This is a genomic window from Rhodanobacter sp. DHG33 (assembly GCF_014843005.1).
Lineage (GTDB): Bacteria > Pseudomonadota > Gammaproteobacteria > Xanthomonadales > Rhodanobacteraceae > Rhodanobacter_A.
Genome location: NZ_JACYXM010000003.1, coordinates 1 through 115,343, shown reverse-complemented (window position 1 = coordinate 115,343; position 115,343 = coordinate 1). Strand labels below are relative to the sequence as shown.

Annotated in this window: 93 protein-coding genes, 1 tRNA gene, 1 pseudogene and 1 riboswitch (1 of these 96 running past the window's edge); of the genes and pseudogenes, 55 read left to right on the top strand and 40 right to left on the bottom strand. The window is 65.0% G+C overall.

All coding sequences use genetic code 11. The features are described from left to right. Positions 1 to 612 carry the 5' portion of an alpha/beta hydrolase fold domain-containing protein gene (locus tag IHE46_RS06760; protein WP_192163875.1) on the bottom strand. 60 nt of this gene lie to the left of the window's left edge, so only the first 612 of its 672 coding nucleotides appear in the window; it begins with the start codon at positions 610 to 612; its stop codon lies off the left edge, out of view. A 78-nt stretch (positions 613 to 690) separates the two neighbouring features. Continuing rightward, entirely contained in the window at positions 691 to 1,335 is a 645-nt protein-coding gene (locus tag IHE46_RS06755) for a cysteine hydrolase family protein (protein WP_192163874.1), read from the bottom strand. A 131-nt stretch (positions 1,336 to 1,466) separates the two neighbouring features. Between IHE46_RS06755 and IHE46_RS06750 the strand changes: the two genes are divergently transcribed. After that, positions 1,467 to 2,420: a helix-turn-helix domain-containing protein gene (locus tag IHE46_RS06750; protein ID WP_192163873.1), complete on the top strand. Its 954-nt coding sequence runs from the start codon at positions 1,467 to 1,469 to the stop codon at positions 2,418 to 2,420. 4 nt (positions 2,421 to 2,424) lie between these two features. On the opposite strand, the gene IHE46_RS06745 is transcribed toward IHE46_RS06750, so the two are convergent. Further along, on the bottom strand, positions 2,425 to 4,578 hold the full coding sequence (locus IHE46_RS06745; RefSeq protein WP_192163872.1) for a prolyl oligopeptidase family serine peptidase: 2,154 nt from the start codon (positions 4,576 to 4,578) through the stop codon (positions 2,425 to 2,427). Between the two features lie 137 nt (positions 4,579 to 4,715). On the opposite strand from IHE46_RS06745, the gene IHE46_RS06740 reads away from it, so the two are divergent. Next, positions 4,716 to 7,148 carry a prolyl oligopeptidase family serine peptidase gene (locus IHE46_RS06740; protein WP_192163871.1) on the top strand — a complete coding sequence of 811 codons (2,433 nt, stop codon included), beginning with the start codon at positions 4,716 to 4,718 and terminating at the stop codon, positions 7,146 to 7,148. 51 nt (positions 7,149 to 7,199) lie between these two features. On the opposite strand, the gene IHE46_RS06735 is transcribed toward IHE46_RS06740, so the two are convergent. From IHE46_RS06735 to IHE46_RS06695, 9 genes are all read right to left on the bottom strand, one after another. Continuing rightward, positions 7,200 to 8,012 carry a MerR family transcriptional regulator gene (locus IHE46_RS06735; protein WP_192163870.1) on the bottom strand — a complete coding sequence of 271 codons (813 nt, stop codon included), beginning with the start codon at positions 8,010 to 8,012 and terminating at the stop codon, positions 7,200 to 7,202. A 49-nt stretch (positions 8,013 to 8,061) separates the two neighbouring features. Then, the gene (locus IHE46_RS06730; protein WP_192163869.1) at positions 8,062 to 8,829 is read right to left on the bottom strand and encodes a sulfite exporter TauE/SafE family protein; all 768 of its coding nucleotides are present in this window, start codon (positions 8,827 to 8,829) and stop codon (positions 8,062 to 8,064) included. Beyond that, positions 8,829 to 9,257: a TIGR01244 family sulfur transferase gene (locus IHE46_RS06725; RefSeq protein WP_192163868.1), complete on the bottom strand. Its 429-nt coding sequence runs from the start codon at positions 9,255 to 9,257 to the stop codon at positions 8,829 to 8,831. Before IHE46_RS06725 ends, IHE46_RS06730 begins: the two co-directional genes overlap by 1 nt. After that, positions 9,254 to 10,192, bottom strand: coding sequence for a c-type cytochrome (locus IHE46_RS06720; protein ID WP_192163867.1), 939 nt, complete (start codon positions 10,190 to 10,192; stop codon positions 9,254 to 9,256). The genes IHE46_RS06725 and IHE46_RS06720 overlap by 4 nt, the downstream gene beginning before the upstream one ends. An 11-nt stretch (positions 10,193 to 10,203) precedes the next feature. Beyond that, entirely contained in the window at positions 10,204 to 10,845 is a 642-nt protein-coding gene (locus tag IHE46_RS06715) for a c-type cytochrome (RefSeq protein ID WP_192163866.1), read from the bottom strand. A gap of 10 nt (positions 10,846 to 10,855) precedes the next feature. Next, entirely contained in the window at positions 10,856 to 11,797 is a 942-nt protein-coding gene (locus tag IHE46_RS06710) for a substrate-binding domain-containing protein (protein WP_192163865.1), read from the bottom strand. A gap of 172 nt (positions 11,798 to 11,969) precedes the next feature. Further along, the gene (locus IHE46_RS06705) at positions 11,970 to 12,518 is read right to left on the bottom strand and encodes a DsrE family protein (RefSeq protein ID WP_192163864.1); all 549 of its coding nucleotides are present in this window, start codon (positions 12,516 to 12,518) and stop codon (positions 11,970 to 11,972) included. 137 nt (positions 12,519 to 12,655) lie between these two features. After that, on the bottom strand, positions 12,656 to 13,972 hold the full coding sequence (locus tag IHE46_RS06700; RefSeq protein WP_225562863.1) for an MFS transporter: 1,317 nt from the start codon (positions 13,970 to 13,972) through the stop codon (positions 12,656 to 12,658). Between the two features lie 42 nt (positions 13,973 to 14,014). After that, on the bottom strand, positions 14,015 to 15,028 hold the full coding sequence (locus tag IHE46_RS06695) for a LacI family DNA-binding transcriptional regulator (protein WP_192163863.1): 1,014 nt from the start codon (positions 15,026 to 15,028) through the stop codon (positions 14,015 to 14,017). A gap of 413 nt (positions 15,029 to 15,441) precedes the next feature. Here IHE46_RS06695 and IHE46_RS06690 point away from each other — a divergent pair, with 413 nt between their 5' ends. Both IHE46_RS06690 and IHE46_RS06685 read left to right on the top strand, forming a co-directional pair. Next, complete coding sequence (locus IHE46_RS06690; protein WP_192163862.1) at positions 15,442 to 18,666, top strand: TonB-dependent receptor; 3,225 nt, start codon at positions 15,442 to 15,444, stop codon at positions 18,664 to 18,666. A gap of 290 nt (positions 18,667 to 18,956) precedes the next feature. Then, positions 18,957 to 20,093 carry a hypothetical protein gene (locus IHE46_RS06685; RefSeq protein ID WP_192163861.1) on the top strand — a complete coding sequence of 379 codons (1,137 nt, stop codon included), beginning with the start codon at positions 18,957 to 18,959 and terminating at the stop codon, positions 20,091 to 20,093. Positions 20,094 to 20,132: 39 nt separating this feature from the next. Here the strand turns inward: IHE46_RS06685 and IHE46_RS06680 are convergent, their stop codons facing one another. Beyond that, on the bottom strand, positions 20,133 to 20,951 hold the full coding sequence (locus IHE46_RS06680) for a helix-turn-helix transcriptional regulator (RefSeq protein ID WP_192163860.1): 819 nt from the start codon (positions 20,949 to 20,951) through the stop codon (positions 20,133 to 20,135). Positions 20,952 to 21,117: 166 nt separating this feature from the next. Here IHE46_RS06680 and IHE46_RS06675 point away from each other — a divergent pair, with 166 nt between their 5' ends. The 6 genes from IHE46_RS06675 to IHE46_RS06650 all read left to right on the top strand — a co-directional run bounded on the left by IHE46_RS06675 (position 21,118) and on the right by IHE46_RS06650 (position 26,870). Beyond that, complete coding sequence (locus IHE46_RS06675; protein WP_192163859.1) at positions 21,118 to 21,366, top strand: hypothetical protein; 249 nt, start codon at positions 21,118 to 21,120, stop codon at positions 21,364 to 21,366. 74 nt (positions 21,367 to 21,440) lie between these two features. Continuing rightward, positions 21,441 to 21,902 (top strand): MarR family transcriptional regulator, encoded by a 462-nt coding sequence (locus IHE46_RS06670; RefSeq protein ID WP_343229996.1) that lies wholly within the window; start codon positions 21,441 to 21,443, stop codon positions 21,900 to 21,902. Between the two features lie 23 nt (positions 21,903 to 21,925). Next, the gene (locus tag IHE46_RS06665) at positions 21,926 to 23,398 is read left to right on the top strand and encodes an efflux transporter outer membrane subunit (protein WP_192163857.1); all 1,473 of its coding nucleotides are present in this window, start codon (positions 21,926 to 21,928) and stop codon (positions 23,396 to 23,398) included. A gap of 10 nt (positions 23,399 to 23,408) precedes the next feature. Then, positions 23,409 to 24,587: an HlyD family efflux transporter periplasmic adaptor subunit gene (locus IHE46_RS06660; RefSeq protein WP_192163856.1), complete on the top strand. Its 1,179-nt coding sequence runs from the start codon at positions 23,409 to 23,411 to the stop codon at positions 24,585 to 24,587. 147 nt (positions 24,588 to 24,734) lie between these two features. Beyond that, on the top strand, positions 24,735 to 26,264 hold the full coding sequence (locus IHE46_RS06655; RefSeq protein ID WP_192163855.1) for a DHA2 family efflux MFS transporter permease subunit: 1,530 nt from the start codon (positions 24,735 to 24,737) through the stop codon (positions 26,262 to 26,264). Positions 26,265 to 26,339: 75 nt separating this feature from the next. Then, on the top strand, positions 26,340 to 26,870 hold the full coding sequence (locus IHE46_RS06650; protein ID WP_225562862.1) for an acyloxyacyl hydrolase: 531 nt from the start codon (positions 26,340 to 26,342) through the stop codon (positions 26,868 to 26,870). Between the two features lie 63 nt (positions 26,871 to 26,933). Here the strand turns inward: IHE46_RS06650 and IHE46_RS06645 are convergent, their stop codons facing one another. The 3 genes from IHE46_RS06645 to galA all read right to left on the bottom strand — a co-directional run bounded on the left by IHE46_RS06645 (position 26,934) and on the right by galA (position 32,204). After that, positions 26,934 to 28,154 carry an FtsX-like permease family protein gene (locus IHE46_RS06645; RefSeq protein ID WP_192163853.1) on the bottom strand — a complete coding sequence of 407 codons (1,221 nt, stop codon included), beginning with the start codon at positions 28,152 to 28,154 and terminating at the stop codon, positions 26,934 to 26,936. Positions 28,155 to 28,169: 15 nt separating this feature from the next. Next, positions 28,170 to 29,495: an ABC transporter permease gene (locus tag IHE46_RS06640; protein ID WP_192163852.1), complete on the bottom strand. Its 1,326-nt coding sequence runs from the start codon at positions 29,493 to 29,495 to the stop codon at positions 28,170 to 28,172. 168 nt (positions 29,496 to 29,663) lie between these two features. Then, positions 29,664 to 32,204 carry a beta-galactosidase GalA gene (gene galA / locus IHE46_RS06635; protein WP_192163851.1) on the bottom strand — a complete coding sequence of 847 codons (2,541 nt, stop codon included), beginning with the start codon at positions 32,202 to 32,204 and terminating at the stop codon, positions 29,664 to 29,666. A 192-nt stretch (positions 32,205 to 32,396) separates the two neighbouring features. Here galA and IHE46_RS06630 point away from each other — a divergent pair, with 192 nt between their 5' ends. Further along, a complete protein-coding gene (locus IHE46_RS06630; RefSeq protein WP_192163850.1) occupies positions 32,397 to 33,809 on the top strand; it encodes a serine hydrolase domain-containing protein in 1,413 nt (470 codons plus the stop codon). 49 nt (positions 33,810 to 33,858) lie between these two features. Here IHE46_RS06630 and IHE46_RS06625 read toward each other — a convergent pair whose 3' ends face one another. The 5 genes from IHE46_RS06625 to IHE46_RS06605 all read right to left on the bottom strand — a co-directional run bounded on the left by IHE46_RS06625 (position 33,859) and on the right by IHE46_RS06605 (position 41,406). After that, a complete protein-coding gene (locus tag IHE46_RS06625; protein ID WP_192163849.1) occupies positions 33,859 to 34,722 on the bottom strand; it encodes a DUF817 domain-containing protein in 864 nt (287 codons plus the stop codon). Between the two features lie 179 nt (positions 34,723 to 34,901). Continuing rightward, complete coding sequence (locus IHE46_RS06620) at positions 34,902 to 38,075, bottom strand: efflux RND transporter permease subunit (protein ID WP_192163848.1); 3,174 nt, start codon at positions 38,073 to 38,075, stop codon at positions 34,902 to 34,904. A gap of 367 nt (positions 38,076 to 38,442) precedes the next feature. Then, complete coding sequence (locus IHE46_RS06615) at positions 38,443 to 38,814, bottom strand: nuclear transport factor 2 family protein (protein WP_192163847.1); 372 nt, start codon at positions 38,812 to 38,814, stop codon at positions 38,443 to 38,445. A gap of 58 nt (positions 38,815 to 38,872) precedes the next feature. Further along, on the bottom strand, positions 38,873 to 40,477 hold the full coding sequence (locus IHE46_RS06610) for a peptidase S10 (RefSeq protein WP_192163846.1): 1,605 nt from the start codon (positions 40,475 to 40,477) through the stop codon (positions 38,873 to 38,875). A 68-nt stretch (positions 40,478 to 40,545) separates the two neighbouring features. Beyond that, positions 40,546 to 41,406 carry an EamA family transporter gene (locus tag IHE46_RS06605; RefSeq protein WP_192163845.1) on the bottom strand — a complete coding sequence of 287 codons (861 nt, stop codon included), beginning with the start codon at positions 41,404 to 41,406 and terminating at the stop codon, positions 40,546 to 40,548. Positions 41,407 to 41,515: 109 nt separating this feature from the next. Between IHE46_RS06605 and IHE46_RS06600 the strand changes: the two genes are divergently transcribed. The 3 genes from IHE46_RS06600 to IHE46_RS06590 all read left to right on the top strand — a co-directional run bounded on the left by IHE46_RS06600 (position 41,516) and on the right by IHE46_RS06590 (position 44,051). After that, positions 41,516 to 42,034, top strand: coding sequence for a GNAT family N-acetyltransferase (locus IHE46_RS06600; protein ID WP_192163844.1), 519 nt, complete (start codon positions 41,516 to 41,518; stop codon positions 42,032 to 42,034). A gap of 92 nt (positions 42,035 to 42,126) precedes the next feature. Further along, a complete protein-coding gene (locus tag IHE46_RS06595) occupies positions 42,127 to 42,717 on the top strand; it encodes a DUF2239 family protein (protein WP_192163843.1) in 591 nt (196 codons plus the stop codon). Positions 42,718 to 42,755: 38 nt separating this feature from the next. After that, positions 42,756 to 44,051 (top strand): MFS transporter, encoded by a 1,296-nt coding sequence (locus IHE46_RS06590; protein ID WP_192163842.1) that lies wholly within the window; start codon positions 42,756 to 42,758, stop codon positions 44,049 to 44,051. Here the strand turns inward: IHE46_RS06590 and eda are convergent, their stop codons facing one another. The 4 genes from eda to zwf form a co-directional block, all read right to left on the bottom strand. Continuing rightward, on the bottom strand, positions 44,052 to 44,702 hold the full coding sequence (gene eda / locus IHE46_RS06585; RefSeq protein ID WP_192163841.1) for a bifunctional 4-hydroxy-2-oxoglutarate aldolase/2-dehydro-3-deoxy-phosphogluconate aldolase: 651 nt from the start codon (positions 44,700 to 44,702) through the stop codon (positions 44,052 to 44,054). 24 nt (positions 44,703 to 44,726) lie between these two features. Then, positions 44,727 to 46,565 (bottom strand): phosphogluconate dehydratase, encoded by a 1,839-nt coding sequence (edd, locus tag IHE46_RS06580; RefSeq protein WP_304626096.1) that lies wholly within the window; start codon positions 46,563 to 46,565, stop codon positions 44,727 to 44,729. A gap of 210 nt (positions 46,566 to 46,775) precedes the next feature. Next, positions 46,776 to 47,480 carry a 6-phosphogluconolactonase gene (pgl, locus tag IHE46_RS06575; RefSeq protein WP_192163839.1) on the bottom strand — a complete coding sequence of 235 codons (705 nt, stop codon included), beginning with the start codon at positions 47,478 to 47,480 and terminating at the stop codon, positions 46,776 to 46,778. A gap of 4 nt (positions 47,481 to 47,484) precedes the next feature. Beyond that, complete coding sequence (gene zwf, locus IHE46_RS06570; RefSeq protein ID WP_192163838.1) at positions 47,485 to 48,951, bottom strand: glucose-6-phosphate dehydrogenase; 1,467 nt, start codon at positions 48,949 to 48,951, stop codon at positions 47,485 to 47,487. Between the two features lie 218 nt (positions 48,952 to 49,169). Between zwf and IHE46_RS06565 the strand changes: the two genes are divergently transcribed. From IHE46_RS06565 to btuB, 4 genes are all read left to right on the top strand, one after another. Then, positions 49,170 to 49,922 carry a GntR family transcriptional regulator gene (locus IHE46_RS06565; RefSeq protein WP_192164084.1) on the top strand — a complete coding sequence of 251 codons (753 nt, stop codon included), beginning with the start codon at positions 49,170 to 49,172 and terminating at the stop codon, positions 49,920 to 49,922. Between the two features lie 42 nt (positions 49,923 to 49,964). After that, positions 49,965 to 50,996 (top strand): SIS domain-containing protein, encoded by a 1,032-nt coding sequence (locus IHE46_RS06560; protein WP_192163837.1) that lies wholly within the window; start codon positions 49,965 to 49,967, stop codon positions 50,994 to 50,996. 5 nt (positions 50,997 to 51,001) lie between these two features. Then, positions 51,002 to 52,141 (top strand): N-acetylglucosamine-6-phosphate deacetylase, encoded by a 1,140-nt coding sequence (nagA, locus tag IHE46_RS06555; RefSeq protein WP_192163836.1) that lies wholly within the window; start codon positions 51,002 to 51,004, stop codon positions 52,139 to 52,141. 54 nt (positions 52,142 to 52,195) lie between these two features. Further along, positions 52,196 to 52,419, top strand: a riboswitch (cobalamin riboswitch). 124 nt (positions 52,420 to 52,543) lie between these two features. Continuing rightward, positions 52,544 to 54,454 carry a TonB-dependent vitamin B12 receptor gene (gene btuB, locus IHE46_RS06550; RefSeq protein WP_192163835.1) on the top strand — a complete coding sequence of 637 codons (1,911 nt, stop codon included), beginning with the start codon at positions 52,544 to 52,546 and terminating at the stop codon, positions 54,452 to 54,454. A 55-nt stretch (positions 54,455 to 54,509) separates the two neighbouring features. Here the strand turns inward: btuB and IHE46_RS06545 are convergent, their stop codons facing one another. Together IHE46_RS06545 and IHE46_RS06540 are read right to left on the bottom strand one after the other, a co-directional pair. Next, positions 54,510 to 54,731: a hypothetical protein gene (locus IHE46_RS06545; protein WP_192163834.1), complete on the bottom strand. Its 222-nt coding sequence runs from the start codon at positions 54,729 to 54,731 to the stop codon at positions 54,510 to 54,512. 153 nt (positions 54,732 to 54,884) lie between these two features. Next, complete coding sequence (locus IHE46_RS06540) at positions 54,885 to 55,547, bottom strand: hypothetical protein (protein WP_192163833.1); 663 nt, start codon at positions 55,545 to 55,547, stop codon at positions 54,885 to 54,887. 116 nt (positions 55,548 to 55,663) lie between these two features. Here IHE46_RS06540 and gpmA point away from each other — a divergent pair, with 116 nt between their 5' ends. The 4 genes from gpmA to IHE46_RS06520 all read left to right on the top strand — a co-directional run bounded on the left by gpmA (position 55,664) and on the right by IHE46_RS06520 (position 60,333). Further along, the gene (gene gpmA, locus IHE46_RS06535; RefSeq protein WP_192163832.1) at positions 55,664 to 56,407 is read left to right on the top strand and encodes a 2,3-diphosphoglycerate-dependent phosphoglycerate mutase; all 744 of its coding nucleotides are present in this window, start codon (positions 55,664 to 55,666) and stop codon (positions 56,405 to 56,407) included. Positions 56,408 to 56,829: 422 nt separating this feature from the next. Further along, complete coding sequence (locus IHE46_RS06530) at positions 56,830 to 58,218, top strand: glycosyltransferase (protein ID WP_225562861.1); 1,389 nt, start codon at positions 56,830 to 56,832, stop codon at positions 58,216 to 58,218. After that, on the top strand, positions 58,215 to 59,624 hold the full coding sequence (locus IHE46_RS06525) for a hypothetical protein (protein WP_192163831.1): 1,410 nt from the start codon (positions 58,215 to 58,217) through the stop codon (positions 59,622 to 59,624). The genes IHE46_RS06530 and IHE46_RS06525 overlap by 4 nt, the downstream gene beginning before the upstream one ends. 154 nt (positions 59,625 to 59,778) lie before the next feature. Next, a complete protein-coding gene (locus tag IHE46_RS06520; RefSeq protein ID WP_192163830.1) occupies positions 59,779 to 60,333 on the top strand; it encodes a DUF1453 domain-containing protein in 555 nt (184 codons plus the stop codon). Positions 60,334 to 60,336: 3 nt separating this feature from the next. On the opposite strand, the gene IHE46_RS06515 is transcribed toward IHE46_RS06520, so the two are convergent. From IHE46_RS06515 to IHE46_RS06500, 4 genes are read right to left on the bottom strand one after another with little or no spacing between them, the layout of a single operon-like run. Next, entirely contained in the window at positions 60,337 to 60,723 is a 387-nt protein-coding gene (locus IHE46_RS06515; protein WP_192163829.1) for a peptidase C13, read from the bottom strand. Between the two features lie 37 nt (positions 60,724 to 60,760). Then, positions 60,761 to 61,879 (bottom strand): cell division protein ZapE, encoded by a 1,119-nt coding sequence (gene zapE, locus IHE46_RS06510; protein ID WP_192163828.1) that lies wholly within the window; start codon positions 61,877 to 61,879, stop codon positions 60,761 to 60,763. A gap of 43 nt (positions 61,880 to 61,922) precedes the next feature. Then, on the bottom strand, positions 61,923 to 62,195 hold the full coding sequence (locus IHE46_RS06505; RefSeq protein ID WP_192163827.1) for a DUF2845 domain-containing protein: 273 nt from the start codon (positions 62,193 to 62,195) through the stop codon (positions 61,923 to 61,925). Between the two features lie 55 nt (positions 62,196 to 62,250). Next, positions 62,251 to 62,934: a CocE/NonD family hydrolase gene (locus IHE46_RS06500; protein ID WP_192163826.1), complete on the bottom strand. Its 684-nt coding sequence runs from the start codon at positions 62,932 to 62,934 to the stop codon at positions 62,251 to 62,253. 60 nt (positions 62,935 to 62,994) lie between these two features. Here IHE46_RS06500 and IHE46_RS06495 point away from each other — a divergent pair, with 60 nt between their 5' ends. Continuing rightward, complete coding sequence (locus IHE46_RS06495; protein WP_192163825.1) at positions 62,995 to 63,588, top strand: ACP phosphodiesterase; 594 nt, start codon at positions 62,995 to 62,997, stop codon at positions 63,586 to 63,588. A 108-nt stretch (positions 63,589 to 63,696) separates the two neighbouring features. Here the strand turns inward: IHE46_RS06495 and IHE46_RS06490 are convergent, their stop codons facing one another. Next, on the bottom strand, positions 63,697 to 64,218 hold the full coding sequence (locus IHE46_RS06490; protein ID WP_192163824.1) for a c-type cytochrome: 522 nt from the start codon (positions 64,216 to 64,218) through the stop codon (positions 63,697 to 63,699). A 342-nt stretch (positions 64,219 to 64,560) separates the two neighbouring features. On the opposite strand from IHE46_RS06490, the gene IHE46_RS06485 reads away from it, so the two are divergent. The 7 genes from IHE46_RS06485 to IHE46_RS06455 all read left to right on the top strand — a co-directional run bounded on the left by IHE46_RS06485 (position 64,561) and on the right by IHE46_RS06455 (position 78,225). Further along, a complete protein-coding gene (locus tag IHE46_RS06485) occupies positions 64,561 to 65,769 on the top strand; it encodes an efflux RND transporter periplasmic adaptor subunit (protein WP_192163823.1) in 1,209 nt (402 codons plus the stop codon). A gap of 104 nt (positions 65,770 to 65,873) precedes the next feature. Then, on the top strand, positions 65,874 to 69,116 hold the full coding sequence (locus IHE46_RS06480) for an efflux RND transporter permease subunit (protein WP_192163822.1): 3,243 nt from the start codon (positions 65,874 to 65,876) through the stop codon (positions 69,114 to 69,116). A 117-nt stretch (positions 69,117 to 69,233) separates the two neighbouring features. Continuing rightward, on the top strand, positions 69,234 to 72,365 hold the full coding sequence (locus tag IHE46_RS06475) for an efflux RND transporter permease subunit (RefSeq protein ID WP_192163821.1): 3,132 nt from the start codon (positions 69,234 to 69,236) through the stop codon (positions 72,363 to 72,365). Between the two features lie 317 nt (positions 72,366 to 72,682). Further along, the gene (locus tag IHE46_RS06470) at positions 72,683 to 74,401 is read left to right on the top strand and encodes a sulfatase-like hydrolase/transferase (RefSeq protein ID WP_192163820.1); all 1,719 of its coding nucleotides are present in this window, start codon (positions 72,683 to 72,685) and stop codon (positions 74,399 to 74,401) included. 16 nt (positions 74,402 to 74,417) lie between these two features. Further along, positions 74,418 to 75,674 (top strand): sterol desaturase family protein, encoded by a 1,257-nt coding sequence (locus IHE46_RS06465; RefSeq protein ID WP_192163819.1) that lies wholly within the window; start codon positions 74,418 to 74,420, stop codon positions 75,672 to 75,674. 28 nt (positions 75,675 to 75,702) lie between these two features. Further along, positions 75,703 to 77,139, top strand: coding sequence for an amino acid permease (locus IHE46_RS06460; protein ID WP_192163818.1), 1,437 nt, complete (start codon positions 75,703 to 75,705; stop codon positions 77,137 to 77,139). A gap of 72 nt (positions 77,140 to 77,211) precedes the next feature. Continuing rightward, positions 77,212 to 78,225 (top strand): DUF3667 domain-containing protein, encoded by a 1,014-nt coding sequence (locus IHE46_RS06455; RefSeq protein ID WP_192163817.1) that lies wholly within the window; start codon positions 77,212 to 77,214, stop codon positions 78,223 to 78,225. 78 nt (positions 78,226 to 78,303) lie between these two features. Here IHE46_RS06455 and IHE46_RS06450 read toward each other — a convergent pair whose 3' ends face one another. Further along, positions 78,304 to 78,765, bottom strand: coding sequence for a GNAT family N-acetyltransferase (locus IHE46_RS06450; RefSeq protein WP_192163816.1), 462 nt, complete (start codon positions 78,763 to 78,765; stop codon positions 78,304 to 78,306). A gap of 186 nt (positions 78,766 to 78,951) precedes the next feature. On the opposite strand from IHE46_RS06450, the gene IHE46_RS06445 reads away from it, so the two are divergent. Beyond that, positions 78,952 to 80,874: a M61 family peptidase gene (locus tag IHE46_RS06445; protein WP_343229995.1), complete on the top strand. Its 1,923-nt coding sequence runs from the start codon at positions 78,952 to 78,954 to the stop codon at positions 80,872 to 80,874. A 74-nt stretch (positions 80,875 to 80,948) separates the two neighbouring features. Here IHE46_RS06445 and IHE46_RS06440 read toward each other — a convergent pair whose 3' ends face one another. Next, entirely contained in the window at positions 80,949 to 81,554 is a 606-nt protein-coding gene (locus IHE46_RS06440) for an outer membrane beta-barrel protein (RefSeq protein ID WP_192163815.1), read from the bottom strand. A 283-nt stretch (positions 81,555 to 81,837) separates the two neighbouring features. Here IHE46_RS06440 and IHE46_RS06435 point away from each other — a divergent pair, with 283 nt between their 5' ends. The 5 genes from IHE46_RS06435 to IHE46_RS06415 all read left to right on the top strand — a co-directional run bounded on the left by IHE46_RS06435 (position 81,838) and on the right by IHE46_RS06415 (position 87,041). Then, complete coding sequence (locus IHE46_RS06435) at positions 81,838 to 83,712, top strand: M61 family peptidase (protein ID WP_343230000.1); 1,875 nt, start codon at positions 81,838 to 81,840, stop codon at positions 83,710 to 83,712. 192 nt (positions 83,713 to 83,904) lie between these two features. Next, positions 83,905 to 83,981: transfer RNA gene (locus IHE46_RS06430), tRNA-Arg, on the top strand. Between the two features lie 160 nt (positions 83,982 to 84,141). Then, positions 84,142 to 85,356 (top strand): integrase arm-type DNA-binding domain-containing protein, encoded by a 1,215-nt coding sequence (locus tag IHE46_RS06425; protein ID WP_192163813.1) that lies wholly within the window; start codon positions 84,142 to 84,144, stop codon positions 85,354 to 85,356. Between the two features lie 254 nt (positions 85,357 to 85,610). Further along, on the top strand, positions 85,611 to 85,976 hold the full coding sequence (locus tag IHE46_RS06420; protein ID WP_192163812.1) for a hypothetical protein: 366 nt from the start codon (positions 85,611 to 85,613) through the stop codon (positions 85,974 to 85,976). Between the two features lie 108 nt (positions 85,977 to 86,084). Beyond that, positions 86,085 to 87,041, top strand: coding sequence for a DUF932 domain-containing protein (locus tag IHE46_RS06415; protein ID WP_192163811.1), 957 nt, complete (start codon positions 86,085 to 86,087; stop codon positions 87,039 to 87,041). A gap of 57 nt (positions 87,042 to 87,098) precedes the next feature. On the opposite strand, the gene IHE46_RS06410 is transcribed toward IHE46_RS06415, so the two are convergent. Beyond that, positions 87,099 to 87,431: a helix-turn-helix transcriptional regulator gene (locus IHE46_RS06410; RefSeq protein ID WP_192163810.1), complete on the bottom strand. Its 333-nt coding sequence runs from the start codon at positions 87,429 to 87,431 to the stop codon at positions 87,099 to 87,101. Between the two features lie 518 nt (positions 87,432 to 87,949). Between IHE46_RS06410 and IHE46_RS06405 the strand changes: the two genes are divergently transcribed. The 7 genes from IHE46_RS06405 to IHE46_RS06375 all read left to right on the top strand — a co-directional run bounded on the left by IHE46_RS06405 (position 87,950) and on the right by IHE46_RS06375 (position 96,205). Next, entirely contained in the window at positions 87,950 to 88,576 is a 627-nt protein-coding gene (locus tag IHE46_RS06405; RefSeq protein WP_192163809.1) for a hypothetical protein, read from the top strand. Between the two features lie 44 nt (positions 88,577 to 88,620). Further along, positions 88,621 to 90,309 carry a hypothetical protein gene (locus tag IHE46_RS06400; RefSeq protein ID WP_192163808.1) on the top strand — a complete coding sequence of 563 codons (1,689 nt, stop codon included), beginning with the start codon at positions 88,621 to 88,623 and terminating at the stop codon, positions 90,307 to 90,309. 226 nt (positions 90,310 to 90,535) lie between these two features. Beyond that, the gene (locus tag IHE46_RS06395) at positions 90,536 to 91,177 is read left to right on the top strand and encodes a hypothetical protein (RefSeq protein WP_225562860.1); all 642 of its coding nucleotides are present in this window, start codon (positions 90,536 to 90,538) and stop codon (positions 91,175 to 91,177) included. Between the two features lie 75 nt (positions 91,178 to 91,252). Beyond that, positions 91,253 to 92,200, top strand: coding sequence for a patatin-like phospholipase family protein (locus IHE46_RS06390; protein ID WP_192163806.1), 948 nt, complete (start codon positions 91,253 to 91,255; stop codon positions 92,198 to 92,200). 14 nt (positions 92,201 to 92,214) lie between these two features. Beyond that, positions 92,215 to 93,108 (top strand): nucleotidyltransferase, encoded by an 894-nt coding sequence (locus tag IHE46_RS06385; RefSeq protein ID WP_192163805.1) that lies wholly within the window; start codon positions 92,215 to 92,217, stop codon positions 93,106 to 93,108. A 197-nt stretch (positions 93,109 to 93,305) separates the two neighbouring features. Continuing rightward, on the top strand, positions 93,306 to 94,865 hold the full coding sequence (locus IHE46_RS06380; RefSeq protein ID WP_192163804.1) for a hypothetical protein: 1,560 nt from the start codon (positions 93,306 to 93,308) through the stop codon (positions 94,863 to 94,865). Positions 94,866 to 95,455: 590 nt separating this feature from the next. Then, positions 95,456 to 96,205, top strand: a complete 750-nt coding sequence (locus tag IHE46_RS06375) for a MobA/MobL family protein (protein WP_192163803.1) — start codon at positions 95,456 to 95,458, stop codon at positions 96,203 to 96,205. A gap of 601 nt (positions 96,206 to 96,806) precedes the next feature. On the opposite strand, the gene IHE46_RS06370 is transcribed toward IHE46_RS06375, so the two are convergent. The 4 genes from IHE46_RS06370 to IHE46_RS06355 all read right to left on the bottom strand — a co-directional run bounded on the left by IHE46_RS06370 (position 96,807) and on the right by IHE46_RS06355 (position 100,312). Next, positions 96,807 to 98,360, bottom strand: a complete 1,554-nt coding sequence (locus IHE46_RS06370) for a DUF3987 domain-containing protein (RefSeq protein ID WP_192163802.1) — start codon at positions 98,358 to 98,360, stop codon at positions 96,807 to 96,809. Continuing rightward, the gene (locus tag IHE46_RS06365) at positions 98,357 to 98,731 is read right to left on the bottom strand and encodes a hypothetical protein (protein WP_192163801.1); all 375 of its coding nucleotides are present in this window, start codon (positions 98,729 to 98,731) and stop codon (positions 98,357 to 98,359) included. Before IHE46_RS06365 ends, IHE46_RS06370 begins: the two co-directional genes overlap by 4 nt. Further along, positions 98,724 to 99,107: an AlpA family phage regulatory protein gene (locus tag IHE46_RS06360; protein ID WP_192163800.1), complete on the bottom strand. Its 384-nt coding sequence runs from the start codon at positions 99,105 to 99,107 to the stop codon at positions 98,724 to 98,726. Before IHE46_RS06360 ends, IHE46_RS06365 begins: the two co-directional genes overlap by 8 nt. Positions 99,108 to 99,304: 197 nt before the next feature. Continuing rightward, on the bottom strand, positions 99,305 to 100,312 hold the full coding sequence (locus IHE46_RS06355; RefSeq protein WP_192163799.1) for a hypothetical protein: 1,008 nt from the start codon (positions 100,310 to 100,312) through the stop codon (positions 99,305 to 99,307). Between the two features lie 646 nt (positions 100,313 to 100,958). On the opposite strand from IHE46_RS06355, the gene IHE46_RS06350 reads away from it, so the two are divergent. The 12 genes and pseudogenes from IHE46_RS06350 to IHE46_RS06290 all read left to right on the top strand — a co-directional run bounded on the left by IHE46_RS06350 (position 100,959) and on the right by IHE46_RS06290 (position 114,970). Beyond that, positions 100,959 to 101,411, top strand: coding sequence for a universal stress protein (locus IHE46_RS06350; protein WP_192163798.1), 453 nt, complete (start codon positions 100,959 to 100,961; stop codon positions 101,409 to 101,411). Between the two features lie 45 nt (positions 101,412 to 101,456). Continuing rightward, the gene (locus IHE46_RS06345) at positions 101,457 to 101,606 is read left to right on the top strand and encodes a hypothetical protein (RefSeq protein WP_192163797.1); all 150 of its coding nucleotides are present in this window, start codon (positions 101,457 to 101,459) and stop codon (positions 101,604 to 101,606) included. Between the two features lie 15 nt (positions 101,607 to 101,621). Further along, positions 101,622 to 103,043: pseudogene (locus IHE46_RS06340) on the top strand (cytochrome ubiquinol oxidase subunit I); the annotation flags it as partial. Positions 103,044 to 103,493: 450 nt separating this feature from the next. Next, positions 103,494 to 103,586: a K(+)-transporting ATPase subunit F gene (gene kdpF / locus IHE46_RS06330; RefSeq protein WP_192163795.1), complete on the top strand. Its 93-nt coding sequence runs from the start codon at positions 103,494 to 103,496 to the stop codon at positions 103,584 to 103,586. Next, entirely contained in the window at positions 103,583 to 105,385 is a 1,803-nt protein-coding gene (gene kdpA / locus IHE46_RS06325; protein ID WP_192163794.1) for a potassium-transporting ATPase subunit KdpA, read from the top strand. The genes kdpF and kdpA overlap by 4 nt, the downstream gene beginning before the upstream one ends. A gap of 13 nt (positions 105,386 to 105,398) precedes the next feature. Further along, positions 105,399 to 107,480: a potassium-transporting ATPase subunit KdpB gene (gene kdpB / locus IHE46_RS06320; protein WP_192163793.1), complete on the top strand. Its 2,082-nt coding sequence runs from the start codon at positions 105,399 to 105,401 to the stop codon at positions 107,478 to 107,480. 42 nt (positions 107,481 to 107,522) lie between these two features. Continuing rightward, positions 107,523 to 107,723, top strand: a complete 201-nt coding sequence (locus tag IHE46_RS06315; RefSeq protein ID WP_192163792.1) for a hypothetical protein — start codon at positions 107,523 to 107,525, stop codon at positions 107,721 to 107,723. Between the two features lie 87 nt (positions 107,724 to 107,810). Further along, positions 107,811 to 109,343 (top strand): outer membrane beta-barrel protein, encoded by a 1,533-nt coding sequence (locus IHE46_RS06310; protein WP_192163791.1) that lies wholly within the window; start codon positions 107,811 to 107,813, stop codon positions 109,341 to 109,343. Between the two features lie 10 nt (positions 109,344 to 109,353). Next, positions 109,354 to 109,923 carry a potassium-transporting ATPase subunit KdpC gene (gene kdpC / locus IHE46_RS06305; RefSeq protein ID WP_192163790.1) on the top strand — a complete coding sequence of 190 codons (570 nt, stop codon included), beginning with the start codon at positions 109,354 to 109,356 and terminating at the stop codon, positions 109,921 to 109,923. A gap of 179 nt (positions 109,924 to 110,102) precedes the next feature. Further along, positions 110,103 to 112,769, top strand: coding sequence for a sensor histidine kinase KdpD (locus IHE46_RS06300; protein WP_192163789.1), 2,667 nt, complete (start codon positions 110,103 to 110,105; stop codon positions 112,767 to 112,769). Continuing rightward, positions 112,766 to 113,455 (top strand): response regulator transcription factor, encoded by a 690-nt coding sequence (locus tag IHE46_RS06295; protein WP_192163788.1) that lies wholly within the window; start codon positions 112,766 to 112,768, stop codon positions 113,453 to 113,455. The genes IHE46_RS06300 and IHE46_RS06295 overlap by 4 nt, the downstream gene beginning before the upstream one ends. A gap of 189 nt (positions 113,456 to 113,644) precedes the next feature. Continuing rightward, the gene (locus IHE46_RS06290; protein WP_225562858.1) at positions 113,645 to 114,970 is read left to right on the top strand and encodes a chloride channel protein; all 1,326 of its coding nucleotides are present in this window, start codon (positions 113,645 to 113,647) and stop codon (positions 114,968 to 114,970) included. A 175-nt stretch (positions 114,971 to 115,145) separates the two neighbouring features. Here the strand turns inward: IHE46_RS06290 and IHE46_RS06285 are convergent. Further along, the coding region (locus tag IHE46_RS06285) for a cation:proton antiporter (protein ID WP_192163786.1) at positions 115,146 to 115,343 on the bottom strand (198 nt) is incomplete at its 5' end.

The following is a 115,343-nucleotide window of genomic DNA, read 5'->3' as shown; positions in this document are numbered from 1 at the left end:
CGCGTGCGCCATCGGGTAGGCATGCCACTCCACGTGATAGCCGAGGCGTTGCAGCAGGTCGCGGCTGTCGCTGCCGCGCGGCGGGATCACCACCGGATCGAACGTGCCGTGCGCCTGGAAGATCGGCACGTCGGCATTCGCCGTGCTGCGCTCGGCGGCCAGCGTGTCGGCGATGGGCAGGTAGGTGGATAGCGCCACGATGCCGGCCAGCCGCTTCGCATGGCGCAGCCCCGCGGAAAGCGCGATCGCGCCGCCCTGCGAGAAGCCGGCCAGCACGATGCGCTCGTCCGGCACGCCGCGCTCGTTCTCGCGCGCGATCAGCGCCTCGACCGCGGCGATGGAGGCGCGGACGCCCGCCTCGTCCTGCCGCGCCAGCAAGTCGAAGCCGACGATGTCGTACCACGCGCGCATCGGCATGCCGCCGTTCACCGTCACCGGCTGCACCGGCGCATGCGGGAACACGAAGCGCAGCGCCGGCCAGTCGGCCGCCACCAGCTCCGGCACGATGGGTGCGAAATCGTGCCCGTCCGCGCCCAGGCCGTGCAGCCAGATCACGCTGTAGCGCGGGCTGGCGGCGGTTTCGTGTTCGACGGCGGGGAGCAGGGCGGACATGGCAGGAACCGTGACGGAAAGAAGCACAGCTTAACGTCTGCGACGGTTCCTGCCGCCCATGGCAAGGTGGCGAATGCCTCAGGCCGCCTCGCCCAGCCGCACCAGCGCCCGCTGGTGCGAAGCGTGGATGTTGTCGCGCTCCGGCATGGTGCCTTGGGCGAGATGGGCCAGCCATTCGTCGGTGGTCATCACCGCGGCGAAGCGCGACTGCTCCACCACCGCGAACACGCGATGGATCTCCTCGGCCGTCGCGGTGCCGGCGCGGTTGGCGTAGGGCACGCTGCCGGAGGCGTCCATCAGGAATTCCACCGCCAGGCCCGCGTCGAACGCATGCTTGATCGTGGTGTCGTTGCAGTTGTGGGTCATGTAGCCCACCACCGCCAGGGTGTCGATGGCGTGCGCTCCGAGCCAGTCGCCGAGGTCGGTGCCGGCGAAAGCGCTGGGCAGCACTTTGCGCAAGTAATGTTCGTGCGGACGGCTGGCGACGACCGCATGCAATTCCCAGCCGCGCGAGCCGGTGGCGAACAGCGGCGCATCGGCCGGCGACGACTGCTGCACCACGATCACCGGGATGCCCGCGGCGCGCGCCGCATCCATCGCACGACCGATGTTGCGCAGCGAATCGGCTACGGGCGGGTACTGGATGCGCAGTCCGCCGCTCTCGTATTCGTTCTGCACGTCGACCACGATCAGTGCGCGGCGCGGCTTGCTGACTTCGTTCATGGCGGTTTTCCTCGGATGGAAGGGACAGGTTCGTCCCGGTGGCGCCATGATCCGCGCACGAAGGTTCGACCAGCAGTGGCCTGATTGCCAATCTTGGTTAGAATCGGGCCAATCGATGCGGAGGTTGCGAAATGGCCAGGACACGCGTGGCGGTAGTGGCGTTCGACGGAATACGGCCTTTCCATCTGTCGGTGCCGTGTGCGGTATTCGGCGAGACGGCCGGCGACGAGGCATCGCCCTTCGATCTGCGTGTGTGCGCCGCCGAGCCCGGCGAGCTGCGCAGCCAGGCGGGTTTCGGCATCGTGGCGCAGCATGGGCTGCGCACCCTGGCCTGGGCCGACATCGTCGTGGTGCCGTCGTGGCGCGATCTGGGCGAGGCGCCGCCAGCGCCTCTGCTGGCCGCGCTCAGGCGGGCGCACGCGCGCGGCGCGCTGGTGGTGGGCCTGTGCTTGGGCGCCTTCGTGCTGGCCGAGGCCGGCCTGCTCGACGGCCGGCGCGCCACCACACATTGGCGCTGGGCCGCGCGCTTCGCGGAACGCTATCCGCAGGTGCAGGTCGAGCCCGGGGTCCTCTATGTGGACGAGGGCGACGTGCTCACCTCGGCCGGCACCGCCGCCGGCATCGATTGCTGCCTGCACGTGCTGCGCCGCCGCCTCGGCGCAGAGGCGGCCAACCGCATGGCGCGCACCCTGGTGGTACCGCCGCACCGGCAGGGCAGCCAGGCGCAATACATCGAGCAGCCGGTGCTGGCGACCGCACGCGACACGCCGCTCACGAAGGCGCTGGACTGGGCCACGCGCCATCTCGGCGAGGCGCACAGCCTCGATTCGCTGGCCCTGCGCGCCGCCATGAGCCGGCGCAGCTTCACCCGCCATTTCCGCCAGCACACCGGCACCACCGTGGGCCAGTGGCTGCTGGCGCAGCGACTGGCACTCGCCCAGCGCCTGCTGGAAACCACCGCCCAGCCCATCGAACGCATCGCCGAACGCACCGGCTTCGGCACCGCGCTGTCCATGCGCCAGCATTTCGGCGCCATGCTGCACACCACGCCTTCGCTGTACCGCCGCGAGTTCCGCGGCGGTTGACGGATCACTTCGCCGGCAAACCCAGCTCCTGTGCGAAGAACGTCAGCATCAACGCCGTGTTGCCCACGCGCTGGCTGAAGGGCGCGCCGATGCCGTGGCCGGCGTCCATGCGGGTGAGCAGCAGCACCGGCAGGCCCGAGCTGGTGGCGTTCTGCAGCGCCGCGGCGAACTTGCGCGACTGCCACGGCGATACGCGCGGATCGTTTGCACCGGTGGTCATCAGCACGGCGGGATAGGCGGTGTGCGCCTGCACGTTCTGCAGCGGCGAGTAGGCCAGCGTGGCCTTGAACTGAGCGGGGTCGGCCACGGTGCCGTACTCGGGCACGTTGTAGGCGCCGTTGGCGGATTCGGTCTCGTGGCGGATCACGTCGTAGATGCCCACCATGCTCACCACGGCGCGGTAATCCTGCGGATGCTGCACCAGCGAGGCGCCCATCAGCAGGCCGCCGTTGCTGCCGCCGAGGATGCCGAGGTGCTGGCGGTCGGTCCAATGCGAAGCGGTCAACGCCAGCGCGGCGGCGTGGAAGTCGTCGAACACGTTCTGCTTGTGCAGCTTCTGGCCCTGTTCGTGCCACAGCTCGCCGTTCTCGTTGCCGCCGCGGATGGTGGCGAACGCCAGCACGCCGCCGCGCTCCAGCCACGCCAACTCGGGGCCGACGAAGCCCGGCGCCACGGGAATGTCGAAGCCGCCGTAGCCGTAGAGGATGGTGGGCCGCGTACCGTCCGGCGTCACGCCTTTCATCGCCAGTACGGTGACCGGGATCTTCGTGCCGTCCTTCGAGGCGCCCTCGATGCGGTAGGTCTGGATCTGCGAGTAATCGGCTGCGGCCTTCACCTCGAACACGGTCTTGAGCGTACCGTCCTTGGCGTCGTATTCGGCCCAGCGCGAGGGCAGCGTCCAGCCGCCGTAATCGACGAGCGCCTGCGGCTGGCCCCGCTCGGCCGCGATGCCGCCGATGCCGATGCCGTGGGCGGGCAGCGGCAGGCGGCGCACGAATTTCGCGGACTCGTCGTACTGCTCCACCCACCAGTCCGGCCCCCAGCTGCGCACCACCAGGAAGCCGTCGGCGACGGGCGCCACGTTCTGCAGTGCGCCTTCGCGCTGGTTCAGCACCTGGTGCGCGCCGCCGTTCGTATCCACCGCGAGCAGCTTGCCGCGTGGCGCGCCGGCGAAGCTGGCGACGTACAGCTGCTGGCCGACCCAGTTGGCGAAACGCACGTCGGCTTCGTTGCCCAGCACCTTCCTCCATTCCACGCCTTCGCGCAGCCACACTTCGGCGGGGCCGCCATCGCCCGCGTTCGCCAGTACGGCGAGCTGCCTGGCGCCGGGCGAAGCCAGCAGGCGGTATTCGGCCACCTTGGAGAAATCCTTGCCGAATACCGTCGCGTCCTTCGCGGCCGCTTCGCCCAGCGCGTGGTGCGCCAGCGCGGCGTTGAACTGCACCACGTCCTTGCCTGCGGGCGGCGGCGGAAAGCGCACATAGGTGAAGCCCTTCTCGTTGGCATCCCAGGCCACGTCCTGCGGCGTGGTGCCGCCCCCGGCCCAGGGCAGCGCATCGCGCAGCGTCTTGCCGCTGGCGACGTCGAGCACATGGAGGGTGGTGAGTTCGCTGCCGCCCTCGGCGGTGCCGTAGGCGAGGTAGCGCCCGCTGGGTGAAGGCCAGTAGCCGGTGATCGCGGTGTTGCCGCCCTTGGCATTGAGGTCCACCAGCACGTGCGGCGTGCCGTCCGGCCACCGCTGCGCCATCAGCTGCGGTTGCGGCTGCGGCGGCGTCTCCTGCAGGTAGAACAGCGTGCCGCCGGCCAGCAGCGGCGCGGAGCGCGTGACCGAGGTGATCGCCAGCTGCTGCACGCGCGCGCTCATCGCCTTGCCGTCGCGCATCGTGCCCAGCGTGTAGTCGGTGTAGCGGTTCTGTCCGGCGATCCACTGCCGCACCGCGGGCGCGTTGCCGTCTTCCAGCCAGCGGTAGGGATCGGGCACGCGCACGCCGTGCAGCACGCTGGCGTCGTCGCGCTGCGGCGACGCAGGCGGCTGCGAGACGTGCTCGCCGATCAGCGGTACGTCGTTGCGCGGCACGTCGGGAATCTGCTGGGCGGTGACGGCGTCTGCCGCCATGACGACGGCCAGCGCGAGGGAAAGAACGAGTACGGGACGCATGCGGGTTCTCCGGGAGCTCGGTCAGCCTGCGAGCCTACTCCCGCACCCCGAGGCCGCGCACCTGACTTCCGGCACTGGGAGGGCCGCGCATGCCACGGGCTCGTTTATGCTGGCTCTTTACGTTGCAAGGACTACCCATGCGCCGCCTGCTGCTTGCCAGCCTGATCGCCCTCGCCGTGCTGCCCGCCGCTACCCTGGCGGCCGCGCCGGCATCCGCTCCGCTGGACCTGGAAACCATCATGGCCAGCCCCGACTGGCTGGGCCATGCCGTGGAAAGTCCCTACTGGAGCGTGGATGGCCGCAGCCTCTACTACAGGCTGCAGCGCGACGGCGACAGCGTGAGCGACCTCTACCGCGTCGGCGCGGAAGGCGGCGCCAGCAGCAAGCTCGATGCCGCGGCGATGGCGCAGGCCGAGGGCGCGCCGGTGTACGACCGCAGCCACACGCATGCGGCCTTCATCCTGCATGGCGACGTGTTCCTGGTCGACCTCGCCAGCGGCCGTCGCGTGCAGGTCACGCGCTCGCTGCAACCCGAAGCCGCGCCGCAGTTCAGCGCCGATGGGCGCGCGCTGCAATTCCGCGACGGCAACGACTGGTACAGCTACGACCTGGCCAGCGGCGTCACCGCACCCGCCGCCATCCTGAAGTTCGCCGACGACCCGCAGGCGGCCGAGCCCGATGCGCTGGCCCGCCAGCAACTCGCGCTGTTCAGCACGCTGCGCGAGATCAAGGCCGACCGCGACGCGCATCGCGCGCAGCAGCAGGCGCTGGCCGCCGCCGACGCCGGTCGCGCGCCGCAGCCGTTCTGGCTGGGCAACGGCATCAAGGCGGCGGACACCGAACTCTCGCCCGATGGCCGCTGGATGCTGGTGGTCACCGAACCCGCGCATCACGACGACGGCAAGGCGCCCGACGTGATCCATTACGTCACCGACTCGGGTTACACCGAAGCGGAGGCGGCACGCACCTACGTGGGTCGCGACGATCCCGCGCCGCAGTCGCTGCTGCTGCTCGACCTCGGCGCGCACAAGGTGTGGCCGCTCAAGACCGATGCGTTGCCCGGCATCAAGGACGACCCGCTCAAGGTCATCCGCGACCAGACCATCGCTGCGCTGCAGAAGGCCGGCCACGACGACGAAGCCAAGGCATTGCAGGCGCCCGCGCTGCGCCCGGTCACCATCGCCAGTGACGGCAGCGGCGGCGGCATCGCGTGGAGCGACGACGGCAACCAGGCCGCCGTGCAGTTGCGCTCCATCGACAACAAGGATCGCTGGATCGCCAGCGTCGACTTCGCCAATCACTCATTGGTATCGCAGGATCGCCTGCGCGACAACGCGTGGATCAACTGGAGCTTCAACGACTTCGGCTGGCTCAAGGACGGCCGGACGCTCTGGTACCTCAGTGAAGCCAGCGGCTGGTCGCGCCTCTACGTCAAACCGTTGGGCGGCGCCGCCAAGGCACTCACCGACAACACCAAATTTGAGGTCAGCCAGCCGCAGCTCAGTCCGGACGGCAAGTGGTTCTACGTGCTGACGAACAAGGTGGCGCCATACAGCTACGACGTGTATCGCGTGCCGGCCAGCGGCGGCGAACTCGCCCGCGTGACGCAGTACGAAGGCGCGGACGGCTTCGCGCTCTCGCCCGACGGCAGCCGGCTCGCCGTGCTGCATTCCGCGCCCTACCTGCTCGACCAGCTCGCCGTGCAGCCGGCCGGCGGCGGCACGCCGCGCGAACTCACCGACACCATGAAGAGCGGCTTCACTGCGCGCCCATGGGTCCAGCCGCAGTTCGTCGAAGTGCCCTCCTCGCACGGCGCCGGTGTGGTCTACGCAAAGTACTACGGCCCCGCCAACGAAACTGACGCGCACGCCTCGCGCCCCGCCGTGATCTTCGTGCACGGGGCGGGCTACCTGCAGGATGTGTCGAAGCAGGAGACCTATTACGTCCGCGAGCAGATGTTCCAGAACCTGCTGGTGCAGCAGGGCTACGTGGTGCTGGACATGGACTACCGCGGCTCCGCCGGCTACGGCCGCGACTGGCGCGACGCGATCTACCGCAACATGGGCCACCCGGAACTCGAAGACCTGCTCGACGGCAAGGCGTGGCTGGTCAAGCAGCACGGCGTCGATCCCAAGCGCGTGGGCATCTACGGCGGCAGCTACGGCGGCTTCATGACGGAGATGGCGCTGCTGCGCGCACCCGGCGAATTCGCGGCGGGCGCCGCGCTGCGCCCGCCGGCGGACTGGGCCACCTACAACCACGAATACACCTCGAACATCCTCAACGATCCGCAACTCGATCCCGAGGCGTACAAGACCAGTTCGCCGATCGAGTACGCGCAGAACCTGCAGGACCCGCTGCTGATCGAGCATGGCCTGATCGACAACAACGTGATGGCCAGCGATTCGATCCGCCTGTACCAGCGCTTCGTGGAGCTGCACAAGAAGAACTTCTGGATCTCGCTGTATCCGCTGGAGCGCCACGAGTTCGAGCATGCGGACGACTGGTACGACGAATACCGGCGTATCGACGAGTTGTTCAATACCTACGTGAAGCAGCGCGCGGACTGAAACATCTGGCACGCCCGGCAGTTCGCAACGACGAACCGCCGGGCGTGTGATTCACGCTTGCAACGTCAGCCCAGCTGCCCGCATCGCTTCACCGACGTAGACGAACATCGCCGGGTCCATACCCTGCGCCGCCATCGCCTGCGGTTTCTTGTGGTAGGTATCCTTCATCTTGCGCACGAGGCTGGCGTCACCGCCGCTGAATGCGTTGACCAGCGCGTGCCAGCGGCGGCCCAGTTCGATAACGGCAGGGTCGTCCGCCGGCGTGCCGGCATCCATCGCCGCACGCACCTGCGCGATCAGCGGCGGCCACTGCTGCTGATACTTCTGCATGTTTTCGGCGCCGTGCCGTTCGGCGCGCAGACGCAGCTGCTCGCGCTCTTCCGCGGTGAAGTGCTGGCCCAGCAGCTCTCCGCTGCGCCGGAACTCCGCCAATTGTGCCTCGGTGAAACACACATCAAGTTCTTCGCTCATCCGGATGCCCTCCAAAAGTTGTTCGATATCGGTGGACGATGCCGGGTCCAGCCGCCGCCACGCCTGCTCGAGCGTGGCCAGCGCCGCTGACTTGCTGCGTACCTCGCGCCGCAAGGCCACGATGCGCGCCTCGATCAGCGCCGTCGCCGCTGCTTCGCGCAGCAACAGGGCGCCGATCTCGGCCAGCGTGAAGCCGGCGCGGCGCAGCACCGCGATCTCGGCCAGACGCGCCAATGCCCGGGTGCCGTACAGGCGATAGCCGCTGGCCGAACGTGCATCGGGTGCCAGCAGGCCACGGGCTTCGTACAGACGCAGTGCCTTGGCGGACATGCCGGTGCGTTCGGCGATCTGGCCGATGCGCAAGTACTCGGTAGTGGCGGCGGATTTCGACATCGGATGAGGACACTACGGCTTGCCCTTGGGGCAAGGTCAAGCGGCATGTTCAAGCGTGCAGATTGCGCGCCAGCATGTAAACCGCCACCGCAATGACGGCGAACGCGAACACCAGGTTGAGCGCGCCGCGAGTGCGCGCCAACCGCTGCGCCAGATGCGCGCCCAGCCAGCCGCCGACGATGCCGCCGGCCACGAACAGCGCGGCGATGCGCCAGTCGACCAGGCCGGAGGCGGCGTAGTTGATCGCGGTAGTCGAGGCGAACGCGCCCACCGCGACCAGCGAGCTGCCGATGGCGGCGATGATTTCCATGCCGCTGGCGAAGATCAGCCCCGGCACGATGAGGAAACCGCCGCCGATGCCGAAGAAGCCGGACAGCGCGCCCGCGCCGAACCCGGTAGCGGCGAGACGGGGAAACAGTCGCGGCTTCGGATAGCTGCCGTCCGCCGTATTGCGCCGTCCACGCAGCATCAGCGCCGCCACCACCAGCATCAGCACGGCGAACAGCGCGAGCAGGTGGTGGCCGTCCACGCGCTTGCCCAGCGTGGAACCGGCGAACGCACCCACCACGCCGGCGGCGGCGAACGTGAGTGCGGCCGGCCAGCGCACGTGGCCGGCGCGCGCATGCGGCAGCAGGTTGACGAAGGCATTGGCCGCGACGGCTACTGCGCCGGTGCCGATCGCAAGGTGCGGGTTGTCGTGTAGACCGACCACGTAAAGCAGCATCGGCAAGGCGAGGATGGAGCCGCCGCCGCCGATCAGCGCCAGCGAAAAGCCCACCAGCGAGCCGCAGGCCAGCGCCAGCAGGTCGGCCAACATCAGGACGATGCGTCCGCGCGATGCAGCACTGCGGGGTTCAACACGTAGCCGGCATCGGCGGCGATGCCTTGGATGCTGTCGTCGTCCAGCGTGCCCGCCATCGCCAGCGCCCACAGGTGGATGGAGCGCGTTCCGCTGCGGCAGAACGCCAGTACCGGCGCGGGCAGTGTGCGCAGAGCCTCGGCAAACGCAGTGATATCGGCGTCATGCCATTGCCCGGAGACGACGGGCAAGTAGTGCCATGCGAGGCCATGCGCAGCCGCGGCTTGCGCGAGTTCGGCACTGGCCGGCTGGTCCGCGGCTTCGCCATCGGGGCGATTGCAGACCAGGCTGCGCCAGCCCTGCGCGGCCAGCGTGGCGATGTCGCCCGCATCGAGTTGCGGAGCCACGCCGAACGTGGGGGTGAGGCGATGGATTTGCGCGGTCATTTCGACGCCTCGCTGCCGAGCAGGTGCCCGTTCACCGTGGTGCCGTACAGCGACATCGGCGTGTCGTGGTACTTCGCGCGGGTGGCGGCGACGTCGCCGGCGTAGCGCGGGTCCTGCGGGCGTTCGTGCGCATCCATGTACATCGCCACGTCCCACGCGTCCTGGTCGCTGAGCGTGCCGCCGCGGCTGAGCGGCATGTTGGCCTTGATGAAGGCGGCTGCATTGTCGAGCTCGTGCATGCCCGCGCCCCAGTTGAAGGATTGCGGGCCCCACAACGGCGGGAACACGTTGCGGTCGTTCACCTGCTGGCCCTGGCCATCGGCGCCGTGGCATAGCGCGCAGTCCTTCGCGTACACGACGGCGCCGCGCGCGTAGTCGGGCGGTTGCGGCGGTTTGAAATCCTGCTTGGGATAGCCGGCGCCGGCCAGCTTCACGCCGTTCGGCGCGCCCTTGCTCATCCACCACGCGTAACTTTCCAGCGCCACGATGATATCGCTGTCCAGCGGCGGCGCCTTGCCGTTCATGCTGTAGCGGAAGCAGCCCTGCAGGCGTTCGCCGAAGCTGTTGACGTGGCCGTTCTTCTTGCGGTATTGCGGATACATGCCCCACGCGCCCCACAGCGGCGCAGAGTTGGCCAGGCGGCCTGCATCGAGATGGCAGTTGCTGCAGCTGAGGCCGTTGCCGACGTAGTCGTGGGCTTGTGCGGGCGTATCGGTGAAGATCGCGCGGCCCAGGCGGATCTCGTCGCCCAGCGGGCCGGCAGGGATGTCGGAGTCGGCAGGTGGCGCGAAGGCGGGTGCGGCCGGGTGCTTCACGGGAGCGCTCGCGACGCTGGCGGCAGGCGCGGGCTTGGTGGCGCCTGGCGTTTCCGCAGCCGGATGCGAGCACGCGGCGAGCGTCAGGGTCGCGAGCAGGGCGACGGGCAGCCGTTTCATGGCGTACTCCTTCACGGCCCGTTTCCCCGGGCCGGCAGCGGTTGCGCGGCAAACCAGCCGGCCACGGCGTCGATCTCCTGCGGCGTGAGCTGTTTGGCGACGTGCTGCATCAGTTGCAGCGGATCGTTGTGGCGCGTGCCCTGTTGCCACGCCCGCAACTGCGATGCGATGTACGCGGCAGGCTGGCCGGCCAGCGGCGGAAAGTTCGCGCCCACGCCCACGCCGCCCGGTGCGTGGCATTGCACGCAGGCGGGCAGGTCGCGGCTCCAGTCGCCGCGCGCGGCGAGCCGTTCGCCGTCGGCATCGGGCTTGGCTGCCGGCGGTGTGGCGAGGCGTGCGGGCAACGGCAGTGCGCTGTAGTACTTCGCCAGCGCGGCGCGTTCGTCCTCGCTGAGTGCGCTGGCGTTCGGCTGCATCACCGGATTGGCGCGCGCGCCGCTGGCGAAGTCGTCGAGCTGCTGCTTCAGGTAGGCGGCATCGAGGCCGGCCAATCGCGGAAAGCCCGTGGCGCTGTTGCCGCCACCGTCGGGTCCGTGACAGGCCATGCAGGGTGCGGCGCCCTTGCCGTTGCCTTGTTGGGCAATCGATGCGGCATCGGTGGCGCCGGCCCCCAGCGGAATCAGCAGGGCGAGAAGCCCGAGAGTACGCAGCATGGGCATCACCTTACTTCGGCGGCTGGAAGCCGTATTTGCGGTAGATCGCCTGCGCCGCCGGGCTCTGCATGAAGTCGAAGAAGTCCTTCGCCGCCTGCGGATGCGGCGCGGCCTTCAGACGCGCCACGGTGTAGATGCCGACGGCGTTCTGCGCCGCGGGTATCGCCACGGTGTCCACCGGATGGTGCAGGATCTGCTGCTGGAAGTACGCCTCGGTGGACCACACCGGCGCCGCATCGGATTCGCCCTGCAGCACGCGCAGCGGCGACTGGCGATGGTGGATGGTGGTGAGGAAGGTGCTGCCGTCCTGCACCTTGGTGACCATGATGGCGTGATCGAGCGCGTCGCCGCCGGCCTTGCGGTAGCCATCCTCGATCTGCTTCGCGATGCCTTCCCACGCCGGGTTCGGCATGCTCACGCGCACGTCGGGGCGGCCGAGGTCCTTCAGCCCTTCGATGTGCTTGGGGTTGCCCTTCGCCACCAGGATCGCCAGCGGGTTGCGCGCGTAGTCGGCGCTGTCGGCGAACCAGCCGTGCTGCATCTGCAGCCGGTCGACGGCGCCCTTGCCCGCCGTGTAGACGTCCGGCTTCAGCGCGAGGCGCAGGTTGCCCATCACCAGCACGCCGCTGCCGATCTGCTTGGCGAGGATGCCGGGCGGCAGGGTTTCCACGAACACGCGCTGGTATTCGGGGTGCGCCTGCTTGAACGCGGCGACCAGGTCGTGCACCACCATGAACTGGTTGCCGGCGAAGAACACGGTGAGCTGCGGATCGACCACGTCGCCGTGCAGGTCGGCGATGGCGTCGAACGGCGGCACGCTGAACTGCATGCCTTCCGGCGGCGGGTTCCACGGCGGCAGGTAATCGGTCTTGGCCTGGCCGGCGGCCTGGGCGCTGCAGGCGAAAGCGAGCAGGGTCGCCAGGCATAGGGATCGTGAGCGTGCTCGTTTCATCGGGTTCTCTTCGAGAGCGACAACGTTGGCCTGCTGTTCGAAAGCATGGCCTGTGCTTTTCCGGTTCGCCGAATCCAGCGTGGCTGCCTCGGTTCCGTTCGGTCAGACGCACAGCGCGTCCAGTCGTCGCCGAGCCTCCCTGGCTCGGCAGGCGATTGTCTGCGGCGACCGTTTACAGCGGCATCAGCGTGTAGCCCTGGTGCTCCAGCGTCGTGACCGTGGTGAGCAGGGACAGCGCGAGCGTGACGCGGCTGTCTTTCCAGGCGTAGTCGAACTTGTGTTCGGCCCAGGCTTGGCCGCACACGGCGATGTCGATGCCGTTCTTGCGCAGCTGCTCGATCACCGGCAGGTTGGGATTGGCCACGCCGAACTTCTGCTTGTAGGCGTCGTCGTTGAGCGCGATCGCCGTCGCCGGGCCGGCGGCGACGGCCACGAACTTCAGGTGGTTCACCGGCACGCCGGACTGCGCGTACAGGTTCACCGTGCGCGCCACGCGCTCCAGGGCGGGGTTGACCTCGTCCGGCTTGGCGGAGGGCATGGTCATCGTGAACACCACCTTGTAGGTGGCATTGCGATCTGGCTGGTAGGCGGCCTGCGGCAGCGGATGGATCTTGCCGGCGGCCGTGATGACGGGGGTTTGCCAGAAGCCGGCATCGTCCGCCATTGCGGCGGCGGGCAGCAGGCTGAGCGCGAGCAGGCTGGCAAGCAACGGACGGAACATGGCGATCTCCCCATTCGATGGTGGCGTGGATACGTGTCGTCGCATGCTATGCCCGCCCGTGCCGATAAGCCAAGACGGTTTTCGTGATTCCGGCGATAAGTGCATCTGATGCGGCACCGGTGGCGCCCGGCCATGCTTCAGCGCACTCCGCGCACCGGCAGGATGGCCCAGGCGCCCAACGAGACGAGGATCGCCGCCGCCACGAACAGCGCGGCATAACTCCCGTGGCTGACCGACAGGATGGCCGGCGCGACTGCCGGCATCAGCGATTGCGGCAGGACGTTGGCGATGTTGAAGATGCCGAGATTTCGGGCGGCATGGGTTTCGCGTTCCGGCAACACGTCGGTCACCAGGGCGAGGTCGGCGGCGAGATAGACGCCTTGTGCCATGCCGGTGATCGCCATGCCGGCGAGGAACCAGGCATACGAAGCGGCGAAGGCGATCATCAACAAAGCCAGCGCATAGACCAACGCCGCACCGGACACGAAAGCCCTGCGCCGCCCGCTGGCATCGGACAGGCCGCCGCCCACGGCGCTGGAGATCGCTACCGCGCAGGACTGCACCAGGGTGGACAGGAAAATCAGCCGCGGCGCATCGGCCGGGGCGCGGCCCAGCTGATGGATCAGGTAGAACTCCTGGTAGGTCATCAGCAGCGCGACCCCTGCGTAGAGCAGGAAGCGGCTGCTCCAGGCCCAGGCGAAATCGGGGAAGCGCAAGGGGTTGATCCAGAAGCTGCCCAGGAATCCGCGCCATCCGTAATGCGGCCGCTGCGCCGCCGCCAGTCGCAGATCGGGCAGCGCCCAGGCCAGGGCGAGCGCGCTGGCCGTTGCGATCGCGGCTGGCACCAGGAAGATGGCCAGCGTGGAAGACGCGAGGGCCTCCACCAGGAAGGTGCCGGCCACCATGCCCAGCGGCAGGCTGATGCCCACCACGCCGGACACCGTGCCGCGCTGCTCCGCCGGTACCTGGTCGGCAAGGATCGCGGCCAGCGCGGCCAACTGTGCGTTGTAGGCGAGCTGCGCGATGCACCAGCCCAGCAGGAGCTGCGGCACCGAGGCGGCCTGCGCGACGATCGCCAGCCCCGCCGCGCCACCCAGGGCGCCGGCGATCAGCCAGGGCCGGCGCATGCCGAAGCGCGAAGTCGTGCGGTCCGACAGGCGCCCGAAGAACGGGTTGCCGAACAATGCCAACAGCGCGCCCACGCCCACGACCAGCGACAGGCTGCCGGTCGCGTGCGCCGGGTCGATCTCGCGCACGCGCATCGCCAGGCCCACCAGGATGGGCGGCAGCAGCGCCATCCACAGGCCGGTATAGGCCGCGCCGTAGACCGCGATGAAGGGCCAGCCGATGCGGCGTGCGCGCAGCGTTCCGCCGGAGGTCGTCCCGGCATGCGGGAGCCTGCGCGTCGCAGCTTCGGCCTTGTCGTCGGTCACCGTCATTCGCATCCCGCTCATCCGTCGGAGCCGGATGAGCGCGGCGACGGTATGGGATGAATCCTAAGGCTTCCTGGGCGCCGCCGTGGATGCGCGCAGCTGCACTTCGTAGGGCACGCGCGCCTGCTGGCGCAGGGCCGGGTCGCGGATCGACTGCAGGACGCTTTCGACGGCCTGGCAACCGATCTCCCGGCACGGCTGGCGCACCGTGGTCAGGCCGGGCGAGATCAGCTGCGATACCGGCGTGCCGTCGAAGCCGCAGACCGACAGGTCGCCGGGAATGGCGAGCCCGCGCTCGTAGGCTTCGCGCATCACGCCGCAGGCCATGTCGTCGTTCGCCGTGAAGATCGCCGTGGGCGCACGCCGCCGGTCGAGCAGCGCCTTGGCGCCGGCCATGCCCGATGCGAAGGTGAAATCGCCCTCCACCACCAGTGACTCGTCATACGCGATGCCCGCCTTGCGCAACGCATCGCGATAGCCGCTGAGGCGCCAGGTGCGCGCGCCGTGCCCGTGCAGTCCGGTGATGTGGGCGATCCGGCGGTGCCCCAGCGAAATCAGGTGCTCGACGATGTCCGCCGCCGCCCGGCGCTCGTCGAAGCCGATGTCGATGCGCGACTGGCGCAACTTCGAGGAGACCGTGGAATAGCGTATGTCCAGTTCGTCGAGGCGCTGCAGCAGCTTGGCGTTGTTCGCATGGGGCGGCACCAGCACCAGCGCGTCCGGGCGGTGCGTCGCCACGAAGCCGTCGATCTGCGCAGCCAGATCGTCCGCCGTGTCGAAGGGGTGCAGCACGGCGTTGTAGGGCGTCCCTTTGCACGCCTGCAGCACGCCCACGATCAATTCCATCGTGTAGCTGGAGCCTGCCATCGGGTTGTCGTACAGCAGCGCGACCAGGTACGAGCGGTTGCCCGCCAGGCCGCGCGCCGACGGATTGGGCACGTAATTGAGAGCGCGGATCGAGGCTTCGATGCGCGTGCGCAGCGTGGCGCGCACGCTCGGATGGCCGTTGAGGACACGTGACACCGTCTTGGTGGACACGCCGGCATGCGCGGCGACGTCCTCGATTCTCGCAGGCATCTAAAGCCCACCCCTGTATGGCTTGCAACGACCCATGCTAACCCATGCGCAAGGCGCGCATCCACGTGAATTTCCTCCGTTCCGGTCAAAAATACCAGCGCTGGTATTTTCTGTTGACAGCGCTGGTACATTTGACTAGCTTGCCACGGGCGAGGAAGCCCTCGGGGCGAGGGGAGTGGCCTGTCCGGCGAGCGCGCCATGCGGTGGCGTCGCCGGATCCGACCCGGCAGTCGGAGCGATGCTTCTCTTGATCGATGGCGGCGTGGCATGCGTGCTCGATGTCCTGCCGTGGGGCCAGCGGGGGCTGGCGGAAGGGTTTGAAGTAAGAGGCGGGCGGATGGGCCGGGGCAAAGGGGCCGCATCCGCCGTGCGTTCACTGGTAACTGGGGAGATACGAAGTGAAGAAGCCATCCATGGATCCGCAAACGCGCGGCGCCGGCCAATTGCGCCTGCTGCCCTTCGCGATTGCGATGACGTTGCTCGCAGTCGGGCAACTGCATGCACAAACCGCGCAGCCCACGCAGCAGGCGACCGACCAGGCCGCGCCCGCGGCGAAGAAGGACGTCAAGGACAAGAAGAAGGACGCCACCACGACGGCCGACGAGAAGGAGGCGAAGCAACTCACCGGCATGACCGTCAACGGCTTCTCGGGCAGCTTGAACCGCGCGCAGGAAATCAAGCGTTATGCCGACACGGTGGTCGACGCGATTTCGGCGCAGGACGCCGGCTCGCTGCCCGACACATCGGTCACGGAAGCGCTGCAGCGCGTGCCCGGCGTGGCCGTCAGCGCCTTCGGCATCGCGGCCGATCCCGACCACTTCTCTATCCAGGGTTCGGACATCAGCCTGCAGGGCCTGCCCTATACCAGCACGCTGTTCAACGGCCGCGAGGTGTTTTCCGCCGGCGGCGGCCAGGGGCTGAATTTCGCCACGGTGTCGCCGGAGCTGATCGGCTCGGTCGTGGTGAGCAAGAACCAGACGGCGGACATGATCGAAGGCGGCATCGCCGGTTCGATCGACCTGAATACGCGCAAGCCTTTCGACAGCAGCAAGGACACGCAGGCGTCCTTCACCGTCGGTAACTACTGGGGCAGCCTGGACAAGAAGGGCACGCCGCAGATCTCCGGCTTGCTCAGCCACAATTGGGATACCGACATCGGCCGCTTCGGCGTGCTGGGCAACATCGCCTACGACCGCATCGACCAGGCCGACAACGCGATCTCGCTGGTCGATTTCCAGCGGCGCTGCAACGGTTGCACGCTGCCGGGTTCGCGCAACGACGACTTCCCCGGCCTGGCGCCCGGCCAATATGCGTACGTGCCGATCGGCGGCGACCTGCGCACCCAGGACGAGACCAGCACGCGCTTCGGCAGCGTGTTCGCGGCGCAATGGGAAAGCCCGGACAAGGCCTGGCAGGCCACGCTGGAATGGGATCGGGTTTCGGACACGGAGACCACCTACGAGCACACCCTGCAGGCGTCGACGGACGGTTGCGCCTGGTCGGATCCCAATCAGTGCGACATTCCGCTGGCGGGCACCTACCCCACGTTCAATTCCCAGGGCGTGTTCCAGTCGGGCATCGTCACGGCGCTGCCCAGCCAATACAACTATCCGTCCGCTTACGGCGGCCTGCCCACGCAGCTCGACAGCACGGCTTTCAGGAACCGCTACGTCACCAACGACTACAGCTTCAACCTGAAGTGGAACGTCAACGACAGGCTGCATCTGAGCGCCGACGTGCAGGACACGAACTCCACCTACGACAACTTCTATTACTACATCCGCCAGTTGACCATGGCGAACTGGGACATCGCCCTGCACGGCAACAACGTGCCCAGCGTCAGCTTGCTGTCGCCGGACCCCAACGAAACGACGGCGCAGTATTTCGCCAACCCCAACAACACCTACTGGGCGGCGGCGCAGGATCACCAGGAGCACTCCTGGGGCAACCAGCGCGCCTTCCGTCTGGACGGCACCTTCGACGTGGACAAGGGTTTCCTGGACAACCTGCAGTTCGGCGTGCGGCATACCGACCAGAGCGAAGTGGTGCAGAACTCGGCCTACAACTACGAGGCCGTCAGCTCGCCCAGCCCGGGGATCAGCGTGGTGACCGCCGCCAACACGCCTGGCGACACCTCCCCGTACCACATCAACCTGCCGGCCTTCAGCGGCGGCGACTTCGGCGTCGTCGCGCCCTACTTCAACCTCAATCCGCTCACGCAGTTCCAGCAGGCCGCCAACGTCATCCAGCAGATCAACCAGCAGTGGTTCGCGATGAACCCCGGCATGGCGGGCGGCCCGTACTACACCAACTTCCAGCGCGAGCAGTACGTGGCGGGCGACGTCTTCGTGCCGGGCACGTATTACCTGCCGCAGGAAATCGCCTCGAACGAGGAGAAGACCAACGCCGCCTATGTGCGCCTGAATTTCGGCAACGACAACACCGATTTCCTCAGCGGCCTGCAGATCAGCGGCAACATCGGCCTGCGCTACGTGCATACCCAGGACGACGCCTCGGGCTTCCTGCTGCTGCCGAACATGAACCAGACGCTCAACGGCAAGACCATCGCGGAGTATTGCCAGCAGAGCGTGAGCGGCCCGGCGCCGCAGCCGGGCACGTTCTGCGCGCTGACGCCGGCGCAGCAACAGCAGTACGTGAACTTCGCCAATGGCGCGTACACGCCGATCAACGCCAGCAACTCGTACGGCAACTGGCTGCCCAGCTTCAACCTGGCCATCGGCTGGACCAGCGACCTGATCACCCGCTTCGCGTTCTCCGAGTCGGTCTACCGGCCGACGCTCAACCAGCTGCAGGCGGGGCAGACGGTCAGCGGCCTGCTTCCATACGGCACCAACGGCAGCACCGCGCCGACCCTGTCGAACGGCTACACCGGCGCGAACCCGTACCTCAAGCCGATCACCGCGCACAACTTCGACCTTACCCAGGAGTGGTACTTCGGCAATGTCGGTTCCTTGTCCGGCACGCTGTTCTGGAAGCAGCTGGACAACACCATCCAGTACATCACCCATGTCGTCGACACGACGGTGACGAACAACGGCGTGAGCTATCCGGAGCAGTACACGGCGGGCCTAGCCAACCTGAGGCAGAAGGGCAGCGTGGGCGGCGTGGAGCTGGCCTATCAGCAGAAATACGATTTCCTGCCAGGCTGGCTGTCCGGCTTCGGCACGCAGATGAATTACACCTACATCAAGCCGCACGGGCTGGGCTTCGGTTCGGTGGACTACTGCCCCTCCGGCTACGTGGCGCCCACGCAGTGCATCAACCAGCTCAAGCTGCCGCCGTCCGAACTGTCGCGCGATACGTACAACTTCACCGTGTATTACGAGAAGGGTCCGCTGTCCGCGCGCCTCGCCTACAACTGGCGCTCGGCCTTCCTGATCACGGGACAGGAGGCGGACTATCCGTTCCTGCCGGTGATGGCCGACTCCCAGGGCCAGCTGGACGCTTCGTTGATCTACGCGCTCAACGACCACGTCAAGATTTCGCTGCAAGCGGCCAACATCCTGAACTCCACGTTCAAGACGCGGGAGATCGTCAACACCGACGGGCTGGAAGTGCCCAAGGGCTTTTTCCGCGACGACACCCGCTACAACCTCAGCCTGCGCGCGAGTTTCTGACGGAGCGCGCCCGGTATGTCGTGCGGGCACGTGCCCGCACGGGATGGACCCTCTCCCCTTGCCGTCATTCCCGCAAAGCCGGGGATGGCGGCTTTCTTTGTCTGAGCCTCGGACCGGCACGAGCGATGGCTGAATTCGGCACGACCAGACCAGGCAAGGCACGAAGCCGTTGGTTGGCTGGCATGACGGCATGCTTGCTGGTGGGTGCGTGCGCGTCGCCTGTGGTCTTCGCGGGAGCATGGCCGTGGCCGGATGCCGACACGGTTTCTTCCGAGACGACACTCCGGACGATGGCGAACGCCGGCTGCAACGCCATCGCATCCCGCGTCGATGCAGTGCCGGGAGGCACGCCGCTCCTGTTGCGCAGTTACGACAGCCTGCGCGGACAGGGTGCGCCCGACCTGGCGCCCCTGCATTCGGCAGCCTTCACCTACGACAACGCACTGGCCGTCATCGCCCTGCTCGCCTGTCAAAGGAAATCGCAGGCCGAGCGCATCGGCGAGGCTTTGCGCCTCGCGGCGATCAACGACACCCGCCTGCGCGATGCCTACCGCGCCGGTGTCGTCGAAGGTCGCAAGCCGTTGCCGAACGGCTGGTGGGACGCGCAGCGGAAACGCTGGATCGAAGCCGCGCACGAGTATTCCGGCGCCTACCAGGACGGCACTTCATGCGGCAACGTCGCGTGGACGGCGCTGGCATTGCTGGCGTTGCACGACGCCACCGGCGAGGCGCGCTGGCGCGACGCGGCGGTGCGTCTCGCCGACTGGGTGGCGGCGCACGCATCGGATGCGCGCGGCGCGGGCGGCTTCGATGGCGGCATCGAATCCTGGCTGCTGGTGCCGCGCACGGCGTCGTGGAAATCGACCGAGCACAACATCGACCTCGCCGCACTGTTCGGCTGGCTCGCCCGTATCGCCGCGCCCGGCGGCGACTGGCCTGTACAGTCGAAGCGCGCACTCGTCTTCGTCGCCGCGCAATGGGATGCGCCGAGCGGGCACTTCTGGATGGGCACCATGCCGGATGGCGCGACGCCGCTGCGCTCGCCATCCGCCCTCGACGTGCAGCTCTGGGCACAGCTCCTGCCGGATGCGCCGAAGGCATGGCAGCGCGCGCTGGGCTGGGTAGAGCGCATGCATGCCGTCAACGGCGGCTTCGATTTCACCGACGTGCGCGACGGCTTGTGGACGGAGGGCACCGCACAGGCCGCGCTGGTCTATCGCCGGCTCGGCCACGAAGCCGAGGCGGACACGCTGTTCGCGGCTATCGCGCAACAGGCTTCGCCGGGCGGGTTCCTCTACGCCACGCGCGAACCGCGCATCACGGCGGCCTACTCCTTCTACTACCGCCGGCCGCATCTCGCCGCGACGGCATGGGCGATACTCGCCGCGTCGAACCGCAATCCTTACGTGCCCGCTGAAAGGCATTGAAGCCTTTCGATTCGCCGCTTCGCGAAGAACGTACGCAGCTCAAGCGGCCACGGCCGCAGCCCGCTCGAAGTAGCGGGCTGGCGACTGCCCATAGGCACGCCGGAACATCGCGATGAAGGCGCTGGTGCTGCCGTAGCCGGCGGCTTCGGCCACCTGCGCCACCGGCATGCCTTCGGCCAGCCGCTCCAGCGCGCGGCCCAGCCGCGCCTGCTGGCGCCATTGCGCGAAACTGAGCGCGGTCTCGTGGCGGAACAGCCGGCTGAGGCTGCGCACCGACAGGCCGGCGCGTTCGGCCCACGATTCCAGGCTGCGGTTGTCCTGCGGCGCCTGCAACACCGCGTGCGCGATGCGCAGCAGGCGGCGGTCGATCGGCATCGGCAGGTGCAGAGGCTCCTGCGGTGCACGGCGCAGCTCGTCCAGCAGCACGCCGCACACCCGTTCCTGCTCGGGCTCCAGCCGTTCGGCGAACGCCCAGCTGCTGGCGCGGCGGACCAGCGCGCGCAGCAGCTCGCTGCTGCCGATCACGCAAGGGCGGTCGGGCAGGCCGGCGCAGGCCTCGGGTGTGAGGAACACGCCCCAGCCGCTCATCGGCCCGCTCACGCTCACCGTGTGCAGTTCGCCCGGCGGCATCCAGCCCGCGCGATGCGGCGGCAGCAGCCACGAGCCATAGCGGGTGCGTGCGTGCACCAGGCCGCTTTCGATGCAGTAGATCTGCCCGCGCAGGTGGCGGTGCCAGTCGTGGGTGCGGGTTTCGCCGCGCTGTTCGCTGGCGGCCTCGCCCTGGTCCCAGTAGGCGATCACGGCGGGACCGTCCGCGCGTTCGATGCGGTCGTGCAACTGCTCGTGCCAGGAACCCATGTCCGATTCTCGCTATTTGTTGACCAAATAACGTTATCAGTTTGCAGGCGTGCGTGCGTAAGCTGGCCGGCAGCCGATGTCCCCGCCGGCCCGTGTCACCGCTGCCATCGCTCGCGGTTCCTGTCTCCCGTTTCCAGCCCGCCCGGCGCCCCTCCGGAGAACCCGCATGTCCACGTCCACGCTGTCCGTCGCCACTCCGTTCCGTTCCCCGCTGGAGACCTTCGTGGCCTGCGCCCACGAAATGCTCGATCCGGCCACGCCCGAGGCCGTGCGCCGCCGCGCCGAACCCCGCCTGGTAGCCGTGCTGCCCACGCTGCAGGCGCTGGGGGTGTTCGAGCTGTTCACCATTCGCGACACCGCCTTGCGCCGGCTGGTGCAGGACGAGCTAGAAGCGCGCCAGCCATGCCAGGGCTGAATTTTGCCGAGACAAAATTGGCCGGACATATATTTGCCTTGACAAATATTCTTTCGGCAATAGAATGCGCGGCTGTGAACACTGTATCGACCCCTGCTTCCTCCAGTCCCCGCGAAAGCCTGGGCGTGCTCCTGGGCCTCGTGCGTACCGAACTGGTGCGCGCCATGGAGGCGGAAATCGCCGCCAAGGGGCTGGATCTGAAATTCACCCAGTTCCTGATACTGAAGCGGCTGGCCCTGCTGGGGCCGATGAGTGCCACCGAACTGGCCCGCGCAGTGGAACTGGATGGCGGCGCGATGACCCGCCAGCTCGACCAGCTCGAGCGCAAGGGCTACCTGCGCCGTTGCCCGCACGAACAGGACCGGCGCGCGCTGCGCATCGAGCTGACCGCCGAAGGCAACGCGCTGTGGCAGCACCTCACCAGCTGCAACGATCGCGTGCTCGCCGCGGCGCAGGCTTCGCTGAGCGCGGACGAGCGCGCGCACCTGCACGATTACCTGGAGCGCGTGCTTAGCGCGCTCCGCACCAAGAACTGACTTTCCAACGAGACCGAAAGCTCATGCGCCTGCACCTCCTTGCGGCAGCGGTCGGATTGACCTTCGCACTGGCCGGCTGCGCCAGCAGCGGCGGCCTGCATCCCGACGGCACGCCGATCGCCCCGTCCTCGCTGAAGGCCACGCAAAGCCTGGCGAACGTGCCGGCCAATGCGGCCTGGCCGTCCGCCGACTGGTGGACGGGCCTCGGCGATCCGCAGCTCGACGCGCTGATCACCGAAGCGCTGGCCGACAACCCCTCGCTGGCCGTGGCCGATGCCCGCGCGCATCAGGCGCAGGCCGTGGCGGGCGCCAGCGACGCCGCGCGCGAGCCCACCTTCAACGTGGGCGGCAGCGTGGCCTACGCACGCATCCCCACCACTCTGCCGGGACTGGGCAACGGCCACCTGACGCCGGCCCGCTACGTGTACGGCAGCTTCAACTGGGACATCGACCTGTGGGGTGGCAAACGCGCCGCCTGGGAAGCGGCGGTGGGTCAGGCCCGCGCCGCCGAGGTCGAAGCCCGCGCCGCGCGCGTGGAACTCTCCGCCAACGTGGCCCGTGCCTATGTGCAGCTGGGCTACGCGTATACGCAGCAGGATCTGGCCAAGGCCGAACTGGATCGCGCCGATGCGTCGCGCAAGCTCACCGCGCAGCGCGTGGCCGCCGGCATCGACAACCAGATGCAGCTGAAGCAGGGCGACGCCGAAGTGGCGAGCGCGCAGGAACAGCTGGCGGTGGCCGCCCGCGCGATCGATTCCGCACAGTCGGCGCTGTCGGTGCTGCTGGGCAAGGGCCCGGACCGCGGCCGCGAGATCGGCCGTCCGCAGCTGCTGTCGCCCGCGGAACTTGCCGTGCCGACCAATCTTCCGGTGGACCTGGTGGGCCATCGCGCCGACCTGGTCGCCGCGCGCTGGCATGTTGAAGCCGCGGGCAAGGACATCAAGGCCGCCAAGACCGAGTTCCTGCCCAACCTCAACCTGGGCGCGATGGTCGGCCTGATTTCGATGGGCGAGGCCAGCCTGTTCCAGCTGCCGGCGCGCTTCTACGACGTGGCGCCGGCGGTGAGCATGCCGATCTTCGACGGCGGCCGCCTGCGCGCGAACCTCTCCGGCAAGGACGCGCAGTACGAACTCGCGGTGGCGCAGTACAACCAGACCCTGGTGCGCGCCATCAACGACGTGGCCGACGACGTCGATGCGCTGCAATCGCTGCAGCAGCAGGCCGAAGCGCAAGGGCGCGCACTGACGGCCGCCCGCGACGCCGAACAGCTGGCCGAGCAGCGCTACAAGGCCGGCGTGGGCAGCTACCTGGAAACGCTCAGCGTGCGCCAGCAACTGCTCGAGGCCGAGCAGCGCATGGCTGCGCTGAAGGCGCAGCAGAGCGACCAGTCCGTGCAGCTGATCCTCGCGCTGGGCGGCGGCTACCGCCCCGAGGCCGACCAGCCGCCGCCCGCGTCGAACACTTCCGATTCCCCCGCATCCGAACAGCATCACTGAGGCAGACCCCATGTCCAGCCAGAACCCTACCGCGGCCGCTGCGCCGCAGAACAACAAGCGCGGCTTCCTGCTGCGCGCGCTCGCCGCGGTCGTGGTGCTTGCCGCGATCGCGTGGGCCGTGTGGTATTTCGTCGAAGGCCGCTGGTACGAGGGCACCGATGACGCCTATGTGAGCGGCAACGTGGTGCAGATCACGCCGCAGATTCCCGGCACCGTGGTCACCATCGGCGCCGACGACGGCGACCTGGTGAAGCAGGGCGACGTGCTGGTGAAGCTCGACAAGTCCAACGCCGACGTGGCGCTGGCCAGCGCCAAGGCCAACCTCGCCGCCACCGTGCGCAAGGTACGCGGCCTGTACAGTGCGGTCAGCGGCGCCGAGGCCAGCGTGGCGGTGCAGAAGGTGGCGGTGCAGAAGGCGCAGGCCGACTACGACCGCCGCGTGGCACTGGCGAAGACCGGCGCGATCTCCGCCGAGGAGCTGTCGCACGTGCGCGACGCGCTGACCGCCGCGCAGAGCGCGCTGATCACCTCCGAGCAGCAGCTCCAGACCAACAAGGTGCTGGTGGACGACACCGTGGTCGCCTCGCACCCCGACGTGCAGGCCGCCGCCGCGCAGCTGCGCTCTGCGTACCTCGACGACCTGCGTACCACCATCGTCGCGCCGGTGACCGGCTACGTGGCGATGCGTTCGGTGCAGTTGGGCCAGCGCATCGCGCCGGGCACGCCGCTGATGGCGGTGGTGCCGCTGCACCAGGTGTGGATCGACGCGAACTTCAAGGAGACCCAGCTCACCCACATGCGCATTGGCCAGGCGGTGGAGATCCGCTCCGACGTGTACGGCAGTGCGGTGAAGTACGACGGCAAGGTGGAAAGCCTGGGCATCGGCACCGGCAGCGCGTTCTCGCTGCTGCCCGCGCAGAACGCCACCGGCAACTGGATCAAGATCGTGCAGCGCATCCCGGCGCGCGTGGTGTTCACCGATCCGACCCAGCTGGACAAGCACCCGCTGCGCATCGGCATGTCGCTGGACGTGGAGGTGAATCTGCACGACCAGAACGGCCCGATGCTGGCGCAGGAGCCGCCGACGCAGCCGGCCTTCAGCACCGACGTGTACGAGCAGCAGGCGGCCAAGGCCGACGCGCTGATCGCGGAGATCATCCACGCCAACATGGCGGGCAATTCGAAGTAATGAAAGGACCCCTCTCCCGCTTGCGCGGGTGGGGTTGGGGGAGAGGGTTGGCAGCATCACGCCTGGCACGCGCCCTCTCCCGCCCTTCGGGCACCCACTTCCGCAAGCGGGAATGGGACATGCCTAAACCATGACCGACACGGTTCCATGAGCACCCATTTCCGTCCGCCGAATCTCGCCGTCACCACGATCGGGTTGTCGCTGGCCACCTTCATGCAGGTGCTGGACACGACCATTGCGAACGTGTCGCTGCCGACCATCGCCGGCAACCTCGGCGTGAGCAACGACCAGAGCACCTGGGTCATCACCTCGTTCGCGGTGAGCATGGCGATCTCGCTGCCGCTCACCGGCTTCCTCACGCGCCGTTTCGGCGAGGTGAAGCTGTTCGTGTGGTGCACGCTGCTGTTCTCGCTCACCTCGTTCCTGTGCGGCGTGTCGCAGAGCATGGGCATGTTGCTGCTGTTCCGCGCGCTGCAGGGTGCGGTGGCCGGGCCGATGTATCCGATCACGCAGAGCCTGCTGATCAGTACCTATCCCACCGAGAAGCGCGGCATGGCGCTGGCGCTGCTGTCGATGGTGACGGTGGTGGCGCCGATCGCCGGCCCGATCCTGGGCGGCTGGATCACCGACAACTATTCGTGGCCGTGGATCTTCTTCATCAACGTGCCGATCGGCATCTTCGCCAGCGTGGTGGTGGCGAACCAGCTGCGCGGCAAGGCGGAGAAGCTGGAGCGGCCGCGCGTGGACTACGTAGGCCTGGTCACGCTGATCATCGGCGTGGGCGCGCTGCAGATCGTGCTGGACAAGGGCAACGACGAGGACTGGTTCAATTCGGGCTTCATCATCGTGACCAGCATCGTGGCGGCGATCTCGCTGGCGGTGTTCCTGATCTGGGAACTCACCGACAAGGACCCCATCGTCGACCTCAAGCTGTTCCGCCACCGCAACTTCAGCGCCGGCACGCTGGCGCTGGTGCTGTCCTACTCGGCGTTCTTCTCGATCTCCCTGCTGGTGCCGCTGTGGCTGCAGCAGAACCTGGGCTACACCTCCACGTGGGCCGGCTTCGCCACCGCGCCGCTGGGCATCATTCCAGTGCTGCTCACGTTCTTCGTGGGTAAGTACGCCACGCGCATGGACCTGCGCCTGCTCGCCGCGGCGTCCTTCGTGGTGATGGCCGGCACCTGCTTCATGCGCTCGGACTTCTACCTGCAGGTCGACTTCTATCACGTGGCGATGGTGCAGCTGTGGCAGGGTCTGGGCGTGGCGCTGTTCTTCATGCCGGTGCTGACCATCCTGCTGTCCGACCTGCAGCAGAACGAGATCGCCGCGGGCTCGGGCCTGGCGACCTTCCTGCGCACGCTGGGGGGCAGCTTCGCGGCCTCGATCACTACGCTGATGTGGACGCGCCGCGCGGTGACCCACCACGAGCAGCTCGCCGAACACATCAACCCGTTCAACCCGGCCGCGCAGAACGCGCTGGAGCAGTACGGGCACGGCAATCTGCAGCGCGGCGCCACCGCCTTGAACGGCATCATCACGCAGCAGGGTTTTCAAATAGCGTTCAACGAGATCCTGCACGCGTTGGGTTGGATCTTCCTGAGCCTGATCGTGGTGATCTGGCTGGCCAGGCCGCCCTTCACTCCGAAGAGTGGAGCATCGAGCAGCGGCGGACATTGAGGAATGCGACACGGCGTCGATCGACTCATGGGTTGAGTCCGATCGCCGCCGGCTTTGCGGATAGTGATGGGTACCATGCAGCGTTACATGCGTTTCTTCGTCGCCGCGGTTCTGGCTGTTGCCGCCATGCCCGCCTGCGCCGCCCGCTTCGAGCTCCAGCTGGGCCGCAGCTACATGGACAACCACGGCGCCAACACGGTCTTCCTCGAAGGCGTCTTCGCCGAGCACATGCTCGGCAACACGGGGCTGACCTGGTCGCCGGATGTATCGCTGGGCTGGATCGACGGACGCGACCTGGCGCGCCACCGGCATTACCACTACGCCCACTACAGCTACTCCGCGCACCCCGAAGCCTGGATCGGCGCGGCGGGAGCGAGGCTGCGCTTTGCCGACGAGAACGCCTGGTATCGGCCGCTGTTTTTCTCCTTCCAGCCTGCCGTGCATGGCGGGCGCACCCTGGCGCTGAGTTCTTCCTACGAATTCGTGAGCACGCTGGGCTGGCAGGCGAAGTATTGGAGCGTGCAGATCCGGCACATCTCCAACGGCGACCTGCACGTGCCGAACCGCGGCGAAACCATGCTGTTGCTGGGCATCACCTTGCCCTGAGACGGCAAGGGGACCAGAGCGCGGTTTTGGAATCGGGGACCCGGTGAGCTGCCGGATCCCCGGTCAGGCCCGTGTCGCCACCACCGGCGGCACGTTCGAGGCACGCAAGGCGGGACCGAACACGGCGAGCTGGCCGATGATCCACAGAATCACGGCGCCCACCGGGAAATACCAGCCTGGCAGGCGCCCCAGCTCGTAGTGCAGCATCAGCAGCAGGTTGAGGCCGTAGGCCAGCATCATGCCCAGCACGATGCCGAAGGTGGCGATCAGGAAATTCTCGGTCTGGAAGTAGCGCAGGATGTCGCCGCGGGTGGCGCCGATCGCCCGACGGATGCCGATCTGCCGACGCCGCTGCGCCACCCAGAAACTGGTGAGACCCACGATGCCCACGGCCGTGACCACCAGCAGCAACAGGCACACGCCCACCAGCAGCCAGGCCATAGCGCGGTCGTTGCGGTAGTACTTCTCGCGCGCCGCTTCCAGCGTGGTGGCGTCCTTCGGCGACAGCAGCCGCAGCGGGCCGTCGGTTTTCAGCGCGTGGATGGCGTCGCGGATCACCGCATCGCGCTGCGACGCGTCCCGCACGCGCAGCAGGTAGGTGCCCTCTGCGTACGACAGGTTCACCGGGAACAGCATGGCGTATTCGTAGAACTCCGCCGCGCCGTAGTCCCGTGGCTGCACCAGCGTGTCCACCACGCCCACGACGCGGTTGGTGCCGAAGGCATAGATCACCTTGCCTACCGCCGATTGCCCCGGGAAGAAGTGCTGGGCCAGCGCGCGGCTGATGATGACCGGCACGGTGGCGCCTTCGCCTTCCAGCTGCTCGTCGCTGACGAACTCGTCCGGGTTGAACCAGCGCCCCTCCGCCAGCTTGAGGCCCATCGTGTCGGCCAGCTGCTGGTTGCCGAAGTATTGCGTCACCGTGACGCTGGGTGCCTTGGGCGCGTCGCTGAGGCTGACGCCGCTGCCGTTGAACGAACCGCCGAACAGGGTCTGGTTGACGACCGACACGTTGGCCACGTCGGGAATGGCGCGCAGGGCGGCGAGGTCGGTGCGCGTCTGCGCCATGGTCGCTTCGGGCGAGGTAGCCGCGACGCTGCGTACGTGCACCTGCACGATGTGCGATTCGTCGGCGCCGGAGGGGCGGTGCATGCGCTCCAGGCGTGCGCCGATCAGGAACAATGCGTTGCAGACCACCGCGCAGGAGAAGGCGATTTCCAGGACCAGCAGGCACACTGCGATGCGGTGGCGGGCCAGCGCGCTGAGTATGTGGCGAAAATGCATCGTCGGCTCTCCTGCTCAGTTCGACTTGATGGCGACGGCGGGCGCCACGTTCATGGCGCGCCACGCCGGCAGCAGGCCGGCCAGCAGGCTGCTCGCCAGGGCCAGGGCGAAAGTCGCCAGCAGCATGCGTAGATCCATGTGGATGTACGCGGAGTAATTGGTGGGCTGGTGGCGCACCAGCACGATGCCGATGCCGGCCAACGCCAGCCCGAACACGCCGCCGGCCAGCCCCACCACCCCGGCTTCCACCAGGCATTGCATAAAGATCGCGCGGCGCGATGCGCCAAGCGCGCGGCGCACGCCCAGTTCGCTGCTGCGGCGCAGAAACTTCGCCAGCAGCAGGCCCACCGTGTTGAGCAGGCAGATGCCGAGGAAACCTAGCGCCAGCCACATCTGCAGGCGCACGTCGGAGGGCACCACGCCCTTGAAGTCCAGCCACTGCATCACGTCCTGCAGCTCGATCTCGCCCGGATGGCTGAAGCGCCCGGCGTGCTGCTGCAGCGCGATGTAGTTGCCCAGGTACTGGCGATAGGCCGACACCTTGGCGGCCGAATCCAGTTCCACCCAGTACTGCAGCCACAGGCAGGGCGCGTCCGCGGCCTGCATGTTGCTCGTGTTGTCCCAGCAGTTCGTGTTGCCGCTGGTGGAGAGTTTCATGTCCATTTCCGTGGACAGCGGCATGAACACCTGCTCGCTGTCGCCGAACTGGTTGTTGCTCAGGTCGTAGAAGCGCGGGTTCATGTCCCAGTCGCCCAGCACGCCGACGACGCGCAGCGACTGGTTGCCCACCTGCAGGGTCTGGCCGACGCTGTCCTTGCCGCCGAAGAGCTGCTCGTTCAGTTCGCTGGAAATCACCGCGACGCGCGCACGGCTGGCGTCGTCGTCGCGGCTCCATGCGTGGCCGTAGCGCATCGGCACATCGAACATGGGGAAGAAGTCCGCGCCGGTATAGCGCGCTTCCAGATTCAGCGGATCGCCCTGCGCCGATATCACCACGAGCGAGCCCGCCGACATCGCCGCCTGCCGATCGGCGCGCGCATCGTGCAGCAGTGTCTCGACGTCGCGCCGGGTGAAGTTGTCGGGCGTATCGTCGCTCGCGTGGAAGTGGTGGTCGGGAAACACGTTCATGCGCACGCGGAACAGTTGCGCGCTTTTCTGCGGAATCGGATTGCCCGACAGCACGTGCATCACGGTCAGCGTGGTCATGCTGGTGCCGATGCCCAGCGCGATGGTCAGCACCATCAGGGCGGTGAGCATCCGGTTGCGCCTGAAGCTGCGCAGGGCGAGCAGAACGTAGTAGGCGAGCTGGTTGCCGCCTCGTGCAGGAGTGTCGCGAACCATCGTGCGTTCCCCGGTCGCGGACAGTGCGGCCTCCGGGCTGATGCAGCAATCCGCGTGCCACGCCTCGGCACCGAGGAAATACCCCGTTGGTCAGATGGTTAGAGATCCCGGGCGCGCAGGGACGACTGTCCGCGGACACTTCGCGGACAGCGGACAATCCCCCCGGTTTCAGACCACCTGACGCGCCGCCGCTTTCCTCGTCGTGAGGGTCAGCGATGCGGAGGCCAGCGCCGGGCCGTTCGGGCCGTCTTCGCTCGCCTCGATGCGTATCGAGCCGACGTCGGCCGTCGCCTGGACGATGGCCTGCGCCAGTCCGTTGAACAGCGAGCGCTTCGGCTCCTTGTCGCTCTCGTGGCAGTTGGGGTCGCCGTTGCCCACGCCGATCAGCTTGCCCGCGCCGGAAATGCGGAAGGCGACCTTGTTGTTCGCGATGGGCACCGGGCGGCCATGCTCGTCGAGCACGTCGACCGTGATCATGGCCACGTCCTGTCCATCGGCGTCGATCTGCGTGCGATCGGCGCGCAGGCGCAGCTTGCGCGCCGGGCCGGTGGTTTCGCGGCGGTCGACCAGCACGGTCTGCCCGTTCCTGCGGCCGCGCGCCTCGATCTTGCCGGGAGCGTAGGCGACCTGCCACTGCACGTGGCCGAGCCGCGGCACCGGCTTGATGCCCAGGCTCTTGCCGTTGAGCAGCAGCTCGACTTCGTCCAGGTTGGTGTAGACCCACACCGCGATCTCCTGGCCCTCCTTGCCCTGCCAGTTCCAGTGCGGGAACACGTGCAGGCTGGGCGTGTCCGTCCACCACGCCTTGTAGTAGTGGTAGTAGTCCTTGGGGAAACCGCATAGGTCGACGATGCCGAACTGCGAACTCACCGAAGGCCAGCCGTACGGCGTGGGTTCGCCGCGGTAATCGAAACCTGTCCAGGCGAACCCGCCGGCCAGCCAGTCGCGCGTGCCGTAGAAGCTCCACCATTGCTCCGGCGTCTCGCCCCATTCCACCACGCCGTCATAGCTGCTGACCGTGTTCTTTTTCGGATCGGTTGCGTATTCGCCGCGCGTGGCGATGGCGCTGGAGGTTTCCGAGCCGTACAACGCGCGTTTCGGGTGTTCCTTGTGGAACGCATCCGGGTACTTCAGGTTGTAGTTGAAACCGATGACGTCGAGCGCATCCGACACGCCCTGTTCGTTGTCACCATTGACCGCAGCCGACACGACTCGCGTGGGATCGAGTTCGTGGCAGCGCTCGACCATCGCCGCGCCGATGCGCTCGCCCTGCTGTTCCAGCGCACCTTTCTGCAGCCGCCACTCCTCGTTGCCGATCGACCAGATGATGATCGAGGGCGAGTTGCGGTAGCGCTTCACCATGGTTTCGAGCTGCTGCAGGCCGCTGGGGCTGGAGCTCATGTGCCGCGTCTCGCACATCATCATCATGCCCATGCGGTCGCAGGCCGCCACCCATTCGGGCGTCGGCATGTTGTGCGAGGTGCGCACGGCATTGCAGCCCATGCCCTGCAGCACGCCCACGCGGAACGACTGCAGTCGGTCCGGCAGGGCCGCACCCACGCCCGCATGATCCTGGTGGTTGCAGGTGCCCTGGATCTTCAGCGACTTGCCGTTGAGGAAGAAACCGCGGTCGGGATCGAAGCTCGCCGTGCGTACGCCGAACGGGAACTGCTCGGCATCGCGCGTCGTGCCGTCGACCACCAGCTTGACCAGGGCCGTATAGAGCTGCGGCTCGTCGGGCGACCAGAGCTGCGGTGCATCGATGTGCGTTGTCGTCTTGCAGCCTACGGATGCGCCGGGCGCGACCGCCTGCGCAGGTGTGGTCGCCTGCGCGATCACGCGGCCGGAGGCGTCGGTGATGCTCCATTCCAGCGAGGCCTGCACCGCCTGCTCGCCTTCGTTCTCGACGATGCCGGCCAGTTCGAGGCTGGCCGCATTGCCTTCGACGGCCGAACGCACCACGCTTTCCCAGCGGCCGAGATGCACGGGGTCCACCTTGGTCAGCCAGACGTGGCGGTAGATGCCGGCGCCCTCGTAGAACCAGCCGTCGCCGAAGCTGGCATCGACGCGCAGGGCGATGACGTTCTTGCCGCCGTAGTTGAGGAAGTCGGTGAGGTCGAAACGGAACGGCGTGTAGCCATCGTCGTGCTGGCCGATGAAGCAGCCGTTGACGAACAGCACGATGTCGCGCATCGCGCCGTCGAATTCGATCCAGATGCGGCGGCCGCGGTCGCTGGCGGGGAGCTCGAACGTGCGCCGGTACCAGCCCACGCTGGTCGCCGGGAAGCGGCGCCCGAGCGGCTTGTAGCCGTGCGAGGTCAGCCGCGTGTCGTCGTCGCCGCTGTCGTCGTGGACGGGTGGCAGTTCCACCGCCCAGTCGTGCGGGAGATCCAGCGCGCGCCAGTCCTTGTCGTCGAAATCGGCGGTGGCGATCTTGAAGTCGCCGGTCTTGGAGAAGTCGCCCTGGCCGAACCCGTAGCCGAAATCCTTGGTGGGATCCTCGCCGTTGCCGAACGCGAAGCGCCAGTCGAAATCGAGCAGCCACTGCTCGCGCGGCGCCACGGGCGACTCGCCGCCCGGCGCGGGGAGCGACGGCTTTGCTCCGGGTCCGCTGCCGATGCCGGCGGCCCACAAGGCGCGTGGCAACAGGCACGAGCCTGCCAGTCCGATACCCGAGAGGATGAAGGTGCGGCGCGTGGTATCGACCATGGGCATCGGATCCTGGCAGCGTGCGATTCCACAAAAACTACTCGTAGCGGCGGCAATTTCCAAGGTCGTTTTGCAAATTTGTAGTATTTCCGGAATGAGCCTGGATGCGGATGGCAGGGCGACGATCGGCACACGGGTCGACGGCGGCTGCAGTGCTATGGTGTGCGCCTCCTTACCGTGTCGAGGCCACCTATGCGAACGATTCCGGGTTTTGTCCGCCTGCTCTGCCTGAGCGCGTTGCTGGCATCCGCCAGCGCATCGGTACTCGCGCAGGATGCCTTGCCTGCCGACCTGTCTGCGAAGATCGACAAGGTCGCCAACGACGCACTGGCGAAGTCGGGCGTGCCCAGCGCGTCGGTCGCGGTGGTGCGCGACGGCAAGATCGTCTACGCCAAGGCCTACGGCGACGCGCGCCTCGACCCGAAGACGCCGGCCACCTCCGCGATGCGTTACAGCGTCGGTTCGATCAGCAAGGAGTTCACCGCCGGCGCGATCCTGCTGCTGCAGCAAGAAGGCAAGCTCAGCCTGGACGACAAGGTCGCGAAGTTCTTCCCCGATCTCACCGACGCGGACCACATCACGATACGGCAGATTCTTTCGCACACGGCGGGTTACCAGGACTACTGGCCGCAGGACTACCTGATGCCGATGATGCGCCAACCCACCACGACGGCGCAGATCATGGACGGCTGGGCGAAGAAGCCGCTGGACTTCGCACCCGGCGCGCAGTGGCAGTACAGCAACACCGGCTACGTGGTGGCCGGCGCCATCGTGCAGAAGGTCAGCGGGCAGACTCCGTTCGAGTTCCTGCAGCAGCACGTGTTCCCGGCGCTGGGCGTCACCGATGCCTACGACACCGACCAGCATGCGCTGCCCGCGGGCGATGCGCGCGGCTACTCGCGCAACGCGCTGGGTCCGCTGCGTCCCTCGATGAAGGAAGGCGTGAACTGGATGTTCGCCGCGGGCGAACTCGCGATGACCGCGAGCGACCTCGCCAAGTGGGACGTCGCGATGATCGACCAGAAGGTGCTGTCGCCGGCGTCGTGGCAGGCGATGCAGACCGAGGTCGTGCTGAACAACGGGCTGGGTTCGGGTTACGGTCTCGGCGTGTTCGTCGGCCGCATGGACAACCGCCGCATGATTTTCCACGACGGCGAGGTGATGGGCTTCACTGCCGGCAACTACATCTTCCCCGACGACCGCACCGCGGTCGTGGTGCTGACCAACCAGGACGCGGTGGGCGCCTTCGGCGTGATCGGCAACGGCATCGCCAAGGCCGTGTTCGAAGTGCACGATGCTGCCTCGACGAAGGCGCTGGCGCAGGCCGAGACGATCTTCGCCGGGCTGCAGCACGGCAAGATCGACCGCGGCCTGTTCAGCCCCAACGGCAACAGCTACTTCGACGCGACCGCGCTGAAGGACTACCAGTCCAGCCTGGCGCCGCTCGGCAAGCCCACCGCCTTCACGCTGCGCGCCACGCGCATGCGCGGCGGCATGCAGATGCGCGCCTATACGGTGGAGTTCTCCAAGACGAAGCTTTCCGTCTCCACCTACATGCTGCCGGACGGCAAGCTGGAGCAGTACATCGTGGCGTCGACGGACTGACAACGACGCGGGAACCAGGGCCGGGGCGCGTCATGCGTCCCGGCCCTTTTCATTGCTGTCGCGCTGACCGACGCATCGCTACCGTGCTCACCATCACGTAGCTGATGATCATCAGCAGGAACCACGCACCTAGCTTCGAGAGCGGCACCATGACCCACTCTTCGCGCTGCGCGGGGTAGCGCCAGACGGCGGTGAACGTGCCGATGTTCTCCGCAATCCAGATGAACACGGCCACCAGCCCGAATCCCAGTAGCAGGGGCATGCGACGGTGCGCGTGGCGTATGCGGAAATGGACCCACGTCCTGCCGAACAGCACCGCCACGGCGGCGAACAGCGGCACGCGCAGATCCGGCATGAAATGGTGCGTGAAGAAATTCGCGTAGATCGCCGCCGCCAGCCACATCGTCCAGGCCAGGGGCGGATGCCGGGTGAAGCGGAAATCGAACAGGCGCCACGCGCGGGCGATGTAGCTGCCGATCGAGCCGTACATGAAGCCCGTGAACAGCGGCACGCCGCCGATGCGCAGGAACGCGTACCCGGGATAGACCCATGATCCCACCGCCGTCTTGAACACCTCCATCGCGGTGCCGACCAGATGGAACAGCAGGATCACTTTCGCCTCCTCCACGGTTTCCAGCCGCGTCATCAGCAGCAGGCACTGGATGGCGAGTGCCGCCAGCGTGAGGAAGTCGTAGCGCGCAAGCACGAAGTCGTGCGGGTAAAAGGCCCAGGTGAGCCCGAGCAGCAGCACCATGCAGCCGCCGAACAGACAGGCGGAGGCCTGCTTGGCGCCGAAGCAGACGAATTCGTGCAGCGCATGCGCCCAGCGCCCCTGCGATGCCGCCCAGGCGCCGACGCGGCCATCCATCTGCAGGGCGGCCGCGCTCAGGTTGGAAGAGAAACTGTTTGCCATCGGCGGCTCCCATGCGCGGTGCAGTGGGGAGCCTGGCGGATGCAGATAGCCATCCCGGTGCAGGGCATGGCGGATGCATGGCGAAGCGGCATCATTCTTCGGCCTGCGGCGGCACCGTGCCGGGCAGGCCGCTTTCGGACGCCCGTTGAAAGAGCGGGTCGTCCGATGCGGTGTGCGGCCTACTTCGGCAGTGCGGGCATCTGCTTGGCCACCAGCTTCTGCCGGCGGATTTCCTCGCGCAGCGCCTTGCGCTTGGCCTTGCGCTCGCGGCGGTCGTGCTGCCAGAGGTAGATCGCGGGCGTGCTGAGCAGGGTCAGCAGCTGCGACACGAACAGGCCGCCGAGAATGGCGATGCCCAGCGGCTGGCGCATTTCCGAGCCCACGCCGAAGCCGATGGCCAGCGGCAGCGCCGCGCCCATCGCCACCAGGGTGGTCATGGTGATCGGGCGGAAGCGTACCAGCGCCGCTTCACGTATCGCCTCGGGCGGCGTCTTGCCGTGCTCGCGTTCGGCGACGAGGGCGAAGTCCACCATCAGGATCGCGTTCTTCTTCACGATGCCGATCAGCATCAGCACCGCGATCACCGACATCACGGTGAGCTGGGTATGTGTCAGCAGCATGGCGAGGAAGGCGCCCATGCCCGCGGCGGGCAGCGTGGAGAGGATGGTGAGCGGGTGGATCAGGCTTTCGTAAAGGATGCCCAGCACCACGTACATCGCGGCGATCACCGCGACCAGCAGGAACAATACGTTGGTGAGCGCATCGAGCAGGTCCTGGTTGTCGCCGGTGTACTTCTTCTGCACGCCGTCCGGCAGGTTGGCGGCATAGATCGCCTGGTCCACCAGCTTCATGCCCTCGATCTGGGTGGTGCCTTTGGCGAGGTTGTAGCTGATCGCGGACGATTCGATCTGGTTGAAATGGCTGATGCTGAGCGGCGCGGTTATCGGCTTGATATGCGCGATGGCGGACAGCGGGATCATCTTGTTCTGCGCGTTGCGCACATAGGTGTTGAGCAGCGCATCGGGACTCAGCGTATCGGCCTTGTCCGAGGTGAGCACGACGGAGTATTGGCTGATGTCGGAATAGATCGTCGATACCGGCGTCTGCCCGAAGGATTTGTTCAGCGCGTCGTCCACCTCGCCCATGCTGACTTGCAGGCGCGATGCCGCGTTGCGGTCCACTTCCAGCATCTGCTGCTTGCCAATGGTGTCGTAGTTGGTGGTGACGTCGCGGAACTGCTTCATGCCACGCATCACCCGTGCCACGGCCTGCGTGGGCTGCTGCAACGGCAGGCCGTTGTTGCTGCTGAGCTGGAACGTGTACTGCGGGCCGCTGTTGTTCCCGCCGCCGCCACCGCCCATGAACTGCACCGGCGTCACCGACACGTCCATGTCGGTCAGGCCCTTGAACTTCGCGACCAGCTTGTCCGCTATCTGCTGTGCGGTTTCATGGCGGTCGTTCTTGCCGTCGCCATGCGGTTTCAGGTCGATGAACAGGGTGGAGCGGTTGCCGACGGAGCCGCTGTTGTTGTTGCCGCCGAGGATGGTGGTGGCATCGAGCACGGCAGGCTCGGCAAGCACGGTATCGATGATGTCCTGCGTGCGCTTTGCCAGCTGCGTGGGCGAAACGTTGGCGTCGGCGGAGACCTGGGCCTGCAGCAGGCCGATGTCCTCTTTGGGCATGAAGCCGCCGCCGGCAGTCATACCCACCAGCACGGCCAGTGCAATGGTGAGCACCAGCAGGATGGGCGGCTGCCAGCGCATCAGCCGGCGGTGTTTCATCGCCCAATCAAGCCAACGCTCGTAGAGGCGCAGGAACGACTGGTCGAAGCGTTCGGCCCATTGCTCCATCCTGCCGGGTTTGCGTGCCGGCGCGTTGTGCTCGTGCGCCAGCCAGCGCCCGCACAGCGCGGGAGTGAGCGTGAGCGACACCAGTGCGGAGATCACGATGGTGGCGATCAGCGTCACCGAGAATTCGCGCATCAGCATGGTGAACATGTTGTTGCCGAACACCATCGGCCCGAACACCGCGATCAGCGACAGCGTGATCGAAATCACCGTGAAGCCGATCTCGCGCACGCCGGTGTACGCGGCCTCCAGTGCCGGCATGCCCTGTTCCATGTGGCGCACGATGTTTTCGATCACCACGATGGCGTCGTCCACCACGAAGCCCACGCACAGCACCAGCGCCACCAGCGACAGCGTGTTGAGCGTGAAACCCATGGTCCACATCAGCACGAACGCGCCGGCCAGCGACAGCGGTACGCTGAACATGGCGATCACCGTGGGCCGCAGGCGGCGCAGGAACACCAGCATCACCAGCGCCACCATCACCACGCTCAGCACCAGCGCCACTTCCACTTCGTGCAATGCGGTCTTGGTGGTGTTGGTGAGGTCGAAGATCGGGCGTATCTGCACGTCAGCCGGCATCAGCGCGTGCAGTTCGGGCAAGCGGGCGAGGATGGCCTCCACCGTGGCCACCGAGTTCGCCTCGGGCCGCTTGCTGATTTGCAGCAGCACGGCGGGCTGCTTGTTGAACCAGTTCGCGGCGTACTCATCCTGCTGGCCGCCGGTGATGGTGGCCACGTCGGCCAGCCGCACCGGTACGCCGTTATGGCTGGCGATGATCAATTTGGCGAAGTCGTCCACGGTGTGCAGCGAGTCGTTCGCGCTCACCGTGAACTGCGTGGTGCCGTTGCTGAGCGCGCCCTGCGGCGCAGTGACGTTGGCCGCCATCAAGGCGTTGGATATGTCGTTCGCGGTGATGCCGACGTGCGCCATCGCATTGGAATGCAGCGCCACCCGCACCGCATGCGCCGAGCCGCCCACTTGCACCTGCGCCACGCCGGGCACCTGCGCCACCGCCGGTTGCAGCAGCGTGTCGGTGAGGTCGTAGAGCTTGTCCGGGGACAGGCTGGCGGAAGTCACCGCAATCAGCAGGATGGGAATCTGCGACGTATCGGCCTTGAAGTACTGCGGCGGCGAAATGCCGGTGGGCAGATCGGGCATGGCGGCATTGATCGCCTGCTGCACATCGCGCGCGGCCTCGTCCGAGTTGCGGCTCATGTCGAACATGATCTGGATCTGCGAACCGCCTTCGCTGGAGTCGGACGACATCTGCTTGATGCCGGGGATGCGGCCCAGGTGCCGTTCCAGCGGTGCCGTCACCGTGTTCGCCATGGTCTGCGCGCTGGCGCCGGTATCCGACGCCACCACCGCGACGAAGGGGAACTCGATTGACGGCAACGCCGCCACGCCCAGCAGCAGGTAGGCCCAGAAGCCGGCGATGGCCAGGCCGATCGCCAGCAGCGAGGTGCCGACGGGTCGGCGGATCATGGGGGCGAAAATATTCACGTGTCCTCCGTGGCGCGCAGCATAACGGGTGACCCTGCGCGACATGCAGTGACAAGAGTCAGTTCCCGGTCATAGGCCCTTTATGACGCGGCTCGTGCGGCGATGTATGTGCCTGAAGACGGGCCCCTGCCGAAAGGCAGGGGGATCCGTTCATGGTGGCGCCGTCAAGAAGATTGCCGATTACGGGAGGGATTTTGTAAGACGATTTCGCCTATCTGCAGGCAACCGAAACCGCTTTGTCCTCCTGCCATCGCCTCAGGAGCCACTGGCGCAAGAAAACCCGCCGTGAGCACGCCAAGGCGGAAGATTTCCGCGATGTCCGCCGGCAGCGCATGCCGAAGAGTGGCGACAAACCGGAACGAACGCCTCAACCGCTGTGGTCGGCGATATAGATCAGCCGCCCGTCGTGCTGCCGGAATTCGCTGCGCCCTTCCATCGCGATGGATTGCCCTGCGCGCACGCCGTTGGGCAGGTCGATGGCGAAGGTCCCTTCGAAGTGGATGCCGGCGTAGGCGCAGCCATCCGCCTCGCGCCATGCGGTGACGGTCTGCCGGCGCATCGAGAACAGGTGGCGCGAGCTTTCGGCCAGGTGCCGCAGTTCCGCGATGCCGATGGTGCGCAGGGCGAGCACGCCGGCGCTGTAGTTCTCGAACACCACCTCGTCCTGCATCGTCGCCAGCATGGCGTCGACGTCCATGCGGTTGTAGGCGTCGATGTAGCGGTCGACCAGGGCGCGCATGCGGTGGTTCCAGGTGGGCGGGGCGTGCATTTCAGCACGCGCCCACCCCGCCTGCCAGTCAGTGCTTCACGTTGTCCGTGTTCTCGATGAAGCCCGCCACGTTGTCATGCAATTGCTTCAGCGACGGCACATGCGCGTACACCATGTGGCCGGAGGGGTACCAATGGTAGGAGATGTTCCGCTGCAGGGAGTCGGGAATCGGCAGATGGCGCATCTCGTACTGGGCCGCGAAGAACGGCGTGGCGAGGTCGTAGTAGCCGCCGTTGAGCATCACCTTGAGGTTCGGGTCGGTCTTCATCGCCGTCGCCAGGTCCGGCATCACGTTGGTGGACTGCTGTAAGGCCTCGTGGCTGCCCGGCGCGCGATGCGACATGTCCCAGCGCGGGATGTCGGCGTATTCGCGGTAGGTCTGGCCGTCGCCGTACTTCAGGTCCTTGCGCACGTAGTCGTTGAAGGCGGCAATGTAGGCGGAGCTGATCGCCGAGGACTGCGGGTCGTAGTCGGACTCCTTGCCCAGCGGATCCAGCGCGGGACCGGAGAAGCGGGTGTCGAGGCGGCCGGTAGTGGTGTCGTCGTCGGCCTGCAGCTCGTGCTCGAACATGCCGCCGGTGACGCGCAGGTTGGCCTTGACCCAGTACGCCGCAGGCAGGCCGGTGTACTGGTACAGCTTCTCGGCGATGGCCTGCTTGCGCGCGGCGTCGAGCTGCGAGCCGGCGATCAGCGCCTGCGCGTAGTCGCCGGTGGCGAACTGCTCGACTTCGCCGATCAGGGTTTCCACGTCGGCCGGCGGCGAAGGCAGCTTGTGGTGGTACCAGGCGGTGGCGGCATAGGTGGGCAGCGCCAGCCAGTAGGGCTGATCCACGCCGGGGTTGGTGTCCGGGCCGTCGACGCTGTTGTCGAAGCTGAGGATCTGCGACAGCAGGATCACGCCGTTGAGGTCCACGCTGTTGTCGTTGGTGAGGATGTTGGCCACCATCGCCGAGCGCGTGGTGCCGTAGCTCTCGCCGAACAGGTACTTCGGCGAATTCCAGCGGCCGTACCTGGACAGGAACTGCGTGATGAACTGCGCGAACGCATGGCCGTCGCCGTCCACGCCGTAGATCGCCTTCTGGCGATCCTTCATCTGCTCGGCGCGCTTGCCCGGATCCTTGTCGTCGGCGATCAGCCGGCTGAAGCCCGCGCCCGGCGCGTCGATGAACACCAGGTCGGAGGCGTCGAGCAGGCTGTAGTCGTTGTTCACCAGCTGGTACGGCGCGGCGGGGGTGTGGGAATCGTCGGCAGTCACCACGCGCCTGGGGCCGAACGCGCCCATATGCAGCCACACCGTGGCCGAACCGGGGCCGCCGTTGTAGATGAAGGTGACGGGACGCTCGCCCGCCTTCGCGCCCTTCTTGAAATAGGCGGTGTAGAACATGCTCACCGTGGGCTCGTGTTCCTTGTCGCCCGTGCCGTGCAGCACCAGGGTGCCGGCCACGGCCTGGTAGCGGATGCTCTTGCCTTCCACGCTCACCGAGCCTTCGCTGGTCGAGGATTGCGGCGTGGTCAGGGCCGCCTCGGGCGTATCGGCCTGGGCATCCTTGTCGGATTTCTTGCCGCTGTCGGCGGCGGCGGCGGTGCTGAGCAGCAGGGCGGACAGGGCCGCGGCGAGGGCGAGCTTGCGCATGGAGGGGAACTCCTCGGAGGATCACCGCAGCATAGGAAGCGCTTTCGCGCAGCCGCATGCCCCGGAAGTCACGTTCCGTGCGTCAGCAGCACGATGGCCAGCAGCGCGAGCAGCAGCGCGGCGAGGTTGAGGCGGCTCAGGCGCTCGCGGAACAGCAGCACGCCGGCCAGCGCGCCCAGCACCACCACGCCGAGGTTCATGCTGGCGAACACCAGCGCCGGATGCTGCGGCAAGGCACGGTGCGCGCGCAGGTAGAACAGGATGTTGCCGAAGTTGAGCAGCCCCAGCAGCAGGCCGCCCAGCACGCCGCGCAGCGTGAAACGCACGCCGTTGCGCGCGCGTTGCCACACGGCCAGCACCAGCGCCACCGGCAACGACAGCGCGAACATCGCCAGCAGCGAAGTACCCAGCGGCACGCCCGCCGCCGCCACGCGCTTGAACAGCACGTCGATCGCGCCGAAGCCGACGAACACCAGCAGCGGCCAGTACCAGCCGGCCGCGCCTTTCGCGTCCTGGCCGTGCTGCGAGCGCCATACCATGCCGAGCAGGGCGAGCAGGCCCAGCGCGCAGCCCAGCGCCTTCGTCGCGTCCAGCCGCTCGCCGAACAGCACGAACGCCGCCAGCAGCGACAACAGCAGCGACAGGCGCTGCGCCACGTCCGAGCGCACGATGCCCGCATGCCGCACCGACGCGCCCAGGGCGACGAAGATCGTGGGCAGCAGCACGCCCAGGCCCGCCAGCGCGAACCACGGCGCGCCCGGCGCGCGCAGCGGCGCCAGCGCGGGCTGGAACAGCAACGCAGCCAGCATCACCGCCGCCACATAGTTCCATGCCACCAGCTGGGCCACGTCCAGGCCGAAGCGCCGCGCCAGCTTCAGCAGCACCGACACCAGCACGCTGCAGATGGCGCTCGCCAGCACGTAGATCATCGAACGGTTCCTGAGGCGTGAGGACGGCGAGCTTAACGCCTGGATCGTCGATTGCCGCAGGCGTCGCCGCATGGAAGCATGGCCGCACCACGCAGACCACGGGACTTCCATGGAAATCCGCTTGCTCGACCCGCGCGATGCCGCTGCCTATCAGGCGTTGCGATTGCAGGCGCTGCGCGGCAGTCCGCATGCCTTCAGCGCCAGTCACGACGACGAGGCGGCCCGCAGTCTCGATGAAGTGGCAGCGCGCATCGTGCCGGCTGCGGACGGCTCCGTGTGCATGTTCGGCGCCTTCGAGCACGGCGAGCTGGCCGGCTTCGTGGCGCTGATCCACCCGCAGCGGGCGAAGCTTCGCCACGGCGTCGAGCTGGCCGGCATGTACGTGGCGCCGGCATGGCGCCGCCACGGCCTGGGTCGGGCGCTGCTGCAGGCGGTGATCGCCCATGCGCGCGCCATCGACGGGGTGCGCCAGATCGGGCTTGGCGTCAACGCGACGAATGCCGCGGCCAAGGCCTTGTACGCATCCGCGGGTTTCGCGAGCTGGGGCGTGCAGCCGCAGGCGCTGCGGGTCGGCGATGCGTTTTACGACGAGGAGCATCAGCTGCTGCGCTTCGACGCCGGGAACTGACGCGGCGCGCCGGCCATATTTAACCCGGGTATTATTGACAACGCTTTTGACCCGGGTAAATATAGGCGCCCGTTCGCATCACGGACCGCGCCATGTCTACGCCCGAGCATCCCAGCTGCACCGCCTTCGACGGCCACACGCTCATCGCCTCCGGCGCGCTCGCCGAGGTGGCGCGGGCGGTGAAGCGCGTGCTCGACAAGGATCCGAAGCGGATGCCGGTGATACTCGACGACGCCACCGGCCAGCCGGTGGAGATCGACTTCCGCGGCAGCGCGGACGAAGTGCTGGCGCGCCTGCAGCCTGCGGCCGAGGGCGATGCTCCGCGTGGCGCGGGACGTCCGCGGCTCGGCGTGGTGGCGCGCGAGGTGACCCTGCTGCCGCGCCACTGGTATTGGCTGAACAGCCAGCCCGGCGGCGCTTCCGTCACGCTGCGCAAGCTGGTGGAAGAGGCGCGGCGCAACGTCAGTGCCAAGGATCGCGCGCGCCTTGCGGGGGAGGCCGCGGACCGCTTCATGCGTGTCGTCGGGGGCGACCTCGCCGGTTACGAGGAAGCCTCGCGCGCGCTGTGGCGCGGCGACCGCGAGGCCTTCAACCGCCATACCCGCGGCTGGCCGAAGGACGTGCGCGAACACGCCCGCCGGCTCGCCGCGATTGCCCGCGATGCTCAGGCCGACATGGGCTGAAGCAGCCGCGCGACAAAACCTTCCTGCTGGAATTTCCGATGTCCTCCGCAACTCCCAAAATCTCGCCGCTCGCCCATCGCGATTTCCGCCTGCTGTTCGGCGGCAGCTCGATCTCAGCGCTCGGCGACCAGTTCACCCTCGTGGCGCTGCCGTGGCTGGTGCTCAAGCTCACCGGCAGCCCCGCCGCGCTGGGCCTGGTGCTGGCGACGATGGCGTTGCCGCGCGCGGCCTTCATGCTGATCGGCGGCGCGGTGGTGGACCGCCTTTCGCCGCGTCGCGTGCTGCTGTGGGCGCGGGCGATCAACGCCTTGCTGATTGGCACGTTGACCCTGCTGGTGTTCAGCGGCGCGATCCGGATGCCGATCGTCTACGCGCTGGCGCTGGGCATCGGCCTGTCCACGGCCTTTGCCTATCCGGCAGCTTCCGCGCTGCTGCCGCGCCTGCTGGCGCCGCAGGAGCTGCAGCCGGCGAATGCGCTGATGATGGGCGCGCGCCAGTTGAGCGTGTTCGTGGGACCCGCGCTGGCGGGCCTGGTGATCGGCACCGGCGCGGCACCGAGCGCGGCGACGCATGGCGTGGTCGATGCCGGCGGTCTCGGCATGGCGTTCGCCATCGACAGCGCGAGCTTCATCTGTTCGTTGGTGGCGCTGATCCTGATCCGCACGCACGATGAAGCGCATGCCCGCGCGCACGAAGGCCACGTGCTGGCGAATGTGCTGGGCGGCCTGCGCGCGATCTGGGCCGACTTGCCGCTGCGCGCCTTCATGCTCTACGTGGCGGTGGTGTCGGTGTTCGTGGGCGGCCCGCTGCAGGTGGGTCTGCCGGTGCTGGCCGATACGCAGCTGGATCACGGCGCCGCTTCGCTGGGCATCCTGATGACGGCGAACGGCGGCGGCATGCTGGTCGGCGGATTCCTGTCGGGCTGGGCCGGCCGGCTGGCGCGAGGGCAGCTGGGCCTGATGATCCTGTGCATCGACAGTCTTGCGGGACTGGCCTTGGCCGCGTTGGCCTTCGATCATTCCACCGTGGTGGGCGCCACGCTGCTGGCCTGTACCGGCGTGTTCGCCGGCATCGCGCAGATCGCCGTGGTGAGCTGGATCCAGCGCCGCGTGCCGCCGGCGATGATGGGTCGCACGATGAGCGTGCTGATGTTCGCCTTCATGGGCCTGGGGCCGCTGTCGGCGGCCATCGCCGGCAGCCTGCTGAAGGTGATTTCGCTGCCGGCGTTGTTCGCGGCGGCGGGGCTGATGCTGACCGCCATCGCGTTGACGTGCATGGGCAGTCCCGCCCTGCGCAGCATCGGCACGCCGCTGCGCGTGCCGGATGCGGCCTGATCAGCGGGCGCGTACTGCCGCGGCTTCGCGCGCCAGCTGCTCGATGCCGGCCCAGTCGGCGGCCGCGAGCTTGTCCTTGGGCGTGAGCCACGAACCGCCCACGCAAGCGACGTTGGGCAGGGCGAGGAAGTCCGGTGCGGTGGCGAGGCTGATGCCACCGGTGGGGCAGAAGCGGATCTGCGGCAGCGGGCTGGCCCAGGCGCCGAGCAATTTCACGCCGCCCACGGGCACGGCCGGGAACAGCTTGAGGTGCTTGTAGCCGCGTTCGAGCAGGCTCATCGCCTCGCCTGCGGTGGCCACACCGGGCAGCAGCGGCAAGGCGCTGGCATCGGCGGCATCGAGCAGTTTCGGCGAGACGCCGGGCGACACCGCGAAGCGCGCACCGGCCGCGCGGGCGGCCTCAAGCTGCTGGCCGTCGAGCACGGTGCCTACACCGACCACCGCGTCTTCCACTTCGCTGGCGATGGCGCGGATCGCATCCAGCGCCACCGGCGTGCGCAGCGTCACCTCGATGCTGCGGATGCCGCCGGCGACCAGCGCGCGCGCCATCGGTACGGCATGGGCCAGTTCGTCGATGATCACCACCGGCACCACGGGCGCCAGTGCGAGGATCTCGGCGAGTTGCTGCTGTTTGGTTTCCTGCAAGGTCATGGCGTGGCTCGTGTCATTGAAGAATCAGGCATCGGCCGCGTGGTGGCGGTCGTGCTTGGCGAAGATGGTGGCGCCGGCGTCCGCCGAGCCCACCGTGTTGCGCAGGGTGGCGAACAGTTCGCGGCCCATGCCGACGTGATGCGTGGAGAGATCCGCATGCGCCTGTTCGCGCGCAGCCCATTCGGCGGCGTCGACCTTGGCCTCCAGCGTGCCGGCGATGACGTCGAGGCGGATGACGTCGCCGTCGCGCAGCTTGCCCAGCGGGCCGGCATCGATGGCTTCGGGCGTGACGTGGATGGCCGCGGGCACCTTGCCGGAAGCGCCGGACATGCGTCCGTCGGTGACCAGGGCCACGCGGTGACCGCGTGCCTGCAGCAGGCCCAGGGTGGGCGTGAGCTTGTGCAGTTCGGGCATGCCGATGGCCTTGGGGCCCTGGAAGCGCACCACGGCCACGAAGTCGCGATCGAGCTCGCCGCGGTCGAAGGCCTTCTTCACGTCGTCCTGGTCGTGGAACACCACCGCGGGCGCCTCGATCACCAGGCGGTCGCCCGGCACCGAGGACACCTTGATGACGGCGCGGCCGAGGTTGCCTTGCAGCACGCGCAGGCCGCCGTCGGCGCGGAACGGTTCGGTGGCCGGGCGCAACACGTCGAGGTTGCCGCTCTCGCGCACTTCGTTCCACGCCAGCTTTCCGGCGGCGTCCAGCGCGGGCATCTTGCGGTAGGCATCGAGGCCGCGGCCCCACACCGTGTGCGCGTCGCCGTGCAGCAGGCCGGCATCGATCAGCGAGCCGATCAGGAACGGCATGCCGCCGGCCTGGTGGAAGTGGTTCACGTCGGCGGAACCGTTGGGATACACGCGCGCCATCAGCGGCACCACGCCGGACAGCGCGTCGAAGTCCTCCAGCGTCAGCGCGATGCCGGCCGCGTGCGCCATCGCCACCAGATGCAGCAGGTGGTTGGTGGAGCCGCCGGTGGCGTGCAGGCCGATCACGCCGTTGACGATGGTGCGCTCGTCGATCATGTGGCCGAGCGGGGTGTGGTGCTCGCCCGGCTCGCTCATCGCCGCGAGCCGATGCACGGCGGCTTCGGTGAGCGCTTCGCGCAGCGGCGTGTTCGGGTTGACGAAGCTGGAGCCCGGCAGGTGCAGGCCCATGATCTCCATCAGCATCTGGTTGGAGTTGGCGGTGCCGTAGAACGTGCAGGTGCCCGGCGCATGGTAGGACGCGGCCTCGGCTTCCAGCAGTTCGTCGCGCGAAGCTTTGCCCTCGGCGTAGCGCTGGCGTACCGCGCTCTTGGCGTCGTTGGAGATGCCGCTGGGCATCGGGCCGGCCGGCACGAAGACCGTGGGCAGGTGGCCGAAGCTCAGCGCGCCGATCAGCAGGCCCGGCACGATCTTGTCGCAGATGCCCAGCATCAGCGCGCCGTCGAACATGTCGTGCGACAACGCGATCGCGGTGGCCATGGCGATCACTTCGCGCGAGAACAGGCTCAGCTCCATGCCGGCCTGGCCCTGCGTGACGCCGTCGCACATCGCAGGGACGCCGCCGGCCACCTGCGCGGTGACGCCGGCCTCGCGCGCCACGCGGCGGATCAGCTCGGGATAGCGCTCGTACGGCTGGTGTGCCGACAGCATGTCGTTGTACGCGGTGACGATGCCGATGTTGGACGCATGGCCGCTGCGCAGCGCTGCCTTGTCGTGTTCGCCGCAGGCGGCGAAACCGTGCGCGAGGTTGCCGCAGGACAGTCGCGCGCGATGCGGTCCGTCGCGACGTGCGGCATCGATGCGGGCGAGGTAGTCGGCGCGGCTCTTGCGGCTGCGTGCGGCGATGCGTGCGGTGACTTCGGCGACGATGGGGTGCAGGGACATGACACTTTTCCGGAAATCAGGGGACGGAGCGAATAGCGGGCCATGGTTGGCTCGCCCGCGAAGCAGGCGCCGTGGCGCCTGCTTCGGCGGAGCCTCCCCCGGACGGCGTCCGGGGGAGGCGAGTCCCAAAAGTGCAGGAAGCACTTTTGGGACAATCAGACACGGCGCTTTTGATCTTCCACCGTGCCCGCCAAGCAGTTTTGATCAAGGACTCCAATAAACCGCCAACGGCACGCTGTCCTGCATCACGACAGAGCGCACCGGATAATTCTTCGCGGCATCCGTCCCCTGCTGCACGGCCGCCAGCAGATCGCGCTTGCCGGTGCCGCACACCAGCAGATACAGCGCACGGGTATCGAGCAGCGCGGGCAGGCTGAGCGTGATGCGCGGCTCGCCGGCGCCCGCTGCGTGCATGGTCCACACCTTCGCCGTGCCGTGGGGATCGGTGGCCTCGGCGAGGTGGTCGCCGCCGGGGAAGAACGAGGCGGTGTGGCCGTCGTCGCCCATGCCCAGCACCACCGCGTCGAACGGCGAAGGCAGCGCGACGATGCGCGCCTCGGCCTCGGCCAGTCCTGTTTCCGGCGTGGCGGCACCGGTGTAGAGCGGCACGAAGTCCGCGGCGCCAGCGGCGTTCTGCAGCAGGGTGGACTTCACCAGCCTTGCGTTGGAGCGGTCGTCCGTATCCGGCACCCAGCGCTCGTCCACCAGCGTGACGGTGACGGCGGCCCAGTCCAGCGCCTGCTTCGACAGCTGCGCGAAGAACGCCTTGGGCGTGGTGCCGCCGGAAACTGCGATCACGGCGCGGCCGCGCGCCGCGATGGCTTCGCGAAGCTGCGCGGCGATGTTCTGGGCCAGCGCCTCGGCCTGTGCGCCGGCATCGGGAAAGTTGTGCGTGGTGACGTTGGCCATGTGCTTACTCGCTGTCTTCCAGCCAGGTGCGGCCATCGCGCTCGATCAGCGCCACCGCGGCGCTCGGACCCCAGGTGCCGGCGGCGTACGGGCGCGGCGCCTCGCCGCTTTCGGCCCAGGCGGCGAGGATGGGGTCGGCCCAGCGCCAGGCGGCCTCCACTTCGTCGCGGCGCATGAACAGGGTGGGGTTGCCGCGCACCACGTCGAGCAGCAGGCGCTCGTAGGCGTCCGGCTGCGCCACGCCGAAGGCTTCGGCAAAGCTCATGTCCAGCGGCATGTGGCGCAGGCGCAGGCCGCCGGGGCCCGGGTCCTTGATGGTGAGCCACAGCTTCACGCCCTCGTCCGGCTGCAGGCGCAGCACCAGGCGGTTCTGCGCCAGCGGGCCGGCGCTGGTGCCGAAGATGGAATGCGGCACCGGCTTGAACGCCACCACGATCTCCGACACGCGCTCGGGCAGCCGCTTGCCGGTGCGCAGGTAGAACGGCACGCCGGCCCAGCGCCAGTTGGCGATCTCGGCCTTCAGCGCCACGAAGGTTTCGGTGTCCGACTTCGCGCCTTCCAGTTCGTCCTGGTAGCCCGGCACGGACTGGCCCTCGGCCACGCCGGCGCGGTACTGGCCGCGCACGGTGAGCTGGGCGGCGTTGCTGCCGTCGATGTGCTTGAGCGAGCGCAGCACCTTGAGCTTCTCGTCGCGCACCGCGTCGGGCGACAGCGAAGCCGGCGGCTCCATCGCCACCATGCACAGCAGCTGCAGCAGATGGTTCTGCACCATGTCGCGCAGCGCGCCGGCGCGGTCGTAGTAGCCGGCGCGGCGGCCCAGGCCCAGCGTCTCGGCCACGGTGATCTGCACGTGGTCGATGTGGCTGGCGTTCCACAGCGGCTCGAACAGCGCGTTGCCGAAGCGCAGCGCCAGCAGGTTCTGCACCGTTTCCTTGCCGAGGTAATGGTCGATGCGATAGGTCTGCGACTCGGCGAATACCTTGCCCACCGCGTCGTTGATGCGGTTGGCGCTGGCGAGGTCGCGACCGATGGGTTTTTCCAGCACCACGCGCGAATGCTCGCCGTTCAAGCCGCACTGGCCGAGCCGGCGGCAGATGTCCTCGAACAGTTCGGGCGAGGTGGAGAGGTAGAACACGCGGATGTGCTTCGACTGCTCGCCGATCAGCGCGGCGAACGCGTCCCAGCCTTCGTCCTTGCGTGCATCCAGCGGACGGTAGAAGACCTGTTGCAGGAAGGTGTCGAGCTTCGTTTCGTCCCTGCTGCCGCCGGCCATCGAGGCGCGCAGCTGGGCGCGGTAGCCGGCGTCGTCCAGCGGCTCGCGGGCTACGCCGACGATGCGGCTGCCGGCCGGGATCTGGCCGTCGATGAAACGATGGAACAGCGCGGGCAGCAGTTTGCGCAGGGCGAGGTCGCCGGTGCCGCCGAAGATCACCAGGTCGAACGGGTCGACCGTCTGGAAAGTTGCCGTCACGCGATCACCTCAATGCGGGGGGAAGACGGGCAGGCCGGAGGGGGATTCGGCCTGTCTTGGGACGATAGTACCAGTGGGATACCAGGGCAAGCACTGCCTTGCATACGAATTCATAAGCGCCCTGAAAACCGCTGCGTAACGCCGTTTTCATCGAATCGTACGAAATGGACGTCCAGACCGCTTGCAGCCAATGGTTTGCTATTGGTATCTTCATGGATATGGAAACCTCCCTGGCCCGCGAATACCGCCGCATCTGCCGCGACCCGTCCAGCCACCAGCCGCTGGCCTACCTGCGCCTGCGCAGCGCGATCCGCAACGTGGTGGAGCAGCGCGCCATCGAACCGGGCCAGGCGCTGCCCAGCGAACGCGACCTGTCGCAGGCGCTCAAGCTGTCGCGCGTCACCGTGCGCAAGGCCATCGCCGGCCTGGTCGAGGAAGGCCTGCTCACCCAGCGCCACGGCGCCGGCACCTTCATCGCCGAGCGCATCGTCAAGCCGATGTCGCGGCTGTCCAGCTTCACCGAGGATCTGCGCGACCGCGGCCTGCACCCGCGCTCGGAATTCTTCGAGCGCAGCGTGGGCGAGGTGACGCCGGAAGAGGCGATGGCGATGAACCTCTCGCCCGGCACGCTGGTGGCGCGCCTGCACCGCGTGCGCTACGGCCAGGACGAGCCGCTGGCGATCGAGCGCAGCGTGGTCCCGGCCAGCGTGCTGCCCGACCCGACCGTGGTGCGCGATTCGCTCTACGAAGTGCTGGAGTCGCTGGGCTGCCGTCCCAAGCGCGCGCTGCAGCGCCTGCGCGCGGTGTCGCTGGGCGTGCAGCACGCGCGCCAGCTGCACGTGGCCACGGGCAGCGCGGGGCTCAACATCGAACGGCGCAGCTTCCTCGACGACGGTCGCGTGGTCGAGTTCACCTGCTCCTGGTACCGCGGCGACATCTACGACTTCGTCGCCGAACTGCACGCGGACTGATCCGCCTCGCCGCGCCGCGGCCTCCCCCAACGCGAGAAAACCATGCAAGCCAGCGACACCCTGATGTTCCGCGAAGCGCACGAATCCGCCGACGTGGTGGCGCGCCAGTTCGCCGCCAACGAGCGCGTGGTGGGCGAGCTTGCCGATGCGCTGCGCGCACAGCCGCCGCGTTTCATCGTCACCTGCGCGCGCGGCAGTTCCGACCATGCCGCGGCCTACGCCAAGTACGTGTTCGAGACGCAGCTCGGCATCGTCACCGCTTCGGCGTCGCCCTCGGTGACCTCGGTGTACGCGGCGCCGCAGCAGTGGGAAGGTGCGCTGTTCATCGGCATCTCGCAGTCGGGCAAGAGCCCCGACCTGGTGCGCAATGCGCAGGCCGCCAAGGCCGCCGGCGCGCGCGTGGTGGCGATGGTCAACGTGGAGGATTCGCCGCTGGCGCAGGTGGCCGACACGGTGATCCCGCTGCACGCCGGCCCAGAGCGCAGCGTGGCGGCCACCAAGAGCTACGTGGCCGCGCTGGCCGCGATCCTGCACCTGTGCGCGCGCTGGCATGGCGACGCCAAGCTGATCGCCGCACTTGAAGCGTTGCCCGGTGCCTTGCGCAAGGGCTGGGACGCGGACTGGTCGGCGATGACCGACGGCCTCGTCGATGCGCACAACCTGTTCGTGGTCGGCCGCGGCTTCGGCTTCGCCGCCGCGCTGGAAGCGGCACTGAAGTTCAAGGAGACCTGCGGCCTGCACGCGGAGGCGTTCAGCGCCGCCGAGGTGAAGCACGGCCCGATGGCGCTGGTCGGCCCGCACTTCCCGGTACTGTGCTTCGCGCAGGACGACGGCACGCTGGAGAGCACGCTGGCGGTGGCGAACGAGTTCCGCAGCCGTGGCGCGCAGGTACTGGTGGCCGCGCCGGGCCTCACCGGCGAGGGCTTCCTGCCGCTGGCCTCGGGGCTGCCTGCGCTGTGCACGCCGCTGCTGACCATCCAGAGCTTCTATCGCGCCGCCAGTGCGCTGGCGCTGCGCCGCGGCTTCAACCCGGACGTGCCGCCGCATCTCAACAAGGTTACGGAAACGGTGTGACGACCATGACCCTCGCCCTCACGAATGCCCGTGTCCTCACCGTCCACGGCTGGCGCGACGATCTCGCCGTGCTGGTCGACGGCGAGCGCATCGCCGCGCTGCTGCCGCGCGACCATGCCGCCGTGCGCGCCGCGCAGGCGCAGGATCTCGGCGGCGCGTTGCTGGTGCCGGGCTTCATCGATACGCAGGTGAACGGCGGCGGCGGCGCGCTGTTCAACGCCGAGCCCACGGCAGACACCATCCGCACCATCGGCGCTGCGCACCGCAAGTTCGGCACCACCGGCTTCCTGCCCACGCTCATCAGCGACAGCGTAGACACCATGCGTGCCGCGCTGGCCGCGGTGGACAAGGCTTTTGACGAAGGCGTGCCGGGCCTGCTCGGCGTGCATCTGGAAGGCCCCTACCTCGCGCCCGAGCGCAAGGGCGTGCACGATCCCAAGTGGTTCCACGTGCCGGGCGAGGAAGAGCTCGCCATGCTCTGCGCGCCGCACCGCGGCGTGCGGCTGGTGACGCTGGCGCCCGAGCGCGTGCCGCACGACGTGATCGCACGGCTGGCCGCCGCCGGCGTGATCGTCAACGCCGGCCACACCGCCGCCGACCACGCCACCGTCCGCGCCGCGCTGGACGCCGGCGTGCGCGGCTTCACCCATCTGTTCAACGCGATGACGCCGTTCGGCAGCCGCGAGCCCGGCGTGGTGGGCGCGGCGCTGGACGACCCCGACAACTGGTGCGGCCTGATCGTCGACGGCCACCACGTGCATCCGACCAGCCTGCGCGCGGCCATCGCGGCGCGGCCGCGCGGCAAGATGCTGCTGGTCACCGATGCGATGCCGCCGGTGGGCGCGGACGATCCCAGCTATGTGCTCAACGGCGAAACCATCGTCATGAAGGACGGCATCTGCCAGACCGCGAATGGCGTGCTGGCCGGCTCCGCCCTGGACATGGCCGGCGCCGTGCGCAACAGCGTGGAGATGCTCGGCCTGCCGCTGGACGAGGCGGTGCGCATGGCCAGCACCTATCCCGCCGATTTCCTCGGCCTGGGCGCCAGCCACGGCCGCATCGCGGTGGGCTATCGCGCCGACCTCGTCGCGATGGACGACAGCTGCAACGTCCGCCGCAGCTGGATCGCCGGCCAATCCTCCTAAGCCCGTCGGCACAGGGTACGGCCGGCGTCCGGCCGTCCAAAGCCCGCGACCTGCTAGACTGCGCGCCGTTCAGGTGTCCCGACGGCATGCGCCGGAGGGATGAAACGGGAAGCCGGTGCGCGGTATCAACCGCAAGGCCGGCGCTGCCCCCGCAACGGTAAGCGAGCAAACGCGCGGCCAACGCCACTGTGTCCGAGGACATGGGAAGGCGCCGCGCAAGACGACGACAGGCGCGTCGCTCGCAAGCCCGGAGACCGGCCCGGACATGACTGCTGGCTCGCGGTGGGCGAGGCCGAACAGACGCGTCCGGCCTTTGCCGCACCTGCCTGCTTTCGTCCCGACTTCCGCGCCCGGCCCATTGAACGCAACGCCGTGCGCGGGCGCGCGGCCGAGGACCGAGACGTGAAAAAGACCCTGCTGGCCGCAGCGCTGCTGTGCTGCTTCACCACTGCCTACGCTGCCGACCAGGACGACGCCAGCGCGTTGAACCCGGTGGTCGTCACCGCCACGCGCACCGCTGTCACCGCCGACGACACGCTGTCGTCGGTCACCGTGATCACCCGCGACGACATCCAGCGCTTGCAGCCGGCCTCGCTCATCGACCTGCTCACCGGCCTGCCGGGCATCAACTTCACGCAGAGCGGCGGCCTCGGCCAGACCAGCTCGCTGTTCGTGCGCGGCACCAATTCCGACCACACGCTGGTGCTGATCGACGGCGTGCGCATCGGCTCGATCACCGCCGGCTTCGCCTCGCTGGAACAGATTCCGGTGGAGCAGATCGAGCGCATCGAGATCGTGCGCGGCCCGCGCTCCAGCCTGTACGGCGCTGACGCGATCGGCGGCGTGATCCAGATCTTCACGCGCCACGGCCAGGCCAACGGCGGCATCGCGCCGTCGCTGAGCGTGACGACGGGCAGCCACGGCCTGCTCGGCAGCGAGGTGGGGCTGTCCGGCGGCGACGCGCACGCCTGGTACAACCTCAGCCTCGGCGGCGAATACACCAGCGGTTTCCCCGGCTGCAAGATGGGCGCGGCCGAAGCGATGGCCGGCTGCTACGTGGACGATCCGCGCGACGACGCCTACCGCAACTGGAACGGCGCGGCCAACGCCGGCTACCGCTGGGACAACGGTACCGAGCTGGCCTTCACCTGGCTGCGCAGCAAGAACGACGTCGAGTACGCCGGCAGCCCGTACGGCGGCAACGACGCCGTCAACGAGCAGCGCGTGGCCGGTGCGCGCCTGAGCTTCTCGCCGCTGGAGGCGTGGAAGGTCACCCTGAACGCGGGTCAGAGCAAGGACCTCGCCACCACCTACTACCAGGGCACGTACTACGGCGCGTACTACCCGCTGGCGCAGACGGGCTACTTCAACTCGCAGCGCAACCAGTTCTCGTGGCAGAACGACATCGCGCTCACCTCGAACCAACTGCTGACGGCGGGCGTGGACTACGAACAGGATCGCCTGGACAGCAGCACCGGCTACCTCGCCGACAGCCGCGACGACACCGGCGCCTACCTGCAGTACCTGGGCACGTTCGGCCAGAACGAGGTGCAGCTGTCCGTGCGCCATGACCACAACGAGCAGTACGGCAACCACAACACCGGCGCGGCGTCCTGGGGCTACCACTTCGACCACGGTCTGCGCGTGTACGCCAGCTACGGCACGGCCTTCCACGCACCGACCTTCAACGACCTGTACTACCCGCCGTACTACGGCGTGCCGTCGGCCAATCCGGACCTGAAGCCGGAGAAGTCGCGCAGCGCCGAAGTGGGCGTGGCTCAGCAGGTGGGTGTGTGGAACTGGGGCGTGAGCGCCTACCAGACCCACATCGACGACCTGATCCTGCTCGACCCCAGCCAGAACTACGTGCCGTTCAACGTGAGCAAGGCGCGCATCCGCGGCCTGGAAGGCCACGCCGGTGCGAACCTCGACGGCTGGCAGGTGCAGGGTTACCTCACCCTGCAGCAGCCGAAGGATGTCGGCAACGTCGCCGCGGACGCCAACAGCGGCAACCTGCTGCCGCGCCGCCCTGAGCGCATGGCGCGCGTCGACATCGACCGTCGTTTCGGCGCGTTCGGCGTCGGCACCACCTGGTACGCCGCAGGCTACAGCTACGACGATGCCGCCAACACGCATCGCCTCGGCGGCTACAGCACGCTGGCGCTGCGCGCGAGCTGGCATTTCACGCAGGACTGGCAGGTCGAAGCCAAGCTGGCCAACGCCTTCGACCGCGACTACGAGACCGTGTACTACTACAACCAGCCCGGTCGCACCTGGTACCTGACCTTGCGGTACAGCCCGTCGGCGCAGTGATCACGCCCGATACCTCCCCATGGTCGGCCATGGGGAGGTATCGATGCGCCGGGGTTCAGGCCCGCAACTCCGCCGAGCGCAGGCAGACGGCATAGGCGACGTTGCGCGTGCCGATGCCGGTGCCGGTGCTGTCGATGGCATAGGCCGGCGATACGGTGGCCTGGACGCCGCAATTGCGCTGGATGTGCTGGCGCAATGCAGAGCGATCCATGGGAGTGCTGGCGCAGCCGGCCAGCGCCGCGGCAACGATGGCCGCGACGGGGATTCGGGTCTTCATGGCAGTCTCCTGGCGGCCTGTCCGGATGGCGGCCGCGGCGATCAGGTCACGTGCATCGCCATGATGGCGATGCCATCGGCCAGGGCGGTTTGCAGCGGGTCGCGCTGCAAACCGCTTCGTTCATGGCGCAGGAAAACTGCGCCCGTCGGCGCCTTACGGCGCGTCGCCGTGGAAGCGTTCCGCAGTGGCGCCCTGCACGGTGCCGATCTGCGCGCTGTCGCTGACCTTGAGCACCACATCGCGGCGGAAGTCGAGCGTGCCCGTCACCACGGCGTGCGGGCCGATCACGATCACCGGCTTGCGATCGTTGCCCCAGTGGAACCAGCCGTTGTTCGACTTGTCGACCAGGATGCCGCCCTCGACGTGCGAGTTGGCGCCCACGGTGATGTCGCCCGATACGGTCTCGAGGCCGCCGGCCACGTGTGCGGCGTGGAGGGTGATGCCGCCGTTGACGTTGGAGAGATGGCCGCCCACCTGGGCGTCTTGCGCCAGGCTGATGTCGCCGTTGACCGCCTGGACCCGGCCGTCGACCTTGCCGCCGGTGGCGACCTCGATCGAGCCGTTCACGGTGTGCAGCTCGCCGGCCTCGGCCTGGGTGCCCAGCGACACCGAGCCGTTCACGGTGCTGGCCAGCTGGACCATGGCGTGGTCGCCCACGTCCACGTCCCCGTTGACGCTCTTGGCGGTGCCGGCGTGCTGGCCGGCTTCGACGCGGACGTCGCCGTTGACCTTGCTGATGTCGTTGTCCGAGGCGGTGGCCGCCAGCGGTGCGAGCAGTACCGAGAACAGGATGAGGGGAGGCAGGACGCGGCGCATGGCGGGACTCCGTTCGTGGGAATGACAGCCATAGGATGCAGCTGGCCGGCAAATGGTTGGCGTGACCTTCGGCATGGTGGCACCATGCCGACCTTTCCCGCCGAGAATCCGATGCCATGCACAAGCTCGTCCTGATCCGCCACGGCCAGTCGCAGTGGAACCTCGACAACCGTTTCAGCGGCTGGGCCGACGTGGATCTCACCGAGCAGGGCGAGCAGGAGGCCCGCGAGGCGGGCGAACTGCTCAAGCGCGAGGGCTACGCGTTCGACGTGGCGCACACCTCGGTACTGAAGCGCGCGGTGCGCACCCTGTGGGGCGTGCTCGATGCGATGGAGCAGATGTGGCTGCCGGTGTACACCGACTGGCGCCTCAACGAACGCCACTACGGCGCGCTCACCGGCCTCAACAAGGCCGAGACCGCGGCGAAATACGGCGACGACCAGGTGAAGATCTGGCGGCGCAGCTACGACATTCCGCCGCCGCCGCTGGAGCGCGGCGCCAACGAGGCGGTGCACGACCCGCGCTATGCCGCGCTGACGCCTGCAGAAATCCCCGACACCGAATGCCTGAAGGACACCGTGGCCCGCGTGCTGCCGTACTGGCACGGGGTGCTGGCGCCGTCGATCAAGGCCGGCCAGCGCGTGGTGGTGGCCGCGCACGGCAATTCGCTGCGCGCGCTGGTGAAGTACCTGGACGGCATTTCCGACGCCGACATCGTGGAGATGAACATCCCCAACGGCGTGCCGCTGGTCTACGAATTCGACGAACACATGAAGCCGCTGCGTCGCTACTACCTGGGCGATGCCGAGGCGATCGCGGCCAAGATGGCCGCGGTGGCGAACCAGGGCAAGGCGAAGTAGCCGTTCTGCCGCCGGAAGCGCCGCTGCGCTTCTGGCGAAGATGCCGCTGCCGGATCGCCGATCGGGGCAGAACCTGTCCCATGCGGTCCTGGGGCGAGGTTGGCCGCCATAACGCATCGCCGTGACGACTTTCGGATTTTTCTTATGGGCTGGGTCCGTCGCCAACCCGATAATCCGCCTCGGATGCCGCGCCGCTTGCCGGTGGACGCCGTCAGCTGAGCAGGGGCTGCTGGTGGAACGACAGCCGATTCACGGATGGCACGCCATGTGCTTGATTGGTCACGGATATACCGGGTTTTGTACCTTAAGGTATGGACGTGGCCAGGCGATCCTGACCCCCTTTGCAGCCAATGCCCGCATATCGCGGAGCAGTGCACGCTGCGGAGAGGGGCGGGCTGTCCGCAGCATCGAAATACGAACCTATGAACCTGCATCTACGCAAACCGACGTCAATCGGCATGGACCATGCCGGACCGACGAACGCAATCGACGGCGAGAGCCGCCAGGAGCGTCGTCGCTATCTGTCGGTGCGCGCGAAATTCACCATCACACTCGTCGTTGCGCTGGCCTGGATGCTGTTCTCGCTGCTGATGGCGCAGCGCTGGATCGACGAGTTGTCGAGGCTGACGTGGCCGTGGCTGGCCTGGCCCACCGTGGTCGGCATCGCCGTGCTGCCGGGTTTCATGAACGCCTTCCTGGTAACCGGTCTGCTGCTGGACCGGCGCCCGGTGCGCGCAGCGATCGACAACTTCCCCGGCATCACCATCCTGGTCGCCGCTTACAACGAACAGGACTCGATTCTTTCCACGCTGGAAAGCCTGGACAAGCAGGATTATCCGGGCGCGATGCAGGTGTTGGTGATCAACGACGGTTCGACCGACGGCACCATGGAACGGCTGCGCACCGTCAGTTACCCGTGGCTGCAGGTGCTTGACCTCGAACGCAACCGCGGCAAGGCCGGCGCGCTGAACGAAGGCCTCAAGCTGGCGCGCCACGCGTACACCATCACGCTCGATGGCGATTCCTACCTGTACCGGAACGCGCTGCGCAACCTGGTCGGCCGCTTTCTCAGCGATCCGCCGAACACCGCTGCCGTGGCCGGTTGCGTGCTGCTGCGCAATTCGCGCCTGAACATGGTCACCAAGATGCAGGAGTGGGACTACTTCCACGGCATCGCCGCGATCAAGCGGCTGCAGAGCCTGTTCCAGGGCACCCTGGTGGCGCAGGGCGCCTTCTCGCTCTACCGCACCGACGTGCTGGGCGAAGTGGGCGGCTGGCCCGAGTGCGTGGGCGAGGACATCGTGCTCACCTGGTCGATACTCGACCGCGGCGACCGCGTCGGCTACTGCGAGGACGCCATCACCTTCACCAATGCGCCGACCACGTTCCGGCAGTTCATCCGCCAGCGCCAGCGCTGGTCGCGCGGGCTGATCGAGGCCTTCAAGCTGCATTGGCGCCTGCTGTTCCGCGCCCGCATGATCACCCTGTTCATCTGGTGGAACCTGCTGTTCCCGTACATGGACGCGGTCTACACGCTGGGCTTCATTCCCGGCGTGTTCCTGGCGCTGTTCGGTTACTACTGGCTGGCGGGTCCGATGACCCTGCTGGTGCTGCCGATGGCCTTCGTCGTCAATTACCTGATGTATTCCATCCAGTCACGCATGTTCCGGTCGCAGGGGCTCAAGGTGCGGCGCAATCCCGTCGGCTTCGTGGTCTACGCGTTGTTCTACGGCATGGTGCTGCAGCCGGGCTGCGTGCTGGGTTACGTGTCGGAACTGCTCAATCTGCGCAAGCACTGGGGTACCAAGTGAAGAGATGGCCGCCCTCGCTGCTGCTGCTGCTGGCCACGGTCGCGCATGCGCAGACCGATTCGATGGCTGCGGCCATCCGCCAGGGACGAGCCGCGCTGGTCGCCAATCAGCCGGAACGGGCGCGCAGCCTGTTCGCGGCGGCATTGGCGCATCCGGACGGCAATCGTGCGGATACTGCGGCGGCTGCGTTGGGCCTGGGTCAGGCCGACATGTGGCTAGGCCACTATGAAGAGGCCGCCAAGGCCTTCCGCACGGCGCGCGCGCAGGCCGTCGACGACAGCGCCCGCCAGGCCGCGGATACCGGCCTGGCCCAGGTGCTGAACGCGCAGGATTACCCGGCGCAGGCCTATGCCCTGGTGGCACCGTTCGCGTCGGGCCAGCCGCGCGCCACGCTGGAACTGATGCGCGCCGCGCAGTCGCTGGGCTGGCAGGACAAGGCGCCGCCCTACCTGCAAGCCCCGGCGCCGCCGGCCGGTGGCTACCTCGGCACCCAGTACCCACTGCTGGCGGATGACATGCAGCTGGCGCTGGCGCCGCAAGTGCAGGGCAGCTTCGGCTACAGCCATGACAGCGACAAGCTGAGCACCTACCAGGTGGGCGCGCAGGTGCTGTCCGCTCCCATCGTGCGGGATGGACTCGTGCAGCGCTGGGGTGTCTCGGCCGGATCCAGCTGGATCGACGATCCCCAATCCAGCCGTCGCATGGACGATCTCGCGCTGCTCGGCCAGTTGCGTATCGCCGACAGCAACTATCTCAACCTCGATCTCGGCCTGGCGCGCAGCGGCAGTTGGCAGACCCTGCAAGGCGACGCCAACTGGACCTGGCGGGCGAGCGACAGCTTCGGCCTTACCGCCGACGCCTCGCGCGCCCCCATCCTCACCGACACCGCGCTTGCGCAGCGGATAGCCATCGATACCTACAGCCTGGGCGCGAGCCTGCGTCCGGGCACGCAGTGGTACGTGTTGCCCACCTACTACCATCAGGATTTCACCGACGGCAATCAGCGCGATGGCGGCAGCCTGCGGGTGGTGTTCAGCCCGTGGGACATTCCCGACACCTCCGGCGCGCTGGGTGCGGAGCTGAACAGCCGCGTCTACCGCAGCACGCAGCCCAGCACCGGCACCTATTTCAACCCGGCCCACTACAGCGCCACCCAGCTGGGCCTGATCGGCGTCTACAGCCTCGATCCGCGCTGGAAGCTGCGGGCGACGGTCGAGGGCGGCCGGCAGACCATCGACGGCAACGGCGCCGGCATCTACACGGTGGACGTGTCGCTGGAGGGGCGCCTGCCGCACAACGGCCGCCTCCAGCTGCACCTGACGCGCAGCTCGGCCGCGTCCGACAACAACGGCGGCAGCGGCTACTGGGACGACAGCCTGATGCTCTCGATCGACTATCCGCTGTAATCGCGTCAGGCGATAGCCGGCGACAGGGCAAGGTCCGCCTGGAACATGCAAACCGCCTGACGCCTGTCATGTGCGATGCCTGCGCCATGCCAATCGCACAGCGCACGAGGCTCGGTTAGGCTGCGCACATCCTTACCGATGGTCGAGCCGAGACATGCCAGCCCACTTGATGAACTACGTGATCATCGTGCCGCTGATCGCGCTGATGATCTGGCGCCGCATCAGCCGCAACTTCGGGCGCCAGCCGATCCGGCGCAAGCGGATGATCGCCCGCATCGCGATCTTCGCGGTGATCGGCGCCCTGCTGATGCTGACGGGCCTGCACGACATCCGCCTGGCCGAAGGCCTGCTCGGTGGCGCGGTGATCGGCGCCGCGCTGGGTTTCGTCGGCCTGCGCCTGACGCGCTTCGAGACCGATCCGGTGAAGGGCGACTGCTACGTGCCGAACCCGTGGATCGGCGCCGTGCTCACCGCGTTGCTGCTGGGGCGGCTGGTATGGCGCTTCATGGCGCTGGCCCCGCAGATGCAGCAGGCCCAGGCGCTGGCCGCCAGCGCGCCGCCCGGCACGGACGTATCGATGGGTTACCAGGCCAGTCCGCTGACCTTGCTGATGGTCGGGCTGCTGGTGGGTTACTACATCGTCTATTTCGCCGGCCTGCTGGTGCATCACAAGCGCTACCAGCAGTCGCGCGCGGCGACGGCCGGGTAAGGCCTAAGGCTTGATGCTGAAGTCGATTTCCAGCGGATACGGCGCGGGCGCTGCCGGCGGCGTGGGCAGCGTCCAGCTGGCGTAGTAGCCGGCCATGCAGTGGGCGACCGGGATGTCCGGCTGCACCGCGATGTTCTGCGGCTTGCCGTGTGCATCCACGTCCAGCACCAGCGTGAACGGAAGCTTGTCGTCCGGCTTGTTGCCGGCGACGCAGCCCTTGTAGGCGCTGGCGGTGAGCGCTTCGATCTTGCCCCACAGCGCCTTCTGGTAATCCGGGCCGGTGGCGGCTGCCTCGGCCATCTTCGCGGCGTGTACGCGTGCCTGGAAATCGTCGTTGGCGCTGGCTGGCGCGGCGCCGAGCAGTGCGGCGAAGGCGAGGATGATGGACATGTGGACTCCGGCGAAAGGTGGTGCGCGCCCCGACGGCTCAGTCTACGCGATGCGGCAGCGCCAGGTAGGCCTCGCTCTGCATCTCGATCAGGCGCGATTCGGTGCGGCCGAATTCGGCGCGATGCCGCTCGCCGTCGTACAGCTCGGTGATCGGCGTGGCGGCGGAGAGGATCAGCTTCACATGGCGATCGTAGAACTCGTCCACCAGCTGCACGAAGCGCTTGGCCGCGTCCTCGCTGTAGAGGTTGAACTGCGGCACGTCGGAGACGATGACCGCGGGGCCGGCCTTGGCCAGCGCGATGTAGTCGGCCACCGCACGCGGACCTTCGCACAGTGCGGCGAAGTCGAACCACAGGATGTTGTCGGCGCGTTTGCGCAACGGGATGTCGCGGCCGTTCACCGCAAGCGCGCCGCCTTCGACGGTCTTGCCCTGGGCATGGTCGTGGAACAGGCGCTCCATCGCACGCTGCGCCTCGGCGCCGGGAGGGGTGTAGTACACCGCCGCCTGGCTCAGCGCGCGCAGGCGCCAGTCGCGCGAGGAAGCCATCTCGACCACGCGGCAGTGCTGTTGCAGCAGCGCAATGGCGGGCAGGAAGCGCGCGCGCTGCAGGCCGTCCTTGTAGAGGTTCTCCGGCGCGGTGTTGGAGGTGGTGACCAGCGCCACGCCGCGCGCGGTCAGGCATTCCAGCAGGCGCGCGAGGATCATCGCGTCGCCGATGTCGTTGACCAGGAACTCGTCCAGGCACAGCACGCGGCAGCGCGCGGCGAGGCCGGCGGCCACCTCGACGAGCGGATCCTGGCGCTCGCCCAGTTCGCGCAGGCGTCCGTGCACTTCTTCCATGAAACGGTGGAAGTGCCGCCGCAGCGCCATGCCGCGCGGCAGGCTGGCCACGAACAGGTCCATCAGGAAGGTCTTGCCGCGGCCCACCGTGCCCCACAGGTACAGGCCCTGCGGCGCCGGTGCGGCTTCGCTGGCGAGCAGCGATTTCAGGCGCCCGAACAGGCCGCCGTCGCGAGGCGCGGCGGCGCTCAATGCGGCATGCAGGCGATCGAACTCGGGCAGTACCGCGAGCTGGGTGGGATCGGATTCCCAGCGGTGCGCGGCCACGCCTTCCTGGTAGCGCACGCTGGGTGCGGGGGAGAGGGTTTCACTCATGCAACGGTCACCGGCGTCGACGGCCCGGGCCGCCGCGACGCGTTCAGTTGAAGATTTCCTTGATGTCGGCCACTTGACCGTTGGCGATGTAGATCTGCACGGTCTTGTTGTCCTGCAGGTAGTCGAGCCGATAGGCGACCACCGCACCGTACACGTTCTGCACCTCGGTCCGGCTTTCGGGCTTGCCGGCCACGGCGACCACCTTCTCTTCCGAGTCGCCGACGGTGATGACCTTGGAGCCGAATCGCATGGAGTCCATGGCCAGCGCCTGGAAGGCGAGCAACAGTCCAGCGACCAACACAATCCATCGTTTCATGGCATCACCGGATGTTCGGGTGGGGTTGGGGAATTATACGGCGTGGCCGGCGCGCTCAACCGCGCAATGCGGGCAGCCAGTCGGCGATGGCGTTCTTCACCGCGCCGCGCAGGTCCATCAGGCGGCGATGGAAGAAATGGCTGGTGTCGGGCATGCGGATCAGCTCGGGCGGCTTGTCCATGCCGGCGATCCAGTCGAACACCGCCTGCGGCTCCACCACTTCGTCGGCTTCGCCCATCACCACCAGCCACGGGCAGGTGGGCAGCGCATCGTCCATCGTCCAGCGGCCCACCGGCGGCGCGATGCTGATCAGCGCGTCGGCCTGCAGCCGCACGGCGCTGCGGATGGTGACGTAGCTGCCGAAGGAGAAGCCGGCCAGCCACAACGCATCGTGCGGACGCACGCGGCGCAGCCACGCCACCACGGCGGCAAGGTCGTCGCTTTCGCCGATGCCGTCGTCGTAGCTGCCTGCCGAGTCGCCGGTGCCGCGGAAGTTGAAGCGCACGGTGTCCAGCCCCGACTCGCGCAGCGCGCGCTCCACCATTGTCACCACCTTGTTGTGCATGGTGCCGCCCTGCACGGGATTGGGGTGGCAGACCACCACCGTGCCTGCCCGCGCGCCGGGGCGCTCGGCGAGGTCGGTGAGGGCTTCGAGCTTGCCGGCCGGACCGGCGAGAGCGAAGCTGGCGGCCTGGTCCGGAAAGCTGGCGGGGTCGTCGGGAAGTGCGGTGGGATCCATGCCGAAGATGATAACCGCCGGCGCCGCTGCGCGCCCCCGACGACGCACGCGCGAGGGCCGGTGAACCACCTGGCGCACCTGTTGCTGGCGGGCGACGACGAGGCCTTGCGGCTCGGCGGCCTGCTCGGCGATTTCGTGCACGGTGCGCCCGATCCGGCGCTGCCGCCGCGCGTGGCGCTGGGCATCCGCCTGCATCGCGCCATCGACGTGCATACCGACAGCCATCCGGAAGTGGTGGTCGCGCGGGCGCGTTTCGAGCCACCGTATCGCCGCTATGCGGGCATCGCGCTGGACCTGTGGTTCGACCATTGCCTGGCGCGCGACTTTGCGCGCTGGAGCACGCTGCCGCTGGCGACCTTCTCCGATGCCGCGCGCGAGCTGCTGTGGCGCCACGATGCGCAGTTGCCGCCGGCCCTGCGCCGATTCCGCGCTTACATGGACGCGCACGACCTGCCGGCGGGCTATGCGCGCCGCGAGGAAATCGGGCGGGCGCTGGAGGGGGTCGCGGGGCGGCTGCGGCGGGACAACCCGTTGGGCACGATGCTGCCGCTGCTGGTCGCGCTGGATGCCCCGCTGCAGGCGCATTTCGAGGCGTTCTTTCCGCAGCTGCGGGGGTTTGCGCAAGCGTGGGTCGAGGCGAATGCGGCGGGGTAAGGCGGCCGTGTCGCGAAGTCGGCCCATCACCTTCGCGGACTGGAGAAGGGGCAAACGAAAACGCCGCCCAGTGGGCGGCGTCTGCTTTGGTCGGATCGAGGCGGCCTGTTACTTGGCCTGGCCTACGATCCAGGTGACCGCAGCCTTCACCTGCGCATCGGTGAGGGCCGGGTTGCCGCCCTTGGCCGGCATGGTGTTGCCGTCGGGGCCGTGGTAGCCGTCGGTGGCGTGCTTGATGAGGGTGTCCAGGCCCTCGGCGATGCGCGGCGCCCACATGGCCTTGTCGCCAAGCTTGGGTGCGCCGTTGACGCCGGCGGTGTGGCAGCTGGTGCACAGGTTGTCGTAGATGGTCTTGCCGTCGGTGGTGCCGCCATAGGCGACCTGCGCGGCGGCGGCCTTGGCGGCGGCGGCCTGTGCGGCCTCCATCGCGGCGCGGCCGGTGTTGCCCGCATATACCGCGCCGGCGGGCGCGATGCGCGCGTCGACCTGCGCCTGCACGTTCGGATCGGTTTCCTTGGGCTCGTGGTTGTAGATGGACAGTGCGGCAAGGATCAGCACCACGGTCAGCACCAGCAGTCCGCCGATCAGCTTGGCGAACTGGCGCATGAAACTCCGGTCGGAATCGTTCATGGAACCGCTCACGTAGGTACTCCAGGTCGATGGATCGTGCGGAAGGCCCCTGCGGCGTCCGGCAGGCCAGTGGCCGCCGCACGCCGGCATCTGCCATGCCGCAGTGCGGCGGGCAGGTGCAAGCCTTGGAGTATAGACGAAGCCGTCGGCAAGTTTGGAACTGCCGCCGCCCGCGCAAGTCCAAGCACGGCAACGCGGTGGAACCCATCCGTGCCATCGGTCATGCCACACCCCTGACAACTGGCATTGTTCCAATATGCGGCACTGCACCTATGCTTGACCTCAATTTGCCGGGAGAGCGGGCCTGGAGCCTGCTTTCCCTCCACTCCGGGAGTTTCCTGCATGTCGCGTTTTTGGAAGATCGCGCTGATCGTCGTCGCGGTGGTCGTGGTGGCCTTTGTCGCCGTGCGCCTGCTGCACAAGCCGGGTGGCGCGGGCGGTCCGGGTGGCGACAAGGACAATCCGCCGGTGCCCGTCACCGTCGTGCCGGTGGCGAAGGAAAACGTGCCGGTCTACCTGACCGGCCTCGGCACGGTGCAGGCGCTCAACACCATCACGGTGAACCCGCAGGTGAGCGGTCAGCTGATCAAGCTCGACTTCACCGAAGGCCAGCAGGTGAAGAAGGGCGATCTGCTTGCCGAGATCGATCCGCGCCCCTTCCAGGCGGCGTATGACCAGGCCGCGGCCAAGCAGAAGCAGGACGAGGCCTCGCTGTCCACCGCGCAGAGCACGCTCAAGCGCAACCAGTCGCTGGTGGCCAGCGGCTACGTGGCCGCGCTGGACATGGATACCTACCGCAACAACGTGAGCCAGCTGCAGGCCGCGGTGGCGCAGGACAAGGCTTCGCTCGAGAGCGCCGGGGTGAACCTCCAGTACACCCACATCACCTCGCCCATCGACGGTGTGGCGGGCATCCGCGCGGTGGACCCGGGCAACGTGGTGACCACCACCAGCACCATCGTCACGCTGACCCAATTGCATCCGATCTACGTGATGTTCACCCTGCCCGAGCAGAACCTGGACATGGTGCGCAAGGCGCAGATGGTCGCGCCGTTGCAGGTGGCCGCGCTGGATCGCGTGGACGCGCACCCGGTGGCCAACGACGGCGTGCTGAACGTGATCGACAACCAGATCGACGCCACCACCGGCACGTTCCGCCTGAAGTCGCAGTTCGCCAACGCGGACAACGCGCTGTGGCCGGGCCAGTTCGTCAACGTGCGCCTGCAGGTGCGCGTGGACGACGGCGCGCTGGTGATCCCCGCCGAGGCGGTGCAGCGCGGTCCCGATGGCGACTACGTCTACCAGGTGCAGGGCGACAACACGGCGAAGATGCAGCCGGTGGTCGTGGCCGGCGAAGTGGGCGACAGCCACGTGATGATCGGCAGCGGCCTCAAGATGGGCGACCAGGTGGTCACCGAAGGCCAGTTCCGCCTGAAGCCCGGCAGCAAGGTCACCCCGCTCAAGCCCGGCGAAGTGCCGCCGGCACCGACCGACGCCGATCTCAAGAAGGCCAAGCAGCAAGGTCAGGGCGGTCGTCGCGGCGGCCACTGATGACTGACTGAAGCGCCCGCCGCCGTGGCGGCGGGCGACGCACCACCTCGTTGCGGCTGCGCGCCACGCGAGCAGGACGCCACCCGACAGCAGCACGGATACCCATGGGATTCTCGACGCTCTTCATCCGCCGCCCAATCGCCACCTCGCTGCTGATGGTGGCGATCCTGCTGCTCGGCATCCTGGGCTACCGCCAGTTGCCGGTGTCGGCGCTGCCCGAGATCGAGGCGCCCAGCCTGGTGGTGACCACGCAATACCCGGGCGCCAGCGCCAGCACCATGGCGGTGCTCGTCACCACGCCGCTGGAGCGGCAGCTGGGGCAGATCTCCGGCCTCACCATGATGAGCTCGGATTCGTCCGCGGGCCTGTCCACCATCGTGCTGCAGTTCGCCATGAACCGCGACATCGACGTGGCCGCGCAGGACGTGCAGTCGGCGATCAACCAGGCGCGCGGCGTGCTGCCTACCAACTTGCCGTATCCGCCGATCTACAACCGGGTGAATCCGGCGGACGCGCCCATCCTCACCCTGTCGCTGCAGTCGGACAGCCGTCCGCTGCGCGACGTCAACGACCTCGCCGACTCCATCCTCGCGCAGAAGCTGTCGCAGGTGCCGGGCGTGGGCCTGGTGTCCATCGCCGGCAACGTGCGTCCCGCGGTGCGCATCCAGGTGAACCCCGCGCAGCTCGCCAACCTCGGCCTCACGATGGAGGACGTGCGCAGCGCGCTCACCCAGGCCAACGTCAACGCGCCCAAGGGCACGTTGAACGGCAAGACGCAGAGCTACTCCATCGGCACCAACGACCAGCTCAGCGACGCCGCCGACTACAAGAACACCATCATCGCGTACAAGAACAACGCGCCGGTGAAACTCTCCGACGTGGCCAATGTGGTCGACGGCGTGGAGGACGACCAGCTCGCCGCGTGGTCCAACGGCAAGCCGGCGGTGCTGCTCGACATCCGCCGCCAGCCGGGCGCGAACATCGTGCAGACCGTGCAGCAGATCCGTCAGATCCTGCCCGAGTTGCGTTCGGTGCTGCCGGCCGACGTGCACCTCGACGTGTTCGCCGACCGTACCGTCACCATCCGCGCCTCGGTGGAGGACGTGCAGTTCACCCTGCTGCTGACCATCTTTCTGGTGGTGGCGGTGATCTTCGTGTTCCTGCGCCGGTTGTGGGCCACGCTGATCCCGTCGGTGGCGGTGCCGCTGTCGCTGCTGGGCACGTTCGGCGTGATGTCGTTCACCAGCATGTCGCTGGACAACCTCTCGCTGATGGCGCTCACCGTGGCCACCGGCTTCGTAGTGGACGACGCGATCGTGATGATCGAGAACATCGTGCGCTACATCGAGCAGGGCAAGGGCGGCCAGGAGGCGGCGGAGCTCGGCGCGAAGGAAATCGGCTTCACCGTGCTGTCGCTGACCGTGTCGCTGATCGCGGTGTTCCTGCCGCTGCTGCTGATGCCCGGCGTCACCGGCCGCCTGTTCCACGAGTTCGCGTGGGTGCTCACCATCGCGGTGGCGATCTCGATGCTGGTGTCGCTGACGTTGACGCCGATGATGTGCGCCTACCTGCTCCGGCCGGACCAGCTGCCCGAAGGCGACGACGCGCACGAGCGCCATCTTGCCGAGGGCAAGCGCACCGTGTGGTCGCGCATCGTGGGCGTGTACGAAAATTCGCTGGACTGGGTGCTCGACCACCAGAGGCTGATGATCCTGGTGGCGTTCACCACGGTGGCGGTGACGGTGTTCCTGTACATCACCATTCCCAAGGGCCTGCTGCCCGAGCAGGACACCGGCATGATCACCGGCGTGGTGGAGGCCGACCAGAACGTGGCGTTCCCGGCGATGGAGCAGCGCACGCAGGCGGTGGCCAACGCCCTGCGCAAGGATCCTGCGGTGGCCGGCGTGGCCGCGTTCATCGGCGCCGGCACCATCAACCCCACGCTCAACCAGGGCCAGCTGTCCATCGTGCTGAAGGACCGCAGCCAGCGCGACGGCCTGGACAAGATCCTGCCGCGCCTGCAGAGCGCGGTCGCCGGCATCCCCGGTGCGGCGCTGTACCTCAAGCCGGTGCAGGACGTGACGCTGGACAGCACGGTGTCCGCCACCGAATACCAGTACGCGCTGTCCGATACCGAATCGGCGGAGCTGGCGAAGTACGCCGCCGCGATGACCGAGGCGTTGCGCCAGCGGCCCGAGCTGTCCGAGGTGGGCAGCAACCTCGCCAACCAAGGCAACTCGCTCAAGCTCAACATCGACCGCGACAAGGCCAGCCGCCTCGGCGTGCCGGTGCAGACCATCGACGACACGCTGTACGACGCCTTCGGCCAGCGCCAGATCACCACCATCTTCACCCAGCTCAACCAGTACCGCGTGGTGCTGGAAGTGGCGCCGCAGTTCCGTTCCACCACCGGCCTGCTGGACCAGCTCACCGTGCGCGGCAACGGCAACGGCGCGCTCACCGGCAGCAACGCCACCAGCTTCGGCCAGGTCACCTCCAGCAATTCGGCCACGCCGTCCGGCATCGGCAATACCGGCAACATCGGCATTGCCATCGGTTCCGGCGGCACCATCCCGCTGTCCGCGCTGGCCAGCGCCCAGGCCACCAGCGCGCCGCTGGTCATCAGCCACCAGCAGCAGCTGCCGGCGGTGACGGTGTCGTTCAACGTGGCGCCGGGCTACTCGCTGTCGGACGCGGTGGCGGCGATCCACGCGACCGAGGCGCAGCTGAACTTCCCGCCGACGCTGCGCGGCGAGTTCATCGGCAAGGCGGCGGAGTTCTCCAACAGCCTGGGCGACGAAGTGCTGCTGCTGCTCGCTTCGATCATCGTGATCTACATCGTGCTGGGCGTGCTCTACGAGAGCTACATCCACCCGCTCACCATCATCTCCACGCTGCCGCCGGCGGGCGTCGGTGCGCTGCTGGCGCTGATCCTGTTCGGCATGGATCTGTCGGTGGACGGCATCGTGGGCATCGTGCTCCTGATCGGCATCGTGAAGAAGAACGCGATCATGATGATCGACTTCGCGATCGAGGCGCAGCGCCACGGCATGAACGCGCGCGAGGCCATCCGCCGCGCCTGCCTGCTGCGCTTCCGCCCGATCATGATGACCACCGCCGCGGCGATGCTGGGCGCATTGCCGCTGGCGCTGGGCAGCGGCATCGGCGCGGAACTGCGCCGGCCGCTGGGTGTCTCCATCGTGGGCGGCCTGCTGCTGTCGCAGCTGGTGACGCTCTACACCACGCCGGTGATCTACTTGTACATGGAGCGTTTCCAGGACTGGCTGCGCGAACGCCGCGAGCGCCGCGCACTGGCCCATGCGCAAGCCGGTGGCTCGGCGCATTGAGGGGCGGCGCCCGCCGGCACCACGATTCCACGCGGCGAAACGTCCATCGTTTCGCCGCGCGCATGTTGAGCAGGTCATGACTTTCAGCTTTTCCACGCTACGCCACGGGTGCCGGGCATGAACATCTCCGGCATCTTCATCCGCCGTCCCATCGGCACCTCGCTGCTGGCGGCGGGCGTGTTCGCCGCCGGCCTGATCTGCTACCTCTTGCTAGGCGTGTCGGCGCTGCCGGACATGCAGTTCCCGGCGATCTTCGTGCAGGCCAGCGAGGCCGGCGCGGATGCCACGACCATGGCGTCCACGGTGGCCGCGCCGCTGGAGCGCCATCTCGGCCAGGTGCCCGGCATCGAGATGATGAACTCGCACAGTTCCGAAGGCAGCACCTTCGTCTTCATGATGTTCAACGGCGGCGTGAACCTGGATTCCTCCGCGCGCGACGTGCAGGCCGCGATCAACGCCGCGACGCCCGATCTGCCCGCCGGGGTGGCGCCCAGCTACGAGAAGGCCAATCCGAACGACGATCCCATCATCGCCATCGCGCTGACTTCGGAGACGCAATCGGCCGGCGACCTGTACAACCTCGCCGACACCCTGCTCGCGCAGCGCCTGCGCCAGTTGAAGGGTGTCAGCGAAGTGGACATCGCCGGCGCCGCCACACCGGCCATCCGCGTGGATGTGAACCTGCGCGCGCTGAACGCGATGGGCCTCTCGCCGGACGACTTGCGCAACGCGCTCACCGCGGCCAACGTCACCTCGCCGGAAGGCTTCCTGTCCAACGGCAAGACGCGCATGGAGATCAGCTCCACCGCGCAGCTGCACTCGGCGGACGACTTCGCGAAGCTGGTGATCGCGATGAAGAACAGCACGCCGGTGCGCCTGTCCGACGTGGCGCGCGTCTACCAGGGTACGGAGGACGCCTACCAGTCGGCCTCGTTCCAGGGCAAGCCGGCGATCCTGATCTACGTGTTCAAGAAATCCGATGCCAACGTCATCGCCACGGTGGACAAGGTGCGCGACCAGTTGCCGATGCTGCGCAACTACCTGCAGCCGGGCACGAAGATGACGCCGTTCTTCGATGACACGGCCACCATCCGCGCCTCGCTGCACGAGGTGCAGGCCACGCTGCTGATCTCGCTGGCGATGGTGGTGCTGACCATGGCGCTGTTCCTGCGCCGGCTCGCGCCCACCCTGATCGCCGCGCTCACCGTGCCGCTGTCGCTGGCCGGCGGCTTCGTGGTGATGTACATCCTCGGCTTCACGCTCAACAACCTCACCTTGCTGGCGCTGGTGATCGCCATCGGCTTCGTGGTGGACGACGCCATCGTGGTGATCGAGAACATCATCCGCCACATCGACGGCGGCATGACCCGCATGGAAGCCACGCTGGTCGGCGCGAAGGAGATCGGCTTCACCATCGTCTCCATTACCGCCTCGCTGATCGCCGTGTTCATCCCGCTGCTGTTCGCCGGCGGCTTCACCGGCATGTTCATGCACGACTTCGCGGTGACCCTGGTGGCGGCCATCGTGATGTCGGCGCTGGTCTCGCTCACCCTCACGCCGGCGTTGTGCGGACGCTTCCTCAACGGTCACGACCAGGACGTGAAGCCTTCGCGGCTGGGCCATGCGCTGGACCGCTTCCATGCCGGCATGCAGGGCATCTACAGCCGCTCGCTGGATTTCTCGCTGCGCCACACGCTGGCGTTCGCGCTGATGCCGCTGGGCCTGATCGTGCTCACCTTCTTCCTGTTCGGCGTGGTCAAGACCGGCCTGTTCCCGCTGCAGGACACCGGCCTGATCTGGGGTCGCGCCACCTCCAGCGCCACCGTGTCCTTCGCGCAGAGCGTGAATCGCATGCAGCGTTTTACCGACATGATCCTGGCCGACCCCGATGTGGCCAGCGTGGGCACGCGTCTGGGCAGCAGCAGGCAGGGCACCAGCGGCTCGTTCAACATCGACCTCAAGACCCGCGCGCAAGGCCGCAAGGACGACATGTTCACGGTGCTGGCGCGGCTCAGCGCCAAAGCCGCGAAGTATCCCGACCTCAACCTGCGCCTGCGCCCGCTGCAGGACCTGCCCAGCGCCGGCGGCGGCGGTACCAGCCAGGGTGCGCAGTACCAGATAGGCCTGCAGAGCGACAGCCTGGACGAGCTTCAGGCATGGCTGCCCAAGCTGGTCAACGAGCTGAAGAAGAATCCCAAGTTGCAGGACGTGGGCAGCGACGTGGACGAGCAGGGCCTGCGCCAGAACATCGTGGTCGACCGCGCCACCGCATCGCGGCTGGGCGTGTCGCTGGGCACCATCGACGGCGCGCTGTACGACGCCTTCGGGCAGCGCCAGGTCTCCACCATCTATTCCGACATCAACCAGTACTCGGTGGTGGTGAACGCGCTGCCCAACCAGACCGCCACGCCGGCGGCGCTGGACAAGATCTACGTGCGCTCCAGCGCGGGCACCATGATCCCGATCACCGCGCTCGCCAAGCAGGTGCCGGGCCTGGCGCCGTCGTCGATCTCGCACGAGAACCAGCAGACCACGATGGACCTCAGCTTCAACCTCGCTCCCGGCGTGAGCATGGGCGAGGCGATGGGCATCGTGCAGGCCACCGTGACGAACATGCGCATGCCGGGCGACATCAAGCTCAACGTCGGCGGCGACTTCCGCCGCTTCAGCGACGTACAGAACGGCATGTCGCTGCTGGTGCTGGCGGCCATCATCACCGTCTACATCGTGCTCGGCATGCTGTACGAGAACCTGATCCATCCGGTGACCATCCTGTCCACGCTGCCTGCGGCAGGCGTGGGCGCGCTGATGGCGCTGTGGATCACCGACACCGAGCTGTCGGTGGTGGCGCAGATCGCGCTGGTGCTCTTGATAGGCATCGTGAAGAAGAACGCGATCATGATGATCGACTTCGCCCTCGTCGCCGAGCGCGAGCACGGCAAGACGCCGCTGGAGGCCGCGCACGAAGCCTGCCTGGTGCGCTTCCGCCCGATCATGATGACCACGATGGTGGCCATCCTCGCCGCGGTGCCCATCGCGGTGGGTCTGGGCGAGGGCAGCGAGCTGCGCCGTCCGCTGGGTATCGCGCTGATCGGCGGCCTGCTGATCTCGCAGAGCCTTACGCTGCTCAGCACGCCGGCGTTGTACGTGGTGTTCTCCTGCCTCGGTGCGCGGTTCAAGGCCTGGCGCGTGCGCCGTGCCGAGCGGCGCCGCACGCGGCGCGCATTGCCGGTGCGCGCGCCAGGCTGATGGGTTTTGTCGCCCTCTCCGGTTGGAGGGGCGGTGCTTTTTCGGCTCCATTCCTGCTGGCCGGGTTTCGCGTTGCCGCCGACGGCAACGCGGTTCTGTCGATCTGCCGGCGGCCGAGGCCGCCTTGCGAATCGCAGTAGCGGCCCCGTTTCTTGCAGCTAGAGCGCCGCGTCCACGCGCCAGCACCGCGGCCACCCTCCGCGCCCGTGTGCGATGAGCATGCTGAACGCGCGTCGGCCATCCCCGCGCGCAACCGCCCCCGTCCCCGTAAGATGGCGGCCCGGCCTCTGCCGGTTTGCCATCAGGGGGCATGCAGCATGATCCGGGTTCCGTCGCGTTTCACGCGCAGTGGCATGGTGCGGGTGCTCGCCCTGCTGGCTTTTGCGGGCTGCGCCTGGGCGACGGTGTGGCCGGAGCCGGCGCCGCTGCAGAAGCTGTTCGTGCTGGTGCTGATGCTGTTCACCGTCGGTGCGCTGCTTTGCGCCACCGCGCGTCTGGCCTTTGCGCTAGTGCTGGGCGGCGGTTTGTTCTTCGCGCTGCGCTTCATCTCCAACCTCAAGGAGAACTACCTCGAAACCGCACTGATGCCGGCGGATTTCGTGTATTACGCGCGCTCCAGCCTGATCGCGACGCTGCGCCATTACCCGCACCTGTATCTGCTGAGCGCAGGCGTGGCGGTGCTGGTGCCGCTGGTGCTGGTGCTGGCGTGGAGGCTGGATCGTCCGCTGTTCGTGTGGCGACGAGGCTGGGGGAGTGTGGCCTGGCGCATCGGCGGCGTGCTGCTGTGCGCGGTGGCGTTCCGCGTGTGCCTGTTGCCGGAGGGGCCGTTCGCCAAGCTGCACAACCGCGACGTGTGGGACAAGCTCTCCGACGACGCGCAGCTCACCAATTTCTTCATCAACATCAACGACGGCGGCGTGACGATGCCGGCGATGTCGGACGATGCCGCGGCACAGCGCGAATGGGCCGCCACCGCGAACGCCAAGCCCGGCACGCGACCCGAGCCGTATCCGGACATCGTGCAGGTGCTGGAAGAGAGCACCTTCGATCCTTCGATCTACACCGCTTGCGCCGTGCCCGGCTGCAAGTTCGCGATGTTCCAGCCCGATGCGCGCACGCGCGGCACCGGCCTGCTGCGCACGCATACCTGGGGCGGCGGCACGTGGGTCAGCGAGTTCGCCGTGCACACCGGCCTGCCGCAGGACATCTTCGGCGCCGGTGGCATGTACGCGCCCTTCGTGCTGGCGCCGCACGTGCACGACACGCTGCCCGACCTGCTGCGCCGGCTGGGCTACCTCACCATCGCGATCTATCCCACCAACAGCGACTTCCTCAACGGACGCGACGCGTACCGCGCCTATGGCTTCGACCATCTCTACGGCGCGGAAGAACTTGGCCTGGACGAGTGGGACGAGACGGACGCGCAGATGTTCGCCGCGGCCAAGCACGTCTACGACAAGGTGAAGAAGCCGGGCCAGCCGGTGTTCGTGATGATCCTCACGATCAACCAGCACGGGCCGCACGACGACAACCCGATGAACAAGCTGCCGCTGCCCTGGCGCAACATGGTGCAGGGACTGACCAGCAAGGACGAGAGCGCGCTGGATTTCGATACCTACCTGTGGCGCCTGCACGATTCCGACGTAGCGATGCAGGGTCTGGAGCACGACTTCCTCGATCGCGAGCAGCCCACCGTGCTGGTGCATTTCGGCGACCACCAGCCCTCCTTCGACGGCCTGATCCGTCCGCTGGCGCGCACGCTGCCGCCCGCGCTGGTGCCGGACCGCGATTTCCTCACCTACTACATGGTCAAGAGCAACTTCGCCGGGGCGCCGTTGCCGAGCTATCCGGCACTCGACATCGCCTTCCTGCCGACGATGGTGCTGGAGGCCGCGGGGCTTCCCGCCGACCCGTATTTCTCCGCGGCCACAGCGTTGCGCGAGCGCTGCCAGGGCCGTTTCGACGACTGCCCGGACAAGGCGCTGCTGGCCTCCTACTACGCCTGGATCTTCCGGCAGCTGCACGTGTACGAGTAGGGCGGGCGCGGCAGGCATGAACACGCAGGAACTCATCATCACCTGGGCCACGCCGGTGTTCTTCCTGCTGATCGGCATCGAGCTGCTGGTGGCCAGGCTGCGCGGACGCGATGCGTATGCCAGCAACGACGCGGTCAACAGCATCGGCCTCGGCGCGATTTCGCAGCTGGTGGCCGTGTTCGCCAAACTGCTGAACATCGGCATCTATGCCTGGTGCGCGGAGCACCTCGCGCTGTTCCATCTGCCCGCCGACAGCGTGCCGGTGTGGGTCGGCGCCTTGCTCGCCTACGACCTCTGCTACTACTGGCTGCACCGCATGGGCCACGAGGTGAACGTGCTGTGGGCAGCCCACGTGGTGCACCACCAGAGCGAGCGCTACAACCTCTCCACCGCCCTGCGGCAGACCGGCAGCGGCGCGCTGCTCGGCTGGGTGTTCTACCTGCCGCTGGCGCTGCTCGGCGTGCCGGTGCAGGTGTTCGTGGTGGTGGCGCTGATCGACCTGCTGTACCAGTTCTGGGTGCATACCGAACAGATCGGCCGGCTGGGCTGGTTCGACCGCGTGTTCTGCTCGCCGTCCAACCATCGCGCGCACCATGCAGTGAACGACCGTTACCTCGACCGCAACTACGGCGGCATCCTGATCCTGTGGGACCGCCTGTTCGGCACCTTCGTGGAGGAAGACGACGCCGACCCGCCGGTGTACGGCACGCGATCCCCGCTGCGCAGCTGGAACCCGCTGTGGGCCAACGCGGAGGTGTACTGGCGTACCGCGCAGGATGCATGGCACGCGCGACGCTGGCGCGACAAGCTGCTGGTGTGGATCAAGCCGCCGGGCTGGCGGCCGGCCGACGTGGCGGCGCGTTTTCCCAAGCCGGACTTCGCGATGCCCACCGAGCGCTACAACCCGTCGTTGGGCACACCGCTGAAGTTCTACGTGCTGCTGCAGTTCGCCTTGCTGCTGGGCATGGTCACCCAGTTCCTGGGCATGACGGAAAGCGCCGGCCTGCCGACCCTGCTGCTCTATGCGGCGTGGCTGGTGGCGGGGCTGTCCGTGCTGGGCGCATTGATGGAAGGGCGGTGCTGGGCCTGGTGGGCGGAAGGCCTGCGCGTGCTCGCCAGCGCGGCGCTGCCGCTGGCCAGCGGGCGCTGGTTCGGCGTGGCGCATCTGGACGGCCGGGTCGCGCTGGCGTTTGCGCTGGTATTCGGCGCGAGCGCCATGGTTTTGCCCTGGCTGCGTTCCGCATCGCCGGGCGAATCGCCCGATTCGCTATGATCCGCCGGTCTTCCACGGGAGTGAGCCCATGTCCTTGCTGAGCAGAATGCTCCGCCACAAATCCATCGAGCAGTTGCAGGGCGAGGTGGGCAAGCGCAGCGACTTCCGCCGCGTACTGGGCTTGTGGCAGCTCACCGCCATCGGCATCGGCGGCATCATCGGCGTGGGCGTGTTCGTGCTGGCAGGCCAGCAGGCGGCGCTCAATGCGGGGCCGGCGGTGATCATTTCCTTCATGATCGCCGGCATCGCCAGTGCGGCGGCGGCGCTGTGCTACGCCGAGTTCGCCGGCATGATCCCGGTCACCGGCAGCGCGTACACCTACGGCTACGCCGTGCTCGGCGAACTGGCCGCATGGCTGATCGGCTGGGACCTGCTGCTGGAATACGCGCTGATCGTGGCGGTGGTGGCGATCGGCTGGTCCGGCTACGTGCAATCGGCGCTCACCAGCATCGGCATCCCCGTTCCCGTCTGGGCGCAGGGCGCCATGGGCACGGGCGACGGCCATGTGTTCAACGTGATCGCTTCGCTGGTGACGCTGGGCGTGTCGGCCCTGCTGACTTTCCGCACCGAATGGGGCGCGCGCTTCAACACGCTGGTGGTGGCGATCAAGGTGGCCGCCGTGGCGCTGGTGATCGGCATCGGCGTGTTCTACGTGAAGCCGGGCAACTGGGTGCCGTTCATTCCTGCACGCGTGATGGGTGCCGACGGCGTGGGGCATTTCGGTTTCCAGGGCGTCGCCGCGGCCGCGGCGGTGGTGTTCTTCGCGGTGTTCGGCTACGACACGCTGACCACGGCGGCGGAAGAATCGAAGAACCCGCAGCGCGACCTGCCGCGTGCGGTGCTGCTTTCGCTGGGCGTCTCGATGGCGATGTACCTCGCGGTGTCGCTGGTGCTCACCGGCATCGCGCACTACACCACGCTCAACACGCCGGCCCCGGTGGCCGACGCGTTCAAGGGGCTGGGCCTGCAGTGGGTGGCGCTCACGGTGTCGGTGTCGGCGGTGTTCGGCCTGATCAGCGTGCTGTTCGCCTTCATGCTGGGCGCCACGCGCATCTGGTTCGCGCTGTCGCGCGACGGCCTGCTGCCGGGCTGGTTCGCCAAGGTGCACCCGCGCTACGGCACGCCGCACCGGCCGACGCTGGTGCTGGGCGTGTTCACCGCGCTGGTGGCCGGCCTGCTGCCGATCGAGGAGGTCGCCAAGCTGGTGAACATCGGCGTGCTCTCGGCCTTCATCATCATCTGTACTTCGGTGTGGCTTCTGCGCAAGCGCAAGCCGGAACTGCATCGCGCGTTCCGCACGCCCTGGGTGCCGGTGGTGCCGGTGGTCGGCATCGCGTTCTCGATCTGGCTGCTGTCGGAACTGCCGGCGATCACCTGGGAGGTATTCCTGATCTGGGTGAGCCTGGGGATGGTGATCTACCTCTGCTACGGCATGCGGCACAGCAAACTCGAGCGAGGCGACTGAGAACTTCCGGCATGCACATGCGCCGGCTTCGTGGCCGGTGCATGATGCCCCCGGTCCGGAAGGGGGTGCAGCATGCAGGAACCGGTGGAATCGTCAGGCGCGACCGCAGCGGTCTGCGCGAACTGCGGTGCGCCGCTGGGCGGCGAGTATTGCGCGCAATGCGGCGAGCGCCGGATGCATCCGGACGAGCACACCTTGCGGCATGTCGCGGGCGAGTGGTTCGAGGCGTTTTCACACGGCGAGGGGCGCCTGTTCAATTCGCTGCGCACCTTGCTGTTCAAGCCGGGCGAGCTGACGCGCGAATACTTCCGCGGGCGGCGCGTGCCGTACACGCGGCCGGTGGCGCTGTTCTTTGCGGTGAACCTGCTGTATTTCCTGTTGGCCGTGCTGCAGACCTTCAACACATCGTTGAATACCCAGCTGGAGATGAGTCCGCTCGTCGGGGTCAAGCAGGCACTGGTGATGCGCCGCGTGGCCGCTGCGCCGGTCAGCGGCGCGGAGGCTGCGCTGCTGGCGGGCGACTACTGGCGCGCGGAGAATCCGTCGGTAGCGAACGCCGGCAAGAGTGCCGAGCCGTCCGCCGTGGTATCAGCCGACGGCGCAGTGCCGGCCAGGGATGCTAAGACGTTTGCGGCCCTGCAGAGCTACGGCAAGCGCTACGACGAACGCACCGATGCCTTGTCGCGCGCGCTGGTGATCGCGCTGGTGCCGATGCTGGCGTGCTGGCTGTGGCTTGCGCTGGCGCCGTGGCGGCGCGGCCTGGCCGAGCTGTCCATCTTTGCGACCCACACCTGGGCGGCGCTGTTGCTGATCCTGCTGGTATTCGGTTGGGCATGGACGGGCCTGGTCCACGCGATGCTGTGGCTCCGCGGGGAGCTGCCGGCATTCCTGCGGACCGACCTTTATGGCAGCGCGACACTGGGCCTGCTGATCCTGTTCTACGTCTACTGCGCGCTGAGGAACCATTTCCGGTTTGGCTGGCTGGGTAGCGGAGCCCTCTGCCTCTGGACGATGGCGGGTCTCTATCTGTCGCTGGAGCTGTATCGCGTGCTGCTGTTCTTCGTGACGGTGTACGCCCTGCACTGAACGCGCCGGCGCGGAATCAGGGTGATCTGCTTCGGCTACGGCATGCGGTACGGCAAGTTGGAGCGTCGGGGTTGAACCTTAAGCGTTGACTTCCCGCGTCATGAACACGCTATTGGGATCGGCCCGGTAGTCGCCGAACGGTGCGCAAGGGACGAAGCCGAATGCGGTATACAGGTGGCGTGCTGGCTCGAAGAACGCCATCGAGCCGGTTTCCAGGCTCAGCCGTTCGTAGCCGCGGATCGCCGCTTCGTCGATCAAGTGCCGCAGCATCTGCGCGGCGACGCCTTGGCGCAGATGGGTGGCCGCGGTGCGCATGGACTTGATCTCGCCATGCCGCGGGTCCAGTTGCCTGAGCGCGCCGAAGCCCGCAAGCACGAGGCCGTCCCACGCGCACCAGAACGTCACGTCCGCACGACGCAGGCCGTCCAGATTCAGCGCATGGCGGCTTTCGGCCGGAGCCGTGGGCGCTAGGGTGTCGAGGTGCTCGCGCAGCAGCGCCAGCACCTGCGGGTCTTCCAGCATGCCGGGTCGAATGTCCATGGGTTCTCTTGCGCTGCCGTGGATCGGATGTGCGTGGCCATCATAGGAATGGACGTCCGTCGACGGTATGCATGGAATCGGCGGCCCGCAAATAATTTCGTCGTCCAGCATGACCTCTGGCAGGGTGGTGGCTGCGAGGCGCGGCCTACCATCGGGCGGTCATCCCGTTGTCTGCCGGAGCTTCCCGTGAATCGTCATGCATTTCGTTCCAGCCTGATCGCCGCCGCCGTGATCGGGGCGCTTTCGCTTTCTGCCGTCCATGCGCAGGACGCCCAGCGCGCCGCGCCGGCCGATACGCCGTACGACGGGACGCTCGCGGTGAACGTGGACCTCACCGACGCGCCGAAGCGCATGTTCCGAGTGCACGAAACGATCCCGGTGAAATCGGGCAACGTCACGCTGCTGTATCCCGAGTGGATTCCCGGCGAGCACGCGCCGTCCGGCCCGATCCAGAACGTGGCCGGGCTGATCATCACCGCGAACGGCAAGCAGCTCGCCTGGCGGCGCGACCTGCGCGACATGTATGCGATCCACCTCGACGTACCGGAGGGCGTGAGCCAGCTCGACCTCTCGTTCCAGTTCCTCTCGCCGGCGCCGGGCGAGGACAGCCTGTTCGGCGCCAGCGCCTCGTCCACGCCGAACCTGGTGGACATCGAGTTCAACCAGGTGGCGTTCTACCCGGCCGGCTACTACTCGCGCCAGATCCACATCCAGCCCACCGTGCAGCTGCCCGCCGGCTGGAAGTTCGGCACCGCGATGGAGGTGGCTAGCCAGAGCGGCGGCACCGTGCAGTTCAAGCCGGTGACATTCAATAACCTGGTGGATTCGCCGCTGATCGCCGGCGAGCACTTCAACCGCGTGGATCTCGCGCCGGGCGCGAAGGTGCCGGTGCATCTCAACGTGGTGGGCGATGGCGCCGACGACGTGAAGCTCACCGACAAGCAGCTCGAACAGCAGCGCGCGGTGGTGACGCAGACCAACCTGCTGTTCGGTGCGCACCACTACGACCACTACGATTTCCTGCTCACGCTGTCCGACCACACCGGCCACTTCGGCCTGGAGCACCACCAGTCCAGCGACGACCGCCTGCCGGCGGACTTCTTCACCAACGACGACATGCACACGCTGGCCGCCAGCCTGATGCCGCACGAATTCGTGCACTCGTGGAACGGCAAGTTCCGTCGTCCCGCCGACCTGTGGACACCCAACTTCAACGTGAAGATGCAGGACGACCTGCTGTGGGTGTACGAGGGCCTCACCGACTACTGGTGCAGCGTGCTCACCGCGCGCGCCGGCCTGTGGTCGTCCGAGCAGTTCCGCGACACGATGGCGGACATCGACTCGCAGATGAGCGAACGCACCGGCCGCGCCTGGCGTTCGCTGCAGGACACCGCCGATGCCGCGCCGCTCACCTATTACGGCGGCGGCGGCTGGGGCAACTGGCGTCGCGGCACGGACTTCTATCCGGAAGGCCAGCTGCTGTGGCTGGACGTGGACACCAAGATCCGCGAACTGTCCGGCGGCAAGCACTCGCTGGACGACTTCGCGCATGCCTTCTACGGCATGGACAACGGCAGCTACGTCACCAAGACCTACACCTTCGACGACGTGGTCAACACCCTGAACTCGGTGCAGCCGTTCGACTGGGCGAAGTTCCTGCGCGAGCGTCTCGACTACACCGGGCCGAACCTGCCCGAGCAGGGCATAGCGCGCGGCGGCTGGAAGCTGGTCTACACCGACAAGCCCAATGCGCAGACCAAGGCGATGGAGGGCATCCGCCACGGCGCCGATTTCGCCGCCTCGCTCGGCCTGTCGGCCTCGAAGAGCGGCGACATCTACGACGTGCAGTGGAACGGCCCGGCGTTCAAGGCCGGCCTGGTGCCGGGCCTCACCATCGTCGCGGTCAACGGCAAGGACTATTCGCCCGACGCGCTGAAGGATGCGGTCACCGCGGCCAAGACCGGCAGTGCGCCGATCGAACTGCTGGTGAAGAACGTCGACCTCTACAGCACGGTGAAGATCGACTACCACGGCGGCCTGCTCTATCCGCACCTGGTGCGCGCGGACGGCAAGGATCTGCTCGACGCGATTGCCACGGCGCGCAAGTGACGCTTCGGCATCCTTGAACGACAACGGCCGCCCGAGGGCGGCCGTTGCTTTTCACGACGTTCGTACGGCAGGGTTCAGAAGCGATATTCCAGCGAACCCGAGAACGCCGCCACGTTGGAGCGCTGCTGGCCCGTGGTGGGACGGCCGTACTGCAGGCGGTAGTTGTCGTAGTTCACCGCCAGGCTCACGTTGCGGGTGACGTCGTAGCCCACGCCGGCGCCGGCGAACCAGCCGTTGTTCCAGCTCTTCTCGCGCGACTCGGCATCGCCGTAGGTTTCGCCCATGTAGCTCGTCGAGCGCATGTAGCCGGCGTGGCCGGTGACGAACCAGGGGCTGCCGCCGATGTCGTACTTGCCATTCACGCCCACGGTGGCGGCGCGCGACTTCAGGTTGGTTTCGACGCCGTCGGTTACGTTCTTCGGACGACCGAGGTAGACGTAGCCGACTTCCGGACCGACGTAGTCGTTCCAGCGCCAGCCGAAGCGCACGTTCTGGAACACGCTGTTGTCGTGGCCGAAGTCGCTGTTGCGGTTCTGGGTCTGGCCCAGGTTGCCGGCGACGTAGAAGTTCTGCAGCGGGTCGGGGTTGCCGTTGCTGTTGTCGTCTGCGCGGGCCGCCTGGCTGAGCAGCGGGGAGGCGAGCAGGGCGGCCATGGCGGCCGTAAGGAAAAGCTTGTTCATGGGAGTGGACTCCTGTTTTTGTTTTTGCGATCGCCATGGGTGGGGATGCCCATGGTGTGCCGCGCGGGGATACACGGCGGCGGCCACGGTGGTTCGGCCGCCTTGCGCGAAGCTTTCGCTTAACAACCCATGGGGGGATCCATTCAGCCGTGTGAATGACCTTTGGCAGGGGAGTCGCATGCGCCGCGGGACTAGCATGGGAGAGACATGCTCGCGCCACGTCCGCCGCGCGGGCCGTTGCCCAAGGGAGAATCCATTGAAAGTCTCACGTCTTGCTTCCGCCATCGTCGCCGGTGCCATTGGCCTGGTCAGCCTCAACGTGCTCGCCGATGACGTACCGCCGCCCAAGGACGTGGCTTATCCGGGCACGCTGCAGATCAGCGTGGATGCCACCGACCTCGCGCACCGCATCTTCCGCGTGCACGAAGTGATTCCCGCGCAGGCCGGTGCGCTGACCCTGCTCTACCCGCAGTGGCTGCCCGGCAACCATTCGCCCAGCGGTCCTATCGACAAGTTCGCCGGCCTGGTGGTGAAGGCCAACGGCCAGGTGATTCCGTGGGTGCGCGATCCGCTCAACGTCTACGCCTTCCACGTCGACGTGCCGCAGGGCGCGAGCAGCGTTGAGGTGGATTTCCAGTACCTCACGCCGCAGAACAACCGCCAGGGTCGCGTGGTGATGACCCCGGAAATGCTGGACCTGCAGTGGAATGCCAACACGGTATATCCGGCCGGCTACTACACGCGCCAGATCAAGGTCGATGCCAGCGCCAAGTTCCCCGTGGGCTGGCAGTTCGGCACCGCGCTGGAAACGGCCTCGCACGACGGCGACACCGTGCACTTCAAGACCACCACCTTCAACACCCTGGTGGACTCGCCGATCTACGCCGGCAAGTACTTCAAGCGCCTCGATCTCGATCCGGGCGCGAAGGCCGGCGTGCACATGGACATCGTGGCCGACGATCCGAAGTACCTCGAGATCAAGCCGGAGCAGGAAAAACCGTTCCACAACCTGGTGCAGCAGATGTACAAGCTGTACGGCGCGCACCACTACGACCACTACGACTTCCTGGTCTCGCTCAGCGACAAGATGGGCGGCGAAGGCCTCGAGCACCACCAGTCCAGCGAGGACGGCACGGGTGCCGACTTCTTCTCCGCGTGGGAGAAGAACGCGCTGGGCCGCGATCTGTTCTCGCACGAGTACAACCACTCCTGGGACGGCAAGTACCGCCGCCCGGCCGACCTGTGGACGCCGAACTTCAATGTGCCGATGCAGGACTCGTTGCTGTGGGTATACGAAGGCCAGACCCAGTTCTGGGGCCAGGTGATGGCTTCGCGCTCCGGCCTGTGGAACGACGAGCAGGCGCACGACATGTGGGCCTACGTGGCCGCTACCTACGACAAGGGCCGCCCCGGCCTCGCCTCGTGGCGCAACGTGCAGGACACCACCAACGACCCCATCATCGCCCAGCGCGCGCCGCTGCCCTACCGCAACTACCAGAGCAGCGAGGACTACTACAGCGCGGGCCAGCTGATCTGGCTGGACGTGGATGGCAAGCTGCGTGACATGAGCGGCGGCAAGAAGAGCATCGACGATTTCGCCAAGGCCTTCTTCGGCATGGACAACGGCAGCTTCGTCACCAACACCTACACCTTCGCGGATGTGGTGAAGACGCTCAACGATATCCAGCCCTACGACTGGGCGAAGTACCTGCGCGAGCGTCTCGACGGCCACGGCCCGCTGATCGGCGGCTTCGAAGCGCACGGCTGGAAGCTCGTCTACACCGACAAGCCCAGCGCCGCGGTGAAGGCCATGGAAGCGCGCCGCCACTTCGCCGACCTCACCTACTCGCTGGGCGTGTCGGTGGGCAAGGGCGGCCAGATCGGCGACGTGCTGTGGGACGGTCCCGCCTTCAAGGCCGGCCTGGCACCCAGCATGACCATCGTCGCCGTCAACGGCCGCGACTTCGATCCGGACGATCTGAAGGATGTCGTCACCGCTGCCGCGAAGGACAAGAGCCAGCAGATCCAGCTGCTGGTGAAGGACTTCGACCAGTACAAGACGATCAACATCGACTACCACGACGGGTTGAAGTACCCGCACCTCGTGCGCGATACCAGCAAGCCCGACACCTTGAGCGTGCTGTTCAAGGCGCGCTGAGCGCTTTGTTGCCTTCCGCGCTGGCAGACGCCGGGAAAGGCCAGGGACGGCCTCGTTTCGAGCGGGCTAACAGGCTGAAAAAAAGGGGCTCCCGATCGGGAGCCCCTTTTCTGCATGAGCACGACGTCCATCTCCGCTATACTGCCCGTCCGCCGTGCGTCGTCATGACCATGCGCGGCCCTGCAACACCACGCGCCCGTAGCTCAGCCGGATAGAGTAGTGGCTTCCGAAGCCATTGGTCGGGGGTTCGAATCCCTCCGGGCGCGCCATCTCGTAATCCAAAGAAATCCATAGCTGTCCATAAGCCACTGATATCAGTGGTTTTTTGTTGTCTATTTGTCCATGGAAATCCAGGGTGATCCCTTGAAATCCAAGCTTGCTGGGGGCATACATGGGGGTGACGACCCCAAACCACATTGGATGCCCCCAATGCCTTTGAGCGATCTAGCCATCCGGAAAGCACGCCCCGCTGACAAGCCATTGAGGCTCTTCGATGGTGGTGGGCTCTACCTTGAAGTGACTCCGTCGGGAAGCAAGCTATGGCGGTGGAAGTACCGTTTCGGTGGTAAGGAGAAGCGGCTCGCGTTGGGCTCGTATCCGGAAACCAGTCTTGCTGAAGCGCGCGAGAAGCACTTCGAGGCTCGCAAAAAACTCAGTTCGGGCATTGATCCAGGATTACAGCGCAAGGTGGAGAAATTTCTGAAGAGCGAAGGCGGTGGAAACACTTTCGGCGTGATTGCTTTGGAGATGCTGGCGCTGCGATCAAAGAAGAATGCCGCGTCCACGGTCGAGCGTAATCAACGAATCGTCGAAAAGGATCTGAATCCGCTCATCGGAGGCAGGCCGATTGATGAGCTGACGGCACCGGAGATTCTGATTCCCCTGCGCAAGCTGGAAAGGCGTGGTGCAGTGGAGACGGCGCATCGCGCACGCGGCCTGATTTCGATGGTGTTTCGCTATGCCATTGCTACGGGCCGAGCGACGAAGAATCCAACGGCTGATCTGGTGGGCGCACTTGAATCCCCCAAGACGGAGCACTTCGCAAGCCTCACTGAACCCGATCAGGTTGCACCATTGCTGCGCGCGTTGTGGGGTTATGAAGGGAGCATCATCGTGCAATCTGCACTGAAGTTTGCCCCCTTGACGTTTTCACGTCCTGGTGAGTTGCGTACCGCCCGCTGGGCTGACATCAATCTGGAGACTGGGGAATGGCGCTACATAGCCACCAAAACCGGCACGCCGCACATCGTTCCGTTACCCACTCAGGCACTGGAAGTTCTGCGCGAACTCGAACCCTATACCGGGCGCGGTGAATACGTGTTTCCGAGTACGCGCGGCAAGGGGCGTCCCATGAGTGAAAACACCATCAATGCGTCCATGCGGAGGATGGGATTCGACTCGAAGACGATGACCGGGCATGGCTTCCGAGCGATGGCGCGAACCATTTTGGATGAGGTTCTGGGCTTTCGCCCCGACTACATCGAGCACCAGTTGGCACACGCCGTGCGTGACCCAAATGGGCGAGCTTATAACCGCACAGCGCACCTGCCTGAGCGCCGTAAGATGATGCAGGCATGGGCGGATTACTTGGACAGCTTGCGCCTTGGCGCCAAGATTGTCCGCTTTGATCGACAGTCAGCCTAGTTGTTCGATTCCACCGCATTTCAAATCCATATCACCCTGATGAGTAGAGATGTTCTCTGCTCCTTCTGCATGGGCTTCCATGCGGAAGCCAATTCCGTAAGGAGTCATGGTGATGTTCAACAACGCATGGATTGGTTACCCCTGTCCGTCGCTCCTCGAATGCCTCGCCGTCTTCGCAGTCATCTTTTTGGCTGGCGTCTTGTGGTCATGGGGCCTGCGACTGTATGTGGCCAGGCGCTTGAAGGAGGACACCGATGCATGAAGTACTGCTGGATGATGAGTGCGGTGGTGAGCTCATAGAGCTCACGCCACGCTGTCCAAAGTGTCGATCACCGCGTGTCGAGTCGCGTCATCTGGCGCGGCGCTTCGGCGGCGCGATCGGTGCCATCGTAGGAACGACTGGTGGTGTCGCCGCAGCTTTGGCAGGAGCCGAGATCGGTTTTCTGGGCGGCCCCATTGGAGCGTTGCTTGGAGTAACGGCTGGCGTGGTTATCGATGGCATTGTGGGTGGCGCTGCCGGATGTGCAGCCGGTTCGCGACTGGGTGATGGCATCGACCGAAACATCCTGCACAACCGTCTATGCCGCGACTGCGGACACGCCTTCAGCGACCGAGCCTGACGGCGCGTTGCCTTAACTTTCCCTTCTCTCTCTTGCGCTCATGTCGCCCTGGCCTCGGCTCATCGCCGAGGCCAGGGCGTTTATGCGTCTATTAATAAGGAGTGTGTCATGCATCTGGTTCAATCCATGGCCTACACGGGAAGAATCCCGTGGCATGGCCTCGGCACGAAGCTTGAAGCCCAACAGCCCATTGAAGTCTGGAGGGCCAACGCGGGCATGGACTGGCAGATCGAGGAATCCGAAGTCCACTACATCACCGGCAGCAACAACATCGGCGTCATCAATGCGTTCTCGGAGCAAAAGGTGCTTTACCGCTCCGACACCAAGGCACCACTGGCCGTGGTGAGCAAGCGCTTCCAGGTTGTCCAGCCAGGGGAGATCCTGGAGTTCTACCGCGACCTCACCGAAATCGGTGGCTTCGAACTGGAAACGGCGGGTGTGCTCCGCGAAGGCCGTAAGTTCTGGGCATTGGCACGTACCGGCCAGAGCGCCAGCTTGAAGGGGCACGACCGGGTAGATGGCTACCTGCTATTGGCCACGGCCTGCGACGGCACGTTGGCGACCACAGCGCAGTTCACCAGCGTCCGTGTCGTGTGCAGCAACACCTTGCAGATCGCGCTGGGTAACGCCAGTGGAGCCATCAAGGTGCCGCATCGGAGCCAGTTTGATCCCGCGGCAGTGAAACGTCAGCTCGGTATCACCGTGTCCGCGTGGGACGGCTTTGTGGAGCGCATGAAGGCATTGGTGGATCGCCCGCTCGACCCGGATTCGGTGGAAGGCCTGCTTCGCCGTGTATTGGTCTACGCGGGCCAGGATGGCAAGGCGCCGGTGGTCAACGAGCAGGCCGTAGCCAATGTCCGTGCCCTGTACGAGGGTGGTGGCCGCGGTGCTTTGCTGACTTCCAGCCGCGGCACGGCATGGGGCCTATTGAACGGCATCACCGAGTTCATCGATCACCACCGCCGGGCACGTAGCGACGATCACCGGCGCGATGCGGCGTGGTTTGGGCAGGGAGCCCAGATCAAGCAGCGGGCGTGGGATGAGGTGATGAAGCTAGCGGCGTGAAGGGAAACACGCCTTAGCTGGCAGAAGCCTGAGGCGTCGACCGGTTTGGGCGACGCCTCAGGGCTTGGAAGGGACCTTTTTCGGCTTCGATCTGGATGCTGGTGGCGCCAGTGGGGGAAGGACTTCCAGCGTCTCGTCTAGGCGTCGCGCAAAGTCAGCAAAGGTAGTTCCACAAGCTTGGCACCACTCCCGGAGCTGCAGAGCGTCCAATCGCCGGGCGCCTAATTCGCAATCGCTCACGAAAGTCTGTGGTCGCCCTAGAACTTCCCCAAGGGAACCCTGCGACAGCTTGGCGCGTTGCCGGATCGCGCGCAGAAGCCTGCACACGATCTCGTATTCCGGCTTGTCGATGGACTTGGCTTTCGTCGAATTTGCTGTGGCTTTTGTCATTTGACCGCTCTTCCTGCTGCGGTCAAACAACTTATCCCTCTTTCAATGGCTCCTGATCTACAGGTTCATTTGTCTAAAGATGCGCGAAAAATAATAGTTTGGTAACCTGATCTTCAGGTACATAAGAGCAATCTTCGAGCGGCTTGGCCACCCCCTCTCCATTGTGCTGCCAGAGAAGGGATGAACAGGGAGCAGCACATCGCGACAGGGGATCCACATGAAAGCACTGCGCACCATCATCTGTGCCGGCTCGTCGGTTGTTGCTGGGGGTTTAGTCAGCAGCGACCAGGACAAGGCTATCGCGGCGGTTCAGGTGTGAAGTTGGGCTACCCCACCGATGCCTGATTGACCATCAGCCAAGTGTTCAACCGGCGCAAGGTCTACACCCCGTTCAACTGAAACGACGTCGAGTCGGGCTTCGGCCTGACTGTCGTCGAGCATCGCTGTGCACTCGATTTACCTCAACCCAACCTAAAGAGAGACTACGTATGGAACCACTATCAAAGATTTGGTCGCAAATGACCGGCATGCAGAAGCTCGGTACTGCACGCTGCTTCATCGTCATGCCCCTGCTGCTCTTGTCGTTTACGCTGAGTAGTTCGTTCTGGATGTTTCTCGCGCCCGTCATCCTGCCGTGGTGTATGTACATCGCGTACAACCACGGAAGAAACAGCCACAGCTTGCAAGCGGTCAATGGCTTCCAACAGGCAGCAATCAAGCCGGTGTTTCTTGGCATGACCACCAAGCTCTGGTACATCGCCGGGGCTGTCGCTGGTGTCGTCATGATCGTCGGCATCATGGTGACGTATCCCGATGACAGCAGCGCACCTGCTACCACGGCGCTGTACTTCGCGGTCTTCTGCAGCTTCTTCTGCTGCAGCTTCCTGACCCGTGCTGGTCTTCGCATGGGGTGGAGCAGCGTGATCGAGTGCGATCCGGGCACAGATGCGGCGCAGGTCGTGCGTCTGGTCAACCCGGACGCTGTGAAGCGTCAGCAGTTGATCTACACCCTGGCAGGGTTAGTGGTGCTGCTCGGTGCCTTGTCGAGCCTGTCTAGGACTTATCCGCTATGGGCGAATGGCAGCGGCAGTTCATCGGCTCTGACTTCTGATGAGGAAGGGCTTCGCAACGCACTGGGCAACTAAATCCACTTCGCGCTCCGAGCCAGAAATGGCTCGGAACGCGAGATATGTGTGCGACCACCACTATCTGGCAGGGGCTTATCGTGAAACGTACTAACCATTTTCTTCTTGCAATAATGACTTGTACCGCCATGCTTGCTCTCACCGGATGCGGTGACGACAAGCAGATCACCGAGGTCAAGGCGCTACCTTTCAGCTACAGCAACCTCACTAACGGCCCCGACATGACCGTCGACCAGGCGTTGGACAATCGGAAGGTGTGCGGTTCAGTGAAATGGACAACATCTCAAGACGACCATAAGCGAACCGTCGTCGAATACGACTGCAACTACAAAGGCATCGACGACTCGATGTTCGTCAAGAACGGCATGGACGCCGTTTCGGCAGGGGATGTCTGGCAGTGGACTTACGGCGCCGACGGCACGCCGTCCTTGACGGGTGTTGGCCTTGTCATCCGTCATAAGGACCGTACCGCCACCACGACGAACTACGGCGCCCTCGCGGTAGATGTGCTCTCAAGCACAATCGTCGACAACAAGTTCACCAACTTCGACCAAGCCTATTCGTATCTGATGAACAGGCGCATTCCTGGCCCCCCGGAAGCGACCAAACCGATTCGGGCAATTCCGGACACGACCTACGGCAACCAGTTGGCCCAGTTCTATCCAGACCAACCACCGCTTCACGCCGCCTTGCGCGCCTACCTGCAGAGGGGAATGCCCCAATCGACGAAATCGTTCGGCATAGATTCCGCAGGTTATCTCGTCTTGGAAGACACTCCCGAAACCAGAGCCTTGGTTTATTCGGTTGATCCGGCCGATGTTCAAAACGGTTTCAAGGTTGATCCGTCCATCGTTCCTGAAATCCTCCGACACTCGCTAAACAACATTGGGGCGAACAAGATCTTTTGCCTGAACGACTACTGCTACGACGGCGGTGCTCGTCTCGTTGGAAAGGCCACTCAAGAAGTCATAGCCAAAGAAGATAGCCGCATTAACAGCTACAGCCAGATCATGCTGGACAACTGGGTAGCACAGCCCGAACTGACGCAACAAATGGTGTTGTCCACCAGTCAACTAGAAACAACCTACGGCAATAAGCTGGCTCAACTCTTCCCGGGTAAGACACCGCAAGATGCAGCGGAGACCGCTTACCATCAAAAAGGACTGGCTGGACATGTGGGTTCATATGGCATGGACTCACTGGGTTATCTCACGCTGTTCGACCACCCTGACATTAGGCAGTATCTGTTTCCGGTTGATCCGACAGACGTTCAGATTGCTGTGAAAGCAGTCCAGCCCAACATGAGCGGTAATTTCATTCATGCGCCGGCTTCGCTTCCGGGTAACAAGCTCATCTGCCTGAGTGACCTCTGCTATGACAGGTCGGGTTATCTTGTTGGAAAAGCCACTCCAGACGTCATGGCCAAGGAAGCCACGGTGGTGTCCATCGACAAGTTTGGCGACATACAGGAGTCCGCTCAGACTCAACAACCGGTGCAAGCTCCTAGTCAGCAGACGATGCAGCAAGCAGCCCAGCTGGATGTAACTGCACAAGCATCGGCCGCCCAGTCTCCCACCGGTTCAAGCAACGATGGTTGGCCTGCCCAGACTCCGTGTCTCCAGAAGCTGGAAGACGCCGCTCGCAAGCAAGCCGATGCGCAAGGCCTCGATGACACGATCAGCATCGACGCAGCAAGGGAAATGGCCAATACCTGCAAGACACTGGGACAGTAGGTGATGATGTCCTCTCCTCCCCGTGCGGGGAGGGGAGGACATCCATTGGTCATATAAATTTTTGAAGTACTAAAACGCCATAGTACGCGCGCCGTCCCTTGCTGCCGTTGCCATCCATTGGCCCCCTCCTCGTGGCCAGCCTACAGGCGGTCTAGAATGATCCGCGTGTAGAAACGCGTACTGTCTGCACCAAATGCGATGACGACTGGGGTTGAAAATGAATTGGATGACCTTCGTTGTGGGGGTGCTCAGGGCCATTGCCTGGCCAGCGACCCTCCTCCTTTTGGTGTTCGCGCTCCGGAGGCAAATCCGAGATCTCATTCCCTTGCTTCGCAAGCTGAAGGTTAAGGAATTCGAGCTGGAGTTTGCGCACGAAATCGCCCAAATTAATGTTGGTGCGCGCGCAGGGACAGTAGCAGAAGCTTCTGGGGCAATTCCGTCAACGGAAACGTCGACCACTCCCCTGAAAAGCTCATTTGACGGAGACGTCATCAAGGTCGATGAAATAGGACTTTCGGCTGACGCGTCGGATCGCGAAAAGGTGGTTAGGCGGCTAGCGCAAATATCGCCGCGGGCCGCCATTTTGGAAGCCTGGGTCGAAGTCGAGGCGGCCGCGTCCACAGCAGCCGCGTCCTTCTGGCTGCCAGGCAATCACCCGGAAGTCTTTCGTACGATGAATCGCCTTGGGGAATACCTACTCCAGTGCAAGGTCATCGACGCGGGGCAGCTCGTTGCCTTCAATAAGCTCAGAGAGCTCCGTAACAAGGCAGCTCACGCCGAGGAACTGAACCTTGGCGTCGGTGACGCGGACAAGTACGTTGATCTCGCGTTCGCCCTCGCCGATCACATTCGAACTGCCGCCAAATAGGCCATACGCGACGGTGGGTCGAGATTTCAGAGCCGCCTAGTCGCCTACTCTTGAACCACAGCGAGGGCAAGCAGAGTGACAGACAATTCAAATCAAGTGCTGTCAGCCTCCCTGTTACGTGTGCTGACTCTGGATGGAGGCGGTGCCAAGGGCTTCTACACCTTGGGAGTTCTCAAGGAAATCGAGGCCATGGTCGGGTGCCCGTTGTATCAAAAGTTCGATCTGGTCTTCGGCACTAGTACAGGCGCGATCATCGCATCGTTAATTGCGCTTGGTTACAGCATTGACGCGATTCTGAACCTCTACCGCTCACACGTTCCCACCGTGATGTCGCAGAAGGACGCGTCAGCGCGATCGGCCGCATTGAAAAAGCTGGCTAATGAGATCTTTGTGAATGCGAGCTTCAGTGACGTCAAGACCGGCATCGGCGTCATTACCGCCAAGTGGCTGACCGAGCGACCAATGATCTTTAAAGGCAGTGTGGCGCAGGCGCACGGCCGAGTTGGTACTTTTGTACCGGGCTTCGGCGTGAGCGTTGCAGATGCCGTCCGAGCATCGTGCTCGGCGTATCCCTTTTTTGCGCGCACGATCATCACTACAGCCACGGGGGAGGAGATTGAGTTGGTCGACGGTGGTTACTGCGCAAACAATCCAACGCTCTATGCGATCGCCGATGCAGTGCGTGCGCTTGGCTTTGCGCACGAAGATATCCGGCTTGTAAGTGTCGGTGTCGGTGTCTATCCGGAACCCAAACCGAAGCTCCTGATGCGGCTGGCGAAGAAATACCTCATCAGTGTCCAGTTGCTGCAGAAGACGTTGGAGATCAACACCCAGTCGATGGATCAACTTTGCAGTATTTTATTCCACGACGTGCCCACCGTCCGCATTAGCGACACTTATGTCGCGCCGGAAATGGCCACGGATCTGCTTGAGCATGACCTCAAGAAGCTGGACATCCTGTTTCAACGTGGGCGCGAATCGTTTGCCTCGCGAGAGAAAATCCTTCGCGAGTACTTAATGTAGTCAAAGGGGGGAATATGGCTATACCAGAGGCGCAACTCGAAACCTGGTCACACCAAGGATCGATCAGTCAATCGAGCACCACCTACCATTTGATCAAGAATGTTCTTGAAGCCAACGCCACGCCTTACTCAGGCAAGAACTTCGAAGTGTTTCTTCAAGGCTCCTACGGAAACGACACGAACATCTATGCCGAGAGCGACGTCGATATCGTTATCTGTCTTAACGATTGCTACGAGCGCGACCTAAGCCGGCTAACCGACGCAGAAAGGGCTGCCTATATATCCGTGGTTTCCAGTGCGACCTATGGGCACGTGCACTTTAAGCGGGATGTTACTTCGGTACTCACGCGGCAATACGGGAACACCGTCAACGTGGGTGACAAAGCGATCGCCATTGAGGCAGGTGCTACACGTCGAAAGGCCGACGTCATCGCGGCGATCCAGTTCCGAGAGTATTTCAAATTCCGCTCGGCGGCTGATTCCGACTATGCCGAAGGGATCTGTTTCTACAACAGCAAGGGCGAGCGCATTGCGAACTATCCGAAGCAGCACTCGGCGAACCTAACCACAAAGCACCAAATGACGTCCGAGCGGCTCAAGCCAATGGCGCGGATCTTCAAAAACATGCGCAGCCGAATGGTGGGTGCCGGCATCATCAAAGACGGCGTGGCCCCTTCGTACTACCTCGAAGGACTGTTGTACAACGTACCGAATGAGAAGTTCGCGTCCAACTACCGAACCAGCGTAGTCAACGTTCTGAATTGGTATCGGAACGAAGCGTCGAAAGCCCATTTGCTATGCGCGAACGAGCGGTACTATTTGCTGCGAGATGGTCAGCATACGTGCTGGACGCAGGCGAACTGCGATGCCTTCGTAGAGGGCGCCGTTGAACTCTGGAACGGATGGTAAATGCGTGCCCATAAGTGGCCGCTCGGACGCAGGAAATCCAATCGTGGGCGTCGTGATGAGGCGCTCGTCGGTACGAAGGGAAATTCCAGTCTTGCGCCGCACATGCTCGATGATGGGGGCGCCCGTGCACATGTTGCATTGGAAAGTCGTGACGGCATTCTTAAGGTCAATCGACATCCGCTTTGGTGCCACAGATCATGATCAAGCCTGACCCTTTGGGCACGCTCGGCGAACAAAAATTTGGAGGCTGGTGTGCGGAAGAAGAACTGACCTTCAGTAAATCCACCTGGGATCGAGCCGGCTGGGATTTCATCTTGGACTTTGAAATGCCCACCGAGCGGGAAACGCTCGATCGCCGACCCGGAGCCCATACGTGTCGCGTTCAAGTCAAGACGATCGGTCACACGAAGAACCGAGTCCGTTTGCGGCTCGACATGGCGGAGCGCCTTGCCAAAGACCCAGGTCCATCGTTCGTCGTTGGGATTCGCATCGATGATGCCAACCAGGTAGTCGCGCTTCACGTGCTTCCTATGTCGGACGATCGGCTTGCCGCGGTTCTAAAGCGGCTACGGAAGGCGAGCCTCGACAATACGGGGCCCATCTCAAAGAAATTCATTACCTTCCCACTAGGGCGAGCCACTCGAATTGAAGCCTCTGGTCGGGCCATGAAGTCGGCCTTCCTGAATCACGTCGGCCCCAGTCTTCAGGCCTACATCCTGCGGAAGCGGGATCAACTCAGTACGTTGGGTTTTGAGGAGCGGCCGATTGGAGGGACCTTCACGATATCCCCGACGCTGCAGGGCGACCTAGAAAGGATGTTCTTGGGGCTCGAGGGGCGTGTGGCCGTGGACTCAATGGAGATCACCGAAACGCGGTTCGGTTTGACAGAAGTGACGTCGGAGGCGCATTCGGCCCTGATCTCTGTGAAGCCGCAACCGTTTGACACGTGCACGATCACAGTTCGCCCGCTCGGCGGATCACCGTTGACGTTTGAGGGCGACATTTACCTTACACCGCCAGGCTTGGAGAAGAGGCTGCGAGTTCAATTGAAGCTCTTCGACCTAACAGCGTCGGTCGCGCATTCCAACCAGATTCATTTTTCTTTTGACCTGACGAACAAGGCGGCCGCACCCAACGAGTGGCTGAAGCTTTGGTTGGCTCTCAGGGCCCTAAAGGAATGCGGGACACTCGTTGAGTTGGTCGCCACTACACAGCCGCTTCGCACGGAGATGTGGCCTGACGGATTGGCTGCAGACCTTGATTTGGACGGACTCGAGTGGGCATGCGAGATGGCTGGCGTGCTCGAACGAATCGCACAACGCGCCGCTTGGCCGCCAACCGTGGAAATATCATGGCAACATGTCTTGGATATCAAGCGGTGGCTTGATTTGATCGATCGTCTCACCTCGGGTGTGTTGACCTCTTGGCGGTATTGGGCAACGTCGGATGTAATGCTTCCGCCGTCTCTCCCCGTCGAGGCAGTCTTCGTTTGCTACGTTCCAGTCGACAAGCATCTCCTCGTATCCAGCGCCACGACCACGATGGCTTGTGCGTCGTCCGATGGAAGGATCACGGTCACTCTCGAGAACATTCAGAGTCGGCACGCGGCAGTGTTGGCGTCCCATCAAGAGCTCGATGCCTTTGTTGAGCGCTTCAAGACGCGCGAAGGCCTAACGTATCAATGCGTCATCGGCCCTGGATCCGAGACTGAGGATCCATCTGCCGACACTTTGCCACTTGGCAAGAACGGTCAATGACCGGAGGCGTATACCTTGGCGCAAGTTAGGCTGGCCCCAAGGACGAGAAAATCCGCTCGCAATGTGTGATTTATATCGTGACGGTGGCAGGTACCGCGGACGTGGAAGCACACATCTTCCGGTATCAGAGAGGCTCGCATCTGCCGCCGTGTTGGGTAGTCGACGATGGGCGGACACTTGCCCTCGAGGACTTGTTGGCAACGCGGGTGTCTGCGCCACGACACTTAGCCAGTAGCTTGTGATGACCATACTAACCTATGGATGTGTTTCACTGCGGGCGCTCGGCCAAAGGATCGATCACCGTCAGCGACATCGTCCCCGTTAGGAACCATCGACCCATCCATCAATGCGCTCACCAGTAATTTTCTACATAGGTGTCCTTAGGACTATGGACAGGAATGAATTGCTTCGATGGGTGCGGGGTGGTGACATCAGTGCACTTCTTCTTGGACTTGCTGGTGGGTTGAGAAGCCTACGTCCACCATACGTTTCTCGACTGAAGTGATGATGTAAGAATAATTTGGCCGTCTAGGTAGCCAGTGAGGCATTGCCTCGCTGGCTTTTTTGTTGCTCGCGAGAAGGAAATGACCATGAAACAGTTGCACTTCGACATCGTGTCGAAGGCACGCGGTACGACGGCTGATCACATCAGGTACATCATGCGAAAGGGTGAGTTCGCCGAACGGGATGACTTTGTTGGGTGGAACTACGGCAATATGCCGAGCTGGGCATGGCCGGACCCCGAGGCTTTCTTCTTGACCTCGGACAAGTACGAGCGCGTGAACAGTCCCGCATTCATCGCTGTCACCTTCAGCTTGCCAAATTGCTTGAGCACAGAACAGAACGTTCGGTTGGCATCGAAGATCATGGATGCGGTTGCAAGAGGTATGCCGTACATGTTCGCGGTCCACGAAGTCACCGCGTTCCAATCGGGGGTTCGACATCCGCATGTGCATGGGATGTTGTCCGGCAGAGTGGATGATGGGGTTGACCGCTCGCCGGAGCAGACATTTCGTCGCTACAACAACAAGCACCCGGCAAGGGGTGGATGCAAGAAGGTCGGGTGTGGGATACGTCCTGCCGAGATCAAGAACTCCACCATCGAGATGCGCCGCATCATCGCCGAGACGATCAACGATGAACTATACGCGTATGGCTTCGATGACCGGGTTGACCATCGCCCCCTTCGGGAGCAGGGGATTGCCCGGGAACCGGTTCCCTACATGCGGGCTTCCGAGTTTCGTGAAATGCGGGAAAGCCAGTCGGGGTGCGCCCACAACCGGAAGCATCATCCGGAAGGTGGCGCCCCGTGGATGCCTCCGGAACCGTGGAGTATCTGACTAGGGTGATTAATCCAGGTGGAGTCCTGCGCATCATTGATGGACTACCCCGTAGCCCGGATCCAGGTGAAGTCGATAGATGAGCGAACGTATACGGCATACCGAAGACAGGATGAAGCGCTATCGGGACGAACAACGCCTGTGTGGCCTGAACATCCAGCATGGATGTGCCTGCGCACGCACTTGGAAATATGTACACAGGGGACTCTGAAAGCTACTACAAGTACTACGTAGTACCTGTAGTAGGGGCCGGACGGACAAATATACGTATTGCGCGCCGTGGCGGAGCTTGGTGGCTAGGCCAACGCGAGTCTGATCCAACGGCCTTAGAGGCATTCTGCATGCGGCTATGGGAAATCGGTGCGCGCGTAGCTGCAGTTAGCCATCCACACCAGTCGACCGTGATCAGCTCACCGGCACCCTGATCCGGGCGGGTTTGCGCGGTCAATCATCCCGATAGCCTGGACACGAAATCCACTGTAGCCTGACCGAGGGTTCCGGCGACTTGTTGGTTTCAATGCGTTTGATGCCGAACAAGACGGGGAGAGGGGTGCTGGCCGTGAACAGCCCAATGGCTGTTCACGGCCAGGATGGCGAATCACTACAGAGTGTTGAAGTGCATCGGATTAAGCCAGATACAGCGCTTGCCAAGGAACGAGAAGTGGTATTCGATGACGCCATCCTGGGCCAGCATGTCGAGCAGCGGATCGAGCTCCTCACGTTCGATATTGTGGAACTGCATGATCCAGCGCGTGGGGATCAGCTCCTCCTGACCACGATCCGCGTGGTTAGCATGCTTGCGGTTAACGAAACACTTGTCGTGCAAGAAATCGACAAGCCTTTTGAGCTTGTACTGCATAGGCTCGGTGACCAGGATCTGCTTGGCTTGTTCGACGTACCAATCGGCAATGCGGATGGCGTTCATGAGGGTGTCCCTGGAGATGAGGGTGCCAGGTTGTTCGCTGAAGTAGTGAAAGATGGCCGCAATGCGCGCGACGTTGGACGGATGCTTGCGACCAAAGTCCTGCACCAGACCCCATTCATCACGGGATGCCATGCGCCGGTCGTTCTCGCGAAGCATCTCCATGAATGTCACCGTGGCCGCCTCGTCGAATTCGAGGGTGATAGGCTCGAAAGAGCTATCGGCAGTGAACTGTTCACAGCCTTCAAGCAAGACCGTCGATCGGGCGTTGAAGGCGTCCGTCTTCGGCAACGAAGGGTGGAGAATCGCAGGAACGGGATTGCGGCTAGACGGCGCTTTGGACAATAGGCCACGTCCAAACCAACCTGAAGCGCGTGCTTCATCACCCTTCTTCTTGATGAAGCGCGCAAGCGCGTCAGGGTGCGTCATCGCGCAATAGGTGGCCAGAGGCTCATTGGCGATGACCGTACGGTGCATGCGCTCGTAAGGCACGGTGGCGCCATCCCAGACCTGGTTGTGCATTTCCATGTCCTCGTCGGTCATCTTGCCGAAGAAATTGCGACCTTCGGGGGTGGCCAACAGGATGGATACGCGAGTACCGTCCAGCTCCTCCAAAAGCCTGGATGGCGAGATGTCTGCCTTCACCATGTTGATAGGCTTGGAGGCCGGAGAGTCGATGTCAGGCAGATTCCTAAGTGCCTGCTCGGCCTGCGCCAGCTCATCCGGATCTGCGCTCATGCCGCGACCGTAGATCTTCCCGACCTTGCCCAACAGGTTGCGCTGCTTGGCACGAAGCAGGAGGCGATCGTCGCTGCGCTCTTTTTTCTCCTGTTTGCGCTTTGCAATGCGGGCATGGCGGATGAGATGCATCGGCGCAAACAACCGGCCCGTCACGGGGGACTTGCCCGAACCCGTATCCGCGCCCGTATAGATGGCGAGCGTGGTGACGTGAGGTGCATCCATGTGTGGTGGCTTGACGCGAATCCACCACTGGCAGGCGGTGGACATGGCGGCCAGAATGGCCGCCATGATGACCTCGTCGGGAGCACGGATGATCCAACGCAGCTCCTGGAATACCTGATATGCAATCTCCGGAAGCACGAAGTCGGGACAGGTAAGGTTGCCGGGGATGGCGCCTTGAAGGCGACATCCAGTTTGCTTGTAATGGCCAATCGGTGGTGTCAGCGTGGAAACCGAGAAAGGCGGACGGAAGGTCACTGGGATGGAGTTCATTCCGTGACCTCCTCACTGCCGTCGATGCCATCGGCAGCATCGGAAGATGCTTCGGTATGGCCTGCCTCCTTGGCCTTCAGTGACTGCCGGCAGGTCACACAGCAGGTCCGTTCGCCACGTTCATCGCGCACGGTCAGCTCTGCCTTGTAGAGCTTGGTGAGCGTCGCGTGGTGAAGTTCCAGGCCCTTCAGCTTCAGCAGCTCCAGGATCTGGCGCTGTGAGGCGCCTCGGGCCATGGCGGCTACAACCCCGGGGTGAATCCGGCTGTACTTCAAGCGGAGCAGGGTTTCCTCGTCAGGCTGAAGGATGTCGAGCTGAAGGACGATGTCGTCGAGGAGGGCGTCAGAGGCGCCGGCAAATGCTTCAGCCATGGGCCTTCTCCGTGGACGCAGCCTGGCCATCAAGCCACGCTTCGATTTCATGCAGCCACCAGCGAGGCGACTTGCCGATGTAAAACGGGAGGGGCCAGGTCTCGTCGTATGCCGCATACTTGGAGTTCATGCGAGCGTAGATCTGGCTACGACTTTCACCGGTGATCTCCTTGACATCGGGCAAGCGAATGGCCTTGCGACTCACCTTCTGCTTGGCGGTCTCAATGAGGAGTTCAACGAGCTTCTGGTAAATGTCACTGAGCGTGACGTTCGGAAACGCGTTGCTCAGGGAATGATCGCGCGGTGCGCTGGCTTCGCCTAAAGCGACACGTGGGTGCAGGGAGATCGCCTGCGGAGAGATCTTGGAGCGTTTCATTACTATCCTTTCGTAACCGTTGAGGGACGTTGTCGATCGCATCGCGTCGCAACGGTTACGAACAATAGGCATGACGCTTAGACCGAACAAAAGGCCTGCGTGCAGACGGGTTGATATGGATTCGAGAAAGGAGTAGGCGCTGCTAGCGTGCTAGTGCGGTGCTGGCCGGATCCAAGGAAAGGCTCGCCAACCGGGGTCTACTCCGCTGGTTCGCCTTGTGACGCTTCTTCCTTCCGCATTATTTCCACCTCCATGGGACCGCCATGTTCCATGTAGTGGACCAGCCGCATGTAGCGCGTTACACCGGGATCAACCGCAGATGCCCAGACCTTCCGGCTGGTGTCCTCGCGTTTCGGCGCGCGCTTTTTTTGGTCGTAGATCGAAAATGCTTCAGCAATGTCTGGATGGGGTCCGTTGGGAGATGCCCATGCGTCAAGGAGGCCTCGGAACCTGTCTAATGCATCGCTTCCCGCTTTTCGATTGAGGGTCTTGGCATCGAGCTGCTCAAGGTCGGCAAGGACTGCCTTGTTCGAATAAATCAGCTTGATGACTTCATCCTTTGCATCTTCGATGGTTCGGATGGTTTGTTTTTTCTTTTGTTGTTCCCCGATGATCTCAAGAGTGACCAAAACTATCGCTCGTCGAAGTCCGACGGAATCCTCATGCTTTTTCTTCGCTGCTCTGGCGGTGAGTTCAGTGGTAGACGGCGTGGTGTTCATGCCAAGGTGGTAATATGCCGTGGCTATGAGGTGCCACACCCTGCCGGTATCTCCCTCTGCGCACAATCTCTCGGCCTCTTGCAGATAGATGGCGGAGATAAGCATGCCTCGATAGGCATACGGTTTCTTTTGCTTGAATGATTTCGTCGGGTCTAGGGCTCCGATGATGACCCGGTACCGCAACCATTCGACGTATGAGTGCGTGAGCGTTTCTTGGCGCTGCGACAAGAGAGCTTCGGCCTCATTCCAAAGTCGATGGACCTCGCGACTGTGTTCAAGGTTGTTCTGCGCCTGCTCCCACCAAAGGAGTCCACCGTCTCTGACCATTTGAAGAGGATCTACAGGGCGCTCCCCTTCATATTCGTAGAAGATGTGGGTTTTGGGAGCGCCTGTGTAGATGATCTCCAACTGATCTGTGGGGAACTCCTGAGACTCTTTTGTACTTTTCATAGGTGCACTTTTCGGATCTGGTTGTTGCTTGTACAAGCTGGGAAGCGTGCCAGCAGCATCACGCCGATTCCGGTGGCCATGCCACTGTCGGCTTGCACGAGCGAGTTGGTGTCAGCGGGAAATAAATGTCGGGAGCGGGGCGATTAGAGCAAGTTATCAAGGGTAGGGTAGAAGCCTGCTTCCGACTTGATGTTGCTGTTCCAGTCCGCACTTCCCGTTCAGTTATCCCTCTGGTTGTTAGCAAGGCACTAGATCAATATGTGCTTGTGACATTGATGTCCTAACGCCGCTTGAGGTGGTGCACTGCCGATGTGCGATATTTCGCCGGCAAGCTGCGCACACTGTATCTCTTGCCAGAATCCATGGCCCTGTTGCTGGCCATGCAGACCTTTCTGGACTGAAGTTGACATGCATCAAGCGGTCGCTTCAGCCGCGTGGGACAGTAGTATCCGCCGGTCAGGTCGGATCCATGCTTGGCAAGCGCATCGATACAGCCATCTGGCGCATAGGAGGAGGCACCGAGGTGCGATCTCTCAGCCACGGGCTTACTGGGATCGACTGGCGTGACGGTAGGGAGATCTCCGAGAGGGATCGAATGTCACCCTGGCACTAGAACGACGCTGCAGGATGGATGCGTCTCCTGACCGAGCAAGGTCCGCGCTCTTGGGAAGGAGCGCGGACCATGGATTCGACTGACATGTTCAAGCACATCCTTATTCCCATCGATGACGACGCGGGTTCACGCCGGGTCATCGAGCAAGCTGTTGCATTGGCACACAGCATCGGCACATGCGTCACCGGCTTGCACGTGATGATGGAATTCAATGTCTCGGGCATCGTCGACGAACTGATCGAACCACCGCTGGATCAATTGCAGAAGTTGTCGAGAGCGCATGCAGACAAGCTGTTCTCGCCGCTTACATACGAGGCCGAGCATGCCGGGGTGGCATGCGACACGATAGCGGTGCAAGGCGATTCACCGTGGCGGGCAATCGTTGCGAAAGCTGCGGAGTCCGGGTGCGACCTGATCGTAATGGCGTCGCACGGTAGGCGTGGCATCACGAAATTCATGCTTGGCAGCGAGACACAGCAAGTCCTGACGCATACCGAAGTCCCGGTTCTGGTCGTGCACTGAGCAGCTGATGATGTCGGTGCGGCCCGAGATGCGGAGTAAGTCATCATGATCGAACTTTCCTCGTTCCACGCATCAGCACTGTGGCCACACATTGTCGCGTTCTATGCTGCCACTTTGCTGCCGCTGATCGTCGGCCTGCCGCCGATCATCGCCATCATGGAAAGTGTGTACGTGATGACCGAACGGGAAATCTGACGACAGACCGCCCGCTTCTGGGGCAAGCTGTTTGGCATCGCGCTGCTGATGTGGGCGATCGGCTCGATCGTACTGATCATCCTGTACGGTGTGGATCTCAACCGGTTCACCCGCTATCTGCACGGGGTCCCGGAGCTGTCACTGATCTTCTTCATAACGCCATTCGTGTTCGTAGGCGGCGTATTCCTCTGGAGTCTGTTCAACGACTGGCTTGGCCTGAGGCGACGGCAGCATCTTCTCGTCACATGGCTGTGGATGGTGCTGTCGACTTTGTCGGCACTCAAGATTGCGGTCGGCTATGGCTTGATGGACAACGCATCCGGCGCCTACCTTGCCACCGGCAGTCTGCAAGTATGGATTCGTGATGTACCGTCGGTGCTACTCAATCCCGCCGCGCAGGCGCGATTTCTGCATTTGCTTGGCGCCAGCTACCTTACGACGGCGACGCTGGTGCTGTCGGCTTCGGCGTGGTACCTGAGGCGTGGCCGCAACGTGCAGATCGCGCGACGCTCGATGACCGTCGCCGCCAGTTTTGGCGTGGCTGCAGCGCTATCGCTGGCCGTGCTTGGTGACAGTAACGGTTACGCCGGTTCGCCGGGCCAACAGATGCGGATTGCCGCGATCGCGGCCGAGTGGCATACGCAGCCGGCGCCGGCGCCGTTCGTGGTTTTCGGACTGCCCGATCCGGATAGTCGTGAGACACGGGCTGCACTACGCATTCCATGGGTTCAGGGACTTGGTATGACACATTCCTGGCGGGAGCCGGTGGTAGGGCTGGACCAGCTCGAAACGGCGAATGTGTCGCGCATCCGCCGTGGCCTCACGGAATTCATAGCGTTGGACACCAAGAGAGCTCCCTTGCGTGAGGCCACGGTAGATACCACCTTGGCCGGCGCCGACCCCGATCTAGGCTATGGCTTGTTGCTGCTGAGCCATGTGCAGACCCCATTACAGCAGGATGGCGACGAGATAGCCGCCGTGGCCCGTGACACGATTCCAAACGTGCCATTGCTGTTCTGATCCTTCCGAGCGATGGCGCTGCTAGGGGTGTACTGCATCGCCCTGTTTGGTGTCGCGTTCTGGCTGGCATCGCGCCGGCGGCTGGATCGGCGAGGTTTCCTGCGCTTTGCCGCCTGGAGCCCGCCGGTGCCGTGGGTGGCAGGTGCGCTTGGCTGGCTTGTGAGCGAAGCTGGCCGTGGTCCCTGGCTGATCGACGGGCTGCTGCCTGTCACTGAAGCACATGCGACAGGGGTGGAGGTGATCATCGGCACGATCGCGTATACGACCGTCACAAGCCTGTTCGTGGCCTGTGCCGTAGACGCTGTTGTGCGAAAGCACACCGAAGCGGCCGACGCCAGTTGGCAGCTTGCGGCGAACGTGCGCTGGTTGCTCCGAATGAGATGGCCCCGATGGGCGTCGAGCGATGCATTTGGATGAAGCGTTGCCGCAGCTCGTATGACATACCTGCCTATCCCTGGGTTGCAGTTCCGACAATGATCGATGCGAGCCTTGCGCTACACAGTGCTCGTCATCGCTCATTATGGTGAGCCCGTGAAGGCTGCTGTCTAGCCATATCGTGCGACGAGATCCGCCGGGGTCTACTAGACCCATCACAGGCTGTCCGGTCGTCGAATTTACGGTTTCTATACGCCTAAGGCTTTCCACGCTACCCCTTTATTACGCGGAAAATCCGACAATTTCGACTGTCATCTGACGCAGTGAGTCGAGCCCCTATGGACGCTGTTTATCTCCTTTTTTTGATCGTCTTGTTTGCCGCAGCGCTCGGCTTTCTACTGATCTGCGACCGCATAGACCGCCATCCCTGATGAGTGCCCGACGCCCTCGTCGGCGATCGGGTTCTCGTCTTTCCTCCGGGAGATTCCACCCATGAACGCGTTGTATTTCGTGGCTGCCGCGATTGCGGTGGCCTTGACGGGCTATCTGTGTGTCGCTCTGCTGAAACCGGAGTGGTTCGAATGACTACCTTCGACATTTCCCAGATCGTGCTCTACCTCACCGTACTGCTCGTATTGATTAAGCCGGTGGGTAGTTACATGGCGCTCGCGTTCGCCGATACACCCAACAGCGTGAATCGCGTAGGTGGCAAGGTCGAGCGCCTGCTTTATCGTCTGGCTGGAGTGCATGCCGATGATCAGATGAGCTGGAAGCGCTACGCCATCGCCATGCTGGTGTTCAATTTGCTCGGTGCGCTCGCGGTATATGTCTTGCAGCGTACACAGCAGTGGTTGCCAGCAAACCCGCAGCACTTCGGTGCACTGACGCCAGACCTGGCCATGAACACGGCCATCAGCTTCATCACCAATACCAACTGGCAGGCCTATGGTGGCGAAAACACCATGAGCTACCTGACCCAGATGCTGGGCTTGGCGGTGCAGAACTTCCTGTCCGCAGCGACCGGTATGGCGGTGTTGCTAGCGGTGATCCGAGGTTTTACGCGTCGCAGTGCAAACAGCGTCGGCAACTTCTGGGTCGACATGACACGCAGCACGCTTTATGTACTGGTGCCGTTCTCGCTGCTGATCGCGTTGTTGCTAACTTCGCAGGGCGTGGTGCAGAACTTCAAGCCGTATGTGAACGTGCCGGTAGTGCAGACCACCACGTACGCCAATCCGGTGATGGATGCGGCCGGCAACCCGGTCAAGGATGCTTCGGGCAATCCTGAAACCAAGACCGCACAACTCACCACGCAGACTTTGCCGATGGGACCTGCGGCCTCGCAAGTGGCAATCAAAATGCTCGGAACTAACGGGGGAGGGTTCTTCAATGCGAACTCCGCGCACCCATACGAAAACCCGACCCCGTTCAGTAACTTCGTGGAGATGCTAGCGATCTTCCTGATCCCTGGGGGACTTTGCTACACGTTCGGTAGCATGGTGGGAGACCGCAGACAGGGCTGGGCGATTCTTGCCACCATGCTGCTCATCTTTGTTCCCCTCGCTTACGCTGCCATCGGTGCTGAGCAGGTCGGCAACCCGGCGCTGCATGGTCTTGCAGTAGACCAGCAGGCCTCCGCGTTGCAGGCTGGTGGCAACATGGAAGGCAAGGAAACGCGCTTCGGCATCGCTGCCAGCGGCCTGTTCGCCACCATCACCACGGCGGCCTCGTGTGGCGCGGTCAACAGCATGCATGACTCCATGACACCGCTCGGCGGCCTGGTGCCGATGTGGTTGATTCAGTTGGGCGAGGTGATTTTCGGCGGCGTGGGCTCGGGCCTCTACGGGATGCTTGCTTTCGCAGTGGTCGCGGTGTTCATCGCGGGGCTCATGGTAGGACGCACGCCGGAATACCTAGGCAAGAAGATCGAAGCGCACGAAATGAAGATGGCCAGTCTTGCTGTGCTGGTGCCTTGTGTCCTGGTGGTGATCTGCACGGCTATCGCGGTGATGACACCGGCCGGTGTGGCAAGCGTAGGCAACCCCGGCGCACACAGCTTCAGCGAAATCCTCTATGCGGTGTCGTCGGCATCGAACAACAACGGTAGTGCGTTCGGCGGTCTCTCGGCGAACACCCCGTTTTGGAACATCTTGTTAGGCATGTGCATGTACCTGTCCCGTTTCCTGCTGGCTATCGCCATGCTCGCTATGGCCGGTTCGCTGGCCGCAAAACGCCACGTACCGCCCTCGGCCGGCACGCTGCCAACCCACACGCCGCTGTTCGTCACTTTGCTTGCCTGTGTGGTGATCGTAGTAGGAGCGCTCACCTTCCTACCTGCGCTTGCACTTGGCCCGATCGCCGAATTTCTGATGTCGGTGCGCTAAGGAACGCTGATTCATGACAACGACTCATATCCCTGTTCATGGCGTTCGCAGTTTCGATCGCGACTTGATCATGAAAGCCATCGCTGACTCGTTCCGAAAACTGTCGCCGAAGCAGCAGTTCCGCAACCCGGTAATGTTCGTGGTGTTCGTATGTAGCGTGCTCACCACCTTGCTGTGGGCGCAGGCACTGACCGGTCACGGCGAAGCGCCGACCGCTTTCATCTTCTGGGTGATGGTTTGGTTGTGGTTTACCTTGTTGTTCGCCAACTTCGCCGAAGCTCTGGCTGAAGGCCGTGGCAAGGCTCAGGCCGCTGCACTGCGTAGTTCGCGCAAGGATGTGGTTGCCAAGTGCCTGTCCGCGCCAACTAAAGATGCCGCGGTAACCTTTGCCCCTTCTTCCGAACTGCGCGTGGGCCATCACGTGCTGGTCGAGGCCGGCGAGCTGATGCCAGGCGACGGCGAAGTGGTGATGGGCGCGGCTAGCGTCGACGAAAGCGCCATCACTGGCGAATCTGCGCCAGTGATCCGAGAGTCGGGCGGCGACCGTAGCGCAGTGACCGGAGGTACTCGCGTGCTTTCGGACTGGCTAGTGGTGCGTATCACCGCCAACCCAGGCGAAAGTTTCCTGGACCGCATGATCTCGATGGTGGAAGGCGCCTCACGCCGTAAGACGCCGAACGAGATCGCGCTGACCATCCTACTGGCCAAGTTCACTCTTATCTTCCTGCTGGCCTGCGCCACGCTGCTGCCGTATTCAATCTACAGCGTTCAGGTAGCCGGCTCAGGTAACCCGATCACATTGACTGTGCTGGTGGCATTGCTGGTGTGCCTGATTCCCACCACCATTGGCGCGCTGCTTTCCGCTATCGGCATTGCGGGCATGGACCGCATGATCCGCGCCAATGTCATCGCCACCTCCGGTCGCGCGGTGGAGGCGGCGGGCGACGTGGACGTACTGCTGTTAGACAAGACCGGTACCATCACCTTGGGCAACCGTCAGGCCGTGGCCTTCGTGCCGGCGCCGGGCGTGGAGGAGGGCCGCCTTGCCGATGCCGCGCAACTCGCCTCTCTGGCGGATGAAACGCCCGAAGGCCGCAGCGTGGTTGTCTTGGCCAAGGAGCGGTTCGGTCTGCGTGAGCGTCAACTTGAGGAAGGCCGCGCCGAGTTCGTGCCCTTCACTGCCCAGACCCGAATGAGCGGCGTGAACATCGGCGAGCGCAACATCCGTAAAGGCGCGTTAGACGCGGTGGAGCGCTATCTGGAATCCGCCGGCAGCCACCTGCCGCCACTCGTCAAGCACATGGCCGAGGACATCGCGCGCCGCGGAGCGACGCCACTAATCGTCACCGAAGGTGCTACGGCGCTGGGCGTAATCGAGCTGAAGGATATCGTGAAGGGTGGCATACGCGAGCGCTTCGCCGAAATGCGCCGAATGGGTATCAAGACCATCATGATCACCGGTGACAATCCGCTGACGGCAGCAGCGATTGCGGCGGAGGCGGGCGTGGACGACTTCCTGGCTGAAGCGACACCGGAAGCCAAGCTCAAGTTAATCCGCAAGATCCAGGCCGAAAACCGCCTCGTCGCGATGTGCGGCGATGGTACAAACGATGCGCCAGCGCTGGCCCAGGCCGACGTAGCAGTGGCGATGAACACCGGTACTCAGGCGGCCAAGGAAGCCGGCAACATGGTGGACTTGGACTCCAACCCGACCAAGCTTATCGAGGTAGTGGAGATCGGTAAGCAGATGTTGATCACCCGCGGTTCGCTGACTACGTTCTCTATTGCCAACGACATCGCTAAGTACTTTGCCATCATCCCAGCGGCCTTCGCGACGACGTACCCGGCATTGAACGCTCTGAACGTGATGAAACTTGCCACTCCGCAGAGTGCCATTCTGTCGGCCGTTATTTTCAACGCGCTCATCATCATTTGCCTGATTCCCTTGGCACTAAAGGGCGTGAAGTACCGCGCACTGGGCGCTGGCGCACTGCTCCGCCGCAATCTGCTCGTATATGGCCTCGGCGGCATTGTGGTGCCGTTCTTGGGCATCAAGGCGATCGACATGTTGCTCGTGCTTTGCGGACTGGCTTGATCGCCATCGCTGACGCACTACTGGAATCACGGAGTTTTTGCCATGCAGACCTTCAAGCTATCTGTTTCGCTTCCTGACGACGCCCATCCGGACATGGAGCTTCGCCTTTCGTCGAACGACTCCACCTGCGATGTGGTAATCGCACTACCAGTGCAAAGGCGCACACGAGTAGAGCCACTCTGCATCGGTGTGCCGCGAAGCGAAATGGATGAATACGTACTCGGCGGTTACGCCGGTATCTGACCTCGATAAATGACCGTACGACTGCGGCCTGACACTCAATTTCACTCCATAAAGGACGGCCGTCCCGGGCCGATTTCAGGAACACCCATGATGTCCAAGAAGGTTCTTTCGTGCGTGTTGTTGCTTGCGCTCACACCCATGGGTGAGGCATTCGCTGGGGCGCTCGACGCATCTGCAAGTAGCACCGATGTGACACCGGCCGCAGTGCAGGGTGATTCTAACGCGGCAGCGCAGGCCGCCAGTAACGATTGCTCGCGGGGATTTTTTTCGCGCGTGGCCGCCGCCTATCACGAAGATGCTCAGCCCACTGCCTCCAATGCCTCCACTCCGGCGCCCGCGCGTCGTGGCCTGGATTCGCCGTTCTCGTCGCCGCCATTTCCATCATCCGAATGGCAGCTTGGTGGCGTGGACTACCCCATCGGCGTGCCGAACGAGAACTCGCAGTACCCGCTCGAAAAAGCCTTGTCATGTACGAAGCTTGGCCATTGGATGCAGGACAACCGCATCGAGGTATACGGTTGGATTAACCCGTCGGGGAACCTGAGCACTTCCAACCACACGAACTATCCCTTGTCGTATGCCACCCGCCCAAATCGCGTGGAATTCGACCAGTTCTTGTTCCGAGTGGAGCGCATTCCCGACACGGTGCAGACCGATCACATCGACTGGGGCTTTCATTTCGATGACTTGTATGGATATGACTACCACTACACGACGATGAAAGGCGTGACTAGCTATCAACTTCTTGATAACCCCAAGCCCAACAGCGCACTCAATGGCAAGCTCTACGGTAACGATCCCATGATCGCCTACGTAGATCTCTACATTCCGTGGGTGGCGCAGGGTATGGTGGTTACGGCCGGGCGCTACCTATCGCTACCCGATATCGAGGCGCAGTTCTCGCCGAACAATTACCTGCTAACGCACTCCATCCTTTATACGGTAGATGCGTACACCAACATGGGCATCATCACGACCACCAAGCTCAGCGACCAGTGGACGCTGCAGCTTGGCATCCACGGTGGTGACGATTCGGCCATTTGGGATAGCACCAGTCGTTTAACCGGACAAGCTTGTGTTCGCTGGGTGTCTAAATCTAACGACGATATGCTCTATCCCTGCGTGGAATCGTTTAACGGCGCGCGCCAGACTTACAACAATCTGCAGGAGTTCGTGATGACCTGGGGACACCGGTTCACGCCTGAGGTGCACATGCTCACGGAGGTCTACTACATCTACGTAAACGATCAGGCGTTGGCAACCGGCCCTGGGCAATCCCAGGCGCCTATCGGTGTTCCGGGCTATCCATTGGGGCAAGCACCCAACTTCCCGCTGGGCAAGAATCCTGCGTACGGTATCGTGAACTACTTCAACGTGCAGGTGAGTCCGAAGGCTTACGTGTCGTTTCGCAACGAGTTCTACAACGACGAGGACGGCCAGCGCACCGGTTTTGCCACGCGCTACTCAAGCCACACACTTGGGATGACCTACTGGGTGTCGCCAGACTTAGAGATTCGTCCAGAAGTGCGCTACGAGCACGCCTATGATTTCCCTGCCTACAACGGTGGTCTGAAGAATCATCAGACGACGGCGTTAGTCGACGCTATTTTGCACTACTGAGGCCTTTATCGTGAGCAAGCTTCTACGCAATGCTTTGACCATGCTAGTACTGATGACGGTGATTACTGGCATTATCTACCCGCTGGCGGTTACCGGGCTGGCTCAGACGCTATTCCCGTCGCAAGCGAATGGCAGTCTGATCGTAAAAGATGGTAAGCCGGTTGGCTCGATGTTGATCGGCCAATCGTTCGACGACCCCAAGTATTTCTGGGGTCGTCCTTCCTCAACGACGCCACAGCCGAACAATGGCATGTCGTCGAACGGTTCGAACCTGGGGCCGACCAATCCTGCACTCACTGATGCCGTGAAGCAACGCATTGGAGCGCTGCGAGCAGCCGATCCGGGAAATATGAAGCCGGTGCCGGTGGATCTGGTGACGGCGTCAGCGAGCGGTCTCGACCCCGAAATTTCGCCAGCCGCTGCGGATTACCAAGTAGCGCGCGTGGCGAAGGCTCGTGGTATGAGCGAGTCGCAGGTGCAAACTATGGTGAACATGTCGACGACAGGTCGCCAGTTCGGCTTTTTGGGCGAGTCGCGGGTGAATGTGCTCAAACTCAATCTGGCATTGGATGGGCATTGAGTCTCGGGGCTCCTTCGTCACCTTAAGTGTTACCGAAGGGTGACCAAAGGTGGTCGTTATTTTGAGGGACAAGAAAGAAGAATGGGTGGGAGGTGATTACTTTTAAGGCTGGAGAACAGACCGAACGTTATGCATTGGGTGGCGAGCCTCCCATTCCTACCTAACCTTCCTGTCACCCTATGTCCGAACTTTCTCGCGAAGCGCGTGCCGATGCCTTGCTCGACTCTGTGCAAGAGGAACGCACTCGTCGGCTAAAAATCTTCCTAGGTGCCGCGCCGGGTGTGGGCAAGACCTACGCCATGCTCTCCGCGGCACGCGAACTAAAACGGCAGGGAGTAGCCGTGGTGATAGGCTTGGTCGAAACACATGGTCGGCAGGATACGGCGGCGCTGCTAGAAGGACTGGAGCAGCTTCCCCGCCGTAAGGTGAACTACAAAGGACGCGACTTCACCGAGTTCGATCTCGATGCCGCACTGACGCGCCGCCCGGACATCATCCTCGTTGATGAACTTGCACACACCAATCTTCCAGGCGGTCGTCATGAGCGCCGTTGGCAAGATATCGCAGAATTGCTCGATGCTGGTATCGAAGTCTATACCGCACTCAACGTTCAGCACCTGGAAAGTCTTAACGATCAGGTGCGGCGCATCACCAACGTCACTGTGCGTGAGACCGTGCCGGACGCCTTCCTCGATCGAGCGCGTGATATCGTCCTGATAGACTTGCCGCCACGTGAGTTGATCCAACGCCTGAAGCAGGGCAAGGTGTACGTGCCCGAGACGGCCACAGCGGCGCTGAATGCGTTCTTCTCACCTACCAATCTCGTCGCGCTACGAGAGCTGGCTGTGGAGACCGTTGCCGGTCACGTTGACAGTGACTTGCGTGAGCATATGCTGGCGCGTGGTAGCGCCATGCCGGTGCGCCGCCGTGTGTTGGCCGCCATTGACGGTCATTCACAGAGTGAGTATCTCGTGCGCGTTGCACGGCGCATTGCAGAGCGTCGCGGGGCGCCGTGGGGTGTGGTCTTCGTTGACACCGGTGTTGCGCTGGACGAGGTAAGACGCGAGCGGCTTGATGCAGCAATGCGTTTGGCGCGCAGGCTTGGTGGTGATACCGTCGTGTTGAGAGGCTACGCGATCGCGGATGAACTGATTGCGCATGCGGACCGTGAGGGTATCGGCCAGATTATCCTTGGTCGTACGCGCGAACGACCACTTGTGCGCATGCTTGGGCGTTCGCTGACGCAACTGTTGTTGCGCCGTGGCGCGCATCTGGAATTGACCATCATCGCTACACCGGTCGAGCGTGCGAAGTCGCGTCTTCGCTTGCGCATGCCAGGTGGCCATGGACGTCGTGGCGAATATGTCTACGCCACACTCGCTACGTTAGTTGCACTAGTCCTTTCATTCGTCGCCGATCGTTACCTTTCGGTTGCCAATCTCTCGCTGATTTTCCTCACTGCTGTGCTGATGGTGGCGGTACGCACACGCATGGCGGTAGCAGTCTATACAGCGGTATTATGTTTTCTCAGCTACAACTTTTTCTTTGCGCCGCCACGCTACACCTTGATGATCGCCAACTTCGACGATGTGATGGCGGTTTGCCTGTTCTTCGTCGCAGCGCTCGTAGCGAGTCGTTTGGCCACTAAGCTGTCTAGCCAGGTGGAGTCCCTTCGCATGGCGCATGCACAGGCCCGGGCCTTGCTTGCGCTAGGGCAGCGACTTTCTATGAGTACGGATGCTGAAGGCATTCGGCGGGTAGGCGCTTCGGCAGTGGCACATGTGTTGCGCTGCGATGTGGCGATGTTGGCGCGCGATGCCAGTCAGGTATTGCATGCTGTGGCTTCATCGCCGCACGATTTTGACCTGACTAGGCAGGACTTTGGTGCAGCCGAATGGTGTGAGAAACATTCGGAGCAAGCGGGGCGCTTCACCGATACGCTCCATGGTGCACCCTGCTGGGTACTGCCATTAGGCAGTGGCGACAATCATCTTGGTGTCGCTGCGCTGCGCTTTTCGCCTGGACAGGGCGAGCCGTCGACGGACGAGCGCAGTCTAGCGTTGACAATGATGCAGGACATCGGGCAGGCCTTGCAGCGCGCTCGGCTGGCGGAGGAATTGGAAGGCGCGCGTGTACAAGGTGAAACCGAGCGTTTGCGTAGCGCCCTGCTGTCGTCGGTATCGCATGACTTGCGTTCGCCGCTCGCCTCCATGATCGGCTCCGCCGGTACGCTATCCAGCTATGGTGACCAGCTTCCTCCCGAAGAACGACGCGAGTTGCTGGAGGCGATCCTTAACGAAGGTCAACGCTTGGATCGCTACATACAGAACCTGTTGGACATGACGAAGCTTGGGCACGGTACGCTCAAGCTTAATCGTGACTGGACCGATGTCGCCGAAATCGTGGCCGCCGCCATCACGCGTCTTCGCAAGTTGTTTCCCGATTTGCGCGTGGACATCGTGCTGCCACCGCAGACCTTGCTGCTGTATGTGCATCCAGCGTTGATTGAACAAGCTCTATTCAATATCTTGGAGAACGCCGCGCGCTTCTCGCCGGCGGGCGTGCCTGTGCGCGTAGCGGTGCAATCCAATGGCGAACAGATGCAGATCGACGTGGTCGATCGCGGTCCAGGCATTCCCGAGGACGAGCGCGTACGCATTTTCGACATGTTCTATTCGGTGTCTCGTGGTGATCGTGCGCCGCAGGGCACAGGCCTAGGCTTGGCCATCTGCAGGGGCATGATCGGCGCGCATGGTGGTAGTGTGGAGGCTGTGCCAGGCGACGGCATAGGTACCAACATTCGTATTACGTTGCCTCTACCTTCGCAACCGAATCGCCAAGCATGAGTACTACTCCCGCATGCATCCTTGTCGTTGATGATGAAGCTCAGATAAGGAAGTTTCTGGATATCAGCCTTAGAGCAGAAGGCTACAAAGTGCTTCTCGCGGCAAACGCAGGCGAGGGCCTCGCTCTTGCAGCCACTCAAATGCCGGACTTGGTAGTTCTCGATATCGGTCTGCCAGATCGGGAGGGTTACGATGTTCTAGCGGATCTCCGGCAGTGGAGCCAAATGCCGGTATTGATGCTATCCGTTCGTGATGCAGAGAACGAAAAGGTGAGGGCTTTGGATGCGGGGGCGAACGACTATGTGACGAAACCCTTCGGTATCCAGGAGTTGATGGCTCGATTACGTGCCTTGCTAAGAGGGCGATCTGACGGATCCGAAAGTCCCCTGCGATACGATGACGGCCAACTAATCATCGACATGGTGCGTCGTGAGGTGGTGCTACAAGGATTGCCACTATCGCTTACTCGAAAAGAGTATGCAGTGCTCACGACACTCGTTCGGCACGCCGGTCGTCTAGTGACCCAACAGCAGTTACTACAAGAGATCTGGGGTGCGACTCATACGAGAGATAGTCACTATCTTCGTGTAGTAGTAGGAAAACTGAGGCAGAAGCTGGGGGACGATCCAGCTTTGCCACGCTGGTTAAAAACAGAACCCGGAGTGGGCTACCGCTTCCTCATTTGATTGGCTTTAAAGGTGGCAGCCCATTGTGTCGCACTGTTAGTTAGCAATGTCGCGTTTCGAAAGTGGGGAAGAAGCGGCGCTAACCCCGTCGCCATCGAAAAGGTACACGACGATTCCTGCAATAATGGGGTGATGCGCTCTCCCAACCCTCGCTTACAGTCTTTGCTTGGCCACGAGTTCTTCGCCCCGATGCAATGGAAGCGGCGCATCGCGCTGTGGAGCGGTGCGATCCTGGTGGCGCTAGCAGCGATTCTGTTTGCCAAAGCCAGCAACTGGGCCTACGCACTGTTCCAGCGCATCCTTGCGCACGGCTCGTGGATACCGCTGCTCATCACGCCAGTGGTATTCGGGCTGCTGGCCTGGGCCACCGAGGGACGCCTGCGCGCCACGCGCGGCAGTGGCATCCCGCAGGTGATCGCCACCATGCATATCGAGGACGAAGGGTTCCGCGAACGCATGCTGGCGCTGCCGATCGCGGCCTGCAAGATGCTGCTGACCCTGATCGCGCTGACGGTGGGCGCTTCGATCGGCCGCGAAGGCCCGACCGTGCATGTGGGTGCGGGCCTGTTCTATTCGCTGGGTCGACGCTTTGGCTTCACCGACCCCAAGGCCGCCTCGCGCTTCATCCTCGCCGGCGGCGCCGCGGGCATCGCGGCGGCCTTCAATACGCCACTTGCCGGCGTGGTGTTCGCCATCGAGGAACTGGCCGGTACCTTCGAACACCGCTTCAGCGGCCTGCTGCTGACCGCGGTGATCGTGGGCGGTGTGGTGTCGCTGGGCATCATGGGCAATTACTCCTACTTCGGCGAAGTGCGGGCCAGCCTAGTGCTGGGTCATGCCTGGTTGGCGGTGCTGCTGTGCGGTGTTATCTGCGGCCTGCTGGGCGGCCTGTTCGCGCGGCTGATCCTGCTCAGCCGCAACGGCCCGCTGGCCATGGTCGGCCGGCTGCGCGCACGCTGGCCGGTGTTGTTCGCCGCCGGGTGCGGACTGGCATTGGCTGTCATCGGCGTGCTTTCGCACAACAGCGTCTACGGCACCGGCTACGACCAGGCGCGCGCCTTCGTGCAGGAAGCCTCGACCACGCCCGGCGAAAGCTTCGGCATCGTCAAACTGCTCGCCAATGTGGTCTCGTACTGGGCCGGCATCCCGGGCGGCATCTTCTCACCGGCGCTGGCCGTCGGCGCGGGCCTCGGCCACAACATCGCCCATCTGCTGCCGCACGCACCGGAGGCTGCGGTGGTGTTGCTGGGGATGAGCGCCTATCTGTCCGGCGTCACCGGCGCACCGCTCACCTCGGCAGTGATCGCGATGGAACTGACCGACAACCAGGACATGGTGATACCGATCATGGCCGCCTGCCTGCTCGCCCGCGCGGCGGCGTCGATCTTCAGTCCCACGCCGGTATACAAGGATTTCGCCGAGCGCATGGTGCGCGATTTCGAGCGGCTACAAGAAGAAAAATCTGTTAACGAATCGGAATCTCAAGTGCTCCCGGCCCCTCTGAAGAAGCCATAAGCGAGCCGCGCTCCAATGTCTTCGGCAAGAGTTCCTTTTGCCGACAGTAACTCGGGCGACAAACCGTGGAAGATTGCCGTGAATGTGTAGGAATTGGGCATCACGACAGTATCGTCACGTCGCAGCTCGCGCTTGATGGAGCGGTTAGCAGAGTCTTCGATACCTATGCTTATGCTTAGTGCCCGACTGGTTCTTCGGTGATCTCTTTGGGCAGTGTGCGCCGCAGCAGCCATGCCAGCACCGGCGGCGTCACCATCGCGGTCAGCAGGGACATCGCCACGATGATCGCGTAGACGCGGTTGTTGAACACGCCGGCGGCGAGGCCGAGGCTGGCGATCACCACGCCCACTTCGCCGCGCGGCACCATGCCGAA

What these genes read in the sequence shown, in the direction of transcription:
- IHE46_RS06700 (WP_225562863.1), bottom strand. Translation starts at nt 13,972, where the DNA reads ATGAGCGGGATGCGAATGACGGTGACCGACGACAAGGCCGAAGCTGCG.
- eda (WP_192163841.1), bottom strand. Translation starts at nt 44,702, where the DNA reads ATGACCTTGCAGGAAACCAAACAGCAGCAACTCGCCGAGATCCTCGCA.
- IHE46_RS06665 (WP_192163857.1), top strand. Translation starts at nt 21,926, where the DNA reads ATGCGCCTGCACCTCCTTGCGGCAGCGGTCGGATTGACCTTCGCACTG.
- IHE46_RS06720 (WP_192163867.1), bottom strand. Translation starts at nt 10,192, where the DNA reads ATGAAACGGCTGCCCGTCGCCCTGCTCGCGACCCTGACGCTCGCCGCG.
- kdpF (WP_192163795.1), top strand. Translation starts at nt 103,494, where the DNA reads ATGAACGCGTTGTATTTCGTGGCTGCCGCGATTGCGGTGGCCTTGACG.
- IHE46_RS06565 (WP_192164084.1), top strand. Translation starts at nt 49,170, where the DNA reads ATGGAAACCTCCCTGGCCCGCGAATACCGCCGCATCTGCCGCGACCCG.
- IHE46_RS06640 (WP_192163852.1), bottom strand. Translation starts at nt 29,495, where the DNA reads ATGGTTCGCGACACTCCTGCACGAGGCGGCAACCAGCTCGCCTACTAC.
- IHE46_RS06295 (WP_192163788.1), top strand. Translation starts at nt 112,766, where the DNA reads ATGAGTACTACTCCCGCATGCATCCTTGTCGTTGATGATGAAGCTCAG.
- IHE46_RS06505 (WP_192163827.1), bottom strand. Translation starts at nt 62,195, where the DNA reads ATGAAACGATGGATTGTGTTGGTCGCTGGACTGTTGCTCGCCTTCCAG.
- IHE46_RS06440 (WP_192163815.1), bottom strand. Translation starts at nt 81,554, where the DNA reads ATGAACAAGCTTTTCCTTACGGCCGCCATGGCCGCCCTGCTCGCCTCC.
- IHE46_RS06420 (WP_192163812.1), top strand. Translation starts at nt 85,611, where the DNA reads ATGCATGAAGTACTGCTGGATGATGAGTGCGGTGGTGAGCTCATAGAG.
- IHE46_RS06530 (WP_225562861.1), top strand. Translation starts at nt 56,830, where the DNA reads ATGAACCTGCATCTACGCAAACCGACGTCAATCGGCATGGACCATGCC.
- IHE46_RS06315 (WP_192163792.1), top strand. Translation starts at nt 107,523, where the DNA reads ATGCAGACCTTCAAGCTATCTGTTTCGCTTCCTGACGACGCCCATCCG.
- IHE46_RS06405 (WP_192163809.1), top strand. Translation starts at nt 87,950, where the DNA reads ATGACCGGCATGCAGAAGCTCGGTACTGCACGCTGCTTCATCGTCATG.
- IHE46_RS06400 (WP_192163808.1), top strand. Translation starts at nt 88,621, where the DNA reads ATGTGTGCGACCACCACTATCTGGCAGGGGCTTATCGTGAAACGTACT.
- IHE46_RS06380 (WP_192163804.1), top strand. Translation starts at nt 93,306, where the DNA reads ATGATCAAGCCTGACCCTTTGGGCACGCTCGGCGAACAAAAATTTGGA.
- IHE46_RS06610 (WP_192163846.1), bottom strand. Translation starts at nt 40,477, where the DNA reads ATGCGCAAGCTCGCCCTCGCCGCGGCCCTGTCCGCCCTGCTGCTCAGC.
- IHE46_RS06455 (WP_192163817.1), top strand. Translation starts at nt 77,212, where the DNA reads ATGCAGGAACCGGTGGAATCGTCAGGCGCGACCGCAGCGGTCTGCGCG.
- IHE46_RS06735 (WP_192163870.1), bottom strand. Translation starts at nt 8,012, where the DNA reads ATGTCGAAATCCGCCGCCACTACCGAGTACTTGCGCATCGGCCAGATC.
- IHE46_RS06705 (WP_192163864.1), bottom strand. Translation starts at nt 12,518, where the DNA reads ATGTTCCGTCCGTTGCTTGCCAGCCTGCTCGCGCTCAGCCTGCTGCCC.
- IHE46_RS06695 (WP_192163863.1), bottom strand. Translation starts at nt 15,028, where the DNA reads ATGCCTGCGAGAATCGAGGACGTCGCCGCGCATGCCGGCGTGTCCACC.
- IHE46_RS06675 (WP_192163859.1), top strand. Translation starts at nt 21,118, where the DNA reads ATGTCCACGTCCACGCTGTCCGTCGCCACTCCGTTCCGTTCCCCGCTG.
- IHE46_RS06360 (WP_192163800.1), bottom strand. Translation starts at nt 99,107, where the DNA reads ATGAAACGCTCCAAGATCTCTCCGCAGGCGATCTCCCTGCACCCACGT.
- IHE46_RS06475 (WP_192163821.1), top strand. Translation starts at nt 69,234, where the DNA reads ATGAACATCTCCGGCATCTTCATCCGCCGTCCCATCGGCACCTCGCTG.
- IHE46_RS06290 (WP_225562858.1), top strand. Translation starts at nt 113,645, where the DNA reads ATGCAATGGAAGCGGCGCATCGCGCTGTGGAGCGGTGCGATCCTGGTG.
- IHE46_RS06680 (WP_192163860.1), bottom strand. Translation starts at nt 20,951, where the DNA reads ATGGGTTCCTGGCACGAGCAGTTGCACGACCGCATCGAACGCGCGGAC.
- IHE46_RS06500 (WP_192163826.1), bottom strand. Translation starts at nt 62,934, where the DNA reads ATGGATCCCACCGCACTTCCCGACGACCCCGCCAGCTTTCCGGACCAG.
- IHE46_RS06450 (WP_192163816.1), bottom strand. Translation starts at nt 78,765, where the DNA reads ATGGACATTCGACCCGGCATGCTGGAAGACCCGCAGGTGCTGGCGCTG.
- galA (WP_192163851.1), bottom strand. Translation starts at nt 32,204, where the DNA reads ATGGTCGATACCACGCGCCGCACCTTCATCCTCTCGGGTATCGGACTG.
- IHE46_RS06370 (WP_192163802.1), bottom strand. Translation starts at nt 98,360, where the DNA reads ATGAACTCCATCCCAGTGACCTTCCGTCCGCCTTTCTCGGTTTCCACG.
- IHE46_RS06560 (WP_192163837.1), top strand. Translation starts at nt 49,965, where the DNA reads ATGCAAGCCAGCGACACCCTGATGTTCCGCGAAGCGCACGAATCCGCC.
- IHE46_RS06425 (WP_192163813.1), top strand. Translation starts at nt 84,142, where the DNA reads ATGCCTTTGAGCGATCTAGCCATCCGGAAAGCACGCCCCGCTGACAAG.
- IHE46_RS06755 (WP_192163874.1), bottom strand. Translation starts at nt 1,335, where the DNA reads ATGAACGAAGTCAGCAAGCCGCGCCGCGCACTGATCGTGGTCGACGTG.
- IHE46_RS06725 (WP_192163868.1), bottom strand. Translation starts at nt 9,257, where the DNA reads ATGACCGCGCAAATCCATCGCCTCACCCCCACGTTCGGCGTGGCTCCG.
- IHE46_RS06615 (WP_192163847.1), bottom strand. Translation starts at nt 38,814, where the DNA reads ATGCGCGCCCTGGTCGACCGCTACATCGACGCCTACAACCGCATGGAC.
- IHE46_RS06310 (WP_192163791.1), top strand. Translation starts at nt 107,811, where the DNA reads ATGATGTCCAAGAAGGTTCTTTCGTGCGTGTTGTTGCTTGCGCTCACA.
- IHE46_RS06460 (WP_192163818.1), top strand. Translation starts at nt 75,703, where the DNA reads ATGTCCTTGCTGAGCAGAATGCTCCGCCACAAATCCATCGAGCAGTTG.
- IHE46_RS06545 (WP_192163834.1), bottom strand. Translation starts at nt 54,731, where the DNA reads ATGAAGACCCGAATCCCCGTCGCGGCCATCGTTGCCGCGGCGCTGGCC.
- IHE46_RS06645 (WP_192163853.1), bottom strand. Translation starts at nt 28,154, where the DNA reads ATGCATTTTCGCCACATACTCAGCGCGCTGGCCCGCCACCGCATCGCA.
- IHE46_RS06365 (WP_192163801.1), bottom strand. Translation starts at nt 98,731, where the DNA reads ATGGCTGAAGCATTTGCCGGCGCCTCTGACGCCCTCCTCGACGACATC.
- IHE46_RS06515 (WP_192163829.1), bottom strand. Translation starts at nt 60,723, where the DNA reads ATGTCCATCATCCTCGCCTTCGCCGCACTGCTCGGCGCCGCGCCAGCC.
- IHE46_RS06605 (WP_192163845.1), bottom strand. Translation starts at nt 41,406, where the DNA reads ATGATCTACGTGCTGGCGAGCGCCATCTGCAGCGTGCTGGTGTCGGTG.
- IHE46_RS06540 (WP_192163833.1), bottom strand. Translation starts at nt 55,547, where the DNA reads ATGCGCCGCGTCCTGCCTCCCCTCATCCTGTTCTCGGTACTGCTCGCA.
- IHE46_RS06685 (WP_192163861.1), top strand. Translation starts at nt 18,957, where the DNA reads ATGGCGAACGCCGGCTGCAACGCCATCGCATCCCGCGTCGATGCAGTG.
- IHE46_RS06375 (WP_192163803.1), top strand. Translation starts at nt 95,456, where the DNA reads ATGAAACAGTTGCACTTCGACATCGTGTCGAAGGCACGCGGTACGACG.
- IHE46_RS06595 (WP_192163843.1), top strand. Translation starts at nt 42,127, where the DNA reads ATGTCTACGCCCGAGCATCCCAGCTGCACCGCCTTCGACGGCCACACG.
- IHE46_RS06660 (WP_192163856.1), top strand. Translation starts at nt 23,409, where the DNA reads ATGTCCAGCCAGAACCCTACCGCGGCCGCTGCGCCGCAGAACAACAAG.
- IHE46_RS06415 (WP_192163811.1), top strand. Translation starts at nt 86,085, where the DNA reads ATGCATCTGGTTCAATCCATGGCCTACACGGGAAGAATCCCGTGGCAT.
- IHE46_RS06480 (WP_192163822.1), top strand. Translation starts at nt 65,874, where the DNA reads ATGGGATTCTCGACGCTCTTCATCCGCCGCCCAATCGCCACCTCGCTG.
- IHE46_RS06745 (WP_192163872.1), bottom strand. Translation starts at nt 4,578, where the DNA reads ATGCGTCCCGTACTCGTTCTTTCCCTCGCGCTGGCCGTCGTCATGGCG.
- IHE46_RS06715 (WP_192163866.1), bottom strand. Translation starts at nt 10,845, where the DNA reads ATGCTGCGTACTCTCGGGCTTCTCGCCCTGCTGATTCCGCTGGGGGCC.
- zapE (WP_192163828.1), bottom strand. Translation starts at nt 61,879, where the DNA reads ATGAGTGAAACCCTCTCCCCCGCACCCAGCGTGCGCTACCAGGAAGGC.
- IHE46_RS06490 (WP_192163824.1), bottom strand. Translation starts at nt 64,218, where the DNA reads ATGAACGATTCCGACCGGAGTTTCATGCGCCAGTTCGCCAAGCTGATC.
- IHE46_RS06625 (WP_192163849.1), bottom strand. Translation starts at nt 34,722, where the DNA reads ATGGCAAACAGTTTCTCTTCCAACCTGAGCGCGGCCGCCCTGCAGATG.
- IHE46_RS06345 (WP_192163797.1), top strand. Translation starts at nt 101,457, where the DNA reads ATGATCGAACTTTCCTCGTTCCACGCATCAGCACTGTGGCCACACATT.
- IHE46_RS06300 (WP_192163789.1), top strand. Translation starts at nt 110,103, where the DNA reads ATGTCCGAACTTTCTCGCGAAGCGCGTGCCGATGCCTTGCTCGACTCT.
- IHE46_RS06465 (WP_192163819.1), top strand. Translation starts at nt 74,418, where the DNA reads ATGAACACGCAGGAACTCATCATCACCTGGGCCACGCCGGTGTTCTTC.
- nagA (WP_192163836.1), top strand. Translation starts at nt 51,002, where the DNA reads ATGACCCTCGCCCTCACGAATGCCCGTGTCCTCACCGTCCACGGCTGG.
- IHE46_RS06470 (WP_192163820.1), top strand. Translation starts at nt 72,683, where the DNA reads ATGATCCGGGTTCCGTCGCGTTTCACGCGCAGTGGCATGGTGCGGGTG.
- IHE46_RS06590 (WP_192163842.1), top strand. Translation starts at nt 42,756, where the DNA reads ATGTCCTCCGCAACTCCCAAAATCTCGCCGCTCGCCCATCGCGATTTC.
- IHE46_RS06520 (WP_192163830.1), top strand. Translation starts at nt 59,779, where the DNA reads ATGCCAGCCCACTTGATGAACTACGTGATCATCGTGCCGCTGATCGCG.
- IHE46_RS06600 (WP_192163844.1), top strand. Translation starts at nt 41,516, where the DNA reads ATGGAAATCCGCTTGCTCGACCCGCGCGATGCCGCTGCCTATCAGGCG.
- IHE46_RS06650 (WP_225562862.1), top strand. Translation starts at nt 26,340, where the DNA reads ATGCAGCGTTACATGCGTTTCTTCGTCGCCGCGGTTCTGGCTGTTGCC.
- IHE46_RS06350 (WP_192163798.1), top strand. Translation starts at nt 100,959, where the DNA reads ATGGATTCGACTGACATGTTCAAGCACATCCTTATTCCCATCGATGAC.
- IHE46_RS06410 (WP_192163810.1), bottom strand. Translation starts at nt 87,431, where the DNA reads ATGACAAAAGCCACAGCAAATTCGACGAAAGCCAAGTCCATCGACAAG.
- IHE46_RS06690 (WP_192163862.1), top strand. Translation starts at nt 15,442, where the DNA reads ATGGATCCGCAAACGCGCGGCGCCGGCCAATTGCGCCTGCTGCCCTTC.
- IHE46_RS06395 (WP_225562860.1), top strand. Translation starts at nt 90,536, where the DNA reads ATGACCTTCGTTGTGGGGGTGCTCAGGGCCATTGCCTGGCCAGCGACC.
- gpmA (WP_192163832.1), top strand. Translation starts at nt 55,664, where the DNA reads ATGCACAAGCTCGTCCTGATCCGCCACGGCCAGTCGCAGTGGAACCTC.
- IHE46_RS06655 (WP_192163855.1), top strand. Translation starts at nt 24,735, where the DNA reads ATGAGCACCCATTTCCGTCCGCCGAATCTCGCCGTCACCACGATCGGG.
- IHE46_RS06385 (WP_192163805.1), top strand. Translation starts at nt 92,215, where the DNA reads ATGGCTATACCAGAGGCGCAACTCGAAACCTGGTCACACCAAGGATCG.
- IHE46_RS06710 (WP_192163865.1), bottom strand. Translation starts at nt 11,797, where the DNA reads ATGAAACGAGCACGCTCACGATCCCTATGCCTGGCGACCCTGCTCGCT.
- IHE46_RS06485 (WP_192163823.1), top strand. Translation starts at nt 64,561, where the DNA reads ATGTCGCGTTTTTGGAAGATCGCGCTGATCGTCGTCGCGGTGGTCGTG.
- IHE46_RS06740 (WP_192163871.1), top strand. Translation starts at nt 4,716, where the DNA reads ATGCGCCGCCTGCTGCTTGCCAGCCTGATCGCCCTCGCCGTGCTGCCC.
- kdpA (WP_192163794.1), top strand. Translation starts at nt 103,583, where the DNA reads ATGACTACCTTCGACATTTCCCAGATCGTGCTCTACCTCACCGTACTG.
- IHE46_RS06630 (WP_192163850.1), top strand. Translation starts at nt 32,397, where the DNA reads ATGCGAACGATTCCGGGTTTTGTCCGCCTGCTCTGCCTGAGCGCGTTG.
- IHE46_RS06730 (WP_192163869.1), bottom strand. Translation starts at nt 8,829, where the DNA reads ATGTTGGCCGACCTGCTGGCGCTGGCCTGCGGCTCGCTGGTGGGCTTT.
- pgl (WP_192163839.1), bottom strand. Translation starts at nt 47,480, where the DNA reads ATGGCCAACGTCACCACGCACAACTTTCCCGATGCCGGCGCACAGGCC.
- kdpB (WP_192163793.1), top strand. Translation starts at nt 105,399, where the DNA reads ATGACAACGACTCATATCCCTGTTCATGGCGTTCGCAGTTTCGATCGC.
- IHE46_RS06750 (WP_192163873.1), top strand. Translation starts at nt 1,467, where the DNA reads ATGGCCAGGACACGCGTGGCGGTAGTGGCGTTCGACGGAATACGGCCT.